The sequence below is a fragment of the Fredinandcohnia onubensis genome (assembly GCF_002734285.1).
Taxonomy (GTDB): Bacteria; Bacillota; Bacilli; order Bacillales; family Bacillaceae_L; genus Ferdinandcohnia; species Ferdinandcohnia onubensis_A.
In genome coordinates, this window is the sequence record NZ_NSEA01000004.1 from 57,672 (window position 1) to 156,079 (window position 98,408).

The 98,408-nt window shown below is 37.2% G+C and carries 103 protein-coding genes (1 of these 103 only partly in view); 102 read left to right on the top strand and 1 reads right to left on the bottom strand.

Going from position 1 to position 98,408, the window contains the following annotated elements; genetic code table 11:
- The 11 genes from coaBC to spoVM all read left to right on the top strand — a co-directional run.
- On the top strand, window positions 1–6 hold the end of the coding sequence (coaBC, locus tag CKJ95_RS05340; RefSeq protein ID WP_099352373.1) for a bifunctional phosphopantothenoylcysteine decarboxylase/phosphopantothenate--cysteine ligase CoaBC. 1,197 nt of this gene lie to the left of the window's left edge; 6 of the gene's 1,203 nt are visible here — the last part of the coding sequence; the start codon falls outside the window, past its left edge; the stop codon is at window positions 4–6.
- Window positions 3–2,417 (top strand): primosomal protein N', encoded by a 2,415-nt coding sequence (gene priA, locus CKJ95_RS05345; protein WP_099352374.1) that lies wholly within the window; start codon window positions 3–5, stop codon window positions 2,415–2,417. Before coaBC ends, priA begins: the two co-directional genes overlap by 4 nt.
- Window positions 2,418–2,476: 59 nt before the next feature.
- Window positions 2,477–2,950 (top strand): peptide deformylase, encoded by a 474-nt coding sequence (gene def / locus CKJ95_RS05350; protein ID WP_099352375.1) that lies wholly within the window; start codon window positions 2,477–2,479, stop codon window positions 2,948–2,950.
- Window positions 2,951–2,958: 8 nt separating this feature from the next.
- On the top strand, window positions 2,959–3,912 hold the full coding sequence (fmt, locus tag CKJ95_RS05355) for a methionyl-tRNA formyltransferase (protein WP_099352376.1): 954 nt from the start codon (window positions 2,959–2,961) through the stop codon (window positions 3,910–3,912).
- On the top strand, window positions 3,899–5,242 hold the full coding sequence (gene rsmB, locus CKJ95_RS05360; RefSeq protein WP_099352377.1) for a 16S rRNA (cytosine(967)-C(5))-methyltransferase RsmB: 1,344 nt from the start codon (window positions 3,899–3,901) through the stop codon (window positions 5,240–5,242). The genes fmt and rsmB overlap by 14 nt, the downstream gene beginning before the upstream one ends.
- Before the next feature lie 5 nt (window positions 5,243–5,247).
- The gene (gene rlmN, locus CKJ95_RS05365; protein WP_099352378.1) at window positions 5,248–6,342 is read left to right on the top strand and encodes a 23S rRNA (adenine(2503)-C(2))-methyltransferase RlmN; all 1,095 of its coding nucleotides are present in this window, start codon (window positions 5,248–5,250) and stop codon (window positions 6,340–6,342) included.
- A gap of 4 nt (window positions 6,343–6,346) precedes the next feature.
- Window positions 6,347–7,096, top strand: a complete 750-nt coding sequence (locus CKJ95_RS05370) for a Stp1/IreP family PP2C-type Ser/Thr phosphatase (RefSeq protein ID WP_099352379.1) — start codon at window positions 6,347–6,349, stop codon at window positions 7,094–7,096.
- A gap of 4 nt (window positions 7,097–7,100) precedes the next feature.
- Entirely contained in the window at window positions 7,101–9,071 is a 1,971-nt protein-coding gene (gene pknB, locus CKJ95_RS05375) for a Stk1 family PASTA domain-containing Ser/Thr kinase (RefSeq protein ID WP_099352380.1), read from the top strand.
- A 75-nt stretch (window positions 9,072–9,146) separates the two neighbouring features.
- Window positions 9,147–10,031, top strand: a complete 885-nt coding sequence (gene rsgA / locus CKJ95_RS05380) for a ribosome small subunit-dependent GTPase A (RefSeq protein WP_099352381.1) — start codon at window positions 9,147–9,149, stop codon at window positions 10,029–10,031.
- A gap of 2 nt (window positions 10,032–10,033) precedes the next feature.
- The gene (gene rpe, locus CKJ95_RS05385; RefSeq protein WP_099352382.1) at window positions 10,034–10,681 is read left to right on the top strand and encodes a ribulose-phosphate 3-epimerase; all 648 of its coding nucleotides are present in this window, start codon (window positions 10,034–10,036) and stop codon (window positions 10,679–10,681) included.
- 253 nt (window positions 10,682–10,934) lie between these two features.
- The gene (gene spoVM / locus CKJ95_RS05390; protein ID WP_010282530.1) at window positions 10,935–11,015 is read left to right on the top strand and encodes a stage V sporulation protein SpoVM; all 81 of its coding nucleotides are present in this window, start codon (window positions 10,935–10,937) and stop codon (window positions 11,013–11,015) included.
- Between the two features lie 83 nt (window positions 11,016–11,098).
- Here the strand turns inward: spoVM and rpmB are convergent, their stop codons facing one another.
- Window positions 11,099–11,287, bottom strand: coding sequence for a 50S ribosomal protein L28 (gene rpmB, locus CKJ95_RS05395; protein WP_010282529.1), 189 nt, complete (start codon window positions 11,285–11,287; stop codon window positions 11,099–11,101).
- A 272-nt stretch (window positions 11,288–11,559) separates the two neighbouring features.
- Here rpmB and CKJ95_RS05400 point away from each other — a divergent pair, with 272 nt between their 5' ends.
- The 91 genes from CKJ95_RS05400 to CKJ95_RS05850 all read left to right on the top strand — a co-directional run bounded on the left by CKJ95_RS05400 (window position 11,560) and on the right by CKJ95_RS05850 (window position 98,356).
- The gene (locus CKJ95_RS05400) at window positions 11,560–11,922 is read left to right on the top strand and encodes an Asp23/Gls24 family envelope stress response protein (RefSeq protein ID WP_099352383.1); all 363 of its coding nucleotides are present in this window, start codon (window positions 11,560–11,562) and stop codon (window positions 11,920–11,922) included.
- A gap of 16 nt (window positions 11,923–11,938) precedes the next feature.
- A complete protein-coding gene (locus CKJ95_RS05405) occupies window positions 11,939–13,621 on the top strand; it encodes a DAK2 domain-containing protein (protein ID WP_099352384.1) in 1,683 nt (560 codons plus the stop codon).
- Window positions 13,622–13,769: 148 nt separating this feature from the next.
- Window positions 13,770–14,432 (top strand): L-serine ammonia-lyase, iron-sulfur-dependent subunit beta, encoded by a 663-nt coding sequence (gene sdaAB, locus CKJ95_RS05410; protein WP_099352385.1) that lies wholly within the window; start codon window positions 13,770–13,772, stop codon window positions 14,430–14,432.
- A gap of 46 nt (window positions 14,433–14,478) precedes the next feature.
- Window positions 14,479–15,366, top strand: coding sequence for an L-serine ammonia-lyase, iron-sulfur-dependent, subunit alpha (gene sdaAA, locus CKJ95_RS05415; protein ID WP_099352386.1), 888 nt, complete (start codon window positions 14,479–14,481; stop codon window positions 15,364–15,366).
- Complete coding sequence (gene recG, locus CKJ95_RS05420) at window positions 15,359–17,407, top strand: ATP-dependent DNA helicase RecG (RefSeq protein WP_099352387.1); 2,049 nt, start codon at window positions 15,359–15,361, stop codon at window positions 17,405–17,407. Before sdaAA ends, recG begins: the two co-directional genes overlap by 8 nt.
- A gap of 114 nt (window positions 17,408–17,521) precedes the next feature.
- Window positions 17,522–18,100: a transcription factor FapR gene (gene fapR / locus CKJ95_RS05425; protein ID WP_099352388.1), complete on the top strand. Its 579-nt coding sequence runs from the start codon at window positions 17,522–17,524 to the stop codon at window positions 18,098–18,100.
- Between the two features lie 65 nt (window positions 18,101–18,165).
- Window positions 18,166–19,167 (top strand): phosphate acyltransferase PlsX, encoded by a 1,002-nt coding sequence (plsX, locus tag CKJ95_RS05430; protein WP_099352389.1) that lies wholly within the window; start codon window positions 18,166–18,168, stop codon window positions 19,165–19,167.
- Between the two features lie 12 nt (window positions 19,168–19,179).
- The gene (gene fabD, locus CKJ95_RS05435; RefSeq protein ID WP_099352390.1) at window positions 19,180–20,124 is read left to right on the top strand and encodes an ACP S-malonyltransferase; all 945 of its coding nucleotides are present in this window, start codon (window positions 19,180–19,182) and stop codon (window positions 20,122–20,124) included.
- 1 nt (window position 20,125) lies between these two features.
- A complete protein-coding gene (gene fabG, locus CKJ95_RS05440; RefSeq protein WP_099352391.1) occupies window positions 20,126–20,866 on the top strand; it encodes a 3-oxoacyl-[acyl-carrier-protein] reductase in 741 nt (246 codons plus the stop codon).
- Window positions 20,867–20,988: 122 nt separating this feature from the next.
- On the top strand, window positions 20,989–21,222 hold the full coding sequence (locus CKJ95_RS05445) for an acyl carrier protein (protein ID WP_099352471.1): 234 nt from the start codon (window positions 20,989–20,991) through the stop codon (window positions 21,220–21,222).
- A gap of 60 nt (window positions 21,223–21,282) precedes the next feature.
- A complete protein-coding gene (gene rnc, locus CKJ95_RS05450) occupies window positions 21,283–22,014 on the top strand; it encodes a ribonuclease III (protein WP_099352392.1) in 732 nt (243 codons plus the stop codon).
- A 130-nt stretch (window positions 22,015–22,144) separates the two neighbouring features.
- Entirely contained in the window at window positions 22,145–25,714 is a 3,570-nt protein-coding gene (smc, locus tag CKJ95_RS05455; RefSeq protein WP_099352393.1) for a chromosome segregation protein SMC, read from the top strand.
- A 17-nt stretch (window positions 25,715–25,731) separates the two neighbouring features.
- On the top strand, window positions 25,732–26,721 hold the full coding sequence (gene ftsY, locus CKJ95_RS05460) for a signal recognition particle-docking protein FtsY (protein WP_099352394.1): 990 nt from the start codon (window positions 25,732–25,734) through the stop codon (window positions 26,719–26,721).
- A 150-nt stretch (window positions 26,722–26,871) separates the two neighbouring features.
- Entirely contained in the window at window positions 26,872–27,201 is a 330-nt protein-coding gene (locus CKJ95_RS05465) for a putative DNA-binding protein (RefSeq protein ID WP_099352395.1), read from the top strand.
- Window positions 27,202–27,215: 14 nt separating this feature from the next.
- Window positions 27,216–28,556 (top strand): signal recognition particle protein, encoded by a 1,341-nt coding sequence (gene ffh, locus CKJ95_RS05470; RefSeq protein ID WP_099352396.1) that lies wholly within the window; start codon window positions 27,216–27,218, stop codon window positions 28,554–28,556.
- Window positions 28,557–28,809: 253 nt separating this feature from the next.
- On the top strand, window positions 28,810–29,082 hold the full coding sequence (gene rpsP / locus CKJ95_RS05475) for a 30S ribosomal protein S16 (RefSeq protein WP_077617792.1): 273 nt from the start codon (window positions 28,810–28,812) through the stop codon (window positions 29,080–29,082).
- A 14-nt stretch (window positions 29,083–29,096) separates the two neighbouring features.
- A complete protein-coding gene (locus CKJ95_RS05480; RefSeq protein ID WP_099352472.1) occupies window positions 29,097–29,327 on the top strand; it encodes a KH domain-containing protein in 231 nt (76 codons plus the stop codon).
- Window positions 29,328–29,394: 67 nt separating this feature from the next.
- Complete coding sequence (locus CKJ95_RS05485; RefSeq protein ID WP_099352473.1) at window positions 29,395–29,781, top strand: YlqD family protein; 387 nt, start codon at window positions 29,395–29,397, stop codon at window positions 29,779–29,781.
- Window positions 29,782–29,792: 11 nt separating this feature from the next.
- The gene (gene rimM / locus CKJ95_RS05490; protein WP_099352397.1) at window positions 29,793–30,305 is read left to right on the top strand and encodes a ribosome maturation factor RimM; all 513 of its coding nucleotides are present in this window, start codon (window positions 29,793–29,795) and stop codon (window positions 30,303–30,305) included.
- 1 nt (window position 30,306) lies between these two features.
- Window positions 30,307–31,044: a tRNA (guanosine(37)-N1)-methyltransferase TrmD gene (trmD, locus tag CKJ95_RS05495; protein ID WP_099352398.1), complete on the top strand. Its 738-nt coding sequence runs from the start codon at window positions 30,307–30,309 to the stop codon at window positions 31,042–31,044.
- A 134-nt stretch (window positions 31,045–31,178) separates the two neighbouring features.
- Window positions 31,179–31,523 (top strand): 50S ribosomal protein L19, encoded by a 345-nt coding sequence (rplS, locus tag CKJ95_RS05500; protein ID WP_099352399.1) that lies wholly within the window; start codon window positions 31,179–31,181, stop codon window positions 31,521–31,523.
- A 145-nt stretch (window positions 31,524–31,668) separates the two neighbouring features.
- Window positions 31,669–32,202 (top strand): signal peptidase I, encoded by a 534-nt coding sequence (gene lepB / locus CKJ95_RS05505; RefSeq protein ID WP_099352400.1) that lies wholly within the window; start codon window positions 31,669–31,671, stop codon window positions 32,200–32,202.
- A gap of 49 nt (window positions 32,203–32,251) precedes the next feature.
- Window positions 32,252–33,094 (top strand): ribosome biogenesis GTPase YlqF, encoded by an 843-nt coding sequence (gene ylqF, locus CKJ95_RS05510; RefSeq protein WP_099352401.1) that lies wholly within the window; start codon window positions 32,252–32,254, stop codon window positions 33,092–33,094.
- Between the two features lie 83 nt (window positions 33,095–33,177).
- Window positions 33,178–33,954 (top strand): ribonuclease HII, encoded by a 777-nt coding sequence (locus CKJ95_RS05515; protein WP_099352402.1) that lies wholly within the window; start codon window positions 33,178–33,180, stop codon window positions 33,952–33,954.
- A complete protein-coding gene (locus CKJ95_RS05520) occupies window positions 33,954–34,550 on the top strand; it encodes a hypothetical protein (protein ID WP_099352403.1) in 597 nt (198 codons plus the stop codon). The genes CKJ95_RS05515 and CKJ95_RS05520 overlap by 1 nt, the downstream gene beginning before the upstream one ends.
- Window positions 34,547–34,837, top strand: a complete 291-nt coding sequence (locus tag CKJ95_RS05525) for an EscU/YscU/HrcU family type III secretion system export apparatus switch protein (RefSeq protein WP_099352404.1) — start codon at window positions 34,547–34,549, stop codon at window positions 34,835–34,837. The genes CKJ95_RS05520 and CKJ95_RS05525 overlap by 4 nt, the downstream gene beginning before the upstream one ends.
- Before the next feature lie 293 nt (window positions 34,838–35,130).
- Window positions 35,131–36,291 carry an ADP-forming succinate--CoA ligase subunit beta gene (sucC, locus tag CKJ95_RS05530; RefSeq protein ID WP_099352405.1) on the top strand — a complete coding sequence of 387 codons (1,161 nt, stop codon included), beginning with the start codon at window positions 35,131–35,133 and terminating at the stop codon, window positions 36,289–36,291.
- 17 nt (window positions 36,292–36,308) lie between these two features.
- Entirely contained in the window at window positions 36,309–37,211 is a 903-nt protein-coding gene (gene sucD, locus CKJ95_RS05535; protein ID WP_099352406.1) for a succinate--CoA ligase subunit alpha, read from the top strand.
- Between the two features lie 67 nt (window positions 37,212–37,278).
- Window positions 37,279–38,160, top strand: a complete 882-nt coding sequence (gene dprA / locus CKJ95_RS05540; RefSeq protein WP_099352407.1) for a DNA-processing protein DprA — start codon at window positions 37,279–37,281, stop codon at window positions 38,158–38,160.
- Window positions 38,161–38,437: 277 nt separating this feature from the next.
- Entirely contained in the window at window positions 38,438–40,570 is a 2,133-nt protein-coding gene (topA, locus tag CKJ95_RS05545) for a type I DNA topoisomerase (protein WP_099352408.1), read from the top strand.
- Window positions 40,571–40,729: 159 nt separating this feature from the next.
- A complete protein-coding gene (xerC, locus tag CKJ95_RS05550) occupies window positions 40,730–41,632 on the top strand; it encodes a tyrosine recombinase XerC (RefSeq protein ID WP_099352409.1) in 903 nt (300 codons plus the stop codon).
- Between the two features lie 16 nt (window positions 41,633–41,648).
- Complete coding sequence (hslV, locus tag CKJ95_RS05555; RefSeq protein ID WP_099352410.1) at window positions 41,649–42,191, top strand: ATP-dependent protease subunit HslV; 543 nt, start codon at window positions 41,649–41,651, stop codon at window positions 42,189–42,191.
- A 13-nt stretch (window positions 42,192–42,204) separates the two neighbouring features.
- The gene (gene hslU, locus CKJ95_RS05560) at window positions 42,205–43,602 is read left to right on the top strand and encodes an HslU--HslV peptidase ATPase subunit (protein ID WP_099352411.1); all 1,398 of its coding nucleotides are present in this window, start codon (window positions 42,205–42,207) and stop codon (window positions 43,600–43,602) included.
- Window positions 43,603–43,624: 22 nt separating this feature from the next.
- Complete coding sequence (gene codY, locus CKJ95_RS05565; RefSeq protein WP_099352412.1) at window positions 43,625–44,404, top strand: GTP-sensing pleiotropic transcriptional regulator CodY; 780 nt, start codon at window positions 43,625–43,627, stop codon at window positions 44,402–44,404.
- A gap of 327 nt (window positions 44,405–44,731) precedes the next feature.
- Entirely contained in the window at window positions 44,732–45,127 is a 396-nt protein-coding gene (flgB, locus tag CKJ95_RS05570; protein WP_099352413.1) for a flagellar basal body rod protein FlgB, read from the top strand.
- 8 nt (window positions 45,128–45,135) lie between these two features.
- Window positions 45,136–45,579 carry a flagellar basal body rod protein FlgC gene (flgC, locus tag CKJ95_RS05575; protein WP_099352474.1) on the top strand — a complete coding sequence of 148 codons (444 nt, stop codon included), beginning with the start codon at window positions 45,136–45,138 and terminating at the stop codon, window positions 45,577–45,579.
- A gap of 10 nt (window positions 45,580–45,589) precedes the next feature.
- Window positions 45,590–45,889, top strand: coding sequence for a flagellar hook-basal body complex protein FliE (fliE, locus tag CKJ95_RS05580; protein ID WP_099352414.1), 300 nt, complete (start codon window positions 45,590–45,592; stop codon window positions 45,887–45,889).
- Window positions 45,890–45,924: 35 nt separating this feature from the next.
- Window positions 45,925–47,520, top strand: coding sequence for a flagellar basal-body MS-ring/collar protein FliF (fliF, locus tag CKJ95_RS05585; RefSeq protein WP_099352415.1), 1,596 nt, complete (start codon window positions 45,925–45,927; stop codon window positions 47,518–47,520).
- Window positions 47,521–47,531: 11 nt separating this feature from the next.
- Window positions 47,532–48,551 carry a flagellar motor switch protein FliG gene (fliG, locus tag CKJ95_RS05590; RefSeq protein WP_099352416.1) on the top strand — a complete coding sequence of 340 codons (1,020 nt, stop codon included), beginning with the start codon at window positions 47,532–47,534 and terminating at the stop codon, window positions 48,549–48,551.
- Complete coding sequence (fliH, locus tag CKJ95_RS05595) at window positions 48,544–49,305, top strand: flagellar assembly protein FliH (protein WP_180271420.1); 762 nt, start codon at window positions 48,544–48,546, stop codon at window positions 49,303–49,305. Before fliG ends, fliH begins: the two co-directional genes overlap by 8 nt.
- 3 nt (window positions 49,306–49,308) lie before the next feature.
- Window positions 49,309–50,625, top strand: coding sequence for a flagellar protein export ATPase FliI (gene fliI, locus CKJ95_RS05600; protein WP_099352418.1), 1,317 nt, complete (start codon window positions 49,309–49,311; stop codon window positions 50,623–50,625).
- A gap of 5 nt (window positions 50,626–50,630) precedes the next feature.
- Window positions 50,631–51,074 (top strand): flagellar export protein FliJ, encoded by a 444-nt coding sequence (gene fliJ, locus CKJ95_RS05605; protein ID WP_099352419.1) that lies wholly within the window; start codon window positions 50,631–50,633, stop codon window positions 51,072–51,074.
- Window positions 51,075–51,082: 8 nt separating this feature from the next.
- Window positions 51,083–51,655: a MotE family protein gene (locus tag CKJ95_RS05610; RefSeq protein WP_099352420.1), complete on the top strand. Its 573-nt coding sequence runs from the start codon at window positions 51,083–51,085 to the stop codon at window positions 51,653–51,655.
- Between the two features lie 39 nt (window positions 51,656–51,694).
- Window positions 51,695–52,990, top strand: a complete 1,296-nt coding sequence (locus CKJ95_RS05615) for a flagellar hook-length control protein FliK (protein ID WP_257215719.1) — start codon at window positions 51,695–51,697, stop codon at window positions 52,988–52,990.
- Between the two features lie 6 nt (window positions 52,991–52,996).
- A complete protein-coding gene (gene flgD, locus CKJ95_RS05620; RefSeq protein ID WP_306475355.1) occupies window positions 52,997–53,464 on the top strand; it encodes a flagellar hook assembly protein FlgD in 468 nt (155 codons plus the stop codon).
- An 11-nt stretch (window positions 53,465–53,475) separates the two neighbouring features.
- The gene (locus CKJ95_RS05625) at window positions 53,476–53,847 is read left to right on the top strand and encodes a TIGR02530 family flagellar biosynthesis protein (protein WP_099352423.1); all 372 of its coding nucleotides are present in this window, start codon (window positions 53,476–53,478) and stop codon (window positions 53,845–53,847) included.
- A gap of 82 nt (window positions 53,848–53,929) precedes the next feature.
- A complete protein-coding gene (gene flgG / locus CKJ95_RS05630) occupies window positions 53,930–54,709 on the top strand; it encodes a flagellar basal body rod protein FlgG (protein WP_099352424.1) in 780 nt (259 codons plus the stop codon).
- 42 nt (window positions 54,710–54,751) lie between these two features.
- Complete coding sequence (locus CKJ95_RS05635; protein ID WP_099352425.1) at window positions 54,752–54,946, top strand: flagellar FlbD family protein; 195 nt, start codon at window positions 54,752–54,754, stop codon at window positions 54,944–54,946.
- Between the two features lie 21 nt (window positions 54,947–54,967).
- Window positions 54,968–55,393, top strand: coding sequence for a flagellar basal body-associated protein FliL (fliL, locus tag CKJ95_RS05640; protein WP_099352426.1), 426 nt, complete (start codon window positions 54,968–54,970; stop codon window positions 55,391–55,393).
- 39 nt (window positions 55,394–55,432) lie between these two features.
- Window positions 55,433–56,434, top strand: a complete 1,002-nt coding sequence (gene fliM, locus CKJ95_RS05645; RefSeq protein ID WP_099352427.1) for a flagellar motor switch protein FliM — start codon at window positions 55,433–55,435, stop codon at window positions 56,432–56,434.
- Entirely contained in the window at window positions 56,427–57,644 is a 1,218-nt protein-coding gene (gene fliY, locus CKJ95_RS05650) for a flagellar motor switch phosphatase FliY (protein WP_099352428.1), read from the top strand. Before fliM ends, fliY begins: the two co-directional genes overlap by 8 nt.
- 18 nt (window positions 57,645–57,662) lie before the next feature.
- A complete protein-coding gene (locus tag CKJ95_RS05655) occupies window positions 57,663–58,025 on the top strand; it encodes a response regulator (RefSeq protein WP_099352429.1) in 363 nt (120 codons plus the stop codon).
- A 73-nt stretch (window positions 58,026–58,098) separates the two neighbouring features.
- Window positions 58,099–58,746, top strand: a complete 648-nt coding sequence (gene fliO, locus CKJ95_RS05660) for a flagellar biosynthetic protein FliO (protein WP_099352430.1) — start codon at window positions 58,099–58,101, stop codon at window positions 58,744–58,746.
- Window positions 58,743–59,408, top strand: a complete 666-nt coding sequence (fliP, locus tag CKJ95_RS05665) for a flagellar type III secretion system pore protein FliP (protein WP_099352431.1) — start codon at window positions 58,743–58,745, stop codon at window positions 59,406–59,408. The genes fliO and fliP overlap by 4 nt, the downstream gene beginning before the upstream one ends.
- A gap of 15 nt (window positions 59,409–59,423) precedes the next feature.
- Complete coding sequence (fliQ, locus tag CKJ95_RS05670; RefSeq protein ID WP_099352432.1) at window positions 59,424–59,693, top strand: flagellar biosynthesis protein FliQ; 270 nt, start codon at window positions 59,424–59,426, stop codon at window positions 59,691–59,693.
- A 4-nt stretch (window positions 59,694–59,697) separates the two neighbouring features.
- Window positions 59,698–60,474, top strand: coding sequence for a flagellar biosynthetic protein FliR (gene fliR / locus CKJ95_RS05675; protein ID WP_099352433.1), 777 nt, complete (start codon window positions 59,698–59,700; stop codon window positions 60,472–60,474).
- Entirely contained in the window at window positions 60,475–61,557 is a 1,083-nt protein-coding gene (gene flhB / locus CKJ95_RS05680) for a flagellar biosynthesis protein FlhB (protein ID WP_099352434.1), read from the top strand.
- Window positions 61,558–61,628: 71 nt separating this feature from the next.
- Complete coding sequence (flhA, locus tag CKJ95_RS05685) at window positions 61,629–63,665, top strand: flagellar biosynthesis protein FlhA (RefSeq protein WP_099352435.1); 2,037 nt, start codon at window positions 61,629–61,631, stop codon at window positions 63,663–63,665.
- On the top strand, window positions 63,662–64,840 hold the full coding sequence (gene flhF / locus CKJ95_RS05690; protein ID WP_099352436.1) for a flagellar biosynthesis protein FlhF: 1,179 nt from the start codon (window positions 63,662–63,664) through the stop codon (window positions 64,838–64,840). The genes flhA and flhF overlap by 4 nt, the downstream gene beginning before the upstream one ends.
- Window positions 64,837–65,706 carry a MinD/ParA family protein gene (locus CKJ95_RS05695; RefSeq protein ID WP_099352437.1) on the top strand — a complete coding sequence of 290 codons (870 nt, stop codon included), beginning with the start codon at window positions 64,837–64,839 and terminating at the stop codon, window positions 65,704–65,706. The genes flhF and CKJ95_RS05695 overlap by 4 nt, the downstream gene beginning before the upstream one ends.
- Before the next feature lie 10 nt (window positions 65,707–65,716).
- The gene (locus CKJ95_RS05700) at window positions 65,717–66,781 is read left to right on the top strand and encodes a protein-glutamate methylesterase/protein-glutamine glutaminase (RefSeq protein ID WP_099352438.1); all 1,065 of its coding nucleotides are present in this window, start codon (window positions 65,717–65,719) and stop codon (window positions 66,779–66,781) included.
- An 18-nt stretch (window positions 66,782–66,799) separates the two neighbouring features.
- The gene (locus tag CKJ95_RS05705; protein WP_099352439.1) at window positions 66,800–68,845 is read left to right on the top strand and encodes a chemotaxis protein CheA; all 2,046 of its coding nucleotides are present in this window, start codon (window positions 66,800–66,802) and stop codon (window positions 68,843–68,845) included.
- A gap of 36 nt (window positions 68,846–68,881) precedes the next feature.
- Window positions 68,882–69,337, top strand: a complete 456-nt coding sequence (locus CKJ95_RS05710) for a chemotaxis protein CheW (RefSeq protein ID WP_099352440.1) — start codon at window positions 68,882–68,884, stop codon at window positions 69,335–69,337.
- Between the two features lie 11 nt (window positions 69,338–69,348).
- Window positions 69,349–69,987, top strand: coding sequence for a chemotaxis protein CheC (locus CKJ95_RS05715; RefSeq protein WP_099352441.1), 639 nt, complete (start codon window positions 69,349–69,351; stop codon window positions 69,985–69,987).
- Window positions 69,980–70,477 carry a chemotaxis protein CheD gene (locus CKJ95_RS05720; protein WP_099352442.1) on the top strand — a complete coding sequence of 166 codons (498 nt, stop codon included), beginning with the start codon at window positions 69,980–69,982 and terminating at the stop codon, window positions 70,475–70,477. The genes CKJ95_RS05715 and CKJ95_RS05720 overlap by 8 nt, the downstream gene beginning before the upstream one ends.
- A gap of 48 nt (window positions 70,478–70,525) precedes the next feature.
- On the top strand, window positions 70,526–71,293 hold the full coding sequence (locus tag CKJ95_RS05725; RefSeq protein ID WP_099352443.1) for a FliA/WhiG family RNA polymerase sigma factor: 768 nt from the start codon (window positions 70,526–70,528) through the stop codon (window positions 71,291–71,293).
- Between the two features lie 61 nt (window positions 71,294–71,354).
- Window positions 71,355–71,906 (top strand): hypothetical protein, encoded by a 552-nt coding sequence (locus CKJ95_RS05730; protein WP_099352444.1) that lies wholly within the window; start codon window positions 71,355–71,357, stop codon window positions 71,904–71,906.
- Window positions 71,907–72,054: 148 nt separating this feature from the next.
- The gene (gene rpsB / locus CKJ95_RS05735) at window positions 72,055–72,753 is read left to right on the top strand and encodes a 30S ribosomal protein S2 (protein ID WP_099352445.1); all 699 of its coding nucleotides are present in this window, start codon (window positions 72,055–72,057) and stop codon (window positions 72,751–72,753) included.
- 155 nt (window positions 72,754–72,908) lie between these two features.
- A complete protein-coding gene (tsf, locus tag CKJ95_RS05740) occupies window positions 72,909–73,790 on the top strand; it encodes a translation elongation factor Ts (RefSeq protein WP_099352446.1) in 882 nt (293 codons plus the stop codon).
- Window positions 73,791–73,903: 113 nt separating this feature from the next.
- Entirely contained in the window at window positions 73,904–74,626 is a 723-nt protein-coding gene (pyrH, locus tag CKJ95_RS05745) for a UMP kinase (protein ID WP_099352447.1), read from the top strand.
- Between the two features lie 4 nt (window positions 74,627–74,630).
- A complete protein-coding gene (frr, locus tag CKJ95_RS05750) occupies window positions 74,631–75,188 on the top strand; it encodes a ribosome recycling factor (RefSeq protein WP_099352448.1) in 558 nt (185 codons plus the stop codon).
- A gap of 150 nt (window positions 75,189–75,338) precedes the next feature.
- Window positions 75,339–76,100, top strand: a complete 762-nt coding sequence (locus CKJ95_RS05755; protein ID WP_099352449.1) for an isoprenyl transferase — start codon at window positions 75,339–75,341, stop codon at window positions 76,098–76,100.
- Window positions 76,101–76,137: 37 nt separating this feature from the next.
- Window positions 76,138–76,932, top strand: a complete 795-nt coding sequence (locus tag CKJ95_RS05760; RefSeq protein ID WP_099352450.1) for a phosphatidate cytidylyltransferase — start codon at window positions 76,138–76,140, stop codon at window positions 76,930–76,932.
- A 24-nt stretch (window positions 76,933–76,956) separates the two neighbouring features.
- Entirely contained in the window at window positions 76,957–78,114 is a 1,158-nt protein-coding gene (locus tag CKJ95_RS05765; protein WP_099352451.1) for a 1-deoxy-D-xylulose-5-phosphate reductoisomerase, read from the top strand.
- 49 nt (window positions 78,115–78,163) lie between these two features.
- Complete coding sequence (rseP, locus tag CKJ95_RS05770; protein WP_099352452.1) at window positions 78,164–79,423, top strand: RIP metalloprotease RseP; 1,260 nt, start codon at window positions 78,164–78,166, stop codon at window positions 79,421–79,423.
- Between the two features lie 31 nt (window positions 79,424–79,454).
- The gene (locus CKJ95_RS05775; protein ID WP_099352453.1) at window positions 79,455–81,158 is read left to right on the top strand and encodes a proline--tRNA ligase; all 1,704 of its coding nucleotides are present in this window, start codon (window positions 79,455–79,457) and stop codon (window positions 81,156–81,158) included.
- Between the two features lie 71 nt (window positions 81,159–81,229).
- Window positions 81,230–85,543, top strand: coding sequence for a PolC-type DNA polymerase III (locus CKJ95_RS05780; protein ID WP_099352454.1), 4,314 nt, complete (start codon window positions 81,230–81,232; stop codon window positions 85,541–85,543).
- A 260-nt stretch (window positions 85,544–85,803) separates the two neighbouring features.
- Window positions 85,804–86,277, top strand: a complete 474-nt coding sequence (rimP, locus tag CKJ95_RS05785) for a ribosome maturation factor RimP (protein ID WP_099352455.1) — start codon at window positions 85,804–85,806, stop codon at window positions 86,275–86,277.
- A 35-nt stretch (window positions 86,278–86,312) separates the two neighbouring features.
- The gene (nusA, locus tag CKJ95_RS05790) at window positions 86,313–87,449 is read left to right on the top strand and encodes a transcription termination factor NusA (RefSeq protein WP_099352456.1); all 1,137 of its coding nucleotides are present in this window, start codon (window positions 86,313–86,315) and stop codon (window positions 87,447–87,449) included.
- Window positions 87,450–87,460: 11 nt separating this feature from the next.
- A complete protein-coding gene (gene rnpM, locus CKJ95_RS05795) occupies window positions 87,461–87,739 on the top strand; it encodes an RNase P modulator RnpM (protein WP_099352457.1) in 279 nt (92 codons plus the stop codon).
- Window positions 87,740–88,042 carry a YlxQ family RNA-binding protein gene (locus CKJ95_RS05800; RefSeq protein WP_099352458.1) on the top strand — a complete coding sequence of 101 codons (303 nt, stop codon included), beginning with the start codon at window positions 87,740–87,742 and terminating at the stop codon, window positions 88,040–88,042. It begins immediately after the preceding gene.
- Window positions 88,043–88,061: 19 nt separating this feature from the next.
- Entirely contained in the window at window positions 88,062–90,260 is a 2,199-nt protein-coding gene (infB, locus tag CKJ95_RS05805; RefSeq protein ID WP_099352459.1) for a translation initiation factor IF-2, read from the top strand.
- A complete protein-coding gene (locus tag CKJ95_RS05810) occupies window positions 90,257–90,535 on the top strand; it encodes a DUF503 domain-containing protein (protein ID WP_099352460.1) in 279 nt (92 codons plus the stop codon). The genes infB and CKJ95_RS05810 overlap by 4 nt, the downstream gene beginning before the upstream one ends.
- Before the next feature lie 15 nt (window positions 90,536–90,550).
- On the top strand, window positions 90,551–90,916 hold the full coding sequence (gene rbfA, locus CKJ95_RS05815; RefSeq protein ID WP_077617859.1) for a 30S ribosome-binding factor RbfA: 366 nt from the start codon (window positions 90,551–90,553) through the stop codon (window positions 90,914–90,916).
- A gap of 101 nt (window positions 90,917–91,017) precedes the next feature.
- Window positions 91,018–91,944 carry a tRNA pseudouridine(55) synthase TruB gene (gene truB / locus CKJ95_RS05820; RefSeq protein ID WP_099352461.1) on the top strand — a complete coding sequence of 309 codons (927 nt, stop codon included), beginning with the start codon at window positions 91,018–91,020 and terminating at the stop codon, window positions 91,942–91,944.
- A gap of 29 nt (window positions 91,945–91,973) precedes the next feature.
- Complete coding sequence (gene ribF / locus CKJ95_RS05825; RefSeq protein ID WP_099352462.1) at window positions 91,974–92,939, top strand: bifunctional riboflavin kinase/FAD synthetase; 966 nt, start codon at window positions 91,974–91,976, stop codon at window positions 92,937–92,939.
- 103 nt (window positions 92,940–93,042) lie between these two features.
- Window positions 93,043–93,312 (top strand): 30S ribosomal protein S15, encoded by a 270-nt coding sequence (gene rpsO, locus CKJ95_RS05830; protein WP_010282323.1) that lies wholly within the window; start codon window positions 93,043–93,045, stop codon window positions 93,310–93,312.
- 187 nt (window positions 93,313–93,499) lie between these two features.
- Entirely contained in the window at window positions 93,500–95,617 is a 2,118-nt protein-coding gene (gene pnp, locus CKJ95_RS05835) for a polyribonucleotide nucleotidyltransferase (protein ID WP_099352463.1), read from the top strand.
- Between the two features lie 155 nt (window positions 95,618–95,772).
- A complete protein-coding gene (locus tag CKJ95_RS05840; RefSeq protein ID WP_099352464.1) occupies window positions 95,773–96,762 on the top strand; it encodes a polysaccharide deacetylase family protein in 990 nt (329 codons plus the stop codon).
- Between the two features lie 27 nt (window positions 96,763–96,789).
- Window positions 96,790–98,031, top strand: coding sequence for a M16 family metallopeptidase (locus tag CKJ95_RS05845; RefSeq protein ID WP_099352465.1), 1,242 nt, complete (start codon window positions 96,790–96,792; stop codon window positions 98,029–98,031).
- Window positions 98,032–98,095: 64 nt separating this feature from the next.
- Window positions 98,096–98,356 carry a YlmC/YmxH family sporulation protein gene (locus CKJ95_RS05850; protein ID WP_099352466.1) on the top strand — a complete coding sequence of 87 codons (261 nt, stop codon included), beginning with the start codon at window positions 98,096–98,098 and terminating at the stop codon, window positions 98,354–98,356.
- Window positions 98,357–98,408 lie beyond the last annotated feature (52 nt).

Below are 98,408 nucleotides of genomic sequence, written 5' to 3' on the forward strand. Positions count from 1 at the left end.
AAATGAAAATCGCAAGCATAATCGTCGATGTTCCGGCAATGCAAACAGATAAAACCTATGATTATCTAGTTCCTGATAAATGGAAGGACATCGTCGTACCCGGTATGAGGGTCGTTGTTCCGTTTGGTCCCCGGAAAGTGCAGGGCTTTGTTATGAGTCTATCCTCTGAGGGAGAAGTGAAGAAGTTGAAGGAAATTCATTCCTTGCTTGACCTTACACCTGCCTTAAACGAGGAGCTTCTTCATATTGGGAAATGGTTAACAGAAAAGACGCTTTGTTTTACAATCTCTGCATTACAAGCGATGCTTCCTTCAGCCATGCGGGCAAAATATGAAAAAGAAATAAGACTACTTGAACCTTCAAACAGAAGTCATTTGGACCCAGGCATTCAAACTTCATTTATCCAACATGACGTTATTAGTTGGGAAGATGCAGAAAAAAAAGATTTACTACATATTTACCAAAAGGATATAAAAAAAGGCCTGCTTGAAGTTGTCTACAAAGTAAAAAATCGTAGCAACAAGAAGACAATGAAGCAAATACTGCTTTCAAATTCAATAGAGGAAACTGAAAAAATAATCCACGAACTTCCTGCATCTGCTAAAAGACAAAAAGAGGTACTTGACTATTTTTTAAAGGACAATAAGCCAATCTTTTTAAAGGAACTTTTACAGGAGGTTGGCGTGACAGATAGCACGATTCGAACAATGGTTAAAAAGGGCCTTCTTTCAGAAAAAAATGTTGAGGTATACAGGGATCCATATGCGGACAAGCATTTTGAACCGACTACACCAATGCCACTGACAACTGAACAACAAAACGCGATTTCTCCAATTCTTTCCTCAATTGAGGATGTACTTCACAAGGTGTTTTTAATGTATGGTGTTACAGGGAGTGGTAAGACCGAGGTCTATATGCAGTCAATTGATGCAGTCTTAAAAAAAGGTAAAGAAGCGATAGTACTTGTGCCAGAAATCTCTCTTACCCCACAAATGGTGAGTCGCTTTAAGGGCCGATTTGGTTCTCGGGTTGCCGTAATGCATAGTGGTCTAGGAATCGGAGAGAAATATGATGAATGGCGAAAGATTTACCGTAAGGAAGTTAGTGTTGTAGTTGGGGCAAGATCTGCTATTTTTGCACCGTTCGAGAATCTCGGAATCATTATTATTGATGAAGAACATGAATCCAGCTATAAACAAGAAGACAATCCAAGATATCATGCGAGAGATGTTGCTATTTTTCGTGGGAACCTACATAATGCTCCTGTTATTTTAGGAAGTGCTACACCGACGCTTGAATCCTTTGCACGAGCCTCAAAGAATGTTTATGAACTCGTAACATTAAAGGAAAGAGTTAATCAAAGGCCACTGCCAAGTGTTGAAATCGTAGATATGCGCGAGGAATTGCGCAATGGTAATCGCTCCATGTTTTCAGGCTCTTTATTTGAAAAATTAACAGAGCGACTTGAACGAAATGAACAGTCGGTTTTATTCTTAAATAAGCGTGGACATTCCTCGTTTGTCATGTGCAGGGATTGTGGATATGTCGCAAATTGCCCACATTGTGAAATTTCGCTAACCTATCACAGAACACATCACCGTTTAAAATGTCATTATTGTGGTTACGAAACATTCATGCCTAATACTTGCCAAGAGTGCGGAAGTGAGCATATTCGCTTCTTTGGAACAGGCACTCAGAAGGTGGAAGAAGAACTTGCTAAGGTATTACCAGAAGCAAGGGTTATTCGAATGGATGTAGATACAACAAGCCGAAAAGGTGCCCATGAGAAGTTATTAAAAGAATTTGGTGATCAAAAAGCTGATATTTTATTAGGTACACAGATGATTGCAAAAGGATTAGATTTTCCAAATGTCACATTAGTTGGTGTTTTAACGGCTGATACCATGCTTAACCTGCCAGATTTTCGCTCATCAGAAAAAACGTTTCAGCTTCTTACACAAGTTAGTGGAAGAGCGGGACGTCATGAGTTGCCAGGTGAGGTTGTAATTCAGAGTTATACTCCTGAGCACTATAGTATAGAGCTTGCGAGTCATCATGATTATGACGCCTTCTATCAAAATGAAATGAGAATCAGAAAAGCTCATGCCTATCCGCCTTATTATTATCTCGCATTAGTAACCGTGACACATCCAGAGTTAACGAAAACTGTGGATGTTGCCGAGAAGATTGCAATCTATTTACGAAATTCCTTATCTAATCAATCGATCATCTTAGGGCCGGTAACCTCACCGATTGCTCGGATTAATAATAGATATCGATACCAATGCATGATAAAATACAAAAATGAGCCAAATCTTAATAAACTTTTAAAAGGAATACTAGATCGTTATCAACGAGAAATTTCTCAAAACTCACTTACATTATCAATTGACTTAAACCCATATATTATGATGTAGTTTAAAGTTAAGTGAAAAGAGAGAGACTAGTAAAAAAGTAGAATGTTGGAGGAACACACTTGTCAGTATTACCAATTGTTAAATACCCTAATGAAATACTAGAGGTAGAATGTGAAAAGGTGACAACCTTTGACCGGAAATTGTCAAAACTAATTAAAGATATGTATGATACAATGCTTGAGGCGGACGGTGTTGGCTTAGCTGCCCCTCAAGTTGGAATTGCTAAACAAATCGCAATCGTTGATATCGGAGACGAGAGCGGACTTATTGAACTTATTAATCCCGTGATCCTTGAACATAAAGGTGAACAGGTAGGTCCAGAAGGCTGTCTCAGTTTTCCGGACCTTTTTGGTGAAGTTACGCGCAATGATTACGTAAAGGTTAGAGCGCAGAACCGAAGAGGGAAAACATACATAATAGAGGCAAGAGAATTCTTGGCCCGTGCAATTCAACATGAAATCGATCATCTCCACGGTATTTTATTTACCTCGAAGGTGAACCGTTTTTATGAAGAAGGAGAAATTGAAGGGTAGGTAATTACATGGAACGTATTGTATTTATGGGTACTCCAGACTTTTCAGTACCTGTTTTACGTCAAATAATAGAAGATGGATATGAAGTTGCTGCTGTTGTAACGCAACCTGATAGACCGGTTGGTAGAAAAAGAGTTTTAACCCCTCCTCCTGTAAAGGTTGAGGCATTAAAACACAATATTCCAGTCCTACAACCAAATAAAATTCGCAAAAAAGAAGAAATTGAAAAAGTTTTAAGTTACAAACCTGATTTAATCGTAACTGCTGCTTTCGGACAAATTCTCCCTAATGAATTATTGGATGCACCTAAGTTTGGTTGTATTAATGTACATGCATCCTTACTTCCTGAGCTTAGAGGTGGTGCACCAATCCATTATTCAATTCTCCAGGGGAAGAAAAAAACAGGTGTTACTATCATGTATATGGTTGAAAAGCTAGATGCAGGGGATATTTTAACTCAAGTTGAAATTCCAATATTAGATTCAGACCATGTAGGGTCTTTACATGATAAATTAAGTGTTGCAGGTTCAAAGCTATTATCTGAAACGATTCCTTTGCTTTTAGCAGGTAAAATAACACCAATTAAACAGGATGATTCCAAGGCAACATTTGCATCAAATATTAAGCGTGAACAGGAAAAGATAGACTGGACAAAAGATGGAGAGGATATATACAACCATATTCGTGGACTTCACCCATGGCCTGTTGCTTATACTACTTTAAATGGCGATGTAATGAAAATATGGTGGGGCCAAAAGGTACCTTCTTCAACTTCTGCAAAGAGTGGAACGGTTGTTTCAATCGAAAAAGATGGGTTTATCGTTTCGACTGGGAATACTACTTTTATAAAAATCACCCAACTTCAGCCTGCCGGTAAGAAAAAGATGAGTGCAGAGCAATTCCTGATGGGGGCGACTATTCAAGTGGGAACTCAGCTAGGAGACAAAAATGACGAAAACTAATGTTCGAAATGTAGCACTAGAAATCTTATTACAAATTGAAAAAAACCAAGCATATAGCAATCTTCTTTTAAACCAAATGATAAAAAAGCATGAGGTGAAAGGAAAGGATGTAGGTTTACTTACAGAGATTGTATACGGAACAATTCAACGACGTGATACATTGGATTTTTATTTAGCCCCGTTTTTGAAAAAGAGTAAAAAACTTGATCAATGGGTAAAAATCTTATTAAGACTTTCCTTATATCAAATGGTTTATTTAGACAGAGTACCTGAACGAGCTATCTTTTTTGAGGCAGTTGAAATCGCCAAAAAAAGAGGACATAAAGGTACAGCTTCACTAGTGAATGGTGTTTTACGTTCCATTCAACGCGAGGGCTTGCCTTCATTAGACCAAATTACTGATGAAGTTGAAAGAATAGCTATTGAAACCAGTCACCCTATCTGGCTTGTCAAACGTTGGGCCCAACAAATTGGAATAGAAGAAACCCGGAAAATGTGTGAAGTGAATTGTACCCCACCAGAGCAAACAGGACGTGTTAATAATCTGGTGACAACGAGAGAAAAGCTTATTCATATGTTACAAGAAGAAGATATTGAAGCTGTCGAAGGGGATGTTTCTCTTGATGCGATTAAGGCTGTCCGTGGGAATTTGGTTCATTCAAAGACCTTTAAAGAGGGATATTTTACGATCCAAGATGAAAGCTCAATGCTTGTTGCAAGAGCACTCGGTGTTGAAAAAGGTGATCAAATCCTCGATAGTTGCGCGGCACCTGGTGGTAAAACAACACATATTGCCGAATTACTAGGAAACACAGGCAAAGTTTACTCACTTGATCTTCATGAGCATAAAATAAAATTGATTAATGAAGCAGTGAAACGATTAGGGATTGAAAATGTTGAGACAAAAGCTCATGATAGTCGAAAAGCAAGGGAAATCTTTGCCGGTCAAATGTTTGATAAAATTCTTGTCGATGCGCCGTGCTCAGGGTTTGGCGTTATTAGAAGAAAACCGGATATTAAATACACAAAATCGGTATTAGACAATCATAACCTTGCAAAAATACAGTTAGACATACTAACAGAGGTTTCATCTTTAATAAAAAAAGATGGTATACTCGTGTATAGCACATGTACAATAGATTACGAAGAAAATGAAGGTGTAATTAAAACCTTTCTAGAACAAAATCCCGATTTTATACTAGATGAAACAATACAAAATGATCTTCCTGAAATAGTGAAACCCTATATTAAAAATGGACAGCTCCAGCTTTATCCACATTATTTTGGTACGGATGGATTTTATATTGCAAGATTAAGAAAGCAGGTGTAATGTAATTGGAAGAAGTACAAACAACGAGAAGAAAAAAACAAAATTTACCGAGTTCAAAACCATCAATTTATTCACTTCAATTAGAGGAAATTGAAAACTGGCTCGTCGAAAATGGAGAGAAGAAATTTCGTGGGAATCAGATTTTTGAATGGCTCTATATGAAGCGTGTTACAACATTTGACGAGATGACGAACCTTTCGAATTCATTAAGACTAAAGCTAGCTGAGCATTTTACAATTACGACCCTAAAAACAATTATTCAGCAAACATCAGCTGACGGTACAATGAAATTCTTATTCGAACTTCATGATGGCTATTCAATTGAAACAGTGCTCATGAGACATAGCTATGGGAACTCCATTTGTGTAACAACACAGGTTGGTTGCCGCATTGGTTGTACGTTCTGTGCTTCAACGTTAGGTGGACTTAAACGTAATTTAGAGGCTGGCGAAATTGTGGCTCAAGTTGTAAAGGTGCAAAAAGCACTAGATGAGCTAGGTGAACGTGTAAGCCACTTGGTCATAATGGGCATTGGTGAGCCATTTGATAACTACGATCAAATGCTTTCATTCCTAAAAATTATAAACCATGATAAAGGTTTAAATATTGGTGCTCGTCATATTACCGTTTCAACAAGTGGGATCATTCCAAAAATCTATAAGTTTGCAGATGAAAAATTACAAATAAATTTTGCAATCTCTTTACATGCACCTAATAATGAAATTAGAAGTAAGTTAATGCCGATTAATCGTGCATATAAACTACCTGATTTAATGGAAGCTGTACGTTATTATATTGATAAAACAGGGAGAAGAATTAGCTTTGAATATGGGTTGTTTGGCGGAGTCAATGATCAAGTTGAACATGCCGAAGAACTAGCAGAGCTACTAAAAGGAGTTAAATGTCATGTGAATTTAATTCCAGTCAATTATGTTCCTGAGCGCGATTATGTTCGAACACCGCGAGAGCAAATCTTTGAATTTGAAAAGACATTAAAGAAGCATGGTGTGAATGTGACAATTCGACGTGAACAAGGTCATGATATTGATGCGGCCTGTGGTCAATTACGTGCAAAGGAGCGTAAAGAGGAGACGAGGTGAACATATGAGGTCATTCTTTTTGACAAACCGGGGAAAAGTAAGACAAATCAATGAGGATAGCTGTGGTGTATACCATAACAAAGCAGGACAAGTATTAGCTGTAGTGGCAGATGGAATGGGCGGTCACCGAGCTGGAGATGTTGCAAGTAGTATGACCACATCCCAGCTACGGTCTTATTGGGAGCAAGTTGATAAGGTCCCAACATCCGAATCAGCAGAAGAGTGGTTAAAAGAGCATATTTCTAAAGTAAATTCAAACCTGTATACACATTCACAGGAAAATGATGAATGCAAGGGTATGGGAACGACTGTTGTAGCTGCTATTTGTACAGAGTTGTTCTCAACTGTTGCCCATATTGGAGATAGCCGCTGTTATGTTCTAAATAGTCATGGGTTCAAACAAATTACCGAGGATCATTCACTAGTCAATGAACTTGTTCGATCTGGCCATATTTCTAAGGAAGATGCAGAGCATCATCCACGTAAAAATGTCGTTTTACGTGCGTTGGGAACAGAAACACACGTGCAAATGGACCTGAAAACCCTCATCTTAGATGAAGGGGACATGCTTTTAATTTGTTCTGATGGCTTATCTAATAAAGTACCAGAGGCTGAATTAAAAAGCATTTTAGAAAGAGACGAAAGTATTGAAAACAAGAGTGAACAACTTATCCAATTAGCCAATGACAATGGTGGAGAAGATAATATCACACTCGTAATCGTCGATTACACACCTGAAAGTGAGGGAGAATAACCCTATGCTTATTGGAAGACGATTAAGTGGTCGATATAAAATTCTCGAGGTTATTGGTGGAGGCGGGATGGCCAATGTCTATCTTGCACGAGATGTTATTCTTGAAAGAGACGTAGCCATTAAAGTACTTCGTTTAGATTTTTCCAATGATGAAGAATTTATTAAACGATTTAGAAGAGAAGCGCATGCGGCTACAAGTTTGGCACACCCAAATATTGTAAGTATCTATGATGTTGGAGAAGAAGAGGATATTTATTATATAGTAATGGAATATGTTCCAGGCCAAACTTTGAAACAATACATATTACGGAATGCACCGCTTCATCCAAAAGAAGCGATTAATATTATGTTGCAGTTGACATCTGCAATCACACATGCCCATCAAAATCAAATTGTTCACCGTGATATCAAACCACAAAATATTTTAATTGATCACGATGGAACGGTTAAGGTAACAGATTTTGGGATAGCTGTTGCGCTAAGTTCAACAACGATTACTCAAACTAACTCTGTACTTGGTTCGGTTCATTATTTATCACCAGAACAAGCGCGGGGTGGAATGTCTACTCGAAAGTCAGATATTTATTCGCTAGGTATCGTGATGTTTGAATTATTGACAGGTCGAGTACCTTTTGAAGGTGAATCAGCAGTATCTATAGCCTTAAAGCATCTACAATCAGAGACCCCATCACCAAAAAGATGGAATGCAACCATTCCACAGAGTGTTGAAAATGTTATTTTAAAGGCAACTGCAAAAGATCCATTTCATCGTTATGATTCCGTTGAAGAGATGGAAGAGGATTTGCAGACTGCGTTATTTCCAAATCGTTTAAATGAAGAAAAATTTGTGATACCTGATATGGATGATGAAGTTACAAAGGCGATTCCAATCATCAAGGATAATGGTCCATTAACAAGTGCTGATACAATGGTGAGAGATTCTCAAAAGAACGCAAAACCAGATGATCAGGACGAACCAAAACCAAAGAAAAAGAAGAAAAAGAAAAATAAGCTTTTAGTGTCCCTTGCCATTATCTTTTTCTTAATTCTTGCTGCTGGAGTTGCTGCAGTTACGATTTTTCCAGCCTTATTTTTACCGAAGGATGTCGAAGTTCCAGATGTCTCAAACATGACTTACGATCGAGCCGTTAACAAATTGGAAGAAGCTGGATTTGCGATTGGTGACACGATTGAAATCAGTGACCAAGAAATAGAAGAAGGCTACATTGTTCGTACTGATCCTGAAGCAGGAGATTCCGTTAAGGAAGGCGCCACTATTGATCTATATGAAAGTACTGGTAAAGAGAAAGTGGCTTTTAAGGATTATGTCGGTAAGGATTTCGAGGAAGTAAAAGATAAATTAATTAATAAAGAAAAATATTTAGCTGTGTTTTCAGAAGAAGAATTTTCTGACAGTGCCCGAGGAACAATTCTTAGCCAATCAATTGATGAAGGAGAAGAGGTTGTACCAGAAGAAACAGAAGTAACTTTTACGATTAGCAAGGGACTTGAAACTATTAAACTTGCTGATTTAACAAAATATCCTGCAAATGCACTCGCTGAATATGCGAATAGGACTGGTTTGAATATTGACTCTGCTGAGGAGCAACACTCGGATGAAATTCCTGCTGGCCAGGCGATTTCTCAAACTCCTGCAGCAGGTGCTGAATTAACAAAGGGTGACAAGGTAAAAGTAATCATGTCAAAAGGTCCTGAGCCCAAGGAGCCCAAAGAAGTAAAACACCCGATAACGATTGATTATACGCCGGATGAAGAGGAAAGCCCGCAGTTAGTGGAAATTTATATTCAGGATGCGAATAATAACATCAATGAGGTTTATGATGAATTTGAACTAAAGGAAAAACGTTCAGTCGAACTTACCTTTGTGATTAACCCAGGTGAAACTGCCGAATACATGGTTTTAATAAATGGAAAATTAAATCAGCGAGATAAAATTCCGTATCCAGAACAATAGGCGTAAAAAGGTAGAGTGAATTTTAAGCTACCTGACATATGTCGTGACGAATGAAATGAAACAAGGAGTGAAACTATGCCAGAAGGCAAAATTATTAAAGCATTAAGCGGATTTTATTATGTCCAAGGTGAAAACAGTGAACTGATTCAATGTCGTGGTAGAGGGGTATTTCGTAAAAATAAAATTACTCCATTGGTGGGAGACCATGTTATATTTCAAGCAGAAAACGAAACAGATGGGTATATTTTAGAAGTATTAGAACGGAAAAATGAATTAGTTCGGCCTCCAATTGCAAATGTTGATCAAGCTATCTTGGTTTTTTCAGCGATTAAACCCGATTTCAGTCCATTGTTGTTAGATCGCTTTCTTGTATTAGTTGAATCAAACGATATAAAACCTATTATTTGTATTAGTAAGACGGATTTAATTTCGGATGAAGTGTTCCAGGAGATTCAAGAGTATGCAAATATCTATCAGGAAGTTGGTTATCATGTACTGTTAACTTCAACGAAGGAACGTGAAGGTCTTGACCAGCTGTTGCCTTTACTGGATAATCAGATTTCAGTTTTCGCGGGGCAATCAGGGGTTGGAAAGTCTTCCTTATTGAATACGCTACGACCTGATCTTGAATTGAAAACGGATGAAATTTCATCATCTTTAGGTCGAGGAAAGCACACAACTAGACATGTTGAATTAATTGAGGTTGGTAATGGCCTTGTCGCGGATACGCCAGGTTTTAGTTCGTTGGAATTTTTGACAATCGAATTAGATGAACTTTCATACTGCTTTCCGGAAATATATGATGCAGGAGCAAATTGTAAGTTTCGAGGATGCACCCATATTTCTGAGCCAAAATGCGCTGTTAGACAGGGTATAGAGGAAGGGAATATTGCGCAATTCCGATATGATCATTATGTGAGTTTTTTTGAAGAAATCAAGGATAGAAAGCCGAGGTACTAAGGATGATCAAAATTGCACCATCCATTCTTTCAGCTGATTTTGCGAAGCTTGGAGAAGAGATTAAGGATGTTGAAAATGGAGGAGCAGACTATATTCATGTTGATGTCATGGATGGTCACTTTGTTCCTAATATTACAATTGGTCCGTTAATTGTAGAGGCGATTCGACCAATCACTAAACTGCCATTAGATGTCCATTTAATGATTGAAAACCCTGATCAATACATCTCTGCATTCGCTAATGCAGGAGCTGACTTTATAACGGTACATGTCGAGGCATGTCCTCATCTTCATCGTACCATTCAGTTAATTAAATCTCATGGCGTAAAAGCTGGAGTTGTATTGAATCCAGCAACACCTGTTGATACGATTAAGCATGTTATTGAGGATATTGACTTAGTGTTGCTAATGACAGTGAACCCAGGATTCGGAGGGCAAAAATTCATTCACTCCGTGCTTCCTAAGATTGAGGAAGTGGCCAAGATGGTGAAAGAAAAGAACTTGAATGTTGAAATTGAAGTTGACGGAGGAGTCAATGAAGAAACAGCAAGGCTTTGTGTCGGGGCCGGTGCTAATGTCTTAGTTGCAGGATCGGCAATATACAATCAAGCGGATCGTAAAGCAGCAATTGAAAAAATCCGTAACATGTAAAAAAGAGCAGAATTTCTGCTCTTTTTTCATACTTTTTTAACGAGGTATACTATGTTTTCGAAATGAAAAAATAGATTGAATTGTACTTTTTTTTATCAAAAGGGCATATGAATGTTTTAAGTAGGATAAAAGAAATTGCTTTTATTTATATGTATGTACTATGGTACTATTTTTTTTCATTTGAATAATATTATAAAGTAGACTGTATGAATTCAATGAAAGTACGTGGATATTTGCATTGAGGAGGGAAAGTATGAAATTTTATACGATTAAGTTGCCAAAGTTCTTAGGTGGTATTGTCCGTGCCATGTTAGGATCATTTAAAAAAGGATAAAAGAGGCACCGCCCTTAGGTGCCTTTTTTTGTGGCAAAAATTATAGCTCTTACACATTTGTAAGAGCTAAGTTTCTTTCTTTATTACACGCGTTCTACTTTACCAGATTTTAATGCTCTTGCAGAAACATATACGCGTTTTGGTTTACCGTCAACTAAAATACGAACTTTTTGTAAGTTAGCTCCCCATTTACGTTTTGAAGCGTTCATTGCATGGGAACGAGCATTACCAGTAGTAGTTTTTCTACCTGTGATTACACATTTACGTGCCATTCTATTTCCCTCCTAACTTGCACAGCAACAATCATACATATCGCTTTCTTCATAGAAATACTTATATAATTTATCATACAAAATGGGATATTGCAATACTTCTTAACATGGGTTTAAAGGAAAAATACTTGTCAAGACATAGAATTTCGATAAAGCTATATAATAAAAGGTAATGAATACATTAGCCAACCTGATGAATTACTTTAAAAATCTGTAATGTTATAGTAAAATGACTGTAGCCAAGGTGAACAATTATAAAGGGGGAGACTTGCATGTCCATTGAATTAAAAACGAAATACGGACAAATTGATATATCGAACGATGTAATAGCAACAGTTGCTGGAGGAGCTGCTATCGATTGTTATGGAATCGTTGGTATGGCGTCTCGAAAGCAAATTAAAGATGGTATTACTGAGCTTTTACGAAAAGAAAATTTTGCCCGTGGTATTGTTGTTCGTCAAGAAAATGACGAAGTACATATCGACATGTACATAATCGTAAGTTATGGCACGAAAATTTCTGAGGTTGCCCACAATGTTCAATCAAAGGTGAAATATACATTAGACCAAACAGTAGGACTTGCTGTTGACTCGGTTAATATTTACGTGCAAGGTGTTCGTGTAACGAACCCATAAGAAGGAGGAACTTTGAGTGTCAATTACTACATTAGATGGAAAACGTTTTGCGAAAATGGTGTTATTAGGTGCTACTCACTTATCTAATAACGCAAAAATGGTAGACGCACTTAACGTTTTCCCTGTCCCAGATGGTGATACAGGAACGAACATGAATCTTTCCATGACATCTGGTGCAAAGGAAGTAAAAAATAATGTTACCCCACATATCGGAAAGGTCGGTGCATCCCTAGCGCGCGGATTATTAATGGGTGCACGAGGTAACTCAGGTGTTATCCTTTCTCAGCTCTTTAGAGGCTTTTCTAAAGCAATTGAGCAGAAGGAAACTTTAACTGCCGTTGAATTTGCCCATGCATTTGAAAATGGCGTAGAAACAGCTTATAAAGCCGTTATGAAACCTGTTGAGGGGACGATTCTAACAGTTGCTAGGGATGCTGCGAAACGTGCAGTTGAAGTAGCAAAGAATGAAACTGACATCATTATCGTGATGGCAGAACTAGTGAAAGAAGCAAAAGCCTCATTGGATCGTACACCTGATCTACTCCCAGTACTTAAAGAGGTTGGGGTTGTAGACAGTGGTGGTCAAGGCTTATTGCTTGTTTATGAAGGTTTCCTTTCAGAATTAAAAGGTGAAACAATTGATAATATGTCCATTTCATCACCATCAATGAACGAGCTTGTGAATGCAGAACATCATAAAAGTGTTCAAAGCCATATGAATACTGAAGATATCGTGTTTGGTTACTGTACAGAATTCATGGTGAAGTTTGAAGCTGAGAAAATTAGCAAAAATCCATTTGCTGAAGAACAGTTTCGCAATGATTTAAGCCGATATGGTGACTCATTATTAGTTATTTCAGACGATGATATCGTAAAAGTACATATTCACTCCGAACAACCGGGTGAAGTTTTATCATATGGACAACGGTATGGAAGCTTAATTAAAATGAAGATCGAAAATATGCGAGAGCAACATACTGCAATTCTAAATGAAGATGAAACACAATCACCTGTACAAGTTAAAAGTAATAAAGAAAAAGAAAAGTATGCAATAATCACTGTTGCGATGGGTTCAGGAATTACTGAATTATTTAAGAGTATCGGTGCTCATGTAGTTATCGAGGGTGGACAAACGATGAATCCAAGTACTGAAGATTTTGTAAAGGCAATGGAATCAGTACATGCGGAGAACTTCATTCTTCTACCTAATAACAAAAATATTATTATGGCGGCAGAACAAGCAGCATCTGTTGTTGAAGCAAATGTTGTCGTTGTTCCATCAAGAACAGTGCCACAAGGGATGTCTGCATTACTTGCATTTAATCCTTCTGGTGAATTGGAAGCAAATCAGTCGTCTATGACAGATGCATTAAGTAATGTCAAAACGGGTCAAATCACATATGCAGTCCGTGATACAAATATAGATGGAATTGATATTTCAAAAGATGATTTCATGGGGATTGCAGAGGGTAAAATCGTTGTTACAGACAAAGATAAACTAAAAGCAGCAAAAGATCTTTTAGCAAAAATTATATCTGTTGAAGAGGATGAAATTGTTACAATCATTTACGGACAAGATGCCTCAGAAGATGATGTGAATGCAATTGTAGAATATCTTGAAGATGAGTATGAAGATATCGAAGTTGAAGTGCATAATGGTGATCAACCGCTTTACGCATTTATTTTCTCAGTTGAATAAGCTATAAAATAGAAGGGATTTATCCCTTCTATTTCAATGTTTGGGGACAATTTCCTGTAGATAAAATAGTTTTAGAGAAATAGAGTAATATGTAGGAACATAGTTTGACCTAACTCCATAATTCTATAGTATGTAAGGAGGAGATAATATGAAATATAGAAGTGTTTTTGATATTATTGGTCCGGTTATGATTGGTCCATCAAGCTCGCATACAGCTGGGGCAGCTCGTATTGGCAGGGTTGCAAGAAGCTTGTTTGGTCGTGAACCAAAATGGGCAAACATCTCCTTCTATGGGTCATTTGCAGAAACATATAGAGGCCATGGAACGGATGTAGCGATTATTGGTGGTCTTCTTGATTTTGATACATTTGATGAAAGAATTAAAATTTCATTGGATATCGCCAAAGAAGCAGGCATTCAGATAAAGTTCATTGAAGAAGAAGCTGTTCCAGAACATCCTAATACAGCCAGAGTATTGATTGGTGATGATGAAGGTGAACTAGAGCTTGTAGGTATTTCCATTGGTGGCGGAAAAATTGAGATTACTGAATTAAATGGGTTTAAACTACGCTTATCAGGAAATCATCCGGCAATTCTTGTTGTCCACAATGACCGCTATGGTGCGATTGCAGGTGTTGCCAACGTACTTGCAAAATATGCGATCAACATTGGGCATATGGAAGTAGCTCGAAAAGAAAAAGGGATGCAAGCCCTTATGACAATTGAAGTGGATCAAAACATCGAAGGACCTGTATTGGATGAATTATCTACTTTACCCAATATTATTAAGGTAGCTAAAATTGTCGACTAAGTTCATTGTTAATTGGATACAAGTTTAATCGACAGGAGGATTTTTTATGTTTCGTAATGTTGCTGAGTTAGTAGAGCTTGCTACTTCTAAAAATATGAAAATAGCAGAAGTAATGATTGAACAAGAGGTTGAAGTAACAGGAAAAACCCGTGAAGAAATCATCTCACAAATGGAACGAAATCTTGAAGTAATGGAAAATGCTGTCGAGAGAGGATTGGCTGGGGTTTCGTCACTTTCAGGTTTAACAGGTGGAGATGCTGTTCTCTTACAGAATTATATACAAAAAGGAAACTTTTTAACTGGTAAAACAGTCTTGGACGCTGTTAGCAAAGCTGTTGCGACTAATGAAGTTAATGCAGCAATGGGAACGATTTGTGCGACTCCAACTGCAGGCTCTGCAGGTGTTGTACCAGGAACTTTATTTGCTGTGAAAGAAAAATTGAATCCAACAAAAGAGCAAATGGTTCAATTTTTATTTACTGCTGGCGCATTTGGATTTGTTGTTGCGAACAATGCTTCTATTTCAGGTGCTGCAGGAGGCTGTCAAGCTGAGGTTGGATCTGCTGCTGGTATGGCCGCTGCAGCGATTGTCGAGATGGCAGGAGGGACTCCACAGCAATCTGCTGAAGCAATGGCGATTACTTTAAAAAATATGCTTGGACTAGTATGTGACCCTGTAGCGGGACTTGTCGAGGTACCATGTGTTAAAAGGAATGCGATGGGAGCGGCGAATGCGATGGTTGCTGCAGACATGGCATTAGCAGGAGTTACAAGTCGAATCCCATGTGATGAAGTAATCGATGCGATGTATAGAATAGGTCAGACAATGCCAACGGCACTAAAAGAAACAGCACAGGGAGGACTAGCGGCAACCCCAACAGGTCGTGCTCTAGAAGCAAAAATCTTTGGGATTTCGCTAAACAAGAGTGAATAGTCAACTTGAGCAACCTGTCACTGAAATAAAAGGAATAGGCGAGGAGACAGGATTACAGCTTAACGAGATGCACATCTATTCCATTCTTGACCTACTTTTGTACTTCCCATATCGATTTGAAGACTATAGTCTAAGAGACCTTGCGGAGGTTAAGCATGAGGAGAAAATAACGATTGAGGGAAAAGTTCATAGTGAACCACTATTAACCTATTACAATCGTAAACGCTCGCGCTTAACTTTTAGGGTCTTAGTTGGTCGTTACCTTATTACAGCGACCTGCTTTAATCGGCCGTATTATAAAAATAAAATATCGTTAAACGATACTATTACGATTTCCGGAAAATGGGATCAGCATCGACAAACAATAACCGTTAGTGAAATTGTTTTTGGTCCAATGACGAAAGATAATCGAATTGAACCGGTTTATTCAACAAAAGGTAAGATCACCGCTAAAGGAATGAAGCGGTTTATGGCACTTGCACTTGGGCAGTTTGGTGATCAAATTGAGGACAATCTCCCTGAACAATTATTAACCACATATAAGCTCTTACCTAAGAAAGATGCCATTAAAATCATGCATCATCCATTTAGCCATCAAGATTTAAAACAGGCTAGAAGACGCTTTGTGTATGAGGAGTTTCTCCTTTTTCAGCTGAAGATGCAGGCACTTAGGAAATTTGAACGGGAACAAACGATGGGTTCAGCAATGGACTTTCAGAAAGAGAAATTAGAAGGATTCATGAAGGCACTGCCATTTCCTTTAACAAATGCTCAAAATCGGGTTGTTACTGAAATTATCAATGATCTCCGTTCCCCTTATCGAATGAATCGCTTGCTACAAGGTGATGTAGGTTCAGGTAAGACGGTTGTTGCTGCAATTTCACTATATGCTGCAATCCTTTCTGGGTATCAGGGGGCATTAATGGTACCAACTGAAATTTTAGCGGAACAGCATTCACATTCGTTAATGGAGTTATTTTCCGAATACGGGTTAAATATTCAACTGTTAACAAGCTCTGTCAAGGGGAAACGAAGAAGAGAAATCCTCGAGCAGCTTCAAGCTGGTGAGGTTCATATTTTAGTTGGTACTCATGCTCTAATTCAAGATGAAGTTAACTTCCATAAGCTTGGCCTGGTAATTACAGATGAACAGCATCGTTTTGGTGTTGAACAGCGAAGGATTTTACGGGAAAAAGGAGAAAATCCTGATGTGCTCTTTATGACTGCAACACCAATTCCAAGAACTCTTGCTATTACTGTTTTTGGAGAGATGGATGTCTCAGTGATCGATGAAATGCCAGCGGGAAGGAAAAAAATTGAAACATATTGGGTGAAGCATGAGTTACTAGAACGGATATTGGTGTTTATCGAAAAAGAGCTTGCTAAAGGTAGACAAGCCTATGTAATTTGTCCTCTAATCGAGGAATCAGATAAGCTCGATGTACAAAATGCAATTGATGTTCATTCAATGCTCTCATTTCATTTTCAAAACAAAGCAAAGGTCGGCTTAATGCATGGTCGATTGTCCGCAGACGAAAAAGAAGAGGTAATGAGACAATTTAGTGAAAATGAAGTTCAAATCCTAGTTTCGACAACAGTAGTCGAAGTCGGTGTGAACGTTCCCAATGCGACATTGATGGTGATTTATGATGCAGAACGATTTGGACTATCTCAACTTCACCAATTACGGGGACGTGTCGGACGGGGAAGTGAACAGTCTTATTGTATCCTTCTTGCTGATCCAAAATCTGAAGTGGGAAAAGAACGAATGAAGATCATGACGGAAACAAATGATGGCTTTGTCTTATCTGAAAAAGATTTAGAACTTCGTGGTCCAGGTGACTTCTTTGGACGAAAACAAAGTGGTGTACCTGAATTTAAAGTCGCTGATATGGTCCACGATTATCGCACCCTAGAGGTGGCGAGAAATGATGCTACTAAACTAATAAATTCTCAAGTATTTTGGAAGGATCCATCATACAAACACCTTAGGGAGGATTTATTACAGTCCGGTATTTTAGATGGTGAAAAACTTGATTAAACTCATTTCGTTTAGGGCAGCTTGTGAGGAGGATTTCTTCTTGCAATCTGCTTTTTTTAATTATATACTAACTATTAGTACCTAGTCTTAAGAGTGCGGACGGTGTGGTTTTAAATGAGAAAGAGTAAAAAAGAACGGCAGCAATTATTACAGGAAACGATAAAAGTAAATCCATTTATAACTGATGAAGACTTAGCGGAAAAATTCATGGTGAGCGTTCAAACTATTCGATTGGACAGATTAGAACTATCGATTCCTGAACTGCGTGAGCGAATCAAGAATGTTGCTGAAAAAAAATTAGAAGATGAAGTTAAATCTTTACCAATTGATGAGGTTATTGGTGAAATTATTGATATTGAATTAGATGAAAGTGCAATTTCTATCTTTGATGTAACAATGGAGCACGTTTTTAAACGTAACCACATAGCTCGTGGACACCATCTCTTTGCTCAAGCTAATTCACTAGCGGTTGCTGTCATTAATGATGAGCTTGCACTTACGGCAAAAGCGAATATTCGCTTTACGCGACAAGTAAAACTAGGCGAGCGTGTCGTCGCAAAAGCAAAAGTGAAAGGTTCTGAGGAAAAAGGGAGAACGGTCGTAGATGTAAATAGTTATGTCGGGAATGAACTGGTGTTTTCTGGTGAATTTACGATGTATCGTTCTAATAAACAATTAAAAATTGATTCATAATAGAGAACAAACTTAGGTTATGAACATCTAACTACCTAAAAGCAAACAAAAGGAATGATACAAAGATGAAACTTGCGATTGATGCAATGGGTGGAGATCATGCACCGGAGGAAATTGTAAAAGGAACAATAACTGCATTAAAGCATTACAAAGACCTTGAAGTTACTCTTATTGGTGATGAAGCCAAAATTCGCAAATACTTAACTGAAGATGAAAGAATCACAATTATACATACAACAGAAGTAATTGAAGGTACAGATGAACCTGTAAGGGCTGTTAGAAGAAAAAAGAACGCATCGATGGTTTTAATGGCGAAAGAGGTTAGTGAGGGACGTGCAGACGCTTGTATTTCTGCAGGAAATACAGGCGCATTAATGACTGCTGGACTCTTTATCGTTGGCCGAATTGAGGGGATTGATCGACCAGCCTTAGCACCGACTTTACCAACTCTAGATAAAAAGGGATTCCTCATGCTTGATGTTGGTGCAAATGTTGATGCAAAGCCTGAGCACTTGCTTCAATATGCGATTATGGGCTCCATCTACTCTGAAAAGGTTCGTGGAGTTGCAAATCCTAGAGTAGGTCTATTAAATGTTGGTACAGAAGATAAAAAAGGGAATGAATTAACGAAACATGCATTTGAAATGATGAAAGCAACAAATCTTAATTTCGTTGGGAACGTAGAGGCAAGAGACCTACTTGATGGAGTTGCTGATGTTGTTGTTACAGACGGATTTACAGGCAACGTGGCTTTAAAGACAATTGAAGGTACTGCACTTTCCATGTTTAAAATGTTGAAAACAGCTTTTACAAGCAATCTAAAAAGTAAAATAGCTGCTGGTCTATTAATGCCAGAATTAAAGGTATTAAAAAAGACATTAGATTACTCGGAATACGGAGGAGCAGGATTATTTGGATTAAAGGCTCCTGTTATAAAAGCCCATGGTTCTTCAGATGCAAATGGTTTATTTAGTGCCATCCGTCAAACCTATGAAATGGTAGAAAAAGATGTAGCTGGAACAATACGTAAAACATTAGAGGATATGAATCCTACAGTAAACGAATAGGGGGAATTGAGAATGAGTAAGATTGCATTCGTTTTTCCAGGACAAGGTTCTCAGACCGTGGGGATGGGGAAGGAATTAGCAGATTCTTCAGAAACGGTTCAAGATATTTTTACTAGAGTTGACAAAGCACTAGGAGAGGAGTTGTCCTCACTTATTTTTAACGGTCCGCAGGAAACTTTAACACTGACAACTAATGCCCAACCATCCCTTTTAACGACGAGTATAGCGATTCTTGAAAAATTCAAACAAGCAGAAATAGTACCTGACTATGTAGCGGGACATAGTCTTGGTGAGTATACGGCATTAGTAGCTGCTGGTGCACTGAGTTTTGAAGATGCTGTTCGTACAGTTCGCAAGCGTGGCGAGTTTATGGAGGAAGCTGTACCTGCAGGCCAAGGCACAATGGCAGCGATCTTAGGGATGAGTAGTGAAGACTTACACACTGTGACCGAAGAGATATCTGCTTCGGGTCATCCAGTACAGTTAGCGAATATTAATTGTCCTGGCCAGATTGTTATTTCTGGCTCTGCCGAAGGGGTAAAAAGAGCTTGTGAATTAGCAAAAGAAAAAGGAGCGAAACGTGCGATTCCACTTGAAGTAAGTGGACCGTTTCATTCATCATTAATGGAGCCTGCCGCTGAAAAATTACGGTCCGTATTGGATCAAATTAAGATTGTTGATGCCTCTGTTCCTGTAGTGGCTAATGTAAATGCGGAAGAAATGACTTCTGCTGAACAAATAAAAGAAAATCTAGTAAAGCAATTATATTCACCTGTTTTATGGGAAAATTCTGTTCAATATATGCTCGACCAAGGCGTAGATACTTTTATCGAAATTGGCCCTGGTAAAGTTCTTTCTGGTTTAATTAAGAAAGTAAATCGAAGAGTAGCAACATATGCAATTAGTGATACAGAAACACTCGAATCAACAATTCGTGCATTGAAGGAGGGAAATTAGGATGTTAAATGGCAAAGTAGCTTTGGTTACCGGTGCTTCACGTGGAATTGGCCGAACAATTGCAATTGAGCTGGCAAAAGCAGGTGCAAAAGTGGCGGTAAACTATTCTGGTAGTGAACAAAAAGCAAATGAAGTTGTTGATGAGATTAAAGCATTAGGGCAAGAAGCATTTGCGATTCAAGCGAATGTGTCAGATGCAGATTCTGTGACAAATATGGTCAAAGAAGTTATTTCCACTTTCGGCAGTCTTGATATTCTTGTTAATAACGCAGGAATCACTAGGGATAATTTATTGATGAGGATGAAAGAGGAAGAATGGGACGATGTTATTAATATTAACCTAAAAGGTGTATTTCTTAGCACGAAAGCAGTCACTAGACAAATGATGAAGCAACGTTCTGGAAAAATTATTAATATAGCTTCAATCGTGGGTGTTAGTGGAAATCCTGGACAAGCTAACTATGTTGCTGCAAAGGCTGGTGTAATCGGATTAACTAAAACAGCCGCTAAGGAATTAGCAAGCCGAAATATTACGGTGAACGCTGTAGCGCCAGGATTTATAACGACTGATATGACAGAGAAGCTTCCTGAAGACGTAAAGAATGAAATGTTAAAACTTATTCCTCTAAATAGATTTGGTGAAACAACCGATATCTCTGGAGTTGTTTTATTTCTTGCATCAGATAATAGCAACTATATGACTGGTCAAACCTTGCATATTGACGGTGGAATGGTAATGTAATAAAAGAGCCGCATGGCTATTTTTGCTAGATAAAGACATAAAGAATATTACTGAGATGAAGAAAGGCTCTTGCGCTTTTCTAGTAAAACAAAATATAATACCTTGAGGGGAGGTGAATGGAAATGGCAGATGTGTTTGAGAGAATTACAAAAATCGTGGTTGACCGCTTAGGTGTTGAGGAATCAGCAGTAACTTTAGAGGCTTCTTTTAAAGATGATCTTGGAGCGGATTCACTAGACGTAGTTGAACTTGTTATGGAACTTGAAGATGAGTTTGACATGGAAATTTCAGATGATGAGGCTGAAAAAATTGCTACAGTTGGTGACGCTGTAAATTACATAAAAAGCCAGCTATAATATTTCTTAGAATATAAGTCCCGTTAATTAAACGGGGCTTTCTCCTTGGAGGTTCATAAGGTGAAGCGGATAAATAAAGACAAAGGTAATAAATTCGCTCTAAAATTTAAAGCTTTTCAGGAGCGACTTGGAATTCATTTCCATGATGAAGGATTACTTATTCAAGCATTTACACATTCATCTTATGTGAATGAGCATCGAAAAAAGCCTCACGAAGACAATGAACGGCTTGAATTTTTAGGAGATGCTGTTTTAGAACTAACCATTTCCAAATTCCTCTTTAAAAAGTTTCCAATCATGAGTGAAGGTGAGTTAACAAAGATGCGTGCGGCAATTGTTTGTGAGCCATCATTAGTAACCTTTGCAAATGAATTAAAGTTTGGGGAACTCGTTTTACTAGGAAAAGGAGAGGAAATGACTGGTGGTAGAGAGCGACCAGCCTTACTTGCTGATGTATTTGAGGCATTTATTGGAGCGCTTTATCTTGATCTTGGATTAGAGGTTGTCAACCAGTTTTTGGATAAAACAGTCATACCTAAAATTAATGCGGGTGCTTTTTCTCATGTGATGGATTTTAAGAGTCAGCTACAAGAGCTTGTCCAGCGGGATGGAACTGGAGTTATTGAATATAAGGTTCTCCAAGAAAAGGGACCAGCCCATAGTCGTGAATTCGTTTCACGCGTTTCTTTAAATGGCGAGGAACTTGGAATAGGCACAGGACGATCGAAAAAGGAAGCTGAACAGCATGCGGCAGAAATTGCCTTACAAAAGCTGAAGAACAAACAAAAATAAGTAGCGTACCCCACGATATCGTGGGGTTATATTTTTGCCTATACAAGTATTACTAGAAAAAGACATCCAATAAAATACTTGTTTATGATAAAATATGTAGGACTTTAAATTGTAATTGAGGGGGAAGTTTATGTTCCTCAAACGTTTAGATATAGTAGGATTTAAATCGTTTGCTGAAAGAATTGCAGTAGATTTTGTACCTGGGGTTACGGCTGTCGTTGGGCCGAATGGTAGTGGTAAAAGTAATATCACTGATGGTATACGATGGGTTCTCGGAGAACAGTCAGCAAAATCATTGCGTGGGTCGAAAATGGAAGATATCATTTTCGCAGGAAGTGATAGTCGCAAAGCACTAAATGTGGCTGAAGTAACATTAACGTTGGATAACGAAGATCAATTTTTACCAATCGACTATCATGAAGTGAGTATAACTCGCCGTGTATACCGGTCTGGTGAAAGTGAGTTTTTAATAAATAAACAAGCATGTCGTTTAAAAGATATTGTGGATTTATTAATGGATTCTGGACTTGGCCGTGAAGCTTTTTCAATCATTAGTCAAGGAAAAGTAGAAGAAATTTTAAGCAGTAAAGCTGAAGAACGACGTAGCATTTTTGAAGAAGCGGCAGGGGTGTTAAAATACAAAACCCGTAAAAAGAAAGCAGAATATAAGCTTGCTGAAACACAGGAAAATTTAAATCGTGTTAACGACATCATTCATGAGCTTGAATCACAAATAGAGCCACTGCAAATCCAGTCTTCGATTGCAAAAGATTATCTTGAAAAGAAGAAAGAGCTAGAAACAATCGAAGTAGGCTTAACTGTTTATGAAATTGAAGATCTTCATGAAAAATGGGTGAAGCTATCTAAGCTTGTCGAAGAGCATAAAGAGGAAGAACTTTCTTTAAACACAAAACTCCAAGGCAAGGAAGCCAAAATTGAAGAACTACGAGCTGGTATTGAAGCGGCTGATTCATCAATTCATGAATTGCAACAACTCCTGTTAAGGACAAGTGAAGAACTTGAAAAATTAGAAGGTCGCAAAGAAGTATTAAAAGAACGCAAAAAAAATGCATCGCAAAACAAAGGCCAGCTTGAAAATTCAATTCTTGAACTTTCACAAAAGCTGGAGACTCTAAAAGAAAATAAGCAAACTGAGCAACAAGAACTTTCGAAGCTAAATGAAGAAGTTAAAGTACTTGGACAGCAGTTAAAAGAAAAGCAAACGTTACTTGCTTCGTATGACCAAAATATTGGAGAGAAAATTGAGAATTTGAAAAGCGATTATTTTGAGTTGCTTAATAAACAGGCTTCTTATCGAAATGAAATTGGCTATATTAAGGAGCAGTTTTCACAGCAGGAAGCGAAAGTAACCCGTTTAGATGAGTCCAATCAAAAATATATAGTAGAGCGCAAAGAAATTCTCGATGAGAAAGTACGTCTACAAACAAAGCTCTCTGTAATCGAACAAGAGATAAATCACCAAATTGTTTCTTTTAGAGAATTACAAGGAAAGCTAGAGAATGGAAAGAAAAACTATCAGAAACAAGAAAGCATGCTTTATCAGGCATATCAATACCTGCAACAAACGAAGTCTAGAAAAGAAATGCTTGAAGAGATGCAGGATGATTATTCTGGATTCTTCCAAGGAGTTAAGGAAGTTTTAAAAGCAAGAAATGATCAACTTGAAGGAATCGAAGGTGCAATTGCAGAATTAATTCAAGTTCCAAAAGAATATGAGACCGCTGTTGAAATCGCATTGGGTGCGGCAACACAGCATATTGTCGTGGACAATGAAAAAAATGCTAGATCTGCAATCCAGTATTTGAAGAAAAATTCGTATGGTCGAGCAACGTTTTTACCGATGAACGTCATAAAAGAACGTTCAATATCTGCAACCCAACTTGTCGCAGTTAAAGGACATCAAGCATTTATTGGAGTAGCTTCTGAATTAATTTCCTACGAAGAAAGATACCAATCTGTCATTTCCAATCTGTTAGGAACAATTATTATTACAAAAGATTTAAAAGGTGCGAATGAGCTTGCATCGCTTGTTGGGCATAGGTATCGAATTGTCACGCTTGATGGAGATGTTGTAAATCCTGGTGGTTCGATGACTGGGGGAGCTGTCAAACAAAAGTCGAATTCTTTATTAAGTAGAGGCCGTGAGCTTGAGGCAATAACAAAAAAGTTAACGGATATGGAAGTTAAAACAACAGAACTCGAAAAAACGGTCAAAGATAAGAAAAAGCTAATTGCCCAGCAAGAAGAAATGCTTGAAAAGCTCCGTCAAACAGGAGAAACATTACGCTTAAAAGAGCAAACGATTAAAGGTGAATATCGAGAAGTTGCTTTGAAAGAGCAAAACGTGAATGAGCATTTAGAATTGTATGATGATGAGAAGCAACAATATCAACTGGATAAAGAAAAGATGACAGCTCGATTAGAAGAGCTTAAGCATAAATTAGCTGCTCTTGATGAAGAGCTGCAATCTTTAGACAAGACGATTGCCCAATTAAATTCACAAAAGTCTGACCAACAAACTTCACGTGAAACAGTACAAACAGAAATAACAGAGCAAAAGGTTATTTTAGCCAGGAAAAAACAAGCACTCGAACATCAACAAGAAAAGGTGAATCGATTAGAGGAAGAGTTTAATGACGGGCACGCTAAGCTTACTGAGTTGAAAGAGGATTTAGCGCTTCTTGATAATGAAATGACTTCTAGTAATTCAGGTGAATTAGAGCTTGAAGAAGCAGCAAAGCAAAAACTAAATGATAAGAACGAAGCAATCCAAATGATTAGCAATAAGAGAGACCATCGCCTCCAACTACAAATGACTCTTGAAGATCTAGAGCGTGAATTAAAGGAATCAAGACGTCAGTACAAGCAGCTCGTAGACATTCTACAAGAGGAAGAGGTAAGGGTGAATCGCTTAGATGTTGAACTTGAGAATGGTTTAACACATCTTCGTGAGGAATATTTATTAACCTATGAGGCTGCTAAAGAACAATTTCCTCTTCAAATCGAAGTTTCCGAAGCAAGAAAGAAGGTAAAACTGATAAAGCTTGCTATTGAAGAGCTTGGTACTGTCAACCTTGGAGCAATCGACGAATATGAGAGGGTATCTGAACGCTTTACATTCTTGACAGAACAACAAAATGACCTGCAGGAAGCAAAGGATACGTTGTTTCAAGTGATTGATGAAATGGATGACGAAATGAAAAAGAGATTTGAAACTACTTTTACAAGTATTCGTTCCCATTTCGAAAAGGTTTTCCAGGCTTTATTTGGTGGTGGACGAGCAGACCTTCGTCTAACTGACCCAAATGATTTATTGAATACAGGGGTAGAAATTGTTGCTCAGCCTCCCGGGAAGAAACTCCAGAACTTAGGGCTTTTATCTGGTGGGGAAAGAGCATTAACTGCAATTGCATTGCTGTTTTCAATCCTTAAAGTACGTCCTGTTCCATTCTGTGTACTTGATGAGGTGGAGGCTGCACTTGATGAAGCAAATGTGTTCCGATTTGCGCAATATTTAAAGAAATTTAGCAATGAAACACAATTTATTGTTATTACTCATCGTAAAGGTACAATGGAAGAAGCTGATGTGCTATATGGTGTAACGATGCAGGAATCTGGAGTTTCCAAACTTGTTTCGGTTCGACTTGAAGAATCGAAGGAATTTGTATCGCAAACGTAGAACGAAAGGGGATTTACATGAGTTTCTTTAAAAAATTGAAAGACAAGATTTCAAATCAGGCTGACTCAGTAACTGAAAAATTTAAGGATGGTTTATCAAAAACTCGTAATACCTTTTCAGAGCGAGTTAATGATTTAGTTGCTCGCTATCGAAAGGTTGACGAGGACTTTTTTGAGGAACTTGAAGAAATATTAATCGCTGCAGATGTTGGCGTATCTACCGTGATGGAACTTATTGATGAATTGAAGATGGAAGTCAAACGAAGAAACATTCAAGACACAAAAGACGTTCAAAGTGTGATCTCGGAAAAACTTGTTGAGATTTACCAAGGAAACGAGGAACAATCACCCAAGCTAAATATTCAGGAGGAAGGTCTTACTGTCATTTTAGTTGTGGGTGTTAATGGAGTGGGTAAAACCACATCAATTGGTAAAATTGCAAACCGTTTAAAAAATGAGGGGAAAACTGTCCTTTTAGCAGCGGGAGATACATTCCGTGCAGGTGCAATTCAGCAGCTTGAAGTTTGGGGCGACCGTGTCGGTGTAGATGTAATCAAACAATCAGAAGGTTCAGATCCAGCAGCAGTTATGTATGATGCTGTACAAGCGGCAAAATCCCGAAACGTTGATGTCTTAATATGTGATACAGCGGGACGTCTTCAAAATAAGGTCAACCTTATGAAAGAGCTTGAAAAAGTTAAACGCGTCATTGAACGTGAATTACCGGGTGCCCCGCATGAAGTCTTACTCGTTCTTGATGCGACAACAGGACAAAACGCGTTAACCCAAGCTAAAACATTCTCAGCAGCTACTGATGTAACGGGAATTGTATTAACAAAATTAGATGGTACGGCTAAAGGCGGAATCGTCTTGGCAATTCGAAATGAACTAAACATTCCTGTAAAACTGATCGGGCTTGGGGAAAAAGTAGACGACCTTCAGGAATTTGATGCTAAAAACTACGTTTACGGTCTATTTGCAGACCTTGTCGAGAAAGCAGAAGAATAAGTAACGATCAGAGCCTGATTACACAGGCTCTTTTTTCGAGGTAGTTTGACAATGAGTATTTGATAGTAAAGTAAATTAACTTGACAACCTATTGTGAAATAGGTAAACTATGAGTTGTAAAGGTATTTCACTTAACAAGGGGGAGATACTATGCTTGAAAAAACAACGAGAATGAATTATCTATATGATTTCTATCAATCGTTGTTAACGCCAAAGCAAAGAAACTATATGTCTTTATATTACCTAGATGACTTTTCCCTTGGTGAAATAGCAGAGGAATATGAAATTAGTCGTCAAGCTGTCTATGATAATATCAAGCGTACAGAGACAATGCTTGAAGAGTACGAGGAAAAACTGTTACTATTTCAGAAATTTCAAGAGCGAAGAACACTGATTGCCGAGCTAAAACGACTTTCTCATCAATATGATGATAGCGCAGAGCTTCAAAATGTGATACAGTTGCTTGAGAAATTAGAATAAGGGGCGGTGAAAAAATGGCATTTGAAGGATTAGCCGACCGACTGCAAGGGACACTACAGAAAATTCGTGGTAAGGGAAAAGTATCAGAATCCGATGTAAAGGAAATGATGCGAGAAGTACGTCTAGCACTACTTGAAGCAGACGTAAACTTCAAAGTTGTAAAAGATTTTGTAAAGCGTGTCAGCGAACGAGCTGTTGGACAAGAGGTAATGAAAAGCTTAACACCAGGACAACAAGTTATAAAAGTTGTTCAGCAGGAGCTTACAGCCCTTATGGGTGGAGAGCAAAGCAAAATTGCGGTTGCCAAAAGACCGCCAACCGTTATTATGATGGTTGGTTTACAGGGTGCAGGTAAAACCACAACTACTGGGAAGCTTGCCAACCTATTACGTAAAAAACACAATCGTAAACCACTTCTTGTTGCTGCAGATATCTATCGTCCAGCTGCGATTGACCAATTACAAACATTGGGCAAACAACTTAATATGCCGGTCTTTTCACTTGGAGATCAGGTAAGTCCTGTTGAAATAGCAAAACAAGCAATTGATAAGGCAAAAGAAGAGCATCATGATTATGTGTTGATCGATACAGCAGGACGTTTGCACATTGATGAGGAATTGATGGACGAGCTTAAACAAGTCAAAGAAGTTACTCAGCCTGATGAGATTTTCCTTGTTGTTGACGCAATGACAGGTCAGGATGCAGTCAATGTCGCGCAAAGCTTTAATGATTTACTTGGTTTAACGGGTGTCGTTTTAACGAAGCTTGATGGGGATACCCGTGGTGGTGCAGCATTATCAGTTAAAGCTGTTACAAACACACCAATTAAATTTGTGGGTCTTGGTGAAAAATTAGATGCTCTAGAACCATTCCATCCTGAACGTATGGCTTCACGTATTTTAGGGATGGGGGATGTGCTTTCGCTCATCGAAAAAGCCCAAGCTTCCGTTGATGAAGATAAAGCCAAAGAGCTAGAAAAGAAATTTAAGTCTATGTCGTTTACATTTGACGATTTCCTCGAACAGTTAGCACAGGTGCGTAAAATGGGTCCTCTTGATGAGGTTCTTGGTATGCTCCCAGGTGCTAACAAAATGAAGGGTCTGAAGAATGTTCAGGTTGATGATAAACAAATCGGTCATGTCGAGGCTATCATTCGTTCTATGACAAAGGCCGAGAGGGAACAACCTGAGATCATCAATTCAAGTCGTAAAAAACGAATTGCAAAAGGTAGCGGTCGAACTGTTCAAGAAGTAAACCGTCTCTTAAAGCAATTTGAAGACATGAAGAAAATGATGAAGCAAATGACAAATATGACAAAAGGTAAGAAAAAAGGATTCAAATTTCCTTTTATGTAATACCTAGTCCTAGTTGTCCAGCTTCAGGCGCTATCGGCTCGAGGTCATAAGCCAATCGCTTCTGAAGGCAAAAAACGCCTTCTGTCAGCGCTTTTCTTATGCTTGTCGCCGATGAACGAGCGCCCTGCGCTTTTCTATTTAAAATGTAGTAATAATAACCATTTCATTGATGTAAAGAAAAAACACTTTACAAACAGATGTGGAACAGTTAATATTATATCTTGTTGAAATATTTTCGGAGGTGCTATATAAAATGGCAGTAAAAATTCGTTTAAAACGCATGGGAGCAAAAAAATCTCCTTTCTATCGTATCGTTGTAGCTGATTCTCGTTCACCACGTGATGGACGTCAAATTGAAACAGTAGGAACTTACAACCCAGTTGTTCAACCTGCAGAAGTTAAAATTGATGAAGAATTAGCATTAAAATGGTTGCAAAATGGTGCTAAACCATCTGACACAGTTCGTAACTTGTTCTCAAAACAAGGAATTATGGAGAAATTCCATAACGCAAAAAACGGTAAGTAATGGGTAACTTACAGATGAAAGAGTTAATTAGAACAATCGTACAGCCACTGGTTGATCATCCTGAAGAAGTCGAAGTTACTGAAGACTCAGACGACCGTAATATCACTTATTTGCTAAGCGTAAATAAAGAAGATATGGGTAAAGTTATCGGGAAGCAAGGCCGTGTTATTAAGGCGATTAGAACTGTTGTCTATGCAGCAGGAACAGGACATAATAAACGAATTCATCTAGAAATTAACGAATAATCATTAAAAAGGGAGAGGGTAACCTCCCCCTTTTTTTCTATAAAAAAATCATGAGGGTTGTGTGCGTGTGAAAATCATCCAAACGGTTGAAGTTAAACAAATCTTAACGGATAATAGCAAAACAAAGCTCATTGATTCATTACAAACCAATAAAAATCAACTACTTAAAGAATGCCAGCAGCTCAAGTTTGAACTAAAAAAGATGGAAAAGCTTAAGAAATTTGATTCTGCGAAAATTAACCTTTATTTCACTAATGAAATTAACCTTAGGCAAGAAAAAATCAAACAATTTGAGTTCCAAATCGAACAAATACATATGCTACCATTAGGCAGTGAAATAAAAGAAAAAGAAGTACAATCTCTTATTGATATAAATGTAGGGGATAACTGGGATGAAGTAACAACTGCACGAACAATTATAATTAAAGAAGGAATAGTTGAAGAAATTCGTTAGAGGTGAAATAAATGGACAAGTGGTATAACGTCGGAAAAATTGTAAATACACATGGAATCAGAGGCGAGGTTCGCATTATCTCAAGAACGGATTTTCCTGAAGAGCGTTATAAGGTTGGAAATACACTACATATCTTTATAGCAGATAAAGAACCTATAGAAGTTACAGTCCAATCGCACCGAACTCATAAAAATTTTGATTTAGTTACATTTGAGGGCTACGATAACGTTAATGACGTCGAGCAGTTTAAAGACTCCCTAGTGAAAGTACATGAAAGTCAACTCGGTGAATTAGAGGAAGGAGAATACTACTTCCACGAAATTATTGGCTGTACTGTTGTAACAGAGGAAGGCGAAGAATTAGGCTCTATCAAAGAAATATTAACACCAGGTGCGAATGATGTGTGGGTTGTAAAAGGTGCAAAGGGTAAGGAAATTTTGATTCCGTTTATTGATGATATCGTGAAAGAAATTGATATTGAAGAAAAAAGAATCACCATTCACCTTATGGAAGGATTAATTTAACATGAAAATTGATATCTTAACCCTTTTTCCAAATATGTTTAATGGTGTACTTGGTGATTCCATATTAAAAAAGGCACAAGAAAAAGAGAAAGTTTCGTTTAGGGTCGTAAATTTTCGTGAATATGCCGATAACAAGCATCAAAAAGTTGATGACTATCCTTATGGTGGTGGAGCTGGAATGGTATTAATGCCACAGCCCATCTTTGATGCCGTTGAAGATCTCACTAAACAAACGGAATCAAAACCTAAAGTTATACTCTTATGCCCACAGGGAGAGAGATTTACCCAGCGGAAAGCCGAACAATTGGCAAAGGAAGATCATTTAATTTTTATTTGTGGTCACTATGAGGGCTATGATGAACGGATAAGAGAAAATCTAAGTACGGAGGAAATTTCAATTGGTGATTTTGTCTTAACTGGTGGTGAACTTGCAGCAATGGTTATCTCAGATAGTGTTGTTCGACTTTTACCAGGAGTATTAGGTAATGAGGACTCACCAGTGCTCGATTCTCATAGTACGGGATTACTAGAACACCCTCATTATACAAGACCAGCAGATTTTAGAGGAATGACAGTACCTGATGTCCTTTTATCTGGAAATCATATGCATATTGAGGAATGGCGGGAAAAAGAATCACTAAGACGAACATATAAAAGAAGGCCTGATTTACTTGAAAGCTATCAACTTTCACCAAAGCAAGAAAAATGGTTAAAAGAAATTAAAATAGATGAAGAGTAACTATTGCAACGGTAACAGAATTATGGTAATATACTCTTTGTGACTTGGGCAAATTGTCCGTTGTCTTATTAAGATGTTCCGCTGCAATGAATGAATATTGGTAAGAGCATCTGTTGGAAGGAGTTGAAAAGACGATGCAAAACATTATTGAAGAAATCACAAAAGAACAATTAAGAACTGACCTTCCTGTTTTCCGTCCTGGAGATACAGTACGTGTACACGTTAAAGTTATCGAGGGTACTCGTGAGCGTGTTCAGGTATATGAAGGTGTTGTGATTAAGCGTCGTGGTGGTGGAATTAGCGAAACTTTCACTGTTCGTAAGGTATCTTACGGAGTTGGTGTTGAACGTACATTCCCAGTGCATACACCAAAAATTGCGAAGCTTGAAGTAGTACGCCGTGGTAAAGTACGCCGTGCGAAATTATACTACTTACGCGAACTTCGTGGTAAAAAAGCACGTATTAAAGAAATTCGATAATAAACGAGAAAGGAGCTTGTATAAAATTAACAAGCTCCTTTTACATTTGCGCAAATTCTATTTATAATAGTAGGATAATACATACTATATTCTAATATAAAAAAACTATTTGGTAGATGAGAAAAGAACAGGTGGAGGAGCAATGATGGCCAAACAAAAAAATGAACTTTGGGAATGGATTAAAGCGCTAGCCATTGCTGTCATATTAGCAGCAGTAATCCGTTATTTTTTCTTTGCACCGATTGTGGTAGACGGGCTTTCAATGATGCCAACCTTACATCACCAAGACCGTATGATTGTGAATAAGATTGGCTATAAGGTTGGTAAACCAGATCGCTTCGACATCGTAGTCTTCCATGCAACAGTCGAAAAAGATTACATCAAGCGGATAATTGGATTACCTGGTGATCGAATTGAATATAAAAACGATATCCTCTACATTAATGATGAACCGTACGAAGAACCCTATCTTGATGAATATAAGAAGAACCTAATTGATGGACCACTTACAGATCCATTTATTTTAGAAGAAGTGCCAGAAGGTCACCTGTTTGTTATGGGGGACAATCGCCGCTACAGTAAGGACTCACGCCATATCGGTCCAGTTCCAATCAGCGAAGTCCTAGGTGAAACAAGCCTTATCTATTGGCCACTATCTGATTTTGGTATTGTAAAATAGGTTATAAAACAACTTTCAAAAAAATTAACCATATAAGTTGGTGAAGATATTGACAATTCAATGGTTTCCAGGCCATATGGCAAAAGCGAGAAGACAGGTCACAGAAAAACTCTCTCTCATCGATATTGTATTCGAACTTGTAGATGCTAGGATTCCTGCATCATCCCGAAACCCAATGATTGATGAAATCATAAAAAATAAACCAAGACTTCTCCTTTTGAATAAAGCAGACATGGCCGATCCAAAAGTAACAAAAGAATGGATTTCATATTATAAAGAAAACGGTGTACATGCCCTCGCTATTAATTCACAAGAAGGTAATGGCATGAAACAAATCGTTAGTGAAGCAAAGGTAATTTTAAAAGAGAAATTTGATAAAATGGCTGCTAAAGGGATTCGACCACGCGCAATACGAGCATTAATTGTAGGGATTCCGAATGTCGGTAAATCGACATTAATTAATCGCTTAGCAAAGAAAAACATTGCACAAACGGGTGACCGTCCTGGTATTACGAAAGCTCAGCAATGGATCAAGGTTGGTAAAGAGCTAGAGCTCCTTGATACACCGGGAATTCTTTGGCCAAAATTCGAGGATCAAGAAGTTGGTCTTAAATTAGCAACTACTGGAGCTATTAAAGATACAATTCTAAATCTGCAGGATATTGCTGTGTATGCCCTAAGATTTTTAGAAGAAAATTATCCTGAGAATTTAAAAGAACGTTTTGGTCTTGAAGAAATTCCAGATGATATCGTATTGCTATTTGATGAAATTGCCAAACGTCGTGGTAGCATGATGTCTGGTGGATTTGTAGACTATGATAAAACAGCTGAATTAATTATTCGAGAAATTCGTACTGAAAAATTAGGCAGGCTTACATTTGAGAAACCTTAAGGTTCGCTATTTAGCGAGCCTTCATTTTTTTTCAATAATGACGATATTAAGTACATAGAGTACGAGAAATAGAAGGTGAAAGCATGTCACAATTGACAATCAAAGAAATCGAAAAAAAATTAGCCGTGATACATGATGAACAGGACCCGTTTCTAAAAGACTGTGAAAATGATTCCCGCAAAGGGGTTAAAGTTCTATTGCAACGATGGAGAAAGAAAAAAGCCGAAGAAAAGGCCCTAGAGCAACAGTTTAAAGAAATGAACCAATATGAACAAGATCTTTATAATAGGGGGTATCATATTATAGCAGGTGTCGATGAAGTAGGTCGTGGCCCATTGGCAGGACCTGTAGTTGCGGCTGCTGTCATTTTACCTCAAGACGCCTTTTTACCGGGCCTAAATGATTCAAAAAAACTAACGGAGCAAAAGCGAGAAGAATTATTTCAACAAATAACAGAGTGTGCGATTTCTATTGGTATTGGGATCATACCAGCAAAAGTTATTGATGAAGTAAATATTTATCAAGCAACAAAACAAGCAATGAAACAAGCACTTTTGGGTCTTTCTGAAAAACCCGATCATCTTTTAGTTGACGCAATGGAAATACCAATTGATATCCCTCAAACTTCAATCATTAAAGGCGATTCAAAAAGTGTTTCAATAGCAGCGAGCTCAATTATTGCTAAAGTGACTAGAGACCGATTAATGGTTCGCTTAAGTCATGAATATCCGCAATTTGGGTTCGAAAAGCATATGGGATATGGTACAGCATATCATCTTGATGCGCTAAAAAAATATGGCGTTACATATGAACATCGACGTTCATATGCCCCAATTCGAGAGTTAATAGAGGTAAAATGATGATTCCAATTCATTTAATTCAAGCATTATTTAAGAGTGGAGCTGTACATAAGCTTCACTCTCTTTCAAATTTAAGGCAAGAAGAACAAAAAACACAAAGTTCTTCCACCAACCTATCGAGCTTATTAACAGCTAATACGAGTGAAATCTCTAAATATAGCTCCCAACATAGTCCTTTACATCAAATGGACACAGTTGACCTAACATCAAATGACTCAAGCCAATTTCTTCAACAACAATTTATTTTTCATACCCCAGATAATAAGAACATATCACTTCGGATGTCTGGAAGGAAGAAAAATGGGGAAATTGACTCTGATTTTTGTCGTCTACTCTTTTCGCTTGAACTCAAAAATTTAAATGAAGTGGTCATTGATGTTAAGGTTCAAAATCGCATTTTATCAATAGTCATCTTTAATCAATCAGAAGGAATCAAGTCTTTAGTTAGAGAATTGAAATCAACACTCCGAGCTAATATAGAACCATTAGGGTATCAGCTTTCATCTATAAAAATAAGTAACCCAATAGAGAGGGACAAAGTGATTGGTCAAACTGATTCAACTATTGATCATGAAAGAGTAGATCTGAAAATATGAAAAAATTACAAAAGAACAAAACGAAAATGGCTGTTGCTTTGTCATACAACGAAAAAATAGATTCTGAGCCTAAGGTAATTGCAAAAGGTAGAGGACTAGTCGCTAAAAAAATAATTGATAAGGCCAAGGAACATGAAGTTCCGATACAAGAGGATACAGTTTTAGTAGAGTTATTGGGGGAACTTAGATTAAATGAGGGGATTACTGAAGATTTATATCAAGTCATTGCAGAAATTTTTGCTTTTGTTTACCAAATAGATAAAAACCTTGAAGAATCTAAAAAATAGTTTCGTGGTATAGTAAATTAGTCATTATTTGCAGAAAAAATAACAAATTCAATCGAAATGGTAGACAAGTAGTTAATTCAGTTATAAAATGAAAGCGCAGTCTAATTTTGTCGAGTTAACGTCATAAAGATTTGGGAAAAAAACCCTATCTCAGTATGATGTGAATTTCTATGCAAATATGATTTTTCGGAAAAATTATAATTGTCATAGAAAGTTTAAAAAAGAAAATGTATAATAACATTTGGACTGACAAAAAATTCTTTGCTTTTATACATAAGAATGGAGGATGGGAAATGAATATCCATGAGTATCAAGGAAAAGAGATCCTCAGAAAATATGGGGTAGCTGTTCCAAATGGTAAGGTTGCTTTCACGGTTGATGAGGCTGTTGAAGCTGCAAAAGAACTTGGTTCCCAAGTTTGTGTTGTTAAAGCACAAATTCACGCAGGGGGTCGTGGTAAAGCGGGTGGAGTTAAAGTAGCGAAAAACCTAGATGAGGTTCGTACATATGCTAATGAAATCCTAGGTAAAACGCTTGTAACTCACCAAACAGGACCAGAAGGTAAAGAAGTAAAGCGTCTTCTTATTGAAGAAGGCTGCGATATTAAAAAAGAGTACTACATTGGACTAGTACTTGATCGTGCTACTTCTCGCGTTGTTTTAATGGCATCTGAAGAAGGTGGAACAGAAATCGAAGAGGTTGCTGAAAAAACACCTGAAAAGATTTTCAAAGAAGTAATCGACCCTGTAGTTGGATTATTACCATTCCAAGCTCGTCGAATTGCTTTCAACATTAATATTCCAAAAGAATTAGTGAATCAAGCTGTTAAATTTATGACTGCTTTATACACTGCATTCGTTGAAAAAGATTGCTCAATTGCTGAAATTAACCCATTAGTTGTAACAGGCGATGGTAAAGTAATGGCACTTGATGCTAAATTAAACTTTGATTCTAACGCATTATACCGTCAAAAAGACGTTCTTGAGTACCGTGATTTAGACGAAGAAGATGTAAAAGAAATTGAAGCATCTAAATATGATTTAAGCTATATTTCACTAGACGGAAACATCGGATGTATGGTAAACGGTGCAGGTCTGGCTATGTCTACAATGGACATTATTAAGCACTACGGTGGCGATCCCGCGAACTTCCTTGATGTTGGGGGCGGCGCAACTGCTGAGAAAGTTACTGAAGCATTCAAAATCATTTTATCTGATGAAAACGTTAAAGGTATTTTCGTAAATATCTTTGGTGGAATTATGAAGTGTGATGTAATCGCAGAAGGTGTTGTAACCGCAACGAAAGAAGTAGGCTTGGAAATTCCTCTAGTAGTACGTCTTGAAGGAACAAACGTAGATTTAGGTAAAAAGATTTTACAAGAATCTGGTCTGAACATTACTGCTGCAGAATCAATGGCAGACGGTGCACAAAAAATCGTATCACTAGTAGGATAGAAAGGCAGGGGACAAACATGGGTGTTTTTGTTAATAAAGATACAAAAGTAATTGTTCAAGGGATAACAGGTGCTACTGCATTATTCCATACAAAACAAATGCTTGAATACGGTACTAAAATTGTTGGTGGTACTTCACCTGGTAAAGGTGGAACTGAAGTAGAAGGTGTTCCTGTATTTAATACTGTAAAAGAAGCAGTAGAACAAACAGGTGCAACAGCATCGGTAATTTATGTTCCTGCTCCATTTGCAGCAGACGCAATTATCGAAGCAGTTGATGCAGAATTAGACTTAGCAATCTGTATTACTGAGCATATTCCAGTTTTAGACATGGTAAAAGTGAAACGCTATATGGAAGGTAAGAAGACTCGTTTAGTAGGTCCTAACTGTCCTGGTGTAATCACTGCTGATGAATGTAAAATCGGAATCATGCCTGGATATATTCATAAAAAAGGACATGTAGGTGTTGTATCACGTTCTGGTACATTAACTTATGAGGCTGTACATCAATTAACACAAGCTGGAATTGGTCAAACAACTGCAGTTGGTATTGGTGGAGACCCTGTAAACGGAACGAACTTCATCGATGTGTTAAAAGCATTTAACGAAGATGAAGAAACATATGCGGTTATCATGATTGGTGAAATCGGTGGAACAGCTGAAGAAGAAGCTGCTGAATGGGTTAAAGCAAACATGACTAAGCCAGTTGTTGGATTTATCGGTGGACAAACTGCACCTCCAGGAAAGCGTATGGGCCATGCTGGTGCAATTATTTCTGGTGGTAAGGGTACTGCTGCTGAAAAGATCAAAACAATGAATGAATGTGGAATTAAGGTCGCTGAAACACCATCAGTAATGGGTGAAACGTTAATTTCTGTTCTTAAAGAAAAAGGTTTATACGAAAAGTGTAAAACTCACTAATAAAAACACGAAAGAGGCAGTTCTTGTCTAAGAACTGTCTTTTTCTGATGAAAAAAAGGAGAAATATATGGACAAATTTCGAGAAAACCTAATACATCTTCACCACTGCCGAGGAATAGGTTGGAAGTCAATTTTTAAAATTCTACAGCATGATTCGACCCTCTCCCAAATTTATAAATACCCCCCATCCTTTTATGAAAAAATCCTTCCTTTGTCTAAAAATCAACTAACTATTTTTCTAAAAGATTTGCATTCTTTATCAATCCAAAGTATGCTAAAACAATATAACGATAATAACGTGGGGATTATTACCATATTTGATCAAGAGTATCCTAGACTATTGAAACAGATTTATGATCCACCATGGGTCATTTATACGCTTGGGGACAAATCTTTATTAAATAGTAAGAAATTATTAAGTGTTGTTGGTTCACGTACACCATCATCAACAAGTTTACAAAGTATGACAAAGGTCTTAGAACCTTTGATTAAGCAAAATTGGGTATTGGTTAGTGGTTTAGCGCGTGGTATTGATACAATGGGACACCAATTAGCAATCCGAAATAATGGAAAAACAATTGCAGTCATCGCTGGCGGTCTTCATCATATTTATCCTCACGAGAACAAAGAGTTAGCAACTACCATCACTCAGAATCATATACTTATTTCTGAATATCCCCCTTCCACAAAGCCCGAAAAATGGCAGTTTCCGATGCGAAATCGAATTATTAGTGGTTTAACTCAAGGAACTCTAGTTGTTGAAGCAAAAGAAAGAAGCGGTTCTTTAATTACCGCTGATCAAGCTCTAAACCAAGGCAGAGAGGTCTTTGCGATACCAGGTTCGATATTAGAACCTACATGTGTAGGAACAAATAAGTTAATCCAATCTGGAGCAAAATTGGTCCTTACAAGCGAGGATATTTTATCAGAAATTCGTACTTTTGAATGAAAATAACTAGTTAAAATGTATAAAAATAAATTTAACAGTTTGACAAACGGTACATGAATATTTAATAATATGGAGGATTTAACTTATTCAGTGGGGTTTAAACCCCACTGAATAAGTCAAAGCTTCCGGCGGATGCCACAGATTTTTAGAGGTAGTTTTTCGAGCAAGCTCGAAAAAATCTGGGCGCAAATACGCCAAGGCGCATTTGATTACGGTAACTTAGGTAAAATTTATTATAAATGGAAAATTAATTTAACCTCTAAGGAGGAAGCGATACATGTCGGACTATTTAGTCATAGTTGAATCACCAGCAAAAGCAAAAACAATTGAGAGATATTTGGGGAAAAAATACAAGGTAAAGGCTTCAATGGGCCATGTACGAGATCTCCCAAGAAGTCAAATGGGTGTAGATGCAAAAAACGATTTCGAAGTAAAATATATTACTATTCGTGGAAAAGGCCCTGTATTAAAGGAATTAAAGACAGCCGCTAAGAAGGCAAAGAAAGTCTATCTAGCAGCCGACCCCGACCGCGAAGGAGAAGCAATCGCTTGGCATTTGGCTCACTCGTTAGATCTTGATATAACCTCTGATTGTCGAGTTGTATTTAACGAAATTACAAAGGATGCCATTAAAGAGTCCTTTAAACATCCACGTCCAATAAATCAGGCACTAGTAGATGCACAACAAGCAAGACGTGTTCTTGACAGATTAGTAGGCTATAATATTAGCCCTTTGCTTTGGAAGAAAGTAAAGAAGGGTTTAAGTGCGGGACGAGTTCAATCAGTAGCAGTTAGATTGATTATTGATAGAGAAAAAGAGATTCAAGATTTTGAACCGGAAGAATATTGGTCAATCAAAGCGAACTTTTTGAAAGAAAATGAAAATGTACAATTTGAAGGGCAATTTTACGGTGTAAATGGAAAAAAACTAGAGTTAACAAATGTGGCTGAGGTAGAAGATATCCTTTCTCAAATTGAAGCTGAATTCTCTGGGAGTGATGAAGAGTTAACAGCGGTGATTTCTAAGAAAGCGAAATCATTTACCATTACTTCTGTCACAAAAAAAGAGCGAAAAAGAAATCCAGCACCACCATTTATCACTTCTTCCCTACAACAGGAAGCAGCACGTAAATTAAATTTCCGTGCAAAGAAAACAATGATGCTCGCACAACAATTATATGAAGGAATTGACCTAGGCAAGGAAGGAACAGTTGGTCTAATCACATACATGCGTACAGATTCAACTCGAATTTCAGATACAGCCGTTGCCGAAAGCTCCCAATATATTGAACAGACATTTGGAAAACAATTTTTAACAGATACGAAAAGAAAAGAGAAAAAAGGTGCGAATACACAGGATGCTCACGAAGGGATTCGCCCGACATCAGTATTCAGAGAACCAAATAGTGTGAAGCAATATTTAAGTCGAGATCAATTAAGATTGTATAAATTGATTTGGGAGCGATTTGTTGCAAGTCAAATGGCATCAGCAATCATGGATACGATGAGTGTTGACCTAAATTATGGAGACGTTGTGTTCAGAGCCACTGGTTCAAAAGTAAAATTCCCTGGATTTATGAAGGTTTATGTTGAGGGTAATGATGACAATGTTGAAGAAAAAGAGAATATGCTACCTGATTTAAAAGAGGGTGACCGTGTATTTGCTACAGATATTGATCCGAAGCAACACTTTACACAGCCACCTCCTAGATATACGGAAGCTCGACTTGTTAAAACCATGGAGGAACTTGGTATAGGAAGACCGTCCACTTATGCACCAACTCTTGATACGATCCAGAAAAGAGGATATGTGTCATTAGATAATAAGCGGTTTGTGCCTACAGAATTAGGGGAAATCGTAGATGAGTTAATGCTCGAATTCTTCCCGAGAATTTTAGATGTAGAATTTACTGCAAAAATGGAGCATGACCTTGATGAAATTGAAGAAGGAAAAACACAATGGATCAAAATTATCGATGAATTTTATCAAGACTTTGAGAAAAGATTAGAAGTTGCAGAATCAGAAATGAAGGAAGTTGAGATTAAGGATGAACCTGCAGGGGTGGATTGTGAAAACTGTGGTCATCCTATGGTTTACAAAATGGGCCGCTATGGCAAATTCATGGCTTGTTCAAATTTTCCTGATTGTCGCAATACAAAACCGATTGTAAAAGAAATCGGGGTTCCTTGTCCGAAATGTGAAAAAGGAAATATTGTTGAGAGAAAAAGCAAGAAGAAAAGAATCTTTTATGGTTGCGATCAATACCCAGAATGTGATTTTCTATCTTGGGATAAACCACTTGCTCGGAAATGTCCAAAGTGTGAAAGCCTGTTAGTTGAGAAAAAGCTCAAAAAAGGAATACAGGTACAATGTGCCCAGTGTGATTATAAAGAAGAAACTCAGAAGTAACATGTGGTGGTGAGCAAATAACAGCTCACCACTTTCCATTTTTCATCTAAAAAAGCGGATTTCTTACGCAATTCAGAATTTTGTAAAAAAATCAGAGTTTTTATTTGCAAGGGCTACTAAATTGTGATAATATTTAGTAGCCCTTGTGAGGTGAAAATATTGGAAGATGTGAACAAATCGTTACAGTTATTCAAAGAATATTTACAAATCGAGAAAAATTATTCAGAATATACTATTGTGCATTATGAACAATCAATCGAACATTTTTTCTTATTTATGAAACGAGAAACGATCTCAAATCTTACTGACGTAACATATTCCGATGTGCGTTTGTATCTAACTGAGCTTTATAAGAAACAATATGCAAGACGTACTGTTGCAAAAAAAATATCAACATTGCGCAGTTTTTTTAATTTCCTCTTAAGGGAAAAGGTTATTTCTCAAAATCCTTTTATTCTGGTGTCATTACCGAAAAGGGAACAAAGACTTCCCCATTTTTTATATGAAGAAGAATTGGAAAAGCTATTCAGAGTATCGGATGTTTCAACTAGCTTAGGGCAACGGGATCAAGCGTTACTTGAATTACTATATGCGACTGGAATCCGTGTGAGTGAATGCTGTAAGCTAACACTCCAGGACTTGGACTTTTCAACAGGAACTGTGTTTGTTCACGGAAAGGGAAATAAACAGCGATATGTACCTTTTGGAAGCTACGCTGAACAAACGCTAACCAACTATATTTCCATAGGTCGCAAGGAATTACTTGAAAAAGCTTCAGTACATACAAACCATTTATTTCTTAATTTCCGGGGTGGACCTCTAACAACAAGAGGAGTCAGGTTAATCTTAAATAATATGATAAAGAAGACATCCTCTACAATTCATATTAGTCCACACGTATTAAGACATACTTTTGCTACACATCTTTTAAACGAGGGCGCTGATATGAGGTCTGTACAAGAACTGCTGGGCCATGAAAGTTTGTCATCAACACAAGTGTATACACATGTTACAAAGGATCATTTGCGAAATATCTATAAGTCCTCACATCCACGTGCATAAGGAGGTTGTTTGAGAAATGTCTAATTTTCATGCAACAACAATATTCGCTGTAAAACATAAAGGAAAATCAGCAATGGCAGGTGATGGTCAAGTTACCTTTGGAAATGCCGTTGTTATGAAACATACAGCAAGAAAGGTACGAAAACTATTTCAAGGAAGGGTTATTGCCGGGTTTGCAGGATCGGTCGCAGATGCGTTTACCCTATTTGAAATGTTTGAAGGACGCCTAGAAGAGTTTAATGGAAATTTGCAAAGGGCCGCGGTTGAACTTGCAAAAGAATGGAGAAGTGACAAAGTTCTCCGTAAATTAGAGGCAATGCTAATTGTGATGGATGAGAAGGACTTGCTTCTGATTTCTGGAACAGGAGAAGTAATTGAGCCAGATGATGGGATTTTGGCAATTGGCTCTGGTGGGAATTACGCGCTTTCTGCAGGACGTGCATTGAAAAAATATTCAGGCGATCATTTAACTGCAAGAGAAATTGCAAAAGCTTCATTAGAAATCGCGAGTGAAATTTGTGTGTATACAAATGAAAATATTATAGTTGAAGAACTATAAGGAGGGGACTACTTTGAAGACGAATCTAACCCCAAGACAGATTGTAGAAAAATTAGATCAATACATTATTGGCCAACATGAAGCAAAAAGAGCTGTGTCAGTGGCATTAAGAAATCGATATCGTCGTAACCTGCTTAATGAAAAGCTAAGAGATGAAATTGTACCCAAGAATATTTTGATGATCGGGCCAACTGGAGTTGGTAAAACTGAAATAGCTAGACGACTAGCAAAACTAGTTGGTGCACCTTTTATCAAAGTAGAAGCAACGAAATTTACAGAAGTTGGATATGTCGGACGTGATGTTGAATCAATGGTTCGAGATTTAGTCGAAACGTCAGTTCGCCTCGTTAAAGAGGATAAAATGATTCAAGTATCGGAACGTGCTGAGGAAAATGCAAATAAACGAATTGTTGAACTACTTGTCCCGAGCGCTAAAAAGCAAACATCTTATAAAAACCCGCTTGAGATGCTTTTTGGAGGCAATAACAATGAGCCTGAAGTCGAGAAAACAAATGAAGAAGAAAGTTTGAGTGAACGAAGAAAGCGAATGGCGCATAAACTTGCACTTGGTGAGCTCGAGGATTATTATGTAACTGTCGAAGTAGAGGAGCAACAGGCATCTATGTTCGACCTATTCCAAGGCTCTGGTATGGAAAATATGGGAATGAATATGCAGGATGCACTAAGCAACCTCATGCCGAAAAAACGTAAAAAGCGTAAATTAACAGTCAAAGAAGCTCGTAAAGTCTTAACAAATGAAGAAGCAGCCAAACTAATTGATATGGATGAAGTAACACAGGAAGCTATAAATCGTGCTGAGCAATCAGGTATTATTTTTATTGATGAGATCGATAAGGTTGCAGGTAAAAGTCATAATTCTTCTTCTGCAGATGTTTCAAGAGAAGGAGTCCAACGTGATATTTTACCGATTGTAGAAGGTTCAACAGTTGTTACCAAATATGGTTCTGTCAAAACAGATCATATGCTATTTATTGCAGCTGGAGCTTTTCATATGTCAAAGCCTTCAGATTTAATACCTGAATTACAAGGTCGTTTTCCGATTCGTGTAGAGCTTACTAAGTTAACAGTAGATGATTTCTATCGTATCTTAGTTGAGCCAGATAATGCATTATTGAAACAATATTCAGCATTATTAGAAACAGAAGGTATACAACTTGAATTTTCTGACGATGCTATTCGTAAGATAGCTGAAGTTGCCTTTCAAGTGAATCAGGATACAGATAATATTGGTGCTCGCCGTCTACATACAATTTTGGAGAGACTATTAGAGGACTTATCATTTGAAGCGCCGGACATTACGATGGAAAAAATCACAATTACTCCTCAATATGTCGATGAGAAATTGAGTACAATTGTGAAAAACAAAGATTTAAGTCAGTTTATTTTGTAAGATTATCAGGAGGAACAAGAAAATGCCATTATTAGAAAGAACTAGAAAAATTAATGCAATGCTGCAAAATGCAGCAGGTAAACCAGTTAACTTCAAGGAAATGTCAGAAACACTAACCGACGTAATTGGAGCGAATACCTTCTTATTAAGTCGTCGTGGAAAACTTCTTGGTTTTGCTATCAAGCAAACGATTGAAAATGAAAGAATTAAGAAAATGATTGAGGATCGTCATTTCCCTGAAGAATACACACAAAGCTTATTCAACATCCAAGAAACTTCATCTAACCTTGATATTGAAAGTGATTATACTGCTTTTCCAATTGAGAACAAGGAATTGTTCAAAAATGGATTAACAACGATCGTTCCAATTATCGGTGGTGGTGAACGATTAGGAACACTAATCCTTTCAAGACTTGATGAAAGATTTGAAGACGATGATTTAATTTTAGCTGAATACGGTGCAACAGTTGTTGGTATGGAAATTCTACGTGAAAAAGCAGAAGAAATTGAAGAAGAAGCTAGAAGCAAAGCTGTTGTTCAGATGGCTATCAGTTCATTATCTTATAGTGAATTTGAAGCAATTGAACATATCTTTGAAGAGTTAAACGGCAACGAAGGATTATTAGTTGCAAGTAAAATTGCAGATCGCGTGGGAATAACAAGATCCGTTATCGTTAACGCATTAAGAAAGCTTGAAAGTGCTGGTGTAATTGAGTCTCGTTCACTAGGAATGAAAGGTACTTACATTAAAGTACTAAACGATAAATTCTTATTAGAATTAGAAAAACTAAAATCACATTAAATAATAAGAAAAACGAAGATGGATTTCACATCTTCGTTTTTTTATTTGCATCCCTTATTATAAAAGTGATTCATAACATAATTTGTCGAGTTTTTGAAGTGGAAATATGTACTTGACGATATTTGTAAAAAACACGTGAAACTCCTCCTATGAAATTCTATAATGATAAACAGAAACTATGAGTAGAAAGTCCTAAATTGTCGAAAAATATCACTTTTTATCGCAAGCTTCATAGACAGATAGAATTAATTTCATTACAATGAAAAAGGAGTTAATACGATTCGTTATATTTATTCGGATGATAGTACTTTTTTGTGAGGGGTTTATATGAAACTTTTTTCTAATACAATACATTCGCTTGAAAAAGCTTTGGATTATTCAGCTTTAAGACAGAAGGTCATTTCAAATAATATAGCAAATGTGGATACACCAAATTATAAAGCGCAAGATGTGAGCTTTAAAAATCTTCTTGCTAATGAGACGGATAGCCTAATGAGAGCTAATCGAACAAATGAAAAACATATCGAATTTACAAGTAGCAAACGTTCGAACAGTCCGCTCATTGCAAAGAATGATACTGCATATAACCATAATGGTAATAATGTCGATATCGATAAGGAAATGGCACTACTAGCAGAAAACCAAATCTATTATAATGCCATAACACAAAGAATAAGCGGTAAATTCAATACATTAAAAACAGTCGTAAAAGGAGGGAACTAAAGTTGTCAATTTTTCATAGCCTGAATGCAAGTAGCTCAGCCCTAACTGCGGGACGACTTAGAATGGACGTTATTTCTTCTAATATGGCGAATGTGGATACAACAAGAGGGAAACTTGTAGATGGACAGTGGCAGCCGTATAGAAGGAAAATGGTTGTTCAGCAGCCACAAGGTAACAGCTTTTCCTCTCACTTATCTAAAGCGATGAATCAATCAAAAGCAGGAAATGGCGTTAAGGTAACAGGTATCGTCGAAGATCAAACCCCATTTCAGCTCGTATATAACCCGGACCATCCTGAAGCAAATGCTGACGGGTACGTGGCTCTTCCGAATGTAGACCCTCTAAAGGAAATGGTCGACCTGATGAGTGCTACTAGATCCTACGAAGCGAATGTAACAGTTTTTAATGCGTCAAAAGGAATGTTAATGAAAGCTTTAGAAATAGGAAAATAGGTGATTAGGCATGATTGATAAGATAAATATTGCGACATCGCAGGTTTTGTCGAAGCCTGTTATACAGCCAAAGACTGCGAGTGCTGTTCAAAAGGAATTTAGCAGCTTTTTAAAAGATGCAATAAATAATGTGAATGAAGCTCAACAGACTTCAGATAAAATGACCGAAAAGCTTGTTAAGGGTGAAAATGTAGATTTACACCAAGTAATGATTGCTTCTGAAAAAGCAAGTGTGTCATTGCAAACGACACTTCAAATTCGAAACAAAGTTGTGGAAGCATACCAAGAAATCATGAGGATGCAGGTTTAATCCGGGATTTTAAATATTCTACTTAGGGGTATGTCATGAAAGAGAAACTACTATTATATAAGACAAAAATAGGCGAGTTTTGGAAAAAACAATCCGGCTTTCAAAAAGCTACAATAATTGGGTTGCCATTGCTTTTCATTTTCATTATTTCGCTGACTGTGTTTTTTACCACAAAAACAAACCTAGTTCCTATGTATAGCAATCTATCTCCACAGGAAACAGGACAAATAAAAGCGACATTAGATTCAAGGGGAATTCAATCTGAAATAGCGGATAATGGATCGACCATTAAGGTGCCAGAGGAATTGGTAGAACCCTTAATGGTCGAACTTGCGGCAGAAGGAATACCAGATAGTGGTAACATTGATTATTCATTTTTTGGTCAAAATGCTGGTTTTGGGATGACCGATAATGAATTTAATATGTTAAAACTCGAATCCACTCAAACTGAATTAGCAAATATGATCAAGAGCATCGATGGGATAAACGATGCGAACGTTATGATCAGTATGCCCAACGAAGGAATTTTTGTGAAGGATAGCCAAGCAGAGGCTTCCGCATCAATCGTTCTTAACACGAAACCTGGATATAAATTGGACGGACAGCAGATAAAATCTTTATATCACTTGGTTTCAAAAAGTATTCCTAACTTACCTACTGATAATATCGTCATAACGAATCAAAACTTTGAGTATTTTGACTTAGAAAATGAAGGAAATGTATCAGTTGTAGGAAACGTAGCTTCACAGCTTGATTTGAAACGTGAGATTGAAAGAGATATTCAAAGACAGGTACAGCAGATGCTTGGAACAATGATGGGACCAGATAAGGTTTTTGTCTCTGTTACTACGGATATTGATTTCACACAAGAAAACCGTCAAGAAAATTTAGTCACACCCGTTGACCCTGAAAATATGGATGGAATCGAAATTAGTGTTGAACGTATTACTGAAACTTTTACAGGTGAAGGGGCTCAGGCTGGTGGAGTTGTTGGGACCGGAGAAACAGATGTTCCTTCCTATAATACTGATGGACAAGCTGGTAATGGGGATTATGAACGAATCGAAGAACGTGTGAATAAAGATGTGAACCGTATCACAAAAAATATTGTTGAAGCTCCTTATAAAATTAGAGATTTAGGTATCCAGGTAATGGTTGAAGCGCCAGACCCGAAAAATCCTACCTCTATGCCACAGGAAAGTGTCGATGATATTGAGAGAATATTGAGCACTATCGTAAGTACTAGTATTAACCAAGATGAAAATACTGAATTAACACAAGAAGAGATCGAGGACAAAATTGTCGTTTCAGTTCAAGAATTTAGTGGGAAAACGACCACTGTTACTGAATCACCTACCATTAAAGCAATCCCTTTATGGGTTTATATTGTAGGTGGTATTTTAGTCCTTGGCCTGATCATTCTATTACTTTTATTTTTACGTAAAAAGAAAGAAACAGAGATTGAAGAAGAAATTCCTCAATCAGAACCTGTATTCTTTAATCATATTCCAGATGTTAATGAAGAAAAAGAATCGGATACAACGGTTAGAAGAAAACAATTGGAGAAGCTTGCGAAAGATAAACCTGAGGACTTTGCAAAATTATTACGTTCATGGTTAGCGGACGAGTAGGAGGTGGAGAAATGGCAAAACGAGATATGCAAAATGGACTTACTGGAAAACAAAAAGCGGCCATTCTCCTCATTTCACTTGGCCCTGATGTTTCGGCTTCAGTGTATAAGCATCTTTCAGAGGAAGAGATTGAGAAACTGACATTAGAAATTTCAGGCGTTCGCAAGGTGGAAGCAAATACGAAAGAACAAATTATGGAAGAGTTCCATCAAATTGCGATGGCCCAGGATTATATCACTCAAGGCGGGATTGGGTATGCAAAAACGGTACTCGAAAAAGCGCTTGGTGAGGAGCAAGCAGGGATTATCATTAATCGACTTACGTCTTCATTACAGGTTAAACCGTTTGATTTTGCAAGGAAAGCAGACCCAGGTCAAATTTTAAATTTCATTCAAAATGAGCATCCACAGACAATTGCATTAATTCTATCGTACTTGGATTCTAGACAGGCTGCACAAATATTATCTGAGTTACCACAAGAAGTTCAAGCAGATATCGCTAGAAGAATCGCCATTATGGATCGAACTTCACCTGAGATTATAAATGAGGTTGAGCAAATCTTAGAGCGAAAACTTTCTGCTACAGTGACACATGACTATACACAAACAGGTGGTATTGAGGCAGTTGTCGAGGTATTAAATGGTGTTGACCGCTCGACTGAAAGAACGATATTAGATGCACTCGAAATACAAGATCCAGAACTGGCTGAAGAAATTAAGAAGAGAATGTTTGTATTTGAAGATATTGTGACACTTGATAATCGTGCAATCCAACGCGTGATTCGGGATGTTGAGAATGAAGATCTTATGCTTTCCCTTCGTGTTGCAAGCGAGGAAGTCAAGGAAATTGTCTTTAAAAACATGTCGAAGCGAATGGTTGAAACATTTAAAGAAGAAATGGAATATATGGGACCGGTTCGATTGCGTGATGTTGAAGAAGCCCAAACTCGTATTGTAACGGTTATCCGTAGACTCGAAGAAGCAGGTGAAATTGTCATCGCTCGTGGCGGAGGAGATGATATTATTGTCTAACGTTATTAAGTCAGGTTCATTGCAGACTACAAACGATTCTCCTAAGAGAGTCATCGGACTTAGAGTTCTACAAACAAAAGAAACGAATCAAGTCGATCCACAGCCAAATCCACAGTTAGTCTCTCAAAAGATACTAGATGAGGCTAGAGAACAAGCGGATAAAATTGTGAAAGATGCGATTTCCTATTCCAACTCACTAAGGCAACAAATATTAGTGGAAAAACGAGAATGGGAAGAAGAAAAACAACTGTTAATCAAAAAAACGTCAGAAGATGGCTTCCAAGCTGGATTAATTGAAGGTAGAGAACAGGGGTATCAGGAATATAGAGATTTACTTGCTGAGGCTTGTAAGATTATTGATCTATCAAAGCAAGATTATGACCAATACTTAGATTCTTCTGAAGAAGTCATTGTTAAGCTTGGCTTGACAGTAGCAGAAAAAATTATTGGGTCTCATCTTTCTGAGAAACCGGAGGATTTTGTTTTTCTTGTTAAAAAAGCGACTAAAGAAGTAAAGGAACATTCTAACATCACAATTCAAGTAAGCCCACATTATTTTCCATATGTAATGGAGCAAAAAGAGGAGTTAATTGCCATCCTTAATCGGGAAACTAATCTGTTTATCTATCCGAATGAAGATTTCAAAGAAGCAGATTGTGTGATTGAATCATCCTTTGGAAAGATCAATGCAAGTGTAGACACTCAGCTTACAGAGATAAAAGAAAAACTTCTTGCTTTGCTATTGGAGGAATAGGTTGTGAAGGCAATCGAGCTGCTAGATCATATCCATACAATCGATGCATATAAGCGTTATGGTAAGGTGACGAGAGTTGTTGGCTTAATGATTGAATCTCGTGGTCCGGAATGTTCGATAGGGGATTTATGTCATATCTATGTGGGATTAACACATAAAAGATGTATTCAAGCAGAAGTAGTCGGTTTCCGTGAGGAACATGTAATTTTAATGCCTTTTTCAAATGTGAAGGATATTTCACCAGGCAGTATTGTTGAAGCTACTGGTAAACCACTTGATATAAAGGTAGGGGCGGGTTTACTTGGGAAAGTATTAGACCCGTTAGGACATCCCCTTGATGGAAGTGGACTGCCTAGAGGATTATCGTCGGCTCCCACTGAACAGGATCCTCCTAACCCACTATCACGTCCTCCAATTCAAGAGCCAATCGAGGTTGGTGTCAAAATGATTGATACCCTTTTAACGGTTGGTAAAGGACAACGTGTTGGTATTTTTGCAGGAAGTGGTGTTGGTAAAAGTACATTATTGGGAATGGTTGCTCGAAATACAACTGCTGATATCAATGTAATTGCACTTGTTGGAGAACGTGGACGAGAGGTAAGAGAGTTTATAGAAAAGGATTTGGGTGAAGAGGGCCTTAAAAGGTCAATTCTTGTGGTGGCAACTTCAGATCAGCCAGCTCTTCTTCGAATCAAGGCAGCAATGACTGCTACAGCGATTGCAGAATATTTCAGAGATAAAGGTCTAGATGTCATGTTAATGATGGATTCTGTTACCCGTGTTGCAATGGCAAGCAGAGAAATTGGCTTAGCGATTGGGGAACCACCAACGACGAAAGGATATACACCGAGTGTGTTTACAACACTTCCTAGACTATTGGAGAGAACTGGTACCAATCATTTAGGCTCAATTACTGCTTTTTATACAGTACTGGTAGACGGTGATGATATGAATGAACCGATTGCGGACACGGTACGAGGGATACTTGATGGGCATTTTGTTCTAGATCGAAATCTAGCTAACAAAGGGCAGTATCCTGCAATAAATGTATTAAAATCGATTAGTCGTGTAATGAACCAAATTACATCAAGCGAACATAAATCTTATGCTGAAAAAATTAGAGGGATTTTGGCCACTTACCTCAATTCTGAAGACTTAATCAATATTGGAGCTTATAAAAGGGGTTCCTCAATTGAGGTTGATGAAGCAATCAGGTATTATCCAAAGATTATTTCTTTCTTAAAACAACAAACCGATGAGAAATTTACGTTTGAAGAAAGTTTACACTTATTGGCACAATTGGCCGAAAAAGGTGAATAAAACAGATGAGTTATAAGTTCAAATTTCAAAAAGTTATGTCGATAAAAGAAAATGAGAAGAATCAAGTACTTTCAGATTATAAATCATCTGTAAAAGAATTCGAAGAAGCTGCAGAAGCTTTATATGATACATTAAAAAAGAAGGAAATACTTGAAGAAAATCAAAGACAGCAGCTACAAAGTGGCTTATCCATTCGGAGTATTCGGCAACAGCAGTCTTTCATTACTAGCTTAGAAAAAACAATAATGTATTACCAAAATCTTGTTATAAAAGCAAGAAACAAAATGCAACAGCTACAAACATTGCTAACCGAAAAAAATATTGAGGTTAAGAAATACGAAATCATGCATGAAAAAGATTTTGCTGTACATGAGGGACTGTTAAAAATGCAAGAAAGTCATTTGATGGATGAAATTTCAATCCAACAATATATGTCAAAAGGAAGATAGGTGATCAAATGGAGACAAACGAAAAAGAATACAGCAGATTTCAATGGTTCCTGTTTGTCATTCTTATACCGTCTATCTTTACTTTAGTTGTCGTTTTTGTACTTCTTTCTGTTACTGGGTTTAAGCCGCTTGGAGCAATGAAAGATGTCGTTGCCAAGGTACCAGCAATTAGTTCTCTTTTTAGTGATGAAAAAAAGGAGCAGAATCCAGAAGAGAATGAAATAGCAATCGCTGATTTAGAGTCTGAGATACAGGAAAAGGAAACGAAAATTACGGAATTAGAAAACGAATTGGTAACAAAGAGCGATGAAATTGAAACATTAGAAAATGAAATAAATAACCTTTCAGATGAGCTTGTAAAACTCCAGGAAGAACGTTTAGCTAAAAGCAAATCATTAAATGAATTAACCAAGATGTATGAGCTGATGTCACCGAAAAATGCGGCAAAAATAATTCCGAATTTACAAGAGGATGAGGCAAGGGAGATTCTTTCAAGTATTGATACAGAAAAACTAGCCGCCATCTTTGAAAAAATGTCGCCTGAGGATGCTGCGAAATTTACTCAATTAATTACCCAATAATGGTCCGCTAGACTTGAAGGGAGGTGAAGTAATGTGAATATGGTAGTAAATTTGGGACCATCAACAGGAGCAGTTAGAAAGGCTGTTAATTCAAGTCTGGGTTATGGCTTACTCCAAGGAAATAGTACTTTACAATTGTCTTTTCGGGAAAAATTAGATGCTATTACAGAGGGCGCTCCTAAAATTTTCGTAGATTCCAAGCTAAACCATACTCCTAGTTTTGGTGCAGTAAATGAAGAGGATTCCTCATCTATGGATTCGACCAACCAAGTTTTATCTGAATTTCAGTCTTTTATAAAGGATGAATTCGATTTGGCTGTTTTAGAAGATGTATTTCGGACACTTCCATCTAATTTGGTCGACCAAATAAAAGGATTTATCACTGCAATTCAAAATGGTGAAATCAAACTGGAAATTGGACAAGCGTACGGAGAGGCTGAACAATCTGCATTGCTTTTAGTCGCTTCACGTTTAGTAGAAGATAATCCTGTCATCAATAAGGCCGAACTATTAAACCTGTTAAAGCAAATGAAGATAGCTTCAAATGAGGAATTGACTAAAAGTCCTCAAGTGTCAAAGGAACCAACCGATTTAAAGTCAATTAAACTTATTCAAGAGTTGATGCAATCGCTAGAAAACAAGACTTCTTTAGTCGAGAAACCATTAACAGAATCTCAGTCTCGCCTTCAATACTTGCAAACTGTACATTCGAGATATTTTGCGGCACCTAAAGGGATTGAAACGACACAGGCATTTACAGCGGGTAAGTTAATGCAAAAAGCAAGTACACACCAAGTTATAGGAACTTCAAGTGAAGCTATTTCTGTAGTTGATGTCAGTTCCAACCAACCTTCTAAGGTTGAGCAGTTTACTTTATTCGTTGAACAAACGAGTAAACCGTTACCGAACCAGCAACAATTCATTAAACAGTTTCAAAATATCCTAGCAAGAAGCAACTTTTTGAATAGTGGCGGACAGCAGAAATTATTAATTAACTTATATCCTGAACATCTTGGTTCACTACGAATTGAAATTCTTCAAAGTGAAGCAGGTATGATTGCAAGAATCTTAGCTTCAACGAGTCAGGCAAAGGAATTAGTAGAGTCACAGTTATCAAACCTAAAACACTCTTTCTTAGCACAAAACATTTCGGTCGAAAAAATTGAAGTTTCAACACAGCTTCAGTATCAAACTGAAAGAAATCTGCAAAGAGAAAATGAACAACAAGGTCAGCAATCAGGAAGACAACAGAAGCAACAAGATAATCAAGAGCCTAATGAGGATGTTTCCTTTACAACTGCTCTATTGGATGAGCTCGTCAATATTAAAGTTTAGGTGGTGATGAATGTGACTACAAAAATAGATTCAAGTCTTTACCTTTCAAATCTAAAGCAAGAAAGAAAAACTGGAAATGATGTTTTAGGAAAAGATGATTTCTTAAAGATTTTAATGACACAGCTCCAAAACCAAGATCCAATGAATCCAATGGAAGATAAGGATTTTATTGCTCAAATGGCAACCTTTACTTCACTTGAACAAATGACAAATATGAATAGTACGTTAGAGAAACTCGTGACTAGCCAGAAGGGTGAACAGCTTTTAAAATATAGCTCTATGATAGGAAAAGAAGTTGAATACAGCTTTAAAACTGAAGATGAGAATGGAAATGAAATCATCAATAAAGGACAAGGAATTGTAACGTCTGTATCACAAAAGTCAGGATATATTGAGCTAGAGTTGAAGGACGGAACTACGATTTATAGTGATGAAATTTTAAAAGTGAAGGAACCTTCTAACGAGGAAGAATAGGAGGTGTAAAGATGGATCATCGTATTTTACAAATACAAAATCATCCTTTGTCATTACAAACGCGGAACAAAGTGCAGCATAGAGAGCAGCCTGCCATTTCTTTTAAAGATACTCTAGCAAAAGAGTCAGGCCTGGTTATAAGTAAGCATGCACAAAAAAGATTAGATGAAAGAAACATTAACATTCAAGATTCTAAATGGAAAGAAATCCAAACAAAAATCACAGAAGCAAAAACGAAGGGAATTCGTGATTCATTGGTCGTTACCAATAATGCAGCATTAATTGTAAATGTCCCAAATAATACAGTTATCACAGCAATGAATCGTGATGAAGCAAATTCTCAGATATTTACCAATATAAATGGAACCATTATTATAGATTAATCATTTATCAGGCTGGACCTTAACAGGGAGCCAAGGTGTGCCGACCGACAGACGCCACCTATAATTGAAAGGGGAAAATAAAATGTTACGTTCAATGTATTCAGGAATCAGTGGAATGAAAAACTTTCAAACTAAGCTTGATGTAATTGGTAATAACATCGCTAACGTTAATACTTACGGATTCAAGAAGGGGAGAGCAGTTTTTTCCGATATGATGAGTCAAACGATTCAAGGTGCAAAAGCAAATGATGGTGTAAGAGGCGGTGTGAATCCAAAACAGGTTGGTTTAGGTTCTACATTATCTACAATTGATACTATTTCTACACAAGGAAGTATTCAATCTACTAACCGTCCACTTGATTTAGCTATTTCCGGATCTGGTTATTTTACTGTATCTGACGGTACAACTGACTTTTATACAAGAGCAGGTAACTTCTATTTAGACGAAACAGGTAGATTAGTAAATGGTAGCGGACTAAATGTTGTGCCAGATATTACAATACCTTCAGATGCCCAAAGTTTTAGTATTGACTCAGCTGGTGTAGTAAGTTATGTGGACAATGCTGGTAGTTTACAAACGGCAGGAACATTAGAAATCAGTATTTTTGCGAATCCTGATGGTCTTGAAAAATTTGGAGATAATCTTTTTATTGAAACGCTCAACTCGGGAACTCCTACAGCAGTAACAGCTGGAAACGGGGGAAGTGGAAAATTAATGGCTGGTGCCCTTGAAATGTCAAACGTTGACCTTTCTGAAGAATTTACTGAAATGATTGTTGCTCAGCGTGGATTCCAAGCGAACACTCGTATCATCACCACATCCGATGAAATTCTTCAAGAGCTTGTAAACCTAAAACGTTAAGGGGGTAAGGGGTTTTAGTCATCACTAAAACCCCGATGAAAAATGATAACTTTAACGAAATTAAATGATAAAAAGTTTACATTAAATGCATTATATATTGAGCAGGTTGAATCCTTTCCTGATACAACCATTACCTTAACTAATGGTAAAAAGTTCGTTGTAAAAGAAACAGAAGAGGATGTACATGTGAAGGTTCATGAATTTTATCAAAAAATAAATGTACTTGGCCTTCGTTAATGCTTGGGAGGATAAGGTGCTATGAAAAATAAGCTTCTTGTGGTAATGGTCATCATTTTAAGTACGATCACATTAGTCGGTACCACTGCGTTTGTCATTTTAACGAAGGTGACAGCGGGTGAAGGTGAAAAGGAACCATCGATTGATCAGGTACTTAAAGCGACTGTAGAAATTCCAGAAATCACAACAAAACTATTAAGTGATGATTATATCCGTATATCCTTTAACATTCAAACAGATGGTAAAAAAGGCAAAGAAGAATTGGAAAAACGAGAATTCCAAGTAAGCAACATTATTATTAAGGAACTTTCCAATATGACTTCTGAAGAATTTAAAGGTGAAGAAGGAATCGTGAATCTTGAAAATAGATTAAAGGACCGAATAAATGAATTAATGCAAAATGGTACTGTCGTTAAAGTCTATGCGACATCCTTTCTTCCGCAGTAACCAAATTAATTAAATGACGTAATGAGCGGAGGTGGAACCTTGCCTGGTGAAATATTATCGCAAAGTGAAATAGATGCCTTACTTTCAGCCCTGTCAACCGGTGAAATGAATCCGGAAGAACTAAAGAAAGAAGAAAGTGAGCGTCGAGTTAGAGTATATGATTTTAAAAGGGCACTTCGATTCTCTAAGGATCAAATTCGAAGTATCACGCGAATACATGAAAATTTTGCACGATTATTAACAACCTATTTTTCAGCTCAGCTTCGAACGTATGTACAAATCACAGTGGGTACAGCTGATCAAGTGCCATATGAAGAATTCATACGTTCGATTCCCAAAATGACCATTTTAAATGTATTCGAAATGCCTCCACTCGAAGGTCGAGTTTTACTAGAAGTCAACCCTAATATTGCCTATGCCATGCTCGATCGAGTACTTGGAGGTAAAGGAACAGGTATTAATAAGATTGAGAGTTTAACTGAAATAGAAACAAAAATTATGAGCAATATGTTCGAAAAAGCATTTGATCAAGCCAGGGAAGCATGGGCTAATTTAGTTGAAGTTGACCCAATTTTAACTGATTTTGAAGTGAACCCACAGTTCCTTCAAATGGTTTCTCCAAATGAAACGGTTGTTGTTATCTCACTAAATACTCAAATTGGTGAGACAAGTGGGATGATTAATATATGTATTCCCCATGTGATTCTTGAGCCAATTATTCCTAAACTATCGGCACATTACTGGATGCAAACAGCTCCTAGAAAAGAACGGAATACAGAGGAACTGGCCACTATTAAAAGCAATCTTAAAGACACAAAACTACCAATTGTTGCAGAATTAGGTACAGCCAATATTGCGATCCAGGAGTTTTTATTATTAGACGTTGGCGATACAATCCAGCTTGACAAAATGATTGAACAGCCAATCAATGTAAAAATTGAAGGTATCCCGAAATTTTATGCGCAGGTTGGTAAGGTAAATAAGAAACAAGCCATTCAAATCCTAAAGGAAATAAAAGAGGGGGGCAGTGAAGATGAATAATGGTAATATGCTATCTCAAGATGAAATAGATGCATTACTTAGAGGTACAGCAGACTTAGACAACGAAGAACCGGTAGCAGACGATAATAGACCCCTTATCGAGGATTTTTTATCTTTAATTGAACAGGACGCACTCGGGGAAATTGGGAACATATCTTTTGGAAGTTCGGCAACGGCTCTTTCTACATTACTTAACCAAAAGGTTGAAATTACTACCCCACATGTAACGCTTATTCAAAGCTCTCAACTCGCAGATGAGTTTCCACACCCATGTGTAACGGTCTATGTAAACTATACAGCTGGTTTTACAGGAACAAATCTGTTAGTCATTAAACAAAGTGATGCATCCATCATTGCTGACTTGATGCTTGGTGGAAGCGGACTTGCAGCACCAACAAACTTAGGAGAACTTCAATTAAGTGCTGTTCAAGAGGCGATGAATCAAATGATGGGTTCTGCCGCAACTTCAATGTCAACGGTCTTTAGTAAGAAAATCGATATTTCTCCACCTAGCATTGACATGCTTGATATGAGCCATAGCAATGGTGTAGAAAATCTTCCACTTGATGATATTTTAGTTAAAATATCATTTCGATTAAAAATTGGTGAACTTATTGATTCCACAATCATGCAGCTCGTACCAGTACAATTTGGAAAAGACCTTGTTGGAGAACTTATCTCCCCACAGGCAGAGGTGGTAGCCCCAACAAAGGAGCGATCGTCTTCGCTTGTTGACGATGAGATGTTAATGCAGAATCAAAACAATACTGATCACCGTGTTGTACAAAATACACCCTATCAACCGACTCAGCAGGTTCAACAACCTGAATATAATCATCCAGTTTCAAATAGTGGTCCGCAGCATCTAGGAGGATTCCAGGCGAAACAACCCGAAATCCAACCTGCGGTGTTCTCAGAATTTGAATCGATCCATTTACAAGAAGCTGAATCTAGAAACCTAAATATGTTACTCGATATTCCACTTCAAGTTACGGTCGAATTAGGTAGAACCAAACGTTCTATTAAAGAAATTCTCGAATTGTCAGCGGGTTCAATTATTGAGTTGGATAAGCTTGCGGGTGAGCCGGTAGATGTTTTAGTGAATGGGAAACTTATCGCACAAGGTGAAGTAGTTGTCATTGAAGAAAACTTTGGTGTTAGGATCACCGATATTATTAGCCAAAGTGATCGAATAAAAAAATTGAATTAAAAGTAGGGGGCTATTCTAATGGCACACAGAATTCTTATTGTAGATGATGCAGCATTTATGAGAATGATGATTAAGGACATCCTAACTAAAAATGGATACGAAGTAGTAGCAGAAGCAGCCGATGGGGCTCAAGCTGTTGAAAAGTATAAAGAAACCCAACCTGACCTTGTAACAATGGATATTACTATGCCAGAAATGGATGGAATTACAGCATTAAAAGAAATTAAAAAAATAAATCCAAATGCAAAAGTTATTATGTGTTCAGCTATGGGTCAACAAGCCATGGTTATTGATGCCATCCAAGCGGGTGCGAAGGATTTTATTGTAAAGCCATTTCAAGCAGACCGTGTGATTGAAGCAATCAGCAAAACGCTAAGCTAACAATAATTTATCGAACAATGTAACACCATAGTAAGCCTTGTAATTCTATTTATTCAGGAGAGTGGCAACAAAATTGAAATATATCAAAAAAGTTATGCTTGCACTTATCTTCTTTCATGCCTTGCTTGTCACTTTTCCTGTACAAGCTGAAGATGGTCATATTGATAAAAGTGTAAGTGATGCACTTGGAAACGAAGAAAAACAAGTAGATAAAGAGCAGGAAAAAGATGCTATTGATAACGCAGAACCTGCCAATGAATTAACAGCCGGCGATTTTTTTAAAATGATTTTTACAACGTTATTTGTTATTGCACTCATTTACCTTTTATTAAAATTTGTCAATAAAAGAAATCGCATGTTTAATCAGCATAGGTTTATTGAGAATCTAGGCGGGACCAGTTTAGGAACAAACCGATCCATTCAAATTGTAAAGATTGGGGATCGGATTTTAGTAGTGGGGGTTGGAGATACCGTTCAACTTCTCAAGGAAATCAAAGACACGGATGAAATTAATGAAATTTTGGAACAGCATAATGCATCATTGGATTCCATGATTCAGCCTAGAGATATTCTTAATCGGATAATTCAAAAAAGAAAAGAAGTCAAAGAAGGGGACCAAACTCATTTTTCCACAATGTTACAAAAACAACTATCAGAATTAAAACAAGGGAGAAAGAAAATTGTCGAGCAACTTGAAAATAAGGAGTCTAGTAAAGAATGAATGAATTTATGGAGTTTTTTAATACTAGTGCCCCTGAAAATGTGTCGACATCAGTTAAACTTCTACTTCTTTTGACTGTTCTTTCACTAGGTCCTAGTATTTTAATCTTAATGACGAGTTTCACACGGATAATTGTTGTGTTGTCATTTGTTCGAACTTCACTTGGGACACAACAAATGCCTCCAAATCAGGTCCTGATCGGACTGGCATTGTTTTTAACCTTCTTTGTGATGGCGCCGACATTAAGTGAGGTCAATGAACAAGCCTTAACCCCTTTGTTTAATGAGGAAATTAATTTAGAGGAAGCCTATAATCGTGCCTCTTTACCGTTCAAGGAATTTATGAGTGTACATACCCGGCAGAAGGATTTGGAGTTATTTTTAAATTACTCAGGAGCTGATAGGCCGGAAACAATAGAGGATATTCCATTGACCGCTTTGGTACCAGCTTTTGCGATTAGTGAGCTTAAAACAGCGTTCCAAATTGGTTTTATGATTTTTATTCCGTTCCTTGTAATCGATATGGTTGTTGCAAGTATCCTCATGTCCATGGGGATGATGATGCTTCCACCAGTCATGATTTCTTTGCCGTTTAAAATATTATTATTTGTCCTTGTGGACGGGTGGTATTTAATTGTTAAATCCTTATTACAGACCTTCTAAGAGTAGGTGAACAGTTTGAGTCCTGAAGCAGTTATTTCTTTAGCAGAAAAAGGTGTATATACGACTTTAATGATTTGTGGTCCGCTCTTATTAGTGGCATTAGTTGTTGGGCTGGTAGTTAGTGTGTTCCAGGCCACAACCCAAATTCAGGAGCAAACTCTAGCATTTATCCCCAAAATTATTGCCGTTCTAGTCGGTTTGGTATTTTTTGGACCGTGGATGCTGTCAAGGATGCTCGCATATACGCATGATATATTTAGTAATTTAACAAGATTTGTAGGGTAAAAAAATGACTGAGGTATATACCTATTTTCCTGCCTTTTTACTTGTACTAGTGAGGGTAACAAGTTTTTTTGTAACGATGCCATTGTTTTCATATCGGACTTTGCCGGCATCACATCGAATCGGAATTGCTTTCTTTATTTCTTGGATTATGTTCTTATCTATGGAAAAACCAATTCTCCAGATTGATGGCTTTTTTATCATGTTAATTCTTAAAGAGGCTATGGTAGGTCTCCTAATTGGGTTAACAGCTTATATGATTTTCGCTGCGATTCAAATTGCAGGAGGCTTTATAGATTTTCAGATGGGGTTTGCCATCGCGAATGTTATTGATCCACAAACGGGGGCGCAAAGTCCATTGATGGGACAATATTTATATACGTTTGCACTCCTCTTTTTATTGGCTATTAATGGCCATCATTTATTGTTGGACGGAATTTTCTATAGCTATGAATTTATCCCAATGGAACAACCAACTTTGCCATTTGGTGATGAAAATATAGTGGAATTTGTTCTAAAAGCCTTCGGTACAATGTTTATCATTGCGTTTCAAATGTCAATGCCAGTCGTTGGCGCATTATTTTTAGTAGATATTGCTCTAGGTATAGTGGCGAGAACAGTCCCACAATTAAATGTATTTGTTGTAGGTCTGCCGTTAAAAATCGGGGTTAGTTTTGTTGTATTATTTATCGCGATGACGATGATTTTTATGCTCGTGGGAAATCTGGTAGACAATATGTTATTTACGATGCGAGGTTTAATGGAACTATTAGGAGGAAGCTAGATGTATTTTGTTCGTCTTGACCTGCAATTTTTTGCAGGTGAAAAAACAGAAAAAGCCACTCCTAAAAAACGTCAAGAAACTAGAAAAAAGGGGCAGGTTGCAAAGAGTGCAGATATTAACACCGCCCTCCTGCTGATTTCGATCTTTTTTACACTGCTTGTTTTTGGGGGTTTCATTTTAGATCGTATTTTAACTTTTATAAGCCATTCATTTAGCCATTATTTATTGATTACACCGACTGAACAGAGTGTTCAAGAAATTTTTATTGAACTATCGTTAGAGGCAGCAATTATATTAGCGCCGATTATGCTAGTAGCACTTATCGTTGGAATTGCAGCGAACCTTATGCAGGTTGGTTTTTTATTTTCAACAGAAGCGATTCAAATGAAGTTAAATAAGCTTGATCCGATTCAAGGATTTAAACGAATTTATTCGATACGTGCGCTTGTTGAGATGCTTAAATCAATTTTAAAAATTGTTATCGTAGGTGGCGTTACGATTTCGATTCTTTGGTTCCGCTTGGAAGATATTTTGTCTTTGTCACAGAAAACCGTTGGAGCAGCACTGATTGTTCTTGCCAAACTTACAGTTCAGATGGGGTTGTTTGCGGGTGGGGCACTTTTATTCTTATCGTTCTTAGACTATCTTTATCAACGTTATGATTATGAAAAAAACATAAGGATGTCTAAGCAGGATATTAAAGATGAATATAAGAAGACGGAAGGAGACCCCCTGATTAAATCAAAAATTAAGCAAAAGCAACGTGAAATGGCAATGAGTCGAATGATGCAAGAGGTGCCAAAAGCAGATGTCATTATTACAAATCCAACTCATTATGCAATTGCTTTAAAATATGATGAATCGAAAATGGATGCTCCCTTTGTAGTTGCAAAAGGTGTAGATTTTGTTGCTGGGCGAATTAAGGAAATTGCAAAAGAGGATGAAATCACGACCATCGAAAACCGTCCTCTTGCAAGAGCCCTCTATGCCGGGACCAACATTGGGGACGCGATACCAGAAGAGTATTTTAAGGCGGTAGCCGAAATACTTGCTTATGTGTACCGCTTGAAAGAAAAGATATAAAAATTTTTATAAGAAATTATTACAAATTCCTCATCAACTTATGTGTTTTTTGACTTAAAGGAGAGAAAACAATGCGAGCAAGAGATTTATCAGTTTTATTAAGTGTCATCTTAATAGTTGCGATGCTTATTATTCCATTTCCATCTTGGATGCTAAGCATTTTAATTATTGTTAATATTTCTCTTGCATTGTTAGTTCTTTTAACTTCAATGAATATGCAGGAACCACTTCAATTTTCAATCTTCCCTTCTTTATTACTTCTATTAACCTTATTTAGATTAGGGTTAAACGTTTCGACAACTAGATCTATTCTCGCTACAGGGGATGCCGGTGGGGTTGTGCACACCTTTGGTACCTTTGTTGTTGGTGGGAATGTGGTCGTTGGATTTGTTGTCTTTTTAATTCTTGTAATTATTCAATTTGTTGTTATTACAAAAGGTTCTGAACGTGTTTCTGAGGTTGCTGCACGTTTTACATTAGATGCAATGCCAGGGAAACAAATGAGTATCGATGCTGATTTAAATGCTGGTATGATTTCTGACACTGAGGCCCGCGAGCGCCGTGATAAAGTAAGTAGAGAAGCAGACTTTTACGGGGCAATGGACGGGGCAAGTAAGTTTGTAAAAGGGGATGCAATAGCAGGGATTATTATTGTTCTTATCAACTTGATTTTTGGGTTTATCATCGGAATGACACAGCATGGCTTGGGATTCCAAGAGGCGCTTTCTAAATTTACCCTTTTAACTGTAGGGGACGGTATTGTTAGTCAGATTCCTGCTCTATTAATTTCAACAGCAACAGGGATTGTGGTTACTCGTGCTGCGTCTGAAGGTAATTTAGGAACAGATATTACAAAGCAATTATTTGCATATCCAAAGATGCTATATGTGACTGCAGGGACGATTTTCCTTTTAGGCTTGTTTACTCCAATCCATGATTTTTTAACAATTTCTATCTCAAGTTTTTTAGCTATTGGTGCCTATATGATTTCTAAAAGTAAGGATCAGGAGACTCAATTAGAGCCTGACACTGAAGAAGAAGTACAAGTAGAGGATTTAAAAAGTCCAGAAAGCGTCGTGAGTCTGTTAAATGTTGACCCCATTGAGTTTGAGTTCGGTTATGGATTGATACCATTGGCTGATACAAACCAAGGTGGAGATATTCTGGACAGAATCGTGATGATCCGTAGACAATTGGCGATTGAGTTGGGGTTAGTGATCCCAGTCGTTAGAATTAGGGATAATATTCAATTACAACCAAACGAATATCGCTTGAAAATTAAAGGTAGTGAAATGGCAAGAGGGGAACTTATACTTGATCACTTTTTAGCAATGAGCCCAGGTTATGAGGATGATTCGATTGAAGGAATCGATACTATCGAACCCTCTTTTGGCTTACCGGCAAAATGGATATCTGAGGATATGAAAGATCAGGCAGAAATGCTAGGATATACGGTCGTTGACCCTCCTTCTGTTGTGTCAACACACATTACTGAAGTTATCCGAAGGAATGCCAATGAATTACTGGGTAGACAAGAAACAAAGCAACTGATTGACCATCTAAAAGAATCATACCCAATATTAGTAGATGAGGTTACTCCAAACCCACTAGCAGTAGGAGATGTTCAAAAGGTTTTAGCTAAATTACTTAAGGAAAATGTGTCAATTCGAAATCTGCCTATCATTTTTGAAACACTCGCCGATTTTGGACGAATGACAACTGATACAGATTTATTAACTGAATACGTTAGACAATCGCTTGCGAGACAAATAACCAATCAATACATTGTTCAAGGTGAAACAATGAAGGTTGTAACACTATCAGGTAGAGTTGAAAAGTTTGTCGCAGATGGTGTTCAACAAACAGAACATGGAAACTATCTCTCAATTGATCCAAATGTGTCACAATCCATCATTGAAGCGATAGCGAAACAAATCGAAAGTGTTAGTATACAAGAGCAAACTCCGATTTTACTATGTTCTCCAGCGGTCAGAATGTATGTAAGACAATTAATTGAACGATATTTTCCGCAAGTTCCTGTACTTTCTTATAACGAGCTTGAGGCGAATGTTGAAGTTCAAAGTGTTGGGGTGGTGAATATAGATTGAAGGTAAAAAAATATATAGCTACTACCATGCCAGAAGCAATGAAAATGATTCGTGCCGAATTAGGTAGTGATGCGGTGATCTTAAATTCTAAGGTTGTTCAAACGAGAGGGTTTTTCGGCCTTTTTCGAAAAAAGAATTTTGAAGTGATAGCAGCTATTGATTCTGATATCCCTAAGAATCAAACAATGCAACCGAAAGAAAAAAATAAAAAACCAGCGGTTATTGATATTAAATCTGAACCAATCCCAATTAAACAAGAGGTTACCAAACCTGTAAATACACCACAAGCAAAAGAACCGTCAGAGTCGACACCTAAACTCGTAAAAGAAATGAAAGAACTAAGAGCGGCAATAAAAGAATTATCTGTGGATAGTAGTCCTTATCCAGCACCTTTGCAGGAAATAAATCAATTGTTGGTCGATCAAGAAATCGATCCATCGATTCGAAAAGAAATGATGTCTACCTTAATGGAAAAATGGTACATGAATTCAGGAAAAGCATCATTTGAAGAAGTCAAGAAATGGACAAAGGACTGTATGGCTTCTGTCATTTCCGGAGTTGAATACGGTGGCTTAACTTTTCAAAAAAAATATATTAATGTGGTTGGTCCAACAGGTGTTGGAAAAACTACGACCATTGCTAAAATTGCAGCAGACAGCATGTTGAAGGACAAAAAGAAAATTGCCTTTATTACAACAGATACATTTCGAATTGCTGCAATTGAGCAACTAAAAACATATGCAAAAATTCTTAGTGCTCCTGTTGAGGTTTGTTATTCTTTTGATGATTTTAAAAAAGCAAAGGAAGCCTATAAGGATTATGATGTTATATTCATTGATACTGCAGGCAGGAACTTCCGAAATGTAAAATATATTGACGATTTGAATGATTTAATCCATTTTTCAAATGATATGGAAACATTTTTAGTGCTTTCACTAACATCAAAAATGAGCGACATGAAAGTGATTTATGAACAGTTTTCTAAAATTGCAATATCCAAATTCATATTTACAAAAGTGGATGAAACGGCAAACTACGGAGCGATGGTCAATTTAATTGCTGATTCTGGTATCGGTGTCGCATATTTAACGAATGGTCAAAATGTGCCAGATGATATTGTCGTGGCTACGCCAGATCTTATCACTAATACTATCCTTGGAGTCGATGAATCATGATAGACCAAGCTACAGCTCTTCGTAACAAGCTAGGATCGATGAATAACGAACAAGACCAACCGAAGACAATAGCTGTAATCAGTGGAAAAGGTGGAGTTGGTAAATCCAATTTCTCATTGAATTTTTCCATTGCCCTATCACAATTTGGTAAGAAGGCTTTGTTGTTTGATATGGATATTGGAATGGGGAATATTGATATTTTAATGGGAATAACAGCCCACCATACGATTGTGGACTTATTTGAAAAAAATCTATCGATAACAGATCTGTTAATCAAGGGTCCAAATGGCATTGACTATATTGCGGGTGGTAATGGCTTACCTTCGCTTTTTAAGCTGGATGAAAGCAAATCGCAGTATTTAATTGACCAATTACAATCCGTACTACATGATTATGACTACATTATTTTTGATATGGGCGCTGGTATGTCCGAGGAAAGTGTTAAATTTCTTATGGCAATGGACGAAATATTTGTCATTACCACACCTGAGCCAACCTCTATTACAGATGCATACTCAGTCATTAAATATATTTGTTTATTTGACCAATCGATCCCTATGTATTTGATTGTGAATCGAGCTGATAATGAATCTGAAGGAATGCAAACCTTGAAAAGATTAAAACAGGCTGTTCTGCAATTCCTAATAAAAGAGATCAACCTACTAGGTGTATTGCTTGATGACAAAACCGTGCAAAAGGCAGTCAGTCACCAAGAGCCATTCTTACTATATGCCCCTAAATCAGTAATCAGCAAAAATTTACTTGATATTTGCAAAAATTATCTTGGTAGTGAAATAAATCAGGAGAAAAATCAACATACGTCCTTTATATCAAAGTTACAACGTTTTTTCGTACGTGGTAGATAGGAGTTTAGCAATGACAAAAATAAATGTTCTTATTGTAGACGATTCAGCATTTATGAGGAAGCTTATTTCAAATTTCCTTCAGGAAGATTCAAGAATAAACGTTATTGGAACAGCGAGAAATGGAATGGATGCCCTGAACAAAATTGAAAAACTCAATCCAGATGTTGTAACATTGGATGTTGAAATGCCTGAAATGAACGGAATTGAAGCATTACAACGGATTATGGATGAACATCCTCGTCCAGTTGTAATGCTTTCAAGCACAACAATAGTAGGAGCAGACAAAACATTACTTGCGATTCAAAATGGAGCTGTTGATTTTATTCAAAAACCATCAGGACCTATTTCTATTGATCTTCACCTGATAAAAAATGAAATTGTAACAAAAGTACTGAATGCTGGAAAAATAAACGTAAGATTACTTAAATGTCCAACAAAAATACAAGAAATTTCTAATAATAGAATAGTAGATTATAGTAAAATAGACCTAGAACTAAATAAAAGTAGTAATAAAATTGTTTGCATGGGTACTTCCACAGGGGGACCTCGGGCTTTGCAACAGGTCCTCTCACAGTTTCCGAAAAATTATCCGGTACCAATTGTTATTGTTCAGCACATGCCAGCGGGTTTTACTAAATCTTTAGCCAACAGGCTCAATGGTTTATGTAATATTACCGTTAAAGAAGCTGAAGATGGGGAAATGTTAAAGGCCGGGACAGCATATATAGCCCCTGGTGGTTATCATATGAAAATAAAAAAGCTTGGCTCAATGCTCGCTGTCAATATCGATGAGAGTGAAATACGGAATGGACACAGACCTTCTGTTGATGTCCTGTTTGAATCAATTAGTGAAATCAAGGGAATTCAAACCATTTCTATCATCATGACAGGAATGGGAACGGACGGTTCAAGCGGATTAATAAAACTAAAACAGACTGGACGGGTTGTATCAATAGCAGAATCGGAGGAAACTTCTATTGTGTTTGGTATGCCAAAGGCAGCTATTGAAGCAAATTTAGTTGATAGAGTTGAAAATTTAGAGGATATAGCAAGGACCGTACTTAGCCTTTCATAAGTAAAGGGGTGTTGATAAATGGAACTGGATCAATATTTAGAAGTATTTATCGAAGAAAGTAAAGAGCATCTCCAGGCATGTAATGAAAATCTACTAAAATTAGAAAAAGAGCCTGAAAATATCGCAATTGTCAACGAAATTTTCCGTTCTGCCCATACATTAAAGGGGATGTCCGCTACGATGGGATATGAAGATTTAGCAAGTCTTACGCATCAGATGGAAAATGTTCTAGATGGCATTCGTAATACGAAAATAAAAGTAACCCCATCTCTTTTGGATGTTGTTTTTAAATCAGTTGATTATCTAGAGGAAATGATTTTTTCTATTGCTGATGGTGGTGATGGAAAAAAGGATGTTACAGATGTCGTTTTATCACTTAAAAAAGTAGAAAGCGGAGATATAACAACGGCAGAAGAAACCATTGGTTCAGTTGTTCAAAATAATGTGGATGAACCTGGCACATCTATTACTAATTATGATGATTTTGAACTGACGGTTATCCAACAATCAAAAGAACAAGGTTTTTATTGTTATGAAATAACCATTCAACTTCGTGAAGATTGTTTATTAAAAGCTGCCCGAGTTTTCATGGTATTTGAGGTTCTTGAACAACTCGGTGAAATCATCAAGTCATTTCCATCAGTCGGCCAGCTTGAGGAAGAACAATTTGATAGTGAATTTCGTGTAACAGTCGTTTCAATGGAATTAGCCGAAAATGTCAAAAAACAAATTACCAATGTATCTGAAATAAACAAGGTAATCGTTAATGACTTTCAAATTAATTCAAGTAAGACTCAAGTACAAGAACAAATACAGGCACAGGCTGAAGTTGCTCCAGCTCTTGCTCCTGAAATGAAACAAATAACCGATAAAGAGGAAAATCTTTCTTCAAAATCGAACAGCAAGCATGTTGGAAATCAAAAAACAATCCGAGTAAATATTGAAAAACTTGATACTCTAATGAACCTATTTGAAGAATTAGTCATAGATAGAGGGCGGTTAGAACAGATTTCTCGTGATTTAAAACATTCAGAGTTAAATGAAACAGTTGAAAGAATGTCAAGAATATCTGGAGACTTACAAAATATTATCCTGACAATGAGAATGGTTCCGGTTGAAACTGTCTTTAACCGCTTTCCTCGTATGGTTCGTCAATTAGCGAAGGATTTACATAAGAAAATTAATCTTCAAATTATTGGAGCAGAAACGGAATTAGATCGTACAGTAATTGATGAAATTGGTGATCCACTTGTGCATCTATTAAGAAATGCACTAGACCATGGTATTGAAACACCAGAAATTAGAATGCAAAATGGAAAACCAGAAGAAGGTACGGTCATTTTACGTGCTTACCATAGCGGAAATCATGTATTTATCGAAATAGAAGACGATGGTGCAGGAATTAGTAGGGAAAAAATTATCCAAAAGGCTGTTAACAAAGGACTGATCGAGGAAAAAACGGTAGAGTCTCTAACAGATAGTCAAGTATTTGATTTTATTTTTTCTTCTGGGTTTTCAACAGCTGAACAAATTTCAGACGTCTCAGGTCGCGGAGTGGGCCTAGATGTTGTGAAAAATACGATAGAGTCATTAGGTGGGTCAATCACGATTCATTCTGAAATGAGTAAAGGTTCAACTTTTTCTATACAGTTACCACTCACTTTATCGATCATCTCTGTAATGCTCGTTACGATTCAGAATGAAAAGTACGCAATCCCACTTTCTTCTATTATTGAAACGGCCATCATAAAGAAAAGTGAGATTCTTTATGCTCACAATCAGATGGTAATAGATTATAGAGGTAAAGTCGTCCCATTGGTGAACTTGAAAGATATTTTTGAGATTCCTACAATTACTGAAGATGACGAAGACTTTTCTATTCTAATTGTAAAAAAAGGCGATAAATCAGCTGGGCTCATCGTTGATTCCTTCGTCGGACAACAAGAGATTGTATTAAAGTCACTAGGAAACTACTTAACAAATGTGTTTGCAATTTCAGGGGCTACAATACTAGGTGATGGGCAAGTTGCCCTCGTAATTGATTGTAATGCTTTAATCAAATAGAAATGTATTGATTATAGCAAGTTAAGGAGGAAAAGTATGTCTGTACAAGCTGCTGTGTTAAAGGTCATTGTTTTTTCACTCGAGGATGAAGAATATGCAATCCCGGTTTCACAGGTACGTTCAATAGAAAAATTGCAACATATAACTCGAGTTCCTAGAACAGAGCCATTTATAAAAGGTGTGATTAATTTAAGAGGGGTTGTTACTCCGATTATTGATTTAAGAACCCGTTTTGGTATGGATGAAACGGAGTATCTGGATAGCACAAGAATTATTATAGTTGCGACAGATGATGTTGAAGTAGGATTAATTGTGGATACGGCCAATGATGTAATGGATATCCCAGTTGATTCAATTGAACCACCTCCTGAGATTGTTGGAAGTGTAGAGGTCGAATACTTAGAAGGTGTAGCCAAGCTCGATAAAAGATTACTGATTCTATTAAATTTAGAAATGGTTCTTACCCCCGATATTCGTAAGGGAAAAGAGTAAGGAGCAAACGTATGTCATTTTTTCAATGTATTAATTCTACTCATTTAGATATTTTAAAAGAGATTGGAAATATCGGAGTGGGGCATTCTGCTACTGCTCTTTCAAAGCTTTTAAATCGAAAAATTGATATGCAGGTACCGAATGTAAAAATTGTTTCTTTTGATGAAATGATGGATTTTGCTGGAGGGGCTGAAAATGTTGTTGCGGGTATCTTTTTTCGAATTGAAGGAGATATAACGGGAAATATGTTTTTTATTTTACAGCTCCCACAAGCTACAAAACTAATCCAAGATCTCATAGGCGACAAGGACTTTTCATTTGAAAGTAAACAAAGTGACATGGGGATTTCTGCATTACAAGAAGTCGGAAATATCTTGTTCGGCTCTTATCTTACATCGTTATCTGATTTTACCCAATTAAATTTATATCCTTCTGTTCCAGGTTTTTCGATTGATATGGTTGGTGCCATCATAGGATATGGTTTAATCGAACTTTCACAAGTAAGTGATTATGCAATCGTGATCGAAACGGCTATTAGTGAAACTGAAAAACAAGAACACGATAATATTAATGGGCATTTTCTATTGTTACCAGATCCCGATTCTTTTGGAAAAATATTTACTGCATTAGGAGTTCAAACACATGAATGAACTTAATCAGATAATAAAGGTTGGGATAGCAGATATGAATGTCATAACTGCACCAAACTTAATCCGAACTTCTGGATTAGGTTCCTGTGTAGGTGTAGTCATTTATGATCAACCAAAAAAGGTTGCAGGACTTGCCCATATCATGCTGCCAAGTTCTGCTTCAACAAAAGCCGGGAACATGAATATTGCTAAATATGCCGATACTGCAATTGAGGAGCTTATAAAGAAAATCATCGAAATCGGCGGTAGAGACAAGAGTTTGAAAGCCAAAATCGCCGGTGGTGCTCAAATGTTCCAATTTCAATCTACTAGTGATATTATGCGGATTGGTCCTCGTAATGTTGAGGCAGTAAAAGCAGAGCTAAAACGCTTTAACATCACGATGATCTCATCAGATATTGGTGGGAATAATGGACGAACCATTGAATTTGACCCTGAAACTGCCATCCTCAAAATCCGGACTGTCAATCAAGGAATTAAGGAAATATAGAAAGTAAAAAATATAATACATTCACAATAAAAGTAAAGGAGGAGTAGAATGTCCAGATTATCATCCACAGATCATCAAGAATATTGGCAGAAATGGACCGACTCACGAGACACAGATGCAGGGGATGCCCTTGTCAGAAAATATATGCCGCTCGTTTCATATCATGTACAACGAATCTCTGTCACACTTCCGAAGAGTGTAAATAAAGATGATTTAAAAAGTCTTGGGATGATTGGTTTATATGATGCACTGGAAAAATTCGATCCCTCTCGTGATTTGAAATTTGATACATATGCATCCTTTCGAATTAGAGGTGCAATACTTGACGGGCTTAGAAAGGAAGATTGGTTACCTAGGAGTTCAAGAGAAAAAACAAAGAAAGTTGAAACTGCCGTTGAAAAGCTAGAACAAAATTTAATGAGAAATGCCTCAATTCCTGAAATAGCAGCAGAAGTCGGAATGAGCGAGGATGAAGTTTATCAAACGATTAATGAAGGCTTCTTTGCCAATGTTCTTTCTATGGACGATTACCAACATGATGACGAGGGCAGTGAAAAATCAGCATTCTCAATTAAAAATCATGCAACTTTAACGCCAGAAGAACATGTCGTAAAAAAAGAAGTAATCAATCAACTGATCAATGTTATCCAACAATTGAATGAAAAAGAGCAGCTAATTATTAGTTTGTTTTATAAGGAAGAACTAACATTAACTGAAATTGGACAGGTAATGGGGTTATCGACATCTAGAATATCCCAAATTCACTCTAAAGCACTTTTTAAACTGAAGGATATATTACAAAAACACATCCATTAAAATAAGAACAACATCCATACAAGGGTAATTTTATTGATTTCGTGGGATAGAGGGAATTTGAATGACAACCATTTTATTTATAACCTGCTTTGCATTACTTGCATTAGCTTTTTTTTTAATTATTCTTTTATATTTGAAAATGACTCAACTAAAAGAGATTGAAATAAAACAAGAACGCTTACTCAAAGAATTTGAAAATGTGATCACTTCATATGTAATGGAAATCAAAGAGGACAATGAAGTGTTTTTAAATAGAATCCAACAAGTTCAACAAACTCCAAACAGGTCAGCAAAAAGAGGAAATATTGATATCTCTGAACTTGATGGAAAAAATAAAGAATCGATACAAATAATCGAATCGGATTTGACAACTGAGGATATTCAAGATCTTTTACCTACTTATGCAAAGCAAAACGAAACCGAGCAAAATACTATATCAGAAATAGAATCTCATCAAAAAATAACAGGGAATATTGAAAGCACTGAAGATGTGCTTGTCAAAGATATTGACCATCTCATCAAATTAGGACTCACATATGAAGATATTGCAAAAAAGTTAAATAAAGGACAAACAGAAATTGAACTTTTACACAAATTTCGTCAAAACAACTAATTTTTCTTGACCAGTAAGTTTTTATTATGATATATTAATTTTTGGTGTTATCACACACGTTCATAGATTTAAGCATTGGTGCTGTTCAAACAGTTTTGCTTAAAGATGATATGAACGGAGGACAAAAAACCATTAGGAGGATTTATTCATGTCAGTAATTTCTATGAAGCAATTGCTTGAAGCTGGTGTTCACTTCGGTCACCAAACTCGCCGTTGGAACCCAAAAATGAAGCGTTACATCTTTACAGAGCGTAACGGAATCTACATCATCGACCTTCAAAAAACTGTTAAGAAGGTAGAAGAAGCTTATAATTTCGTTAAGGAATTAGCTGGAAATGGTGGAACTATGCTTTTTGTTGGTACAAAAAAGCAAGCTCAAGATTCTGTAAAAGAAGAAGCTGAACGTTCTGGTATGTACTTTGTTAACCAACGTTGGTTAGGTGGTACATTAACAAACTTTGAAACAATTCAAAAGCGTATCAAGCGTCTTAAAGACATCGAAAGAATGCAAGAAGACGGTACTTTTGACGTTTTACCTAAGAAAGAAGTTGTTGGTCTTAAGAAAGAATTAGAACGTCTTGAGAAATTCTTAGGCGGAATTAAAGATATGAAGCAATTACCAGATGCTTTATTCATCATCGACCCTCGTAAAGAGCGTATTGCTGTTGCAGAAGCACATAAATTAAACATCCCAATCGTTGGTATCGTTGATACGAACTGTGATCCGGATGAAATTGATTATGTAATCCCTGCAAACGATGATGCAATTCGCGCAGTTAAGCTTTTAACAGGAAAAATGGCAGACGCTATCCTAGAAGCTAAACAAGGTGAAGAAACATCTGCTTAATGAGCGAAAGGTGATAAGAGGGTTATGCCTTTTATCACCTTTTTTAAGAATTATATATTTTTGCGAATTAAGTCATAATAGAAACAGATTGTCTACACGATGTGAAAATCGTAAAAATCAAATAGTACATAGTGTTAAATAAGGAGGAAAACATAATGGCAGTTACTGCACAAATGGTAAAAGAGCTCCGTGAAAAAACAGGAGCAGGAATGATGGACTGTAAGAAGGCTCTTACAGAAACTGATGGTGATATGGAAAAAGCAATTGATTACCTTCGTGAAAAGGGTATTGCGAAAGCTGCGAAAAAAGGCGACCGCATCGCTGCAGAAGGTTTAACTTCTATTGAAGTTCAAGGTAATGAAGCAGTTATCTTAGAAGTTAACGCTGAAACAGACTTCGTTGCAAAAAATGAAGGTTTCCAAACTCTGGTAAAAGAATTAGCTGCTCATCTATTAGCGAAAAAGCCAGCTAACGTTGAAGAAGCATTAGAACAAAAGATGGACAATGGTACATCTGTTTCTGAACATGTAAATGCTGCTATCGCAAAAATTGGTGAAAAGCTATCACTTCGTCGTTTTGAAGTTGTAACAAAAGAAGACGGTGATGCATTTGGTGCATACCTTCACATGGGTGGACGTATCGGTGTTCTAACTGTTCTTGGTGGTACTTCAGATAGCGATGTTGCAAAGGATGTTGCAATGCACATTGCTGCTGTAAATCCTAAATATGTAACACGTGATCAAGTTTCTGCTGAAGAAGTTGAGCGTGAGCGTGAAGTGTTAACACAACAAGCATTAAATGAAGGTAAGCCTGAAAATATCGTAGCTAAAATGGTAGAAGGACGTCTTGGTAAGTTCTTCGAAGACGTTTGTCTTCTTGACCAAAGTTTTGTTAAAGACCCAGATCAAAAAGTTCGTAAATTTGTTGAGTCTAAAGGTGCTACAGTGAAGAGCTTTGTTCGTTACGAAGTTGGAGAAGGTATCGAGAAACGTCAAGATAACTTCGCTGAAGAAGTAATGAGCCAAGTGAAGAAGTAAAAAGATAACAGGGAACACATTATGTGTTCCCTCTTTTTGAAATGTCTAGTTTTAGCGCTGGTTTTTATTTAAGCGCTAGTACTTTTCTTTAAAAGATGGAGGTTTTTTATTCGATGAGCGGTGCCAAATATAGACGTGTAGTGTTAAAATTAAGTGGAGAAGCATTAGCGGGTGAACAGGGGTTTGGTATAAATCCATCTGTAATCCAGTCTGTAGCAAAACAAGTTAAAGAAATTGCAGAACTTGGAGTGGAAGTTGCTGTAGTAGTAGGTGGCGGAAACATCTGGAGAGGTAAAATTGGTAGTGAAATGGGAATGGATCGTGCAAATGCTGATTACATGGGAATGCTTGCTACAGTGATGAATTCCTTAGCGTTACAAGATAGCTTGGAGAATCAAGGAATCCAAACTCGTGTCCAAACATCTATTGAAATGCGACAAGTTGCAGAACCATACATAAGAAGAAAAGCGATTCGTCATCTTGAGAAGAAGCGAGTTGTCATTTTTGCAGCGGGTACAGGAAATCCTTATTTCTCAACAGATACAACTGCTGCTTTACGTGCTGCTGAAATTGAAGCAGAAGTTATCTTAATGGCTAAAAATAATGTTGATGGTGTGTATAGCGCTGATCCATCTATAGATAAAACAGCCGTGAAATATGAATCATTAACCTATCTTGATGTAATAAAAGAAGGATTAGCTGTGATGGATTCCACTGCCTCTTCACTTTGCATGGACAACGATATTCCGTTAATTGTCTTTTCAATTATGGAAGAAGGAAATATTAAACGTGCCGTACTAGGAGAAAATATCGGAACAATTGTAAGGGGGAAATAACTTTATGGCAAATAACACATTAAATCAAGTGAAAGATAAAATGTCTAAAGCAGTCCAAGCATTGTCTCGTGAACTAGCAACAGTAAGAGCTGGAAGAGCGAATCCGGCAATACTTGATAAAGTTACGGTTGATTATTATGGGGCACCTACACCTTTAAATCAGCTAGCTTCAATTAATGTACCAGAAGCTAGAATGCTTGTTATTCAACCATACGACAAGTCCGCCTTAGGAGATATGGAAAAAGCGATTCAAAAGGCTGATTTAGGCTTAAACCCAACTAATGATGGCTCAATTATTCGTATCTCAATTCCGCCATTAACAGAAGAAAGACGTCGTGATTTGGTCAAGCTTGTTAAGAAGTATGCAGAAGAGTCAAAAGTTGCGGTTCGAAATGTTCGTCGTGATGGTAATGATGATTTGAAAAAGCTTGAGAAGAATGGTGAAATCACTGAGGATGAATTACGTAGTCTTACAGATGATATTCAAAAATTGACAGATGAATCTATTAATAAAATTGATTCAGTTGCAAAAGAAAAAGAAAAAGAAATCATGGAAGTCTAACCCATTTCAATGTACAATATATTGTAAAAAGACCCTCTTACGTTTACAGGGGGTTTTTTTGTTAATACTGTCTACTAATTAGTTACCTCGAACGAAACAAATGGTAAAATGAGTGAAACTCGATTGAGACGGGTGTTGGAGGACTTGTTCATGTTTGGAAAATTTAAAAAGACAAAAAAGGAGCCAGTTTCTATTTCTGAAGACGAAATAGTAAAAGGGCCAATACCTAACCATATAGCAATTATCATGGACGGAAATGGGAGATGGGCAAAAAAACGATCATTGCCACGTACTGCTGGTCACCATGAAGGCATGAAAGTAGTAAAGCGAGTAACAAAGCTTGCAAGTAGACTAGGGGTGAATACTTTAACAGTCTACGCATTTTCAACAGAAAACTGGAAGCGTCCAGAGGATGAGGTTAATTATTTATTAAAACTTCCCCAAGAATTTATGGGCACATTTCTACCAGAGTTGATCGAAGAAAATGTACAGGTTCGAATCATGGGGAATAAAGATGCGATACCTGCACATACTCAAAAAGCGGTAGATAAAGCTGTGAACGATACGAAGAACAATACAGGCATGGTATTAAATTTTGCACTTAACTACGGTGGCCGTGCAGATATCCTGGATGCGGTCAATCATATTCTTTCAGACTATCGTGAGAAAGACCCCTACAAAAAGATTGATGAAGAGCTTTTTAATCAATATTTAATGAGTGCAGGTTTAGAAGATCCCGACTTATTAATTCGTACAAGCGGGGAAATTCGCTTAAGTAATTTTATGCTCTGGCAGCTTGCATATACTGAATTTTGGTTCACCGATGTATTATGGCCTGATTTTAAGGAACATCATTTATTAGAGGCCATTCATGCATTTCAAAAGAGAGGTAGACGATTTGGTGGTATATGACCATTACGACCAAACCGTATAAAAAAGGAATGATACAATGAAACAAAGAATTATAACGGCAATAATTGCAGCAGCAGTCTTCCTGCCGATTGTTATTTTTGGTGGCGTCCCGTTTACTATTTTAGTCTATTTGATGGGAGCAATTGCTATATTTGAGCTTTTACGGATGAAGCAAATTAATATTGCATCAATCCCTGGTGTAATCTCTATTATATTGTTATGGGTTATTTTAGTTCCTAGTCAATATAATAATTTCTTTGAGACCCTTCAAATTACGAAGATTGAAATCGTTCTTCTAATTGTTTTGTTTATTTTAACGTATACTGTTATTTCAAAAAATAGCTTCAGCTTTGATGATGCTGGCCTTGTGATTCTGTCAGCTCTATACATAGGATTTGGTTTTTATTATATGATTGAAATAAGAGCGATGGGATTAGCATATATATTTTATGCATTCGTTGTTATTTGGACAACCGATTCAGGAGCGTATTTTGTAGGGAGAAAACTTGGTAAAAATAAGTTATGGCCGGAAATTAGTCCTAATAAGACCATTGAGGGCTTTGTCGGCGGTATTGTGACTGCTATTGTATTTGCGTTCATTTTTAACATGATTACAGATTTATTTGATTCCTTCATATCACTAATAATCGTGACGTTGTTTGTGTCTGTTTTTGGACAAATTGGGGATCTAGTAGAATCTGCGCTTAAAAGGCATTATAACGTGAAAGATTCTGGAACATTACTTCCTGGCCATGGCGGAATATTAGATCGATTTGATAGCATGATATTCATCCTGCCAATCCTTTATTTCTTAAGTGCAATTATTCAGTAGTGGTTGTTTATTAGGAGTGAGTTTGTGAAAAAAGTAAGTTTATTAGGAGCTACGGGCTCGATTGGGCAGCAAACATTGGATGTTATTGAAAAGCATCCTGAAAAACTACAGCTTGTAGCCATGTCAATAGGGGAAAATGTTGCCCTTGGTCGAAAAATTATCCAAAAGTTTTCGCCAAAGCTTGTCTCTGTAAAATCAAAAGAAACATATGAACTATTTAAAAGTGAATTTTCAAGTAATATCCGATTTGTCTATGGTGATGAAGGATTAATTGAGGTGGCTACTTTAGATGAAGCAACCATCGTCCTAAACTCAGTAGTAGGAAGTGTAGGACTTTTACCTACCTTAAAAGCTATCGAAGCAAAGAAGACGATTGCCCTTGCTAATAAGGAAACATTAGTTACTGCAGGTCATTTAGTAATGGATGCAGCAAATCAGAATGGGGTTTCAATTTTACCAGTAGATAGTGAACATTCGGCTATTTTTCAGTGTCTTCAAGGAGAAAAAGAAAAAAATGTTGAGAAGATCATTCTGACCGCTTCAGGTGGAAGTTTCCGTGACCGAACACGTGAAGAACTTAAGGATGTTACAATTGAAGATGCTTTAAATCATCCGAATTGGTCAATGGGTGCTAAAATTACAATTGATTCTGCGACAATGATGAATAAAGGGTTAGAAGTAATTGAAGCTCATTGGTTGTTCAATCTTCCATATGAACAAATTGAAGTACTTCTTCATAAAGAAAGTATTATTCATTCAATGGTCGAGTTCCATGATAGTAGTGTCATTGCACAACTAGGTACACCCGATATGAGAGTTCCCATTCAATATGCCTTTTCATATCCAGACCGATTTCAAATGGCTGCATCAAAGGAGAGACTACGACTTTGGGAGATAGGTAAACTACATTTTTCAAAGCCAGATTTTGACCGCTTTAGATGTCTTGGGTTTGCATTTCAAGCCGGAAAAACAGGTGGAACCTTACCTACTGTATTAAATGCCGCAAATGAAGAGGCAGTTTCAGGTTTTCTAAATGGAAAAATCTCGTTTTTACAAATCGAAGATATCATTGAGGGAACAATTGAGAAGCATGATATTGTACAACATCCAAGCTTAGATATCATCCAAGAGGTAGATCAACAAACACGGGCCTATGTTCGTGGATTAATAGAGAAAAAATAAGATTTAGATACACTTTTTATAGTCAATCTAACAAAAGGTGGTTAAATATGTGGAGACTGTGATAGCCTTTATCATTATATTTGGTGCACTCGTATTTTTTCATGAGTTGGGACATCTCGTTTTAGCAAAGCGAGCAGGAATTCTCTGTCGTGAATTTGCAATTGGGATGGGGCCAAAGGTATTTACCTTTAGAAGAAATGAAACATTGTATACGATTCGTCTCCTTCCGATTGGCGGATATGTTAGAATGGCTGGCGAAGATCCAGAAATGGTTGAAATTAAACCCGGTCATAATATCGGGTTGTTATTCGATAATGCTGGAAAAGTAGAGAAAATTATCTTAAATAATAAGGATAAGTATCCAGATTTAAGAGTAATTGAGGTTGAGGTAGCAGATTTAGAGCATAATCTTTTTATTTCGGGCTATGAGGATGGAGAAGACGAGGTTCTAAAGAGATTTGAAGTTAGTGAGACTGCGTTTTTTGTGGTCGATGGACAAGAAACTCAAATTGCTCCTTATAATCGCCAATTCGCTTCCAAAACGTTATTGCAACGGACACTGGCAATTGCTGCGGGTCCGGCAATGAATTTTGTTCTAGCCTTTATCATTTTAATTGCAATTGGTTTATTACAAGGAACGCCAATTGATAAACCGATTCTAGGAAAGCTAACCGAGGATGGGGCAGCACTTCAAGCAGGTCTCCATGAAGGTGATATTGTTCGTGAGATTGATAATGAACAAGTTTCTACATGGAATGATATTGTAAATATTATTCGCGCAAATCCGGAAGAAGAAATTGGATTTGTAGTTGAACGTAATGGAGAATTACTGGATATACCTGTAACTCCGAAAGCTCAACAAATTGAGGAACAAACTATTGGTATCATAGGTGTCTATGGGCCTGTTGAAAAATCAGTATTGCCTTCCTTGAAATATGGGGTTATGGAAACCTTCATGTGGACAAAGGAGATTTTACTTGGACTTGGAAAGCTTATTACAGGTCAGTTCTCGATCGATATGCTTTCTGGACCAGTTGGAATATATGTATCAACCGATACAGTTGTTCAATCTGGGATCTATTATGTAATGAAATGGGCCGCAATTCTAAGTATTAACCTTGGAATCGTGAACCTTTTACCGTTGCCTGCCCTTGACGGAGGGAGACTAGTGTTCTTTGCGTTAGAGGCCGTTCGTGGAAAACCAATTGATAAGCAAAAAGAAGGTATGGTTCATTTTATTGGATTTGCCTTATTAATGCTTTTAATGTTGGTGGTAACGTGGAACGATATTCAAAGATTCTTTCTATAAAATAAGCTGAAATTATAATGAGGTGCAAGATATGAAACAAAGTATGACGCTTATACCTACACTACGAGAAGTACCAGCTGATGCTGAAGTCAAGAGTCACCAGCTTTTAATTCGAGCAGGTTTTATTAGACAAAATGCAAGTGGGGTATATAGTTACCTTCCATTAGCCAAACGCGTTTTACAAAAAATTGAAACAATCGTCCGTGAGGAAATGGAGCGTGCAGGTGCTGCGGAGCTACTTATGCCTGCATTAACGCCTGCAGAGTTATGGCAGGAATCAGGTCGTTGGTATTCTTATGGTCCAGAACTAATGCGCCTACACGATCGTCATGAACGTGACTTCGTATTAGGACCAACCCATGAAGAGGTTATTACGAGCCTCGTACGCGATGAAATTAAATCCTATAAGAGACTACCAATCACCCTTTATCAAATACAAACTAAGTTCCGCGATGAAAAAAGACCTCGTTTCGGGTTACTACGAGGCCGAGAATTTATCATGAAGGATGCATATTCATTCCATGCTAATCAAGAAAGCCTTCACGATATCTATGAAAAAATGTATACTGCATACTCCAATATTTTCTCTCGTTGTGGACTGAACTTCCGTGCTGTGATTGCGGATTCTGGTGCAATGGGTGGAAAAGATACCCATGAATTCATGGTGCTTTCAAAAATTGGTGAGGATACAATTGCTTATTCTGATACGTCCTCATTTGCAGCTAATATTGAAATGGCGCCTGTTGTTATGGAATATCCAAAAAGCAATGAGTCAGTAAAAGCATTAGAAAAAGTAGAAACAAATGAGAAGAAAACGATTGAAGAGGTTGCTTCTTTCCTTGATGTAACAAAGGAAAAATGCATTAAATCACTCCTTTTCCAAGTAGATGAAAAATTTGTACTTGTATTAGCACGTGGTGACCATGAAGTAAACGATATTAAAGTGAAGAACTTATTAGAAGCTACAAATGTTGAATTAGCAAGCGCAGAGGATACCAATCGCGTTATGGGCTGCACAGTTGGTTCTTTAGGCCCGATTCAAGTATCGGAAGACATCACTGTAATTGCAGACCATGCTGTAGCATCAGTTGTAAATGGTGTTTGTGGGGCAAATGAAGAGAATTATCACTTTATAAATGTAAATCCAGACCGTGATTTTTCAGGAATTCAATATGCAGACCTTCGCTTCATCCAAGAAGGCGACCCATCTCCTGATGGTGAAGGGAAAATAGTATTTGCTGAAGGCATTGAGGTAGGTCATATCTTTAAGCTTGGTACACGTTATAGTGAGGCAATGAATGCAACCTTCCTAGATGAAAATGGAAGATCACAACCAATGATTATGGGTTGCTATGGTATTGGGATTTCCAGAACTTTATCTGCAGTTGCAGAGCAATCAAATGATGAAAATGGTCTGATTTGGCCAGCAAATCTTGCACCATTTGATCTACACTTAATCCCTGTTAATATGAAGAATGAAGAACAAAAAGCAATTTCCGAATCTTTATATGTAACCCTTAAGGAAAGCGGCTATGATGTATTATTTGATGACCGCGCTGAACGCCCAGGTGTGAAGTTTGCAGATTCTGATTTAATTGGTCTGCCTCTCCGTATCACAGTTGGAAAACGTGCGGGCGAAGGGATTGTCGAAGTGAAAGTTCGTAAGACTGGGGAAACATTGGAAATAAATATTGAAAATCTTATCGAGACAATTAGCAAATATGTAGTAAAATAAATACTAGAAAAGAAAAGGGTACCTCGGTAGTATGGGGTACCCTAAATTCTGTCTGAAGAGGGGGAACGAGGATGGAATTATCGCCACAGCAAAAAGAACGGTTTAAGGTCTTGCTACAACAGCTTGAACTAACTGAAGATGCAATAGTTGCACACTTTGCAAATGCAGGTATTGAAAAACTTATGATTGATAAAGAGAAGAAGGCATGGCATTTCTTATTTTCTTTTGAAAAAGTAATTCCAGCAGATGTCATGAGGATATTTTCTACTCAACTACGAACAAAATTCACGCATATAGCATCCGTAACTTTCTCACTACATGTACAATCACAACATGTGACTGAAGAAATGGTACAAGCCTATTGGCCACTTTGCTTACAAGAATTAGATGGAATTGCACCACCTATTCTATCTTTATTGCATAGTCAACTTCCAACACAACAAGGCCTTAAGCTTCATATTAAGACAAGAAATGATACGGAATCAATTGCTATTAAGAAAAAATACGGGCAATTATTAGGAAATGTCTATCAATCCTATGGTTTTCCTATGTTCACACTTGAAACAGAAATTGAGGTTTCTAACCAAGAGTACGAACAGTTTTTAGAGAAAAAACAACAGGAAGATCAGGAAAGAGCGTTATTAGCTGTTGCTGATATGCAAAAGAAAGAGAAGGAAAAAGATCAGAATAATACTGTTACTGGACCGATTACAATCGGATATACAATCAAGGATGAAGAAGATTTTAAAGAAATCAGTTCAATTCTTGATGAAGAACGTAGAATTGCGATTCAAGGATATATTTTCTTTGCTGAAACAAGAGAATTGCGAAGTGGAAGAACTCTTTTAACCTTTAAAATTACAGACTATACGGATTCTATCCTAGTAAAAGTATTCTCACGGGACAAAGAAGATGTACATCTACTACAATCCATTAAAAAAGGTATGTGGGTCCGCTGTCGTGGAAGTATTCAAAATGATACATTTGTTAGAGATTTAGTGATGCTTGCAAATGATATTAATGAGATACAGCCGATGAACGAAAGAAAAGACACTGCGCCAGAAGGAGAAAAACGTGTCGAGTTACATGCACACTCTCCAATGAGCCAGATGGATGCTGTAACTTCTATTAGTCAATTAGTTGGCCAAGCAAAAAAATGGGGGCATACAGCGATTGCATTAACAGACCATGCGGTAGCTCAATCTTTCCCAGAAGCTTATTCAGCAGCGAAGAAAAATGGGATAAAGATGATTTACGGTGTTGAAGCAAATTTAGTAGATGATGGTGTCCCGATTGCCTATAATTCACAGCATCGTAATTTAGAAGAGGATACGTATGTCGTATTTGACGTAGAAACGACAGGTTTATCTGCAGTTTATAATACAATTATTGAGTTAGCTGCTGTTAAAGTGAAAAATGGTGAGATCATTGATCGATTTGAATCATTTGCAAACCCTCATCACCGATTAAGTGCAACAACTATTGACTTAACTGGAATCACAGATGATATGGTAAGAACAGCACCAGAAGTTAGTGAAGTCCTGGTTAAATTCAAGGACTGGACCGAGGATGCAATATTGGTTGCCCACAATGCAAGCTTTGATATGGGCTTTTTAAATGTTGGTTATAAAAAGGCGGGGCTCGAACAAGCAACAAATCCAGTAATCGATACGCTGGAACTCGCGAGATTTTTATATCCAGAATTAAAAAACCACCGATTAAATACATTATGTAAAAAGTTTGATATTGAACTAACCCAGCATCACCGTGCGATCTATGATGCAGAAGCAACAGGTTATTTGGTCTTGAAATTATTAAAAGATGCTGCAGAAAAAGAAATTCAATATCATGATCAGTTAAATGATTATATGGGTCAAGGTAAAGCATACCAACGTTCAAGACCTTATCATGCGACTTTGCTAGCACAAAATGATGTAGGACTAAAAAACTTATTTAAATTAATTTCGATTTCACATATTAATTATTATTACCGTGTACCACGGATTCCACGATCCCAGTTGCAAAAATATCGAGAAGGTATTTTAGTGGGCTCTGCCTGTGACAAAGGGGAAGTATTTGAGGGTATGATGCAGAAGTCACCTGAGGAAGTTGAGTCCATTGCTCAATTCTATGACTATCTAGAAGTACAGCCACCATCAAATTATAGACATTTACTCGAATTGGATTTAATCCAAAATGAGCGTGAACTTAAAGACATCTTAAAAAATATTGTTAACCTTGGGGAGAAATTGAATTTACCGGTAGTTGCTACGGGGAATGTGCACTATTTAAATCCTAATGACCATATTTATCGAAAAATTTTAGTTCGGTCCCAAGGTGGTGCAAATCCATTAAATCGACATTCTTTACCAGAAGTTCATTTCCGCACAACCAATGAAATGTTAGACTGTTTTTCTTTCCTCGAAAAAGAGAAGGCGAAGGAAATTGTTGTTACAAATACACAAAAAGTCGCAGACATGATTGGTGACGTGAAGCCAATTAAGGATGATCTGTATACACCTAAAATCGAAGGTGCAGAAGATGAAATCAGGAATATGAGCTATAGTATGGCACGAAGCATCTATGGTGAAGAATTACCTGAAATCGTTGAGAAAAGATTAGAAAAAGAGCTTAAAAGTATTATTGGGCATGGATTCGCAGTAATTTATCTAATTTCTCATAAGCTTGTTAAAAAATCACTTGATGATGGATATCTCGTAGGTTCACGTGGATCGGTTGGTTCATCATTAGTAGCGACGATGACGGAAATTACAGAGGTAAATCCATTACCACCACATTATGTATGCCCAGACTGTAAGCATTCAGAGTTTTTTAATGACGGTTCAGTTGGTTCTGGATTTGACCTTCCAGACAAAGATTGCCCAAATTGTGGAGCGAAGTATAAGAAGGATGGACATGATATCCCGTTCGAAACGTTCCTTGGGTTTAAGGGAGATAAGGTTCCGGATATCGACTTAAACTTCTCTGGTGAGTATCAGCCTCGTGCTCATAACTATACGAAAGTACTGTTTGGTGAAGAATACGTATATCGTGCAGGAACAATCGGTACAGTTGCTGAAAAAACGGCCTATGGTTATGTTAAAGGTTATGCAAATGATCATAATTTGACGATGCGTGGTGCAGAAACTGACCGTTTGGTAGCAGGTTGTACAGGCGTTAAACGAACGACAGGTCAGCATCCAGGAGGTATTATCGTTGTTCCGGACTATATGGATATCTTTGATTTTTCACCTATTCAATTTCCGGCTGATGATACAAGTTCTGAATGGAAAACCACACATTTTGATTTCCATTCTATCCATGACAATGTACTTAAACTTGATATACTCGGACACGATGATCCGACAGTCATTCGTATGCTCCAGGACTTGAGTGGAATTGATCCAAAAACCATTCCAACCGATGATCCTGAGGTAATGAAAATTTTCAGTGGTACTGAGTCTCTCGGCGTAACCGAAGAACAAATTATGTGTAAAACGGGTACTCTTGGGATACCGGAATTCGGGACACGCTTTGTACGTCAGATGCTTGAGGACACAAAGCCGACTACTTTCTCGGAATTAGTTCAGATTTCAGGGCTTTCACATGGTACGGATGTATGGTTGGGTAATGCGCAGGAGCTTATCCATAATAATATTTGTACACTAAGTGAAGTTATAGGTTGTCGTGACGATATAATGGTTTACCTTATTTATAAAGGTCTAGAACCATCCCTAGCGTTTAAAATTATGGAATCCGTTCGTAAGGGTAAAGGGTTAACGGATGAGTTTATTGAAGAAATGAAGAAGAATGATGTCCCTGATTGGTATATTGACTCATGTTTAAAAATTAAATATATGTTCCCGAAGGCCCATGCAGCCGCATATGTTTTAATGGCCGTAAGGATTGCATACTTTAAGGTTCATTTACCATTGCTTTACTACGCAGCATATTTTACAGTTCGTGCAGATGATTTTGATGTAGAAGCTATGGTACGCGGTTCAAGCACAATACGCGCTAAAATGGAGGAAATCAATGCCAAAGGGCTTGAAGCTTCAACTAAAGAAAAGAACCTCCTAACAGTTTTAGAATTATCTCTAGAAATGTGTGAACGCGGATTTGCTTTTAATAAGATTGATTTATACCGTTCGGGTGCAAGTGAATTTATAATTGATGGAGATGCCTTAATTCCACCGTTCAATTCGATTCCTGGACTAGGAACAAATGCTGCAATCAATATTGTGAAAGCAAGAGAACAAGGTGAATTTTTATCCAAAGAAGATTTACAGAAGCGTGGTAAAGTATCTAAAACAATTATGGAATATCTTGAAAACCATGGCTGCCTAGAAGATATGCCAGATCAAAATCAATTATCCTTGTTCTAATCAGGACTTTTATTTGCATATAAATAGCGATTATGTTATAGTTTTTATGGAAATGCTATGTATATTACTGGTAAAAGAGTGGGGCTTCCCACTCTTTATTCTTTGGCTGAGGCTAAAAATTGTGTAACAACGTTTATTTAGATGGAACTTCACTATATTTTCCAACTGCCTCCCTGCTATTATAGCAGGGTGTTTTTACACTACTTAGGAAATACTATGAATAAAACAAAGGAATTCCTTATCAGCTTAGGAGGAAAAACATGAGTAAAAAGGTAACACAAATAGTGGAAGAATTAGTGATACCTATTGTAACTGATTTACAGATGGAACTTGTTGATGTTGAGTATCTAAAGGAAGGGAAAGACTGGTTTCTACGTGTCTTTATCGACTCCGAAAAAGGGGTAGATATTGAAGATTGTGGAATAGTTAGTGAAAAATTAAGCGAAAAGCTTGATGAAGTAGATCCCATTCCGTATAACTATTTTCTAGAAGTTTCTAGCCCTGGTGCTGAACGCCCGTTGAAAAAGGACAGTGACTTTGAAAAGGCAATTGGAAAACAAGTGTATGTGAAAACATACGAACCAATCGACGGTGAAAAGATTTTTGAAGGAGAGCTTACTTCATTTGATGGAAAGCTAGTAACAATCAATGTAATGGTCAAAACACGCAAAAAATCTGTAGAAATTCCGTATGAAAAAATTGCAAATGCAAGACTTGCTGTTACTTTTCATTAATAGGTTTGAGATAATAAAGGGGGATTAGGAAACTAATGAGTAGTGAATTATTAGATGCCTTAACATTGCTCGAGAAAGAAAAAGGCATTAGCAAAGATATTATTATTGAGGCAATTGAGGCAGCACTTATTTCTGCATATAAGCGGAATTTTAACCAGGCTCAGAATGTAAGAGTAGATTTGAACTTAGCAAACGGTTCTATGCGTGTGTTTGCTAGAAAAGATGTAGTAGATGAAGTGTTTGACCCTAGACTAGAAATTTCCGTAGATGAGGCAAGAACCATCAACCCTAATTACCAGGTCGAGGACGTTGTCGAAATTGAAGTAACACCAAAAGACTTCGGAAGAATTGCTGCTCAAACTGCGAAACAAGTTGTTACTCAACGTGTACGTGAAGCAGAAAGAGGAGTTATTTACTCAGAATTCATTGACCGTGAAGAAGACATCATGACAGGAATTGTTCAGCGTCTAGATTCCAAGTTTATCTATGTCGGATTAGGGAAAATTGAGGCATTGCTTCCATTAAATGAACAAATGCCTAATGAAAAATATAAGCCTCACGACAGAATAAAAGTCTACATAACAAAGGTTGAAAGAACGACAAAAGGTCCACAAATCTTTGTTTCTAGAACACATCCTGGATTATTAAAACGCCTTTTCGAAATTGAGGTTCCTGAAATCTATGACGGAACAGTTGAAATTAAATCAGTTGCCAGAGAAGCGGGAGATCGTTCTAAGATTTCTGTTCACTCTGATAATCCAGAAGTAGATCCGGTAGGTTCTTGTGTTGGTCCTAAGGGTCAACGAGTTCAATCTATTGTAAATGAACTAAAAGGTGAAAAAATCGATATTGTAAAATGGTCTGATGATCCAGTTGTTTTTGTAGCAAACGCTCTAAGCCCATCTAAAGTACTTGATGTTAATGTGAATGAAGAAGAAAAAGCAACAACAGTTGTTGTTCCTGACTATCAATTATCATTAGCAATCGGTAAGCGTGGGCAAAACGCTCGTTTAGCAGCAAAATTAACTGGTTGGAAAATTGATATTAAGAGTCAAACAGATGCAGAGCAAGCGGGAATTTACCCTAGAGAAGGCTTTGGATTATTTGACGACGATCACGAAGATGAACATGAGGAAGAAGCATTCGATTTGCAGTCTGAAGAAATCGAGTGAGGTGAAGAAAATTGGTAGGAAATAAAAAAATACCATTACGTAAATGTATTGCCAGTGGTGAAATGAAGCCGAAAAAGGAACTTGTACGAATTGTGCGTTCCAAAGAGGGTGAAGTTTCCATTGACCTTACTGGAAAAAAGTCTGGCCGCGGTGCATACCTAAGTAAAGATAAAGAATGTATCTTACTAGCGAAGAAAAAGAACATTCTTGCTGGTCAGCTGAAAGCCACGATTGATGAATCACTCTATGAAGAATTACTCCAACTAGTAGATAAGGAGAAGCCTTCATAGATGGAGAATAAAGAATGGTTTTCATTATTAGGTCTTGCCAATCGAGCAAGAAAGGTCATTTCAGGTGAAGAACTCGTCGTGAAAGAAATTCGCAATGGAAATGCAAAACTTGTTCTCTTATCTGAAGATGCATCAGCAAACACTACAAAAAAAATTACGGATAAAAGCACGTATTATCAGGTTCAACTTCGTACTGTAAGCGATCGGTATACACTAGGACATGCGATTGGTAAGGATGCCCGAGTAGTTGTCGCGATAACGGAGAGTGGGTTTGCAAAAAAAATTAGTCACTTGCTCGATTAACATATTTGGGGGTGAACATATGAGTAGAATGCGTGTATACGAATATGCAAAACAACAAAATATCTCAAGTAAAGAAGTTATTACAAAGCTTAAAGAGATGGACATAGAGGTTAAAAATCATATGGCAACAATTGAGGGAGATATTTTGAAAAAATTGGATCAAACATTTGGTAAAAAAACAGAAACTGCTAAGGCTACAAGCGAGCAAAATAAGAATAATAACTCAAAACCACCTGTTAATAATAATGCTACAACTAAAGTGGTTGACAAAAAAGAAGTTAAGAATAAGCCTGCAACTCCTAAAAACCGTGATGGTAAAAAGCCTGAAAATCAAGGGCAGAAAAAGGGTTTTCAGTCAAATCATAACAACAACAATAACAGAAGAAATAAAAACAACAGACAAAAAGGTAATAACCGTCCAAACCATCAACAACAACCGGTACAACCAAAGCCTGAAAAAAAGTTACCTGAAAAAATTACTTTCATTGGTTCCTTAACCGTTGGGGAATTAGCGAAAAAATTAGGTAAAGAGCCTTCTGAGATTATTAAGAAGTTATTCATGTTAGGTGTTATGGCGACAATTAACCAGGAACTTGATAAAGATTCAATCGAATTAATTGCATCAGAATATGGTGTTGAGGTTGAAGAGGAAATCGTCTTTGACGTTACCGAATTCGAACAGTATGTAGAGGAAGATAATGAAGAAGACTTAATTGAAAGACCTTCGATTGTTACAATCATGGGACATGTAGACCATGGTAAAACAACTACCCTTGATTCTATTCGAAATACAAAGGTTACAGCTGGAGAAGCTGGTGGAATTACACAGCATATTGGTGCCTATCAAGTTGTTGAAAACGGAAAGAAAATAACTTTCTTAGACACACCAGGACACGCTGCTTTTACCACTATGCGTGCAAGAGGTGCTCAGGTTACCGATATTACTGTTTTAGTAGTCGCAGCAGATGATGGTGTAATGCCGCAAACAGTTGAAGCAATAAACCATGCAAAGGCTGCTGAGGTGCCAATTATCGTTGCAGTGAATAAAATGGATAAACCAACAGCAAATCCTGACCGCGTAATGCAGGAATTAACTGAACATGGTTTAGTACCTGAAGCTTGGGGAGGAGACACAATCTTCGTTCCGATTTCGGCGTTAACAGGAGAAGGAATTGACAACCTGCTTGAAATGATTCTTCTAGTGGGTGAAGTTGAGGAATATAAGGCAAACCCTAAGAGAAGAGCAACAGGTACTGTAATTGAAGCGAAGCTCGATAAAGGAAGAGGTTCTGTTGCCACACTACTAGTGCAAAACGGAACGTTACGCATAGGTGACCCAATCGTTGTTGGAAACACATTTGGTCGTGTCCGTGCAATGGTTAATGATTTAGGCCGACGTGTTAAGGAGGCAGGACCTTCTACTCCAGTTGAAATCACTGGACTAAGTGATGTCCCACAAGCCGGCGATCAATTCGTTGTTTTTGAAGATGAAAAGAAAGCACGACAAGTTGGAGAAGCCAGAGCTCAAAAGCAATTAGTTGAGCAACGTGGCGACAAAGTGAAAGTAAGTCTAGAAGATTTATTTGAGCATATTAAACAAGGTGAAATGAAGGAAATTAACTTAATTGTAAAAGCTGACGTTCAAGGTTCAGTTGAGGCTTTGGCAGCTTCTCTTCAAAAGATTGATGTAGAAGGTGTTAAAGTTAAGATTATCCATACTGGTGTTGGTGCGATTAATGAATCCGATATTACACTTGCATCAGCTTCAAATGCAATTGTAATCGGCTTTAATGTACGACCTGATGTGAATGCAAAACGAACTGCAGAAGCTGAAGAGGTCGATATCCGTCTTCACCGCATTATCTATAAAGTAATTGAAGAAATCGAATCTGCAATGAAGGGTATGCTTGACCCTGAATTTGAAGAGAAAGTAATTGGGCAAGCAGAAGTGCGTACAACCTTCAAGGTATCGAAGATTGGTACAATTGCTGGTTCTTACGTGACAGATGGTAAAATCACTCGTGACAGTGGAATTCGCCTAATTCGTGATGGAGTCGTTATCTTTGAAGGAGAAATTGATACTTTAAAACGTTTCAAGGATGATGTGAAGGAAGTTGCGCAAAACTATGAGTGTGGTATAACAATTACGAAATTCAACGATATTAAAGAAGGAGATATCATTGAAGCATTCGTGATGCAAGAAGTTGATCGACATTGATCGGCTATGTAGAGTGTGAATGCGTCATTTATGATGCGAATTCTTTGAAAGCAAAACGTGCCGTTTTACAAAGTGTCATTACTCGACTCAAACAAAAGTTTAATATTTCAGTTGCGGAGGTAGACCATCAGGATACATGGCAACGCACTAAACTAGCCATTGTTACTGTATCTTCAAGTCGAAAGCACTCTGAACTAGAATTAAACAATGCGCTAAAGTTTATTGATTCGTTCCCGGAATTAGATCGAACAATAACCGATTTTGAGTGGTTATAACGAGGTGATATAAAGATGAGTTTACGACCAAATCGTGTTGGAGAACAAATGAAAAAGGAATTGAGTGACATAATTGGACGAAAGATAAAAGATCCCCGCATTGGATTTGTAACTGTTACCGACGTTCAAGTTACTGGAGACCTTCAGCAAGCGAAAGTTTTTATTTCGGTTTTAGGTGATGAAGAGCAAAGGCAAAACACATTAAAAGGTCTTGCCAAAGCGAAAGGCTTTATCCGTTCAGAAATCGGTCAACGTATTCGTTTACGGAAAACACCTGAGATTCTTTTTGAATTTGACGAATCAATTGATTATGGGAATCGAATTGAAACGATCCTACATGAAATAAATAAAGATTCAAATCAAGAATCTAACCGAGAATAGAGTAGAGGATAGGCTTTATTATAAAGTCTATCCCTTTTTTCAATCTATTTAAGAAAAGTGTATTTAAACACCTATCTAAAAGTTTAGGGGAGTGGCTCTAAGTGGATGGAATTTTACTGCTTAATAAACCAAAAGGGATGACTTCCCATGATTGTGTCTTCAAGGTTCGGAAGTTAGTGAAAATGAAAAAAGTAGGGCATACAGGAACATTAGACCCTGATGTATCAGGTGTTCTACCCATATGTTTAGGAAAAGCGACTAAAATCGTAGAATATGTAACCGCAGCTAACAAGACCTATGAAGGTGAAGTGAAAATAGGGTTCTCAACTACTACAGAAGATGCCTCCGGTGAAATGGTAGAAGAAAAAAGAGTAGACCGTGATATAACCAAAGATGAAGTATTGAAAGTACTTCATTCATTAACTGGTGAAATCATTCAAACCCCTCCAATGTATTCTGCTGTCAAAGTCAATGGAAAACGTCTTTATGAGTATGCTAGACAAGGAATGGTAATTGAAAGACCATCTCGTAAAATTACCATACATAAGCTGGAGCTACTTAGCGATATTGTTCAATCCAATAATACAGTATCATTTCGTTTCCGTGTCACCTGTAGCAAGGGTACGTATGTGCGAACGCTCGCTGTACAAATTGGTGAAAAGCTAGGGTATCCATCTCATATGTCTGATTTAATAAGGACATCTTCTGGTGAGTTTAAACTCCAACAATGTATGACACTTGAAGAACTAGAAATCATGGTGAAAAATGAACGCATTCAGGAACATCTCCTATCAATTGAAGATGCTCTTTCCCATTTGCCCAAATTAATAATTAATGATAAAGTAGCAGAGAAAGTAAAAAATGGGTCTGTCTTGCCGGTTCCACAGGAGTTAAATCAAATCCAGGTTGGAGAACCTATTGCTACCCTACATAACGGTGATATCCTAGCAATATATCAAAGGCATCCAGAAAAACCCAACTTTATAAAACCTATTAAAGTACTAGTCAATAATCAAGAATTAAAATAGGTTATTCGTGTAGAAAAGGTGAAATAGAAGTGAAGACGATATATATCACACATCCACATTCCTTTAATCAAACAGATTTGCCGCCAACAGTATTGGCATTAGGATATTTTGATGGGGTCCATTTAGGCCACCAGAAAGTTGTTGAAACTGCAAAAAAGGAAGCAGAGAAACAAGGGATTTCTTGCTCTGTTATGTCTTTTGATCCTCATCCATCAATCGTCCTAAAAAAAGATGTTACACATGTTGAATATATAACTCCTTTGCATCATAAAGAAGAGTTATTTGCTCAATTTGATATCGACTATTTGTATATAGTTAATTTTACATCTGAATTTGCGAGTCTATCGCCACAACAATTTGTTGAGCAATACATTATCGGTCTTAATGTTAAACATGTTGTTGCAGGATTTGATTTTACGTACGGACGGTTTGGAAAAGGAACAATGGAAACTCTTCCGGAACATGCTAATGGACGATTTACCCAAACAACTGTAGAGAAATTAACTTTCAATAATGAAAAAGTAAGTTCAACGCTTATCCGTGAATTTATAGAGAGTGGTGAGGTTGACAAACTTCCACCTTTATTAGGTAGATTTTACACAGTAAATGGGATTGTGGTTGATGGTGAAAAACGTGGTAGAACCATCGGCTTTCCAACTGCAAATGTTAAAACAAATGAAGATTATATTATTCCTAAAATGGGCGTGTATGCTGTTCGTTTAAAAGTTGGTTCAAAATGGTATAATGGAGTATGTAACCTAGGGGTTAAACCAACTTTTCATGACAATGTAAAGTTGCCATCAATTGAAGTTCATCTATTCGATTTTAATGAAGATATCTATAAGGAAAAGGTTATTGTTGAATGGCACAAACGAATTCGTTCAGAAAGAAAGTTTTCTTCCATTGACGAATTGGTGAAACAAATTGGACTTGATAAGGAACAGGCGAAGGAATACTTTGAGAAAATAGACGAACATACTTGCTTTTTATCGTAAAAAGTTGTATTCTAGTTAAGTATGAAAAAGAACCATTGCGTGGCAGTACGAATCACCAACGTCTGCTAGGTAATTGGGGATACTATTATAGGAGGTGAATAGGATGGCTATCACACAAGAGCGTAAGAACGAAATTATCAGCGAGTACAAAACTCATGAAAATGACACTGGTTCACCAGAGGTTCAAATCGCTGTCCTAACTGAGCAAATCAATAAGTTAAATGATCATTTACGTACACACAAGAAGGATCATCATTCACGTCGTGGTCTATTAAAGATGGTTGGTAAACGTCGTAATTTATTAACATATCTTCGTAATAAAGACGTAACTCGTTACCGTGAATTAATCAACAAGCTTGGACTACGTCGATAATCTACGAAAAAGCGGGAGCATTCCCGCTTTTTTATTAGGTTAAAAAATGAGGGATTTTTTTCCTCCATTTCTACTATTTGAACAAAAATTCACTTTACATATTTAACGAGTATTGATATGTTCGAATAAATTAGTTCATACTATCATTACATATATTTGAATGTGATTTAGAGAGGGGTACTATTATATGGAACAAGGAAAGCAAGTTTTTTCCATGGACTGGGCAGGCCGACAGCTGACCGTTGAAATTGGTCAACTAGCAAAGCAAGCTAATGGGGCTGTATTGGTTCGTTATGGAGAGACTGCTGTCTTAAGTACAGCAACAGCATCGAAAGAGCCAAAACCATTGGATTTCTTTCCGCTTACTGTAAACTACGAAGAACGATTATATGCAGTTGGAAAAATCCCTGGAGGATTTATCAAACGTGAGGGTAGACCAAGTGAAAAGGCGATTCTAGCAAGTCGATTAATAGACCGACCGATTCGACCTTTATTTGCTGATGGATTCAGAAATGAAGTTCAAGTTATCAGTATCGTTATGAGTGTTGACCAAGATTGCTCTTCAGAAATGGCAGCAATGTTCGGTTCATCATTGGCGCTATCTGTTTCAGATATCCCATTTGAAGGTCCAATAGCAGGTGTAACTGTTGGTAGAGTCGACAATCAATTTATCATCAACCCATCAGTGAAAGAACAGGAAATGAGCGATATCCATCTAGTTGTAGCCGGTACAAAGGATGCAATCAATATGGTTGAAGCGGGTGCCGATGAAGTTCCTGAAGAAGTAATGCTTGAAGCAATTATGTTTGGACATGAGGAAATTAAACGATTAATTGCCTTCCAAGAAAAAATCGTTGCAGAAATCGGTAAAGAAAAAAGAGAGATTGTCCTTTACGAGCTTGATTCAGAATTAGAAGCACAAATTCGTGCGAAAGCGGAAGAGGATATTAATAAAGCAGTACAAGTTGCTGAAAAGCATGCGAGAGAAGATGCAATTAATGAAGTAAAAGCTGCAATTTTAGCAGAATACACAGAACAAGAAGTTGATGAGTCGACACTTAAGCAAGTGAAGGAAATTTTAAATAAACTTGTAAAAGAAGAAGTTCGACGCTTAATCACCGTTGAAAAGGTTCGTCCTGACGGAAGACAAATCGACGAAATTCGTCCACTGTCATCAGAAGTAGGATTATTAACCCGTACACATGGTTCTGGACTATTCACACGTGGACAAACCCAGGCATTAAGTATTTGTACACTTGGTGCATTAGGAGATGTGCAAATTCTTGATGGGTTAGGTATAGAGGAAACAAAGCGTTTTATGCACCACTATAATTTCCCTCAATTCAGTGTCGGTGAAACGGGTCCAATGAGAGGCCCAGGACGTCGTGAAATTGGACATGGTGCTTTGGGTGAGCGTGCATTGGAACCTGTTGTACCTTCTGAAAAGGATTTCCCATATACCATCCGCCTGGTTTCTGAAGTATTAGAATCAAATGGTTCTACTTCCCAAGCGAGTATTTGTGCGAGTACATTAGCAATGATGGATGCAGGTGTTCCAATAAAAGCTCCTGTAGCTGGGATCGCAATGGGGCTCATCAAATCAGGAGAGCACTATACAGTATTAACTGATATTCAAGGAATGGAAGACCACTTAGGAGATATGGACTTTAAGGTTGCGGGAACATCAAAGGGTGTAACTGCTTTACAAATGGATATTAAAATAGCTGGTCTTTCACGTGAAATCCTTGAGGAAGCATTGCAACAAGCTAAAAAAGGCCGTATGCAAATTCTTGATTCAATGTTAGCAACACTAACAACCCCTAGATCTGAGCTTTCTAAATATGCACCGAAGATCTTAACATTAAAAATTAATCCAGATAAAATCCGTGATGTTATTGGGCCAAGTGGTAAACAGATCAATAAGATCATTGACGAAACTGGCGTAAAAATTGATATTGAACAAGACGGTACAGTCTTTATTTCTTCAATAGATGAAGCAATGAACCAGAAAGCCAAGAAAATCATCGAAGATATTGTTCGTGAAGTAGAAGTTGGCCAAATGTATCTTGGTAAAGTAAAACGTATTGAAAAGTTCGGCGCATTTGTTGAAATCTTCAGTGGAAAAGATGGACTTGTTCACATTTCCGAACTTGCTGAAGAACGAGTTGGAAAAGTTGAGGATGTTGTCTCAATTGGTGATGAACTCCTTGTAAAAGTTACCGAAATTGATAAGCAAGGCCGTGTAAACCTTTCAAGAAAAGCCGTTTTACGTGAACAAAAGGAAAAAGAAAAGCAACAACAATAATAATCTTTCGAAAGCCTGGTAAACCGGGCTTTTTAGGTTTTTATTTATGTTGTGAAATCGTTTTTAAAGTTTGAACAGTAGCTATTACACTTTTCTCAATTTGTGTTCTACCTTGTCCCTCCCTTACATATTTTCTAGTAAAGAGGGGGATTGTTATGAAAAAAAGGTATATACAATTTATTGCTTTTATATGCATATTATTGGTTTCAATTGGATCATTACATAATCCGTTCACAAATGACTACGTTCAGGGATTAAAAAACAGTTCATTAAAAGAAAGCGCTGACGCAATCCCTGTTAGTAGTAAAGGTGACCAACTTTTAAATGAAATTGAAAAAAGGGCAATTGAATATAGTATTCCTGCAGAAGATGCGAAGATTGACCCTGTTTGGAAAGCAACTCCTGGCCTCAATGGACTAGAGGTAGATATTAAAGCTTCATATGAAAAGATGAAAAAAGAAGGCGAATTTGATGAAAATAAGCTGGTGTATAAGCAGCTATCACCTAAAGTTCACCTTGAAGATTTACCTTCGTCCGCGATTTATCGAGGGAATCCAAACAAACCGCTTGTGTCTTTTATAATAAATGTTGCATGGGGGAATGAATATATTCCTGATATGCTTGCTACGTTAAAAAAGCATAATGTAAATGCAACTTTTTTCTTAGAAGGAAGATGGGTAAAGGAAAATCCAGATTTAGCTAAAATGATTGTGGATGCTGGACATGAAGTAGGCAACCATTCCTATACGCATCCCGATATGAAAACCTTGTCTTCAGATCTTGTTAGAGAGCAATTAATGAAGACAAATCAGGTAATTGAGGCAGCTACAGGGAAAAAGCCTACGCTCTTTGCTCCACCTAGTGGAAGCTACCGTGATGAGGTCGTTAAAATCGCAGACGAACTCGGTATGAAAACAATTATGTGGAGTGTGGATACAATTGATTGGCAGCGTCCACAACCCCATGTTTTAGTTCAAAGGGTAATGGGCAAAGTCCATCCTGGCGCTATGGTTTTAATGCATCCAACATCACCAACTGCTCAAAGTCTAGAAAGATTAATTATATCTATTAAACAAAAAGATCTTGCAATCGACAACGTTTCTACATTATTAAACGAAGAACGTATCATACTAAAGAAAAAGTAGTGGTGTAAGAACAGGAGGAATCCAGCATTGATTAAAAAGTATACTTGTCAAAATGGTGTAAGAATTGTATTAGAAAACATCCCAACTGTTCGATCAGTTGCTATTGGTGTTTGGATCGGGACAGGATCACGAAATGAAAGCCCTGAGAATAACGGTATTTCACATTTTCTAGAGCATATGTTTTTCAAGGGTACGAAAACAAGATCTGCTAGGGAAATTGCAGAGTCTTTTGATAGTATTGGTGGACAGGTAAATGCATTCACCTCTAAAGAATACACTTGTTATTACGCAAAGGTATTAGATGAACATGCAAAATTTGCACTAGATGTTCTATCGGACATGTTCTTCAATTCGAACTTTGATGAAGATGAATTGAAAAAAGAAAAAAATGTTGTCCTAGAAGAAATTAAAATGTACGAAGATACACCAGATGATATCGTCCATGACTTATTAAGTAAAGCTACTTATGAAAATCATCCATTAGGTTATCCAATTCTAGGAACAGAAGAAACATTGGAAACTTTTAATGGTGATAAACTCCGTCAATATATGAATGCTATGTATACTCCAGAAAATGTGGTCGTGTCTATAGCTGGTAATATTGATGAAAATTTTATTTCTGAGGTTGAGGCATACTTTGGTAATTATTCAGGAGACCAAACGAAATATGAGTTGCAAAAACCTTCTTTCCATACTAATAAGATCACTCGAAAGAAAGAAACCGAACAAGCCCATCTTTGCTTAGGCTTTAATGGCTTACAAATTGGAGATAAAGATGTTTACGACCTAATCGTATTAAATAATATTCTTGGGGGTAGTATGAGTAGCCGTTTATTCCAAGACGTACGTGAGCAAAAAGGTTTAGCGTATTCTGTATTCTCTTATCATTCCTCTTATAAGGATACTGGGATGGTCACCATTTATGGGGGCACAGGAAGTAAACAGCTTAATTTGTTATTCGAAACAATACAGGATACATTAGCAAAGCTTAAGGCAGAAGGTATCACCGAGAAGGAATTAAAGAACAGCAAAGAGCAAATGAAGGGTAGCCTTATGCTCGGACTTGAAAGTACAAACAGTAGAATGAGCCGAAATGGGAAAAATGAATTATTATTAAAGCAACATAAAAACCTAGATGAAATTTTAGATGAAATTAATGCTGTAAGTGAAAATAGCGTGAATGCAATGGCAGAACGAGTCTTTACAGACGATTTTTCACTTGCTTTGATTAGTCCCACAGATGATTTACCGACCAAGCTTTCAAATTGATTTTGATTCTAAAAATGTGGACTACTCCATACACTGTAAAAAGGACATGTGAGGGGTGGTCTTTTTGAGGCTAAGTGAATTAAGTGGAAAAGAAATTGTTGATGTCAAACGTGCTGAAAGACTAGGTGTTTTAGGCCAAACTGATTTAGAAATTGATGAGAGAACAGGGCAAATAAAGGCTCTCATCATTCCATCTTTAAAATGGTTTGGTTTAAAGAAACAAGGAAATGAAGTCCGCGTATCATGGCAGCATATACGTAAAATTGGTACAGATATGATCATCATTGATATTCCAGATGATTTTGGAACAGAGGAAGCTGAATAGTAATACAATATAAACCCACGGATAGTAAATCAAGACTAAAAAAATAAAAACA

Bases quoted from the DNA above. Each gene is read 5' to 3' on its own strand.
- priA (WP_099352374.1), top strand. From the start codon at position 3: ATGAAAATCGCAAGCATAATCGTCGATGTTCCGGCAATGCAAACAGAT.
- fmt (WP_099352376.1), top strand. From the start codon at position 2,959: ATGGAACGTATTGTATTTATGGGTACTCCAGACTTTTCAGTACCTGTT.
- rsmB (WP_099352377.1), top strand. From the start codon at position 3,899: ATGACGAAAACTAATGTTCGAAATGTAGCACTAGAAATCTTATTACAA.
- CKJ95_RS05370 (WP_099352379.1), top strand. From the start codon at position 6,347: ATGAGGTCATTCTTTTTGACAAACCGGGGAAAAGTAAGACAAATCAAT.
- pknB (WP_099352380.1), top strand. From the start codon at position 7,101: ATGCTTATTGGAAGACGATTAAGTGGTCGATATAAAATTCTCGAGGTT.
- rsgA (WP_099352381.1), top strand. From the start codon at position 9,147: ATGCCAGAAGGCAAAATTATTAAAGCATTAAGCGGATTTTATTATGTC.
- rpe (WP_099352382.1), top strand. From the start codon at position 10,034: ATGATCAAAATTGCACCATCCATTCTTTCAGCTGATTTTGCGAAGCTT.
- spoVM (WP_010282530.1), top strand. From the start codon at position 10,935: ATGAAATTTTATACGATTAAGTTGCCAAAGTTCTTAGGTGGTATTGTC.
- rpmB (WP_010282529.1), bottom strand. From the start codon at position 11,287: ATGGCACGTAAATGTGTAATCACAGGTAGAAAAACTACTACTGGTAAT.
- CKJ95_RS05400 (WP_099352383.1), top strand. From the start codon at position 11,560: ATGTCCATTGAATTAAAAACGAAATACGGACAAATTGATATATCGAAC.
- sdaAB (WP_099352385.1), top strand. From the start codon at position 13,770: ATGAAATATAGAAGTGTTTTTGATATTATTGGTCCGGTTATGATTGGT.
- sdaAA (WP_099352386.1), top strand. From the start codon at position 14,479: ATGTTTCGTAATGTTGCTGAGTTAGTAGAGCTTGCTACTTCTAAAAAT.
- fapR (WP_099352388.1), top strand. From the start codon at position 17,522: ATGAGAAAGAGTAAAAAAGAACGGCAGCAATTATTACAGGAAACGATA.
- plsX (WP_099352389.1), top strand. From the start codon at position 18,166: ATGAAACTTGCGATTGATGCAATGGGTGGAGATCATGCACCGGAGGAA.
- fabD (WP_099352390.1), top strand. From the start codon at position 19,180: ATGAGTAAGATTGCATTCGTTTTTCCAGGACAAGGTTCTCAGACCGTG.
- fabG (WP_099352391.1), top strand. From the start codon at position 20,126: ATGTTAAATGGCAAAGTAGCTTTGGTTACCGGTGCTTCACGTGGAATT.
- CKJ95_RS05445 (WP_099352471.1), top strand. From the start codon at position 20,989: ATGGCAGATGTGTTTGAGAGAATTACAAAAATCGTGGTTGACCGCTTA.
- smc (WP_099352393.1), top strand. From the start codon at position 22,145: ATGTTCCTCAAACGTTTAGATATAGTAGGATTTAAATCGTTTGCTGAA.
- ftsY (WP_099352394.1), top strand. From the start codon at position 25,732: ATGAGTTTCTTTAAAAAATTGAAAGACAAGATTTCAAATCAGGCTGAC.
- CKJ95_RS05465 (WP_099352395.1), top strand. From the start codon at position 26,872: ATGCTTGAAAAAACAACGAGAATGAATTATCTATATGATTTCTATCAA.
- ffh (WP_099352396.1), top strand. From the start codon at position 27,216: ATGGCATTTGAAGGATTAGCCGACCGACTGCAAGGGACACTACAGAAA.
- rpsP (WP_077617792.1), top strand. From the start codon at position 28,810: ATGGCAGTAAAAATTCGTTTAAAACGCATGGGAGCAAAAAAATCTCCT.
- CKJ95_RS05480 (WP_099352472.1), top strand. From the start codon at position 29,097: ATGAAAGAGTTAATTAGAACAATCGTACAGCCACTGGTTGATCATCCT.
- rimM (WP_099352397.1), top strand. From the start codon at position 29,793: ATGGACAAGTGGTATAACGTCGGAAAAATTGTAAATACACATGGAATC.
- trmD (WP_099352398.1), top strand. From the start codon at position 30,307: ATGAAAATTGATATCTTAACCCTTTTTCCAAATATGTTTAATGGTGTA.
- rplS (WP_099352399.1), top strand. From the start codon at position 31,179: ATGCAAAACATTATTGAAGAAATCACAAAAGAACAATTAAGAACTGAC.
- lepB (WP_099352400.1), top strand. From the start codon at position 31,669: ATGGCCAAACAAAAAAATGAACTTTGGGAATGGATTAAAGCGCTAGCC.
- CKJ95_RS05515 (WP_099352402.1), top strand. From the start codon at position 33,178: ATGTCACAATTGACAATCAAAGAAATCGAAAAAAAATTAGCCGTGATA.
- CKJ95_RS05520 (WP_099352403.1), top strand. From the start codon at position 33,954: ATGATTCCAATTCATTTAATTCAAGCATTATTTAAGAGTGGAGCTGTA.
- CKJ95_RS05525 (WP_099352404.1), top strand. From the start codon at position 34,547: ATGAAAAAATTACAAAAGAACAAAACGAAAATGGCTGTTGCTTTGTCA.
- sucC (WP_099352405.1), top strand. From the start codon at position 35,131: ATGAATATCCATGAGTATCAAGGAAAAGAGATCCTCAGAAAATATGGG.
- sucD (WP_099352406.1), top strand. From the start codon at position 36,309: ATGGGTGTTTTTGTTAATAAAGATACAAAAGTAATTGTTCAAGGGATA.
- dprA (WP_099352407.1), top strand. From the start codon at position 37,279: ATGGACAAATTTCGAGAAAACCTAATACATCTTCACCACTGCCGAGGA.
- topA (WP_099352408.1), top strand. From the start codon at position 38,438: ATGTCGGACTATTTAGTCATAGTTGAATCACCAGCAAAAGCAAAAACA.
- hslV (WP_099352410.1), top strand. From the start codon at position 41,649: ATGTCTAATTTTCATGCAACAACAATATTCGCTGTAAAACATAAAGGA.
- codY (WP_099352412.1), top strand. From the start codon at position 43,625: ATGCCATTATTAGAAAGAACTAGAAAAATTAATGCAATGCTGCAAAAT.
- flgB (WP_099352413.1), top strand. From the start codon at position 44,732: ATGAAACTTTTTTCTAATACAATACATTCGCTTGAAAAAGCTTTGGAT.
- fliE (WP_099352414.1), top strand. From the start codon at position 45,590: ATGATTGATAAGATAAATATTGCGACATCGCAGGTTTTGTCGAAGCCT.
- fliF (WP_099352415.1), top strand. From the start codon at position 45,925: ATGAAAGAGAAACTACTATTATATAAGACAAAAATAGGCGAGTTTTGG.
- fliG (WP_099352416.1), top strand. From the start codon at position 47,532: ATGGCAAAACGAGATATGCAAAATGGACTTACTGGAAAACAAAAAGCG.
- fliJ (WP_099352419.1), top strand. From the start codon at position 50,631: ATGAGTTATAAGTTCAAATTTCAAAAAGTTATGTCGATAAAAGAAAAT.
- CKJ95_RS05610 (WP_099352420.1), top strand. From the start codon at position 51,083: ATGGAGACAAACGAAAAAGAATACAGCAGATTTCAATGGTTCCTGTTT.
- CKJ95_RS05615 (WP_257215719.1), top strand. From the start codon at position 51,695: ATGGTAGTAAATTTGGGACCATCAACAGGAGCAGTTAGAAAGGCTGTT.
- flgD (WP_306475355.1), top strand. From the start codon at position 52,997: ATGAATGTGACTACAAAAATAGATTCAAGTCTTTACCTTTCAAATCTA.
- CKJ95_RS05625 (WP_099352423.1), top strand. From the start codon at position 53,476: ATGGATCATCGTATTTTACAAATACAAAATCATCCTTTGTCATTACAA.
- flgG (WP_099352424.1), top strand. From the start codon at position 53,930: ATGTTACGTTCAATGTATTCAGGAATCAGTGGAATGAAAAACTTTCAA.
- CKJ95_RS05635 (WP_099352425.1), top strand. From the start codon at position 54,752: ATGATAACTTTAACGAAATTAAATGATAAAAAGTTTACATTAAATGCA.
- fliL (WP_099352426.1), top strand. From the start codon at position 54,968: ATGAAAAATAAGCTTCTTGTGGTAATGGTCATCATTTTAAGTACGATC.
- fliY (WP_099352428.1), top strand. From the start codon at position 56,427: ATGAATAATGGTAATATGCTATCTCAAGATGAAATAGATGCATTACTT.
- CKJ95_RS05655 (WP_099352429.1), top strand. From the start codon at position 57,663: ATGGCACACAGAATTCTTATTGTAGATGATGCAGCATTTATGAGAATG.
- fliP (WP_099352431.1), top strand. From the start codon at position 58,743: ATGAATGAATTTATGGAGTTTTTTAATACTAGTGCCCCTGAAAATGTG.
- fliR (WP_099352433.1), top strand. From the start codon at position 59,698: ATGACTGAGGTATATACCTATTTTCCTGCCTTTTTACTTGTACTAGTG.
- flhB (WP_099352434.1), top strand. From the start codon at position 60,475: ATGTATTTTGTTCGTCTTGACCTGCAATTTTTTGCAGGTGAAAAAACA.
- flhA (WP_099352435.1), top strand. From the start codon at position 61,629: ATGCGAGCAAGAGATTTATCAGTTTTATTAAGTGTCATCTTAATAGTT.
- CKJ95_RS05695 (WP_099352437.1), top strand. From the start codon at position 64,837: ATGATAGACCAAGCTACAGCTCTTCGTAACAAGCTAGGATCGATGAAT.
- CKJ95_RS05700 (WP_099352438.1), top strand. From the start codon at position 65,717: ATGACAAAAATAAATGTTCTTATTGTAGACGATTCAGCATTTATGAGG.
- CKJ95_RS05705 (WP_099352439.1), top strand. From the start codon at position 66,800: ATGGAACTGGATCAATATTTAGAAGTATTTATCGAAGAAAGTAAAGAG.
- CKJ95_RS05710 (WP_099352440.1), top strand. From the start codon at position 68,882: ATGTCTGTACAAGCTGCTGTGTTAAAGGTCATTGTTTTTTCACTCGAG.
- CKJ95_RS05715 (WP_099352441.1), top strand. From the start codon at position 69,349: ATGTCATTTTTTCAATGTATTAATTCTACTCATTTAGATATTTTAAAA.
- CKJ95_RS05720 (WP_099352442.1), top strand. From the start codon at position 69,980: ATGAATGAACTTAATCAGATAATAAAGGTTGGGATAGCAGATATGAAT.
- CKJ95_RS05725 (WP_099352443.1), top strand. From the start codon at position 70,526: ATGTCCAGATTATCATCCACAGATCATCAAGAATATTGGCAGAAATGG.
- CKJ95_RS05730 (WP_099352444.1), top strand. From the start codon at position 71,355: ATGACAACCATTTTATTTATAACCTGCTTTGCATTACTTGCATTAGCT.
- rpsB (WP_099352445.1), top strand. From the start codon at position 72,055: ATGTCAGTAATTTCTATGAAGCAATTGCTTGAAGCTGGTGTTCACTTC.
- tsf (WP_099352446.1), top strand. From the start codon at position 72,909: ATGGCAGTTACTGCACAAATGGTAAAAGAGCTCCGTGAAAAAACAGGA.
- pyrH (WP_099352447.1), top strand. From the start codon at position 73,904: ATGAGCGGTGCCAAATATAGACGTGTAGTGTTAAAATTAAGTGGAGAA.
- frr (WP_099352448.1), top strand. From the start codon at position 74,631: ATGGCAAATAACACATTAAATCAAGTGAAAGATAAAATGTCTAAAGCA.
- CKJ95_RS05755 (WP_099352449.1), top strand. From the start codon at position 75,339: ATGTTTGGAAAATTTAAAAAGACAAAAAAGGAGCCAGTTTCTATTTCT.
- CKJ95_RS05760 (WP_099352450.1), top strand. From the start codon at position 76,138: ATGAAACAAAGAATTATAACGGCAATAATTGCAGCAGCAGTCTTCCTG.
- CKJ95_RS05775 (WP_099352453.1), top strand. From the start codon at position 79,455: ATGAAACAAAGTATGACGCTTATACCTACACTACGAGAAGTACCAGCT.
- CKJ95_RS05780 (WP_099352454.1), top strand. From the start codon at position 81,230: ATGGAATTATCGCCACAGCAAAAAGAACGGTTTAAGGTCTTGCTACAA.
- rimP (WP_099352455.1), top strand. From the start codon at position 85,804: ATGAGTAAAAAGGTAACACAAATAGTGGAAGAATTAGTGATACCTATT.
- nusA (WP_099352456.1), top strand. From the start codon at position 86,313: ATGAGTAGTGAATTATTAGATGCCTTAACATTGCTCGAGAAAGAAAAA.
- CKJ95_RS05800 (WP_099352458.1), top strand. From the start codon at position 87,740: ATGGAGAATAAAGAATGGTTTTCATTATTAGGTCTTGCCAATCGAGCA.
- infB (WP_099352459.1), top strand. From the start codon at position 88,062: ATGAGTAGAATGCGTGTATACGAATATGCAAAACAACAAAATATCTCA.
- rbfA (WP_077617859.1), top strand. From the start codon at position 90,551: ATGAGTTTACGACCAAATCGTGTTGGAGAACAAATGAAAAAGGAATTG.
- rpsO (WP_010282323.1), top strand. From the start codon at position 93,043: ATGGCTATCACACAAGAGCGTAAGAACGAAATTATCAGCGAGTACAAA.
- pnp (WP_099352463.1), top strand. From the start codon at position 93,500: ATGGAACAAGGAAAGCAAGTTTTTTCCATGGACTGGGCAGGCCGACAG.
- CKJ95_RS05840 (WP_099352464.1), top strand. From the start codon at position 95,773: ATGAAAAAAAGGTATATACAATTTATTGCTTTTATATGCATATTATTG.